This is a genomic window from Delftia tsuruhatensis (genome assembly GCF_903815225.1).
GTDB lineage: Bacteria > Pseudomonadota > Gammaproteobacteria > Burkholderiales > Burkholderiaceae_C > Comamonas > Comamonas tsuruhatensis_A.
In genome coordinates this window covers 4522481-4632404 of record NZ_LR813084.1, presented here as the reverse complement: position 1 = coordinate 4632404, position 109924 = coordinate 4522481, and the positions used below count along the sequence as shown (strand labels likewise).

Here is a 109924-nt window from a genome sequence, read left to right as displayed (position 1 = left end):
GCCCACCCAGGTGCCCCACAGGCCCTTGGGAAAGAAGCCGCCGTTGTCGACATAGTTGGCAAAGCCCACGCCCTCGGGGCGCGCGCCGAAGACCACCCAGGCGCCGATCACGATGAAGGCCGCGATGGCGACGATCTTGACCATGGAGAAGCTGTACTCCACGGCGCCGAAGGCCTTGACGCTCATCATGTTCACGCCGATCAGCGCGCCCGAGAAGATGACCACCCAGGCCCAGCGCGGCACCTCGGGGAACCAGTAGCCCATGTACAGGCCCACGGCCGTCACTTCGGTGCCCACGGCCAGCACCACGCAGGCCCAGTAGGCATAGCGCACCACGAATCCGGCCAGCGGGCTGACGTAGTGCTCGGCATAGGCGCCGAAGGAGCCGGAGGTCGGGTGGGCCACCGTCATCTCGGCCAGGCAACCCATGAGCAGCAGCGATATCACCGCGCCGATGGCATAGCTGATCAGCACGCTGGGCCCGGCGAAGCCGATGGCGAATCCGCTGCCCAGGAACAGGCCGGTGCCGACGGCACCGCCGATGGCGATCATGGTCATCTGTCCGGCGGACAGCTGCTGCTGGAGTCCGGCTTCGCGCTGGACGATGTCTTCGAAGGCAGGCATGGGGTGGGTCTCCGTCGTTGTAGGTGCTTCGGAGGCGGATGCTATTTGCCTATCCCGCAGGTGATTTAGTAGTTATCCCTAAATGCCGTTGATCTTGGATAAGTTATTCTGTGAAACATGAATTCATAGGTGGTTTATGCCAATCGAGATCGACAGAACCGACCGGCTGCTGATCCGCGCGCTGCAGGACAACGCGCGGCTGACCTCGGGCGAGCTGGCCCAGCGCGTGCATTTGTCGCAATCGCCGTCATGGCGGCGCATCAAGCGGCTGGAGGACGAGGGCGTGATCACCGGCTACCACGCGGCCCTGGACCGGCGCGCCATCGGCTTCGGCGTGCTGGCCTTCGTGATGGTGGCCATAGACCATCAGAACGAGGAGTCCTCGCGCATCTTCGAGCAGGCGGTCTGCGCCATTCCCGAGGTGGTGATGTTCCACGGCATCTCGGGTCCCGAGGACTTCCTGCTGGTCGTGGTCGCGCGCGACCTGGACGCCTACTCCGACCTGCTGCAGCGCCGCCTGCACCGCCTGCCGGGCGTGCGCCAGGTGCACACGCATTTCTCGCTGCAGGAGTTCAAGGGGCAGTTGGCCAATCTGCCGGTGGAGTAGGGCGGTCCGGGGCCTTACAGCAGTCCGCTGTCCAGTGCCGGCAGCCCGTGCCGCAGGCGCACGCGGTTGCAGGCATCGCTGCCGGCGGCGAACTCGCGGCAGGGCGAGGGGCGCCATTCGTAGATGCCGCAGTGGGCCTTCTCGCCCACCTTGCCGACCAGGGCCGCGCAGCGCGGGCGGGACCAGTCCGTGCCGCGCATGCGGCAGGTGTGGTCGGTGACTTCCTCGATCAGCCCGGCCGGCACGCGGCCGCCATGGTCCTGGGACTCGTGCACGGAAAAATCCACACGGAACGACGCGCAGCAGGCGCCGCAGCTCAGGCAGGGATGGGTCATGGCGTGGGGGTCTGGAAGGCGAAGGCCGTGTCGGCGTGTTGCCGCGATTGTGACGGCTGCGGCGCACCGAGCGGGGGCAGGGGGCAAAGGCCGGCAGCGCAAAACCCTGCCCCGCACTCCGATACCATGCGCGGGCCCGTCGCCAGGGTTCGATCAAAATCAAAATGAGAATAAAAATCAGTTGATACAACACGCCATGCATTCGATGAACCCAGGGACGGCGGCTGCGGCCTCCAGGTCCCTTGATGCGGCCGCCATCGGCCTTGATACGCTGCCGCGCCAGACGCCGGCCCATGTGGTCGGGCTGCAGCCCGCGCGCGACGCCTCCGAGCGGGAGCTGCTGCTGCGGCTGATGGAGATCGGCTTCCTGCCCGGCGAGCCCGTGCGCATCGTGGCCGCCGGCTTTCCCGGCGGCGATCCACTGGCCGTGCGCGTGGGCCAGGCCACCTTCGCATTGCGCCGCCACGAAGCGGCCCTGGTGAGGGTCTGTGCGCAGGAGGCCGCATGAGCACGCAGCCGTCTTCCAGACTCATCCAGCCGCTGCAGCCCGCCAAGGGGCCGGGGGGCAGCGATTCCGCGCTGCGCCTGGCCCTGCTGGGCAACCCCAACTGCGGCAAGACCGCTTTGTTCAACCTGCTGACCGGTGCGCGCCAGAAGGTGGCCAACTACGCGGGCGTCACCGTGGAGCGCAAGGAGGGCTGGCTGAATACGGCCAGCGGCCGGCGCGTGCGTGTTCTGGACCTGCCGGGCACCTACAGCCTGCATGCGCACAGCGAGGACGAGCGCATCACGCGCGACATCGTCGCGGGCCGGCATCCGCGCGAGGCGCCGCCCGAACTGCTGGTCTGCGTCACCGATGCCACCCACCTGCGCCTGAACCTGCGCCTGGTGCTGGAGGCTCGGCGCCTGGGCCTGCCCATGCTGCTGGTGCTCAACATGAGCGACATGGCCCGGCGCCAGGGCATCACCATCGACCGCGAGGCCCTGTCGCACGCCCTGGGCATGCCGGTGCTGTCCACCGTGGGCGTTCGCCAGGACGGCGCGCGCGAACTGCTGCAGTGGCTGGACGGGCCCGAGGCGCGCACCCTGGCCGCGCCGGCCGTGGCGCAGGCCGCGCAGGGCGATGCGCGCGAACAGGTGCTGGCGCTGCACCAGGAGGTGGCCCGCATCATGGCCGCCAGCGTGCAGGAGCCCGTGGTGGACACGCGGCGCGACGACCGCATCGATGCCGTGGTGCTGCACCCGCTGTGGGGCATGCTGCTGCTGGCGGCCACGCTGTTCCTGATGTTCCAGGCGGTGTTCAGCTGGGCGCAGCCGCTGATGGATGGCATAGAGGGCGGCGTCTCCGCCGTCTCGGCCCTGGTCAACGCGCACATGCCCGAGGGCGTGCTGCGCAGCCTGCTGGCCGATGGCGTGATCGCCGGCACGGGCGCCGTGCTGGTGTTCCTGCCGCAGATCCTGATCCTGTTCCTGTTCATCCTGGCGCTGGAGGATTCGGGCTATCTGCCGCGCGCGGCCTTCCTGCTGGACCGCGTCATGGGCAAGGTGGGGCTGTCGGGTCGCTCCTTCATCCCGCTGCTGTCCAGCTTCGCCTGCGCCGTGCCCGGCATCATGGCCACGCGCTCCATCACCAGCTGGCGCGATCGCCTCGTGACCATCATGATCGCGCCGCTGATGACCTGCTCGGCGCGCCTTCCCGTGTATGCACTGCTCATCAGCGCCTTCATCCCCGAGCGCACCGTGGGCGGTGTCTTCAACCTCCAGGGCCTGGTGCTGTTCGCGCTGTATGTGGCGGGCATCGTCAGCGCCATGGCCGTGGCCGGCGTGGCGAAGCTGGCGGGCCGCAGTGCCGGCCCCACGCCGCTGCTGATGGAGCTGCCCGCCTACCGCTGGCCCAGTCCGCGCAGCTTGGCCCTGGGCCTGTACGAGCGCGCGATGATCTTCCTGCGCCGCGTGGGCGGCATCATCCTGACCGTGAGTATCGTGCTGTGGTTCCTGGCCAGCTACCCGGCGCCGCCCGATGGCGTGACGGAAGCGGCCATCCGCTACAGCTTCGCGGGCCGCATCGGTGGCTGGCTGGAGGTGGTGCTGGCGCCCATCGGCTTCAACTGGCAGATCGCCATCGCCCTGGTGCCCGGCATGGCCGCGCGCGAGGTGGCCGTCAGCGCCATGGGCACGGTCTATGCGCTGTCCGCCGCCAGCGACGAGGCCATGGCCGAGCAGCTGGGCCCGCTGATCGCGCACACCTGGTCGCTGGCCACGGCGCTGTCGCTGCTGGCCTGGTTCGTGTTCGCGCCCCAGTGCATCTCCACGCTGGCCGCCGTGCGGCGCGAGACCAATGGCTGGCGCTATCCGCTGCTGATGACCGGCTACCTGTTCGCCCTGGCCTACCTGGCCAGCTTCATCACCTACCGGGTCGCGCTGGCGCTGGGCGCCGGCTGAAGGAGGACATGCACATGTGGCAGAACATCATCGTGGGCCTGGTCGTGGCATTGGCCGCGGTGTCCCTGGTCTGGCGCTACCTGCCGGCGCGCTGGCGCGTCAAGGCCGGGCAACTGCATCCGGCACTGGCCCCCAGGGACGGGGGCGGCTGTGGCGGCTGCAGCGCCTGCGGCGGCGACAGCTGCGCGCCGGACAAGCGTACGCCCTGACGGGGCTGCAGGCCGGCTCAGGCGGCGGCCAGCCAGATGCGGGCGCTTTCGTCCAGCGCGGACAGCCCATGCGCCAGGCGCGCATCGTTGCAGCGGTCCGTGCCCATCTCGAAATCGCGGCAGGTCGATGAGCGCTGCGCGTAGATGCCGCAGGCCACCTGCTCGCCGCAGCGGCCGTTGAGCGCCACGCAGCGCACGGGGCGGCGGTCGGTGCCATTCATGCGCCAGCGGTTGCCGTGGACCTCGTGGGCCAGTTCGTCGGGCACGGTGCCGCCCATGGAGCGCAGCTCATAGACGGAAAACTCGACGCGGAAGGTTTCGCAGCAGACGCCGCAGTTCAGGCAGGGGTGCAGGGTTTCGGACATTGGAGGTTCTCCTGGGGACAGTGGGGCACGCACGGGCATGCCGCGCCCGGGTGGCCGGGGCGGCACAGGGATGGGTCAGGCGTGAAGCGGCCCTAGGTATGGCCCTGGAGGAACTTCAGGTAGAAGGTGTGGATGCGCACGAACAGCGCGCGCACGCGGGCCGCGAAATGCCGGCGCGGCCCGAAGAACGAGGGCACGCGCGTGTGCCGCGCAATGTGCGGATGGCGCAATGCGCAGCCACCAAAGAGAAACACCGCCCGCGGGCGCTTGGCCTGCGGGCGGTGTATGCGTGGTGTGTGGCTCAGGTGCATGGATGAAATGGGATGCGCCTGGGCCATGGAGTGGGCGTGATCAGCCCGGCTGGCGTCCCAGCAGCAGATATTCCATGAGTGCCTTTTGCACGTGCATCCTGTTCTGGCTACGGCACGCGGCCTGAGGCCGCTTCACGTCCGCTGCGCGGACATGAGCCTTCACCGAAACAGACTGCTGGCGCTGGCGCGCCACCGTACGGCATTTCATGCCGTACGGCCGAGCAAAAGATACTCCATGAGTGCCTTTTGCACGTGCATCCTGTTTTCTGCCTCGTCCCAGACCACGGACTGGGGTCCGTCGATGACCTCGGCCTCGACCTCCTCGCCACGGTGGGCGGGCAGGCAGTGCATGAACAGCGCATCGGCACGCGCGGCGGCCATCATCTCGGCGTCCACGCACCAGTCGGCGAAGGCTTTCTTGCGCGCCTCGTTCTCGGCCTCGTAGCCCATGCTGGTCCACACGTCGGTGGTCACCAGGTCGGCGCCCTTGCAGGCGTCCAGGGGGTTCTTGAAGACCTTGTAGCAGCCCTGGCGTGGCGCCTTGCCGCCGAAGGCCAGCTTCTCGTCGACTTCGTAGCCGCCGGGCGTGCTGACGTGGACCGTGAAGCCCAGCAGGTCGGCCGCCTGCAGCCAGGTGTTGGCCATGTTGTTGCCATCGCCGACCCAGGCGACGGTCTTGCCCTGGATCGAGCCGCGGTGCTCGATGAAGGTGAAGATGTCGGCCAGGATCTGGCAGGGGTGGAACTCGTTGGTCAGGCCGTTGATGACGGGCACGCGCGAGTACTCGGCGAAGCGCACGATCTTGTCCTGGCCGAAGGTGCGGATCATGACCAGGTCGGTCATGCGGCTGATGACGCGCGCGCTGTCCTCGATGGGCTCGGCACGGCCCAGCTGGCTGTCGCCCGTGGTCAGGTGGACCACCGAGCCCCCGAGCTGGTACATGCCGGCCTCGAAACTCACGCGGGTGCGCGTGCTGGCCTTCTCGAAGATCATGGCCAGCGTGCGGTCGACCAGCGTGTGGTGCTTCTCGTAGTTCTTGAACTTCTTCTTGATCAGGGCCGCGCGGTCGAGCACGTAGGCGTACTCGTCGGCGGTGAAGTCGGAAAACTGCAGATAGTGCTTGATGGTGGTCATGGGCAGGCCCTTCATTCGGACAGGAATTGCACGATCAACGGCTTGAGCCTGGCGACCACTTCGTCGGCCTCGGCCTCGGTCATGATCAGCGGTGGCACCAGGCGCACCACGGTGTCGGCGGTCACGCTGAACAGCAGGCCTGCCTCGGCGCCACGGCCCAGCAGCGGGCCGCAAGGCCTGGACAGCTCGATGCCGATGATCAGGCCCTGGCCGCGCACCTCGACCACGCCCTTGACGTCGGCCAGCTCGCGCTGCAGCGCAGCCTTCAGATGGGCGCCGACCCTGGTGGTGTGTGCCAGCAGGCCGTCTTCCTCCATGATGCGGATGGTCTCGATGCCGGCGCGCATGGCCAGCGGATTGCCACCGAAGGTCGAGCCGTGGTTGCCCGGCTGCAGCACGCCGGCCGCCTTGCCATGGGCCACGACGGCACCGATGGGCACGCCCGATCCCAGGCCCTTGGCCAGGGTCATCACGTCAGGGACGATGTCGGCCCACTGGTGGGCGAACCACTTGCCCGTGCGGCCCATGCCGGCCTGCACCTCGTCGAAGATCATCAGCCAGCCGTTGGCATCGCACAGCGCGCGCACCTGCTGCATGTACTCGACGCGCATGGGGTGCAGTCCGCCTTCGCCCTGGATGGGCTCCATCATCACGGCCACCACGTCGGGGTTGCCGGCCGTGGCCTGCCTGAGGGCCTCGATGTCGTTGACGGGCACGCGCAGGAAGCCGTCCAGCAGCGGGCCGAAGCCGTCGCGCACCTTGGGGTTGCCGGTGGCCGTCATGGTGGCGATGGAGCGGCCGTGGAAGGCGTGCTCGTAGACCACGATCACGGGTTGGGCGATGCCCTTGTCCACGCCGTACTTGCGTGCGATCTTGATGGCCGCCTCATTGGCCTCCAGGCCCGTGCTGCAGAAGAAGACATTGGTCATCTTTGCGCGTTCGGTCAGCAGCCTGGCCAGCGTTTCCTGGCCGGGAACGTGGTAGTAGTTGGACGTGTGGATGAGCTTGGCCACCTGGTCCTGCAGCGCGGGCACGAGCTTGGGGTGGTTGTGGCCCAGCGTGTTGACCGCAATGCCGCCCAGCGCATCGAGGTACTGCTTGCCGTTGACGTCCCACACGCGGCAGCCTTGGCCTCGCTCCAGAGCGATCGGTATGCGGCCATAGGTGTTCATCACGTGGGGCGAGGCAGCCTCAATGAAAGCGGTCATTGCAAGAATCTCCTGTCCAGGAAAGTAAACGGCATCCGGGCGTTGCCGCCGCAGATGCCAGAAAAACAGCGAAGCCCGATTCTAGGGGGGGTGCAATGGCCCGGCGTTGCGGTTTGCGCATCACAGCCATGCAATGAGCCTACGCCACAGTTGGGTAGTGGCGGGAAGGAGCGGTCAGCTCTTATATAAGAGATAAAATGCCTGCTTGGCCTGCCGGTGGTGATCCCGCTGGCGGGCCCTGGCTTTTTTTGAAGGACTTGCGCAAGCAGGATGCGGCAAAGGGCTGCGTCGCGCGACATACCGTCTGGTCTGTTCCTTGTCGCGCAGGTCGTATTTTGGCGTGCATCCCGATGGTTTCTCCTTCCAGCAAAGAACTGTTCATCCAGGGCATCACCCACGAAGGCAAGACATTCCGGCCCAGTGACTGGGCCGAGCGGCTGGCGGGGGTCATGAGCCAGTTCCGTCCCGGTGGCGCGCAGCGCGGCAGCCACCTGAGCTACTCGCCCTGGTGCGTGCCGACCACGCTCAACGGCGTCAAGTGCGTGGTGGTCCATCGCGATCTGCGCGACTATGAGCCCATGGCCTGGGATTTCTGCCTGAATTTCGCCAAGGACAACAGTCTTCAGGTCGTCGAGGCCTGCCTGATCCCGGATGAGCCGGCCCGCTGAGGCCGGTTTCTTTTTTTCCAGGGCCCGGCTCTGGGAGTGCATGATCGACAGGGCGCACCATGGGTGCGTTTTTTTATGCCTGTGGATCGGATGGGGTGGAGCGCCCACAAAAAAACCGCCCGGAGGCGGTTTTTTCGTTCGCGGACAGCGCACCCGTTACAAACGGCAGATGGCCGGGGCCATCCGTGCGATTGCCTGATGGAATCAGGCGGCGGCCAGGGCCTTGACCTTGGCGGACAGGCGGCTCTTGTCGCGAGCGGCCTTGTTCTTGTGGAAGATGCCCTTGTCGGCGATCGTGTCCAGCACGGATTGTGCGGCTGCGAACAGTTCGGTGGCCTTGGCCTTGTCGCCGGTCAGGACGGCCTTCTCGACCTTCTTGACGGCAGTGCGGTACTTGGAGCGCAGCGAGGTGTTGGCTGCGTTCAGCTTGACGTCCTGGCGGGCGCGCTTGCGGCCGGAGGCCAGGCGGGGGTTCTTCTTTACGGGCTTCGATGCCATGGTGTATGTGTTCCTAGTGTCTGAGGATGTTGTCGGCGAAGCGCGGGATTATAGCATGCCGTGAATTCGAGCCGGGTTGCACCGTGCTCCGGTTGCCCGGCCTGTTGCAACGGAGTGCAAGAGGCGCGCGGGTCGCCGTGGGCGCCGCTGCGGCGCCCGTGCGAGCGCATACACTCCCGACGGTGTCACTGTTCAAAGCCGCCTCCACCGTTTCCCTGCTGACGCTGGCCTCCCGTATCACCGGGCTGGTGCGCGATCTGCTCATGGCCTCCATGTTCGGAGCCAATGCGCTGACCGATGCCTTCAATGTCGCCTTCAGGATCCCCAACCTCTTTCGGCGGCTGTTCGCCGAGGGGGCCTTCAGCCAGGCCTTCGTGCCCGTGCTGGCGGCCAGCAAGGCCAAGGAGGGGGAGGAGGCCACCCGCACGCTGATCTCGCATGTGGCCACCTTGCTGTTCTGGGTGCTGGTCGTGACCTGTGCCCTGGGTGTCATCGGCGCGCCGTTGCTGGTCTGGCTGCTGGCCAGCGGCCTGCGACAGTCGCCGCAGGGTTATGACGCGGCCGTGCTGATGACGCGCTGGATGTTCCCCTACATCGGCTTCATGTCGCTGGTGGCGCTGTCGGCCGGCGTGCTCAATACCTGGCGGCGGTTCGCCGTTTCGGCGGCCACGCCGGTGCTGCTGAACCTGGCCATGATCGCCGCGGCCTTCTGGGGGGCGCCCTGGCTCCAGGCGCGCGGCATCGAGCCCATCTATGCCATGGCGGGTGGCGTGATGCTGGGCGGCGTGCTGCAGCTGGCGGTGCAGCTGCCGGCGCTGGCACGCCTGGGGCTGATGCCGCGGATCGGCTTTTCGCCCTCGGCGCTGCGCCAGGCCTGGGGCGAGGCCGGCGTGCGCCGCATCCTCACGCTGATGGCACCGGCGCTGCTGGGCGTGGGCGTGGCCCAGGTCTCGCTGATGATCAATACCCAGATCGCGTCCTACCTGCAGCCCGGCAGCGTGACCTGGCTGTTCTATGCCGACCGGCTGATGGAGTTCCCGACCGCGCTGCTGGGCGTGGCGCTGGGGGTGGTGCTCACGCCGCAACTGGCGGCCGCCAAGGCGGCCGACGACGGCGAGCGCTACTCCGCCATGCTGGACTGGGGGCTGCGCCTGGTGGTTTTGCTGGCCGTGCCCTGCGCCGTGGGCCTGCTGACCTTCGCCGAGCCGCTGGTGGCCACGCTTTTTCACCGTGGTGCGCTGCAGGATGGCGACGTGGGCCAGATCGCGCTGGCCCTGATCGGCTATGGCGCGGGCCTGGTGGGCCTGGTGGCCATCAAGGTCCTGGCGCCCGGCTACTACGCAAGCCAGGACATCCGCACGCCCGTCAAGATCGCCATCGTGGTGCTGGTCATCACGCAGCTGCTCAACCTCGTGCTCGTGCCCTTCATGGCCCACACCGGTCTGGCCCTGTCCATCGGGCTGGCCGCCCTGGTCAACGCCGCCTGGCTGCTCACGGGGCTGTTGCGCCGCCGTGTCTACCGGCCGCAGCCGGGCTGGGGCCGGCTGGCCTTGCAGGTGGTTGCCGCCAGCAGCCTGCTGGCCGTGCTGCTGACCTGGGGCAGCCAGCATTTCGACTGGATCGCGCTGCGCGCCCATGGATGGCAGCGCGTGGGCCTGCTGACGGCCATGCTGGTCGCGTCGGCCCTGCTGTATTTCGGCGCGCTGTGGGCGGCGGGACTGAAACTGCGCACGCTGCTGCGGCGCTAGGGCTTCGCTCCAGCCCGCATAATTGCAGGCCCGAGCGACGCGACCCCCTGATGGGTGTGAACAGGCCCCGAGCATCATGAGCTGGAGTTACGAAGACACGCCGACGGCCCTGCAGTACTTTGCAGCGCTGGTGCAAAGCGATGACGGTCTGCCGTTGATGGAGGCGGCGATCAGCATTGCCCAGGATGCCATCCCCGACCTGGACCTCCAGGCCGCCAGCGCCGAGCTGGACCGGCTGCAGGTGCGCCTGGCCCAGCGCCTGGCTGGCGAGACCGATCCGCTGCAGCGCCTGCGGGTGCTCAACCAGTTCTTCTACGGCGAGTTGGGCTTCGGCGGCAACCTCAATGACTACTATGACCCGGCCAACAGCTACATCCACCATGTGCTGCAGACGCGGCGCGGCATTCCGATCAGTGTCGCGCTGATCTGGCTGGAACTGGCCGCAGGTATCGGGCTGCCGGCGCAGGGGGTGAGCTTTCCCGGGCATTTCCTGGTCAAGCTGCGCCTGCCCCAGGGGCAGGTGGTGATGGATCCGCTGAGCGGCGAGTCCTTTTCCGCGAACAACCTGGCCGAAAGGCTGGAGCCCTTCTGGCAGAGCGCGGGCCTGTCCGCCGAGGAAGCTGCCCCGCTGGGCCTGTACCTGCAGGGGGCCTCGGCCCGCGATATCCTGGAGCGCATGCTGCGCAACCTCCAGGAGATCCACCACGCCCGGCGCGACTGGCCGCTGCTGGTGGCCGTGCTCAACCGGCTCGCCGTGCTGCGGCCCGACATGCCCGAGATCTACCGGGACCGGGGGCTGGCCTATGCGCAATGGGGCGTGACCGAGCGTGCGCTGGAGGACCTGGAGCGCTTTCTCCAGTCCCAGCGTGGAGCGCAGGCCGTGGCCGTGCGCGAGGTGATCCGGCGGCTGCGGGGTCTGTAGATCACGGTGGCCGCGGCTCAGACCAGGCGGACCGCCTCCAGTTCCTTCTTCAGGTAGGCGTAGAACAGTGGCGCGGCCACCAGGCCGGCGGGGCCGAACACCGATTCCGCCACGAACATCACGGCCAGCAGCTCCCACACGCCCATGTGCGTGCGCTGGCCCACGACCTTGGCGTTGATCACGTACTCGGCCTTGTGGATCAGGATCAGAAAGCCCAGGCAGGCGGCCGCGGCCACCGGAGACACCGACAGGCCGACGATGGTGATCACCACGTTGCACAGCAGGTTGCCGACGATGGGTACCAGGCCGGCGATGAAGGTCAGCGTGATCAGGGCCGGCGTGTAGGGCAGGGTCAGGTTCCAGTGCGGCAGGATGCCGAGCAGGAAGATGGCCGTGAGAAAGGTGTTGAAGGCCGCGATCCAGAACTGGGCGGCCACGATCTGGCGGAAGGCCAGGCCCATGAGCCGGATGCGTTCACGCAGTGCGGCCACCAGCGGCGGGCGGCGCGTGGTGATGGGGCGCACGGCGGCCAGCGCGCCGATGATCATGCCCACATAGGCGTAGAGCAGGCCGGTGAGCCAGGCGCGGCCCGCATGGGCGAGGGCGCCGGCCTTGGCGGCCAGATAGCTGGCCAGCAGGTGCTGGATCTCCTGGGCTCCGTCGGGCAACTGGTCGGCCATGTCGGCCGGCAGCTTGTCGCGCAACTCCAGCACCGTGTGCGCCAGGTAGTCCAGCAGCTCGCGGTACTGCTGGGGGGCGTCGGTGATGTAGGTGCGCGTGTGCGACAGCGCTCCGCTGAGCAGGGCCAGCGGCGCGAGGATGACGATGGCGGCCGCCACCAGCTGGGTCCAGCGCGGCAGAGAGCCGCGCCGGGCCTTGGGCTGGGCGCGTGCCAGCAGCCCGGCCAGGCTGCGCGTGACCAGGAAGCCCACGCAGACACACAGCATGCCTGGCAGCAGGCCCTGCCACATGATCAGCAGCAGGGCGCCGGCCATCAGGATATAGCTGGCCAGTGTCACGCCGCGCGTGGGCGCGGGCTGCGGGGAGATGATGGGCGAGGGCAGGTGCTGGGTCATGCGCGGGGGCCGGTGGTCAGCGGACCTCGACGCTCTCGCCCTCGCCGCGTTCGGCGATGCGTCCGATGGTGTAGACCGTCTCGCCCAGTTGCTGGAGCGTGGCGGCCGTGGCCTGGGCGGCTTCTGCAGGCACGACGACGACCATGCCGATGCCGTTGTTGAAGGTGCGGTTCATTTCCACGGCATCGATGCCGGCCGTCTTCTGCAGCCAGGCGAACAGCTCGGTCTGGGGCCAGCTGCCGGCTTGCAGGTGGGCGGCCAGGCCCTCGGGCAGCACGCGGGGGATGTTCTCCAGCAGGCCGCCGCCGGTGATGTGGGCCAGCGCCTTGATGGGGTGCTGCTCCAATGCGGCCAGCACGTTCTTCACGTACAGGCGCGTGGGTTCCATGATGGCCTGCCTGAACGGCTTGCCATCCAGCGTGGCGGGCAGTGCGCCCTGGCTTTCGGCGCGTTCGATGCACTTGCGCACCAGGGAGAAGCCGTTGGAGTGCACGCCGGCCGAGGCCAGGCCCAGCACCACGTCGCCGGCGGCCACGTTCTGGCCGGTCAGGATCCTGGACTTCTCGACGGCGCCGACGGCAAAGCCCGCCAGGTCGTATTCGCCAGCCGGGTACATGCCGGGCATCTCGGCGGTTTCGCCGCCGATCAGGGCGCAGCCCGACAGCTCGCAGCCGCGAGCGATGCCGCCGACCACGGCGGCGGCCGTGTCCACGTCCAGCTTGCCGCAGGCGAAGTAGTCGAGGAAGAACAGGGGCTCGGCACCCTGGACCAGCACGTCGTTGACGCTCATGGCCACCAGGTCGATGCCCACGGTGTCATGCATGTTCCACTCGAAGGCCAGCTTGAGCTTGGTGCCCACGCCATCGGTGCCCGAGACCAGCACGGGCTCCTTGTAGCGCTTGGGGACCTCGAACAGTGCGCCGAAGCCTCCGATGCCGGCCATCACGCCTTCGCGCATGGTCTTCTTGGCCAGCGGCTTGATGCGCTCGACCAGTGCATCGCCGGCAACGATGTCGACGCCGGCGTCTTTGTAGGAAATCGGGGTAGGGGAGGGGGCAGAAGAGCTCATGGATGGGTTCGGTGCGGTAGGCCCGATGCCGGGCTGGAACCCCGGGATTCTACGGCGATGGCCGCCGCAGGGCATGTGCGCCAGTGGGCTTCGAGGGGCTTTCGTCGTGCTTGCGGCCCTGCTGGCGCCGAGTCGGGCGCCGCGCAGACTAAAATCCCCCTTTCGCCCCGGGCGCAGCTGGTGCGTTGCTCGCCTTGCCGCGGCACCGCGCTGCGGCGGGTCCGTTTTTGCTCACCAACCAATGCCGTTGCCGATTCCTCTGTCCGCTGTTGCCGCATGGACCCGCCTGGATCCAGGAAAGGGGGCGCTGCGCGTATGTCGCAGATGAAGCAGCTGGCCCTGGACATCAGCATGGCGTCGAGCCCGACGCTGTCGCGCTTTTTCGTCGGCCCCAATGCCGCGGTGATCGACCATCTGCGCCACTGGGTGGGCGATGGGCGCATGCAGACGGCGCGTACGCCAGTGCCCACTTATCTCTGGGGTGAGTCGGGGTCGGGCAAGACCCATCTGCTCAAGGCCGTGCGCGAGGCCTTGCGCGAGCAGGGGGCCATGGTGGGCTGGATGGATGCGACCACGCTGTTTCCACCGCCGTTCGACGAACGCTGGGCGGCGGTGCTCATGGACGATGTGGACATCTACACCCCGCTGCAGCAGGCCAGGGCGTTCAACTGGTTCGTCAACGCAACGAGTCCGGCCACGGGTTCGCCGCGCTGGGTGCTGGGCGCGGGGCCGCTGCCGCCGGCCGACCTCAAGCTGCGCGAGGATCTGCGCACACGGCTGGGCTGGGGCCATGTGTTCCAGCTGCAGTTGCTGGATGAAACCGCGCGACGCGCGGTGCTGCGCCAGGAGGCTGATGCCCGTGGCGTTTTTCTGGGCGACGATGTGATGGACTACATGCTCAAGCGCTTTTCGCGCGATCTGGGCAGCCTGATGCAGCTGCTCGACATGCTCGACGGCTTTGCGCTGCGCAACAAGCGCGCCATCACCATCCCGTTGCTCAAGACCATGCTGGAAACCGAATGAGCCCCTTCACCGCTCCCGGTTCCGGCCTTTTGTGGGAATTGCATGACTTCTGAACAGAAGCAACCCCGGCCACGGCTGGCGTTGTTCGACCTGGACCATACGCTGCTGCCGCTGGACTCGGACTACGAGTGGGGCGAATTCACGACGCGCATCGGCTGGACCGACCCGGCCGAGTTCGGCCGGCGCAATGCCGAGTTCTTCGCGCATTACCAGGCAGGCACGCTCGATGTGCACGACTATGTGCGCTTTGCCACCGAGGCCTTCTGCGCCCGGGGCGCCCAGCAGGCCGGCCAGGCCCACGAGCGCTTCATGCGCGAGGTCATCTCCCCGGCGATCCGGCCGCAGGCGCTGGATCTGCTGCGCGGGCACCAGCAGGCGGGCGACGAGGTGGTCATCGTCACGGCCACCAATGAATTCGTGACACGTCCCATTGCCGCCGCGCTGGGCGTGAAGGAATTGATCGCGGTGGAGCTGGAGCGCGACGCCCGGGGCTGGTTCACGGGCGAGATCCGTGGCACGCCGAGCATGCGCGACGGCAAGGTGCGGCGCATGCAGCAGTGGCTGGAGGCGCGCGGCCTGGACTGGAAGGACGTGGAGACCTGGTTCTACAGCGATTCCTGGAACGACGTGCCCCTGCTCGAGCGCGTGGACCATCCCGTGGCCACCAACCCCGACACGCGGCTGCGCGCCCTGGCCCGGGAGCGGGGCTGGCACATTCTGGACCTGTTTGGCGAAGCCCCATGATCAAGACATTCATCGACAAGCTGCTGGGCAAGACGCCAGCGCCGCGCGCGCGCAAGTCCCCGTTCGGAAAGCGCCAGGAGGTGCCGGTGCAGGTGCACGGCATCGACCCCAACCTCGTGGACCGGCGCGCCATCGACGTGGTGCAGACGCTGCAGGATGCCGGCTACGAGGCCTACATCGTCGGGGGCGCGGTGCGGGACCTGCTGCTGGGCCTGCGTCCCAAGGACTTCGACGTGGCCACGAATGCCACGCCCGAGCAGGTCAAGGGACTGTTCAGGCGGGCCTTCATCATCGGCAAGCGCTTTCGCATCGTGCACGTGGTCTATGGGCGTGGCCGGGAGAACGAGGTCATCGAGGTCTCCACCTTCCGCGCCTTCCTGGACAACAGCGCGGCCGAGGCCGTCAGCGGCAACGAGCGCACCAGCAAGGCCCAGCTGGCCGGCATGCAGCACGCCGTGGACGCCAGCGGCCGGGTGCTGCGCGACAATGTCTGGGGTCCGCAGGACCAGGATGCCACGCGCCGCGACTTCACCATCAACGCCATGTACTACGATCCGCACACGCAGATCGTGGTGGACTACCACAAGGGCATAGACGACGCCAAGAAGCGCGTGCTGCGCATGATCGGCGACCCGGCCACGCGCTACCGCGAGGACCCGGTGCGCATCATCCGCGCCGTGCGTTTCGCCGCCAAGCTGCAGGGCAAGGGCTTCAAGCTGGAGCCCAAGACCGCCAGGCCGCTGGTCGAATGCGAGCCGCTGCTGGCCGACGTGCCGCAAAGCCGCCTGTTCGACGAAATGCTCAAGCTGCTGCAGACCGGCCATGCGCTGGCCTCCGTGCAGCAGTTGCGCGACCTGGGCCTGGCGCGCGGCATCTACTCGCTGCTGGATGTGGTGGTCGAACGTGCGGACCACCCGTTCGTGCAGGCGGCCCTGACGGACACCGACCGCCGCGTCGAGGAGGGCAAGCCCGTGGCCCCCAGCTTCCTGCTGGCCTGCGTGCTGTGGCAGGATGTCAAGACCGGCTGGGAGCGGCGCCTGAACCAGCGCCAGCATCCGTTCCCGGCCCTGCAGGAGTCCATTGACGAGGTGTTCGACCAGCGCATCGGCGATGTCTCCGGCCGGGGCAAGCTGGCCGCCGACATGCGTGAGATCTGGGTCATGCAGCCGCGCTTTGACAAGCGCACGGGTGCCACGCCCTTCAGCCTGGTGGCCCAGCCGCGCTTTCGGGCGGGTTTCGACTTCATGCGGTTGCGTGCCGACATCGGGGAGGTCGAGGAAAGCCTGGCCAGTTGGTGGCAGGAATTCCAGAACGCCGACGACGCGCGCCGCGACGACCTGATCGCCCAGGCCCGCGACGAGCAGCGTGCGCGCCAGCGCAGCGCCGAGCCCAAGGTGCACCGCGTGCCCAAGGTGCGGCAACCCCGCGAAGGCGTGAATCTGGCCGAAGGGGGTGCTCCGGACGACGCCGCGGCGCTGCCACAGCCCGCAGGCGAAGAGGGCGCGGCACCCAGGAAGCGGCGGCGCCGCCGCCGCAAGCCGCACGGCGGCGGTGACGGCGGTGGCATGGGCGGCGATGACTGAAACAGGCCACTGGGTCGCCATCGGCCTGGGGGCCAATCTGGGTGACCGTGGCCGGGCACTGGGCCGGGCCCTGGAAGCCATCGCCGGCCTGCCCGGCACGTGCCTCGTGGCCGTGTCCTCGCTCTACAGCACGGCGCCCATCGACTCCAGCGGCCCTGACTACCTGAATGCGGTGGCCGCCGTGCGCACCACGCTGGCGCCGCTGGCACTGCTGGATGCACTGCAGGCGATCGAGCTGGCGGCCGGGCGTGAACGGCCCTACCGCAATGCGCCGCGCACGCTGGACCTGGACATCGAGCTGTGGGGCGATGAGCGCATGGACCTGCCGCGCCTGTGCGTGCCGCATCCACGCATGTACGAGCGCGCTTTCGTGCTCGTCCCCCTGGCCGAGATCGCGCCGCAGCGTGTCACGCCCGAGCAACTGCGGGCGGTACAGGGGCAGGGCATCCGCCTGGCCGAGGCAGCCGGCTGGCATCGGCGCGGCGCTTGAAGCCACCCCCCCCGATGCAAAAGGCCGCGGCGCCATGTGGCGGCCGCGGCCTTTTGACGGATCCGGGTGTGTCAATCGACCTTCGCGCCCGAGGCCTTGACGATGGATTGGTACTTGGCGCGCTCGGCAGCCATGAACCTGTCGAACTCGGCCGGAGTCGAGGAAACGGGCTCGGCCATCAGCAGCTCGAAGCGGGTCTTGGTCTCGGGCGCGGCCAGGGCCTCGGAGAAGGCCTTGCTCAGCTTGTCCAGCACGGGCCTGGGCGTGCCCGCGGGAGCGACCAGGCCCCACCAGGTGTCGATGGCAAAGCCCGGGAAGGTCCTGGAAAGCGCAGGAACTCCCGGTAGCAGCGATGTGGGCGCCAGCGAGGTCACGGCCAGCGCCTTGAGCTTGCCCGAGCGGATGTTGGGCGCGGCGGCGGCCAGGTTGTCGATGTTGAAGTCCACCTCGCCGGACAGCAGGGCGAGCTGGGCGGGGTTGGCGCCGCGATAGGGCACGTGCAGCGCGAAGATGCCGGCCTTTTGCTTGAGCATCTCGCCAGCCAGATGGCCTGCGCTGCCGTTGCCGCCGCTGCCGTAGTTGAGCTTGCCGGGGTTGGCCTTGGCATAGGCGATCAGGTCGGCCACGCTGTGGATCTTCAGCTGCTCGGCGCGTGCCGCATTCATCACCAGCACGTTGGGCACGCGCACCATCTGGGTGATGCCCGCGAAATCCTTGCCGGCGTCATAGGGCATCCTGGTGTAGAGCCAGGGGTTGACGGCATGGGTGGCCGTGGCGGAGATGCCTATGGTCAGGCCGTCCGGCGTGGCGCGCGCGATGGCGTCGGCGCCGATGTTGCCGCCCGCACCGGCCCGATTGTCGATGATGACCACGCCCAGGGCGTCGCGCACCCGCTCGGCCAGCGCGCGCGCGGTGATGTCGATCGGACCGCCGGGTGCGTAGGGCACGATCAGGCGGATGGGCTCTTGCGCCAGGGCAAGCGGGGAGGCCAGGGCAGCAACGGCCGCCATGACCGAGAGAAGGCTGTTTCTACGGTTCATAGGGGCGCTATTTTGCAAAAAAATTGCGACACCTGGTCGGGCGCAGGTATGTGAAGCAATTTTTCTGCGCAGGGCTTGATCTGTGCCGGCCTGAAGCGTGATCAGGAGGCCTTGTCGGCTTCCGACGTGAATGCGTCCGCGTAGAACTCTTCGGCGGGCAGGCCGCGCTGCTGCACATAGGCTTCGCGGGCCGATTCCACGACGATGGGGGCGCCGCAGGCATAGACCTGATGGCCCGAGAGATCGGCGAAGTCCTCCATCACCGCCTTGTGGACGAAGCCGGTGCGGCCGCTCCAGCCGTCTTCGGCCAGTGCCTCGGAGACCACGGGCACGTAGTGGAGCGAGGGCATGGCGGCAGCCTGCTCGCGCACCCAGGCGTCGAGGTAGAGGTCTTCGGGCCGCCGGCCGCCCCAGTAGAACGCCACGGGGCGCTCGATGCCCTTGTGCCGCATGTGCTCGATCAGGGCCTTGATGGGCGCGAAGCCCGTGCCCGAGGCCAGCAGGACGATGGGCTTGTCGCTGTCCTCGCGCAGGAAGAAGCTGCCGAACGGACCTTCGACGCGCAGGATTTCCTTTTCCCGCAGACCCGCGAACACATGGTCGGTGAACGTGCCGCCCGGCATGTGGCGGATATGCAGCTCCAGGCCCGGCGCCGTGTCCTGGACATGCGGGGCCGTGGCCATCGAATAGGCGCGGCGTGCACCGTCGCGCAGGATGAACTCCACATACTGGCCCGCGTGGTAGCGGAACTTGTCGGCGGCCGGCAACTGCAGGCGCACCTGCATCACGTCATGCGACTTCTTCTCCAGTGCGGCCACGCGCACGGGCATCTTCTTGATCGGGAAGGAACTGGCATCGGTGACCTGGCGCGACTCCAGAACCACGGCAGACTGGGGGGTGGCGCAGCAGGTCAGCACGTAGCCGTCGGCTTCTTCCTGGGCGGTCAGGGCCTTGTCGGAATGCGCGCCATGGATGACATGGCCGACGAGCTTCTTGCACTTGCAGGAGCCGCAGGCACCGTCCTTGCAGCCGTAGGGCAGGCCCACGCCGGAGCGGATGGCCGCGGACAGGATGGTCTCGCTGCCCTGGGTGCTGAAGGCACGGCCGCTGGGCTGTACGGTGATTTCGTGGGAAATGTTGGCAATCTCGGTCATGTTCTCGGTATCCTCGGGGGCGCCGGCGGGTGCATGCAGCGCCGCGGTGATCTTCTTTCCCGGGCGGACATGCCGCGGCCGCCATCTGCGGCGCTTGGCTGGCCGCCCTCGCAACAGGCCTGGATTTTGCCCTCAAACCAAAACCCATTGGGCGCGCTGCCGGCGCGCTTTCGACGCGAACGCGTGCTCATCGTCGGCTGTGGAGATGTGGGGCTGCGGGTGGCCGGTGCGCTGGCCGGCGCGCCCGCCGCGCCGGCGGATCGCACGCGGCGCGGCCCGCGCGTGCTGGCCCTGACGCGCGGCGCCGGCCGGGCGCCAGCCTTGCGTGCGGCCGGCATCACGCCGCTGCAGGGCGACCTCGATGCACCGGACTCGCTGCGCCGGCTGGCCGGATTGGCCACCCGTGTCGTGCACCTTGCGCCGCCCCCCGGTTCGGACGAGGGCAGCGATGGCTGGTGGCTGGACCCGCGCACCACGGCCCTGCTGCGCGCGCTGCGCCGCCGGGGCCTGCCAGCCCGCCTGGTCTATGGCTCGACTTCGGGCGTGTATGGCAACTGCGATGGCGCCTGGATCGACGAGAGCCGGCCCACGGCGGCGGCCACGGCGCGTGCGCTGCGACGCGTGAATGCCGAGCGGGCCGTGCGGTTCGCCGGACGCGGTGGCGTGCGCGCCAGCATTCTGCGCATTCCGGGCATCTATGCCCCCGACAGGGAAGGCGGCACGCCGCGCGGGCGTCTGCTGCGTGGCACGCCGTTGCTGCGGGCCGAGGAGGACGTCTATACCAACCACATCCATGCAGACGACCTGGCAAGAGCCTGCGTGCTGGCGCTGTGGCGCGGCCGGCCCCAGCGCATCTACCACGCCAGCGACGATACGCAGCTGCGCATGGGCGACTACTTCGACCTTGCCGCCGATCTCTACGGCCTGCCGCGCCCTGCACGCATCACGCGCGAGCAGGCGCAGCGCGAGCTGCCGGCCAGCCTGCTGAGCTTCATGGGGGAATCACGCCGCCTGCACAACCACCGCCTGAAGGTGGAACTGGGCCTGAGATTGCGCTACCCGACCGTGGAGCAGGGGCTGCGCGCCTGAATCAGCGGGGGTGGATGCCGCCGTTGTTGTCGTAGCAGCGGAACACGTTGCAGTGCGAGATGGGCGCGGAAGGCGGCAGCGGCTGGGTGGGGATGGGTCGCCCCACCATCCAGGGACGGTTGATGGCATTCGGCTGCAAGGCGCGTGACTGCTGCAACTGCTCGTAGGCCTGCGGTCCCAGGCAGGCCATTTCCATCTGCTGTTGCGCGGCCTGGCTGCGGGGGCCCCAGGTGGCGGGGTCGGGGTCGGATTCTGCCAGGATGGAGTCCAGGCGGCGGCGTGCCTGCTGGCAGGCCGGAGAGTCGCCTCCCCCTTGCCGGGCCGTGTTGTCGCGCTCACGTTCACGCCGGCTGCGCTCCTCGCGTTCCTGCTGCTGGAGGCGGGCACGGCGCTCGGATTCCTCGCGCGCCAGCTGCTGGTTCTTGCGCTCGATGGCGGCGGCGGCCTGTTCACGGTCTCGCTCCAGCTCCTCGGCCGTGGGGGCGGCCTGTACCTGGACGCTTCTTTCGCCATCCTTGCAACTGCTGTTGGTATAGGTGACGCGGCCGGTCTTGGCATCCGTGCAGCGGATGACCTGTGCCGAGGCCGTACCGGCAGCCAGCGTGGCCATCAGTGCCGCCAGCGTCCAGCGCAAGGCCGCCGAAGAGCGGCGGCCGGTGCGGCAAAGGTCCTTGGTGCGATGCATGGCGTACTCCTTTCCCATCACCAATGGCAAGAGGGTCTGTGGTGTCCTGCTGATTATGGTGCGGCGGACCGGGGCAGAAAATGCCGCCGGTCGGCCGATCAGCGCCAGTGGCGCGGGTCCTGGGGGGGGTAGGGGTTGCCGCCGCCCTGGCTCTCGCGCTGCATGCGTTCGATGGCGCGCTGCTGCTGCTCGCGTTCGCGGTCGCGTTGCTGGCGTTCGCGGTCACGATCGCGCTGCTGCTGTTCCTGGTCGCGTGCGCGGTCGCGTTCGCGCTGCTGGCGTTCGGCCTCGCGGCGCTGCTGATCCTGCATGCGCTCGCGCAGCTGGCGATCGCGGTCCTGTGCCTGGCGGTCACGGTCGCGTTCGCGTTCGCGCATTTCGCGCTCGCGTTCCTGGCGGTCGCGCCAGGCGTCGCGGTTGCGCTCCTGCTGCAGGCGCTCGCGCTCGTACTGGATGCGTTCACGTTCGCGTTGCAGGCGCTGGCGCTCGTACCAGCCGTTGTCGGGGTAGGAGGGCTGCGAGGGGTAGGACGGGTAGATGACGCCGCCCGAGGGGTAGCTGGGGTAGCTCGGATAGCTGGGGTAGCTCGACCCCATGTCCGGATAGCCTTCGGGCGGCAGCGCGCAGCCCGTGGCCAGGACGGCGAGCAGGCCTGCCGCCATCAGGCGCAGGCGCCGCGAGTGCGTGGTGGTGGAGGTGGTTCTGGTCATTGTGCGTGCGCTCCGGCAGGTGGATTCCGGGCATGTTCCTGTCTGATATAGACGTTTGGGTCCCTGTTTTGGTTGACCGGACTGCCATGTAGCCTTGGCGACCTCGTTTGCTGCACCGCCGCATCCATGGCGCTAGAATGATCTTCGTCCAGGCGGATCCCCCTGTGGTGGTCGGCCTGGGCAGCGTTCTCAGGGCGGGGTGCAATTCCCCACCGGCGGTATCCGCGAAGCCTTTTCGGGCATCGCGGGAGCCCGCGAGCGCCTGGTGGTCCGCAAGGACTGCCGGGGTCAGCAGATCTGGTGAGATGCCAGAGCCGACGGTCACAGTCCGGATGAAAGAGATCGCGCAGCACCTGCATGGCAGGCTGTCCGTCCATGGATCGCATGGGCTCGGGCAGCGCCATGCGGCGCCATGGCGCGCGCCCTGATTCATCAGTCTCATATCGAAAGAGCACCATGAATCAGACTCCTGTCTCCTTGAACTTCTCCGCACATGGCACGGCCTCGGGCACGCCGTGGAAGGCCGTCGCGGGCCGCAGCCGCGTGGCCGTGATCTGCGCCAGCTGGCACACCGATGTCGTGCACCAGGCGCGCGACTCGCTGGCGGCCGAACTGCAGGCCCAGGGCGTGGCCGCGCAGAACATCAGCCATTTCAATGTGCCCGGCGCCTTCGAGATTCCGCTGCTGGCCAAGAAGCTGGCAGACAGCGGCCGCTTCGATGCCGTCATCGCCTGCGCGCTGGTCGTCAACGGTGGCATCTACCGCCATGAGTTCGTCTCCTCGGCCGTGATCGACGGGCTGATGCGCGTGCAGCTCGATACCGAGGTGCCCGTGTTCTCGGCCGTGCTCACGCCGCGCGACTTCCACGAGCATGGCGACCATGTGGAGTTCTTCCGCGCCCATTTCGTGAAGAAGGGCGTGGAAGTGGCCCATGCCTGCCTGGCCGCGCTGGACCAGCTGGCCCAGGTGCAGGCGCTGGGCCAGGCCAGGGCCGCCTGAGCGGATCCGCCTCCCAGCACAGCTTTGGATGGGGGCGGACTCTCGTAAACACTGAGTTGGGGCCGAGTGTCGCGGCCCCGTCACGCGGCATTGCCAAGCCGCGATGACGGGAATAACGTGACGGCCTGTTTCAACTGAGGAGTGCGCGATGAAGATGTCCCGGAAGTTGTGTATCGCGGCCGTGGTGGCCGGCATGGGTGGCGTGGCCATGGCCCAGGAGCAGGTGATCCGCATCGGCCATATCGGCCCGGTGTCCGGACCCCAGGCCAATTTCGGCAAGGACAACGAGAACGGCGTGCGCATGGCCATCGACGAGCTCAATGCCAAGGGCATGGAGATCGCCGGCAAGAAGGTCAAGTTCCAGCTGGTGGCCGAGGACGACGTGGCCGATCCCAAGCAGGGCACGGCTGCTTCGCAGAAGCTGTGCGACGACAAGGTTGCCGGCGCGGTCGCCTTCCTGAATTCCGGCGTGGCCATTCCCTCGTCCAAGGTCTTCCAGGATTGCGGCATTCCCATGATCACGGGCGCGGCCACCAATCCCGACCTGACCAAGCCCGGCTGGAACACCACCTACCGCGTGATCGCCAACGACAACGCCCTGGGCGCGGCGCTGGCCAAGTACGCGGCCCAGACCCTCAAGCTCAAGACCGTGGCCATCATCGACGACCGCACGGCCTACGGCCAGGGCCTGGCCAACGTGTTCAAGAAGGATGCGGAAAAGCTGGGTGTCAAGGTCGTGGCCTCGGAGTTCACGAACGACAAGGCCACGGACTTCATGGCCATCCTGACCTCGATCAAGGCCAAGAAACCGGAAGGCATCTTCTACGGCGGCATGTACGGCCAGGCCGGCCCCATGCTGCGCCAGATGGCGCAACTGGGCATGAACGATGCCAAGTACTTCGGCGGCGACGGCCTGTGCGTGCCCGAGCTGGCCAAGGTGGCCGCCGGCGCCAAGCCGCTGGACAACGTGATCTGCGCCGATGGCGGCGCCTCGCTGGCCAAGATGCCCGGTGGCCTGGAATGGAAGAAGCGCTACGACGCCAAGTTCCCCGGCCAGTTCCAGGTCTACAGCCCCTACTTCTACGACGCGACCATGATGCTGGCCGACGCCATGAAGCGCGCCAACTCCTGGGACCCCAAGGTCTACATTCCCTTCCTGCAAAAGGCCGATTACGCGGGTGTGACCTCCAAGATCGCCTTCGAGAAGAATGGCGAGATGAAGAACCCCTCCTACACGCTGAGCGTGTTCAAGAACGGCCAGAAGACGGCCCTCGACTGAGCGCCCCGTCTTCCCTTCGTTTTCATGCCCGCTTCGGCGGGCTTTTTTGCGCGGGAAGAGCTGGCACGTCGATCACGCCGGCCAGCCGTGCCAGATAGGCCTGCAGCGCGTCCACGGCCTGGCGTACCTTGGCCGGCTGGGTCTGGCGCTGCGGCGTGACAGCCCAGATGCCCAGCTCCCCGAAGTCCCAGCCGGGCAGCAGCCGTTCCAGCCGGCCCTGGGCCACGGCCTCGGTTACATCCATGCTGCCCAGCAGGGCCAGTCCCAGGCCGGCCTCGCACATCTGCTGCAGGGACAACTGGTTGTTGCTGGCCACATGGGGCTGCACCTGCAGGCCGCAGGCCTCCCCGGTGTCCGCGTGGCGCGCCTCGATCCGCAGCTCCTGGGCCAGGCCCGCGCGCGCCAGGCCCAGCCAGCGTGCACTCGCCAGGGTGGCCGGATGCCGCAGGGCGGCGCCCGTGCCCTGGCTCCGTACCCAGGCGGGCGAGGCGCACAGCCAGTTTTCCATGGCCCCCAGTTTTCTGGCCGCCCAGCCCGAGTCGGCCAGCCGGCCGAAGCGCAGGGCCAGGTCGATGCGGCCCTGGATCAGGTCGATGGGTGCATCGTCCACCTCCAGGTGCAGGCGCAGCGCCGGGTGGCGGGCCAGCCAGTCGCCCAGCGCGGGCGCGATGTGGCGGGCAAAGCCCACGGTGGCCGAAAGGCGCAGTTCACCGCCGGGTTCGTCGCGCGCGGCGGCCAGCTCGGCGCGGGCCTGGGCGGCGGCCTGGGCCATGGCCGCGCACTGCTGGTAGTAGCGCTCGCCCGTGTCGGTCAGCGCGATCTGCCGGGTGGAACGGTGCAGCAAGGTCACGCCGCCTTCGCGCTCCAGTTGGCGTACCTGCTGGCTCACGGCCGAAGGGCTCATGCCCAGGGCGCGCGCCGCGGCGCTCATCGATCCGTGCTGCACCACGGCAGCGAAGACCGCCATGCGTCTGTAATCGTCCATGGGGCTTGATTATGAAGCTGTCCTTCAAGGTATTGGTGAAAAATGCCGGCTTCCGCCACGATTGTGAACGGCGTAACCTTGATGCCATGTTGAACACGGCGCCCAGGCGCCTGAAAGGAAAGCAATGAAAGTGGCATTGATCGGCGCGACGGGCTTCGTGGGTTCCGCCGTACTCAAGGAGTTGCTGCAACGCGGCCACGAGGTGGTTGCCCTGGCGCGTGATCCCGCCCGGGTGGCCGCGCAGCCGCATCTGCAGGCTGTCCAGGCCGATGTGCTGGATGCCGCCGCCGTGCAGCGCGCCGTGGCCGGCACGGATGCCGTGGTCAGCGCCTACAACGCGGGCTGGGGCAATCCCGATATCTATGCAGACTTCATGCGCGGCTCGCGCGCCATCGTGGCGGGCACCAAGGCGGCCGGCATCCAGCGCTATCTCGTGGTCGGCGGCGCGGGCAGCCTCTACATCGCGCCCGGCAGGCAACTGGTCGACACGCCGGAGTTCCCGGCGGCCATCAAGCCCGGCGCCTCGGCGGCGCGCGATGCGTTGACCGAGCTCCAGAAGGAAACTGTCCTGGACTGGACGATGCTGAGCCCGCCCATCGCCCTGCACCTGGGCGAGCACGGCGAGCGTACCGGCCAGTACCGCACCGGCAAGGACGAGCCGCTGATGCAGGCCGACGGCCAGCCCGGCACGATCTCGGCCGCCGACCTGGCCGTGGCCCTGGTCGATGCGCTGGAGAAAAACCTGCACCTGCGCGAGCGCTTCACGGTCGCTTACTGATTCCCGAATGGTGCGCAGGCGGCCGGCATGGCATGCTGGAGCCTGTCACCTACCTGCGGGAGCACCACCATGATCGACCACACGGCAGTCCTGGTATCTGATTTCGAGCGCAGCAAGGATTTCTATGCACGCGCGCTGGCCCCTCTGGGCTACGAAATCCTCATGGAATTGTCCGCCGATGTCACGGGCCACACGGACACGGCGGGCTTCGGCGAGCCGCCCAAGCCCGACTTCTGGATCAGCGGCGGCGGGCCCAACACGCCCCCTGTCCATGTGGCCTTCCGGGTGGACAACCGCAACATGGTCGATGACTTCCATGCCGCCGCACTGGCCGCGGGTGGGCGCTGCAATGGGGAGCCGGGCCTGCGTCTGCATTACCACGACGACTATTACGCGGCCTTCGTGCTGGATCCGGACGGACACAACATCGAGGCCGTCTGCCACCTTCCGCCGTCCTGAGTCTCCCTGGCAGCACCGGGGCCGGCATGGCGGCTGACATCACGCCGTCGCATGGCGCAGCACAATATTGCGCTGCACCATACAGAGTCCCCACGGTCTTTCATGCCCCCCTCCGTTTCCGCTGCCGCCGACATCGTCCCCGCATCCTCGACACCCACGCCGGCCCAGGCCTGGCTCAGCGTGGTCGCGCTGGCGCTTGGCGCCTTCGTTTTCAACACCACCGAGTTCGTGCCCGTGGGCCTGCTCAGCAGCATCGGCGCCAGTTTTGCCATGCCCACCGAGCAGGTCGGGCTGATGCTGACCATCTATGCCTGGATCGTGGCCCTGGCCTCGCTGCCCTTCATGCTGCTCACGCGCAATGTGGAGCGGCGCAAGCTGCTGATGGGCGTGTTCGCGCTGTTCGTCGCCAGCCACGTGCTGTCGGGCGTGGCCTGGAGCTTTGCCTCGCTCATGGTCAGCCGCATCGGCATTGCGCTGTCGCACGCGGTGTTCTGGTCCATCACCGCCTCGCTGGCCGTGCGCGTGGCGCCGCCCGGCAGGAAGGCCGTGGCTCTGAGCCTGCTGGCCACGGGCACCTCCATGGCCATGGTGCTGGGCATTCCGCTGGGCCGCATCGTGGGCGAATGGCTGGGCTGGCGCACGACGTTCCTGGCCGTGGGCGGGGTGGCCGCCATCGTGATGGTGGCCCTGGCCCGGCTGCTGCCGCACCTGCCCAGCGAGAACGCGGGCAACCTGGCCAGCGTGCCCATGCTGCTGCGCCGCCCGGCGTTGCTGTCCATCTACATCCTGCTGGTGGTCGTGATCACGGGGCAGTTCACGGCCTACAGCTATATCGAGCCCTTCGTGCAGGACATCGCGGGCTTCGAGGGCAAGGTGACCACGGCCGTGCTGCTGCTGTACGGCGGCATGGGCATCGTGGGCAGCGTGATGTTCAGCTGGTGGGGCCTGCGCCATCCGCGCGGCTTTCTGCTGGCCGCCATCGGCGTGCTGTCGGCCAGCCTGCTGATGCTGGTGCCGGCCTCGGGCCATGAGGCCTCGCTCTACGTGATGAGCGCGGTCTGGGGTGTCGCCATGATCTGCTTCGCACTGGCCCTGCAGTCGCAGGTGCTCAAGCTCGCCGCCGATGCCACCGATGTGGGCATGTCCATGTTCTCGGGCATCTTCAACATCGGCATCGGGGGCGGCGCGCTGCTGGGCAGCCAGGTCAGCATGCATGCGGGCATGCAGAACATTGGCTGGATCGGCGGCGGCCTGATCGCACTGGGCCTGGCCTGGTGTGCCTGGGCCTTCGTGCACTGGTCGGCGGGTTTCCAGGCTTCGACAGACTGAATGGCATCAGGCGGCTGGCGCCCGCATCACCTGCGCATAGCGGGCGGGCGCGAGGCGGGCGGCCAGCGCACAGACCACCAGCACGGCACACAGCTGCGCCATCCAGCCCGCGCGAAATCCGCCCGTGGACTGGTGCAGCCGGGCGATGACGAAGGGCGCCATGGCCGCGATGATGAAGCCGCCGCCCTGCATCAGCGCGTTCAGCGCACCGGCCTGTGCCGGGTGGGGCAGGTGGTCCAGGGCCACCACCATCATCAGCGCGAAGCAGCCGCCCAGGCCGATGCCGAGCACGGCGGTATTGAGCAAGGGCGCAGTGTCGGGCCACCAGGCCAGCCCCGCGAGGCCAATGACCTGGCACAACAGCGTGAAGCCCAGCCAGGGGCGGCGGTCGGGATGGCGGGAGGCCAGCACGGGCAGCCCCAGCGCCGCGCTGGCCTGGGCCACGGACAGCAGGGCGACCAGGCCGCCGCTTTGTGCCGGACTCCAGCCATGGCCCTGGTAGAAGGGCGCCAGCCAGGCCACCATGGCCGCATAGCCGCCATTGATGAGGCCGAAGCAGGCCATCAGCAGCCAGGTGCGCGGGCGCCTGCGCAGCCAGGCGGTGTCGTCCGAGACGCCGGCCCGGGCCGGTGCCGGCACCGGCAGTGCGCGCAGCGCATGCCAGGCCAGCGCCATCGCTAGCAAGGCGGGCAAGGCCCACAGCGCCAGCGCCAGGCGCCATTCCAGCCCCCATTGCACAGCCAGTGGTGACAGCTGGGCGCCCAGGGCGCCGCCGCCCATGAGCGCAGCCGAGTACAGGCCCATCATCTGCGCCATGCGTGTCGGGGACTGGCGTTTGATCAGGCCCGGCAACACGCCCTGCACCAGGGCCACGCCCGCGCCGCACAGCGCGGCCGTGGCCAGCAGCATCGGCGTGGTCGCGCCGGCAGCGCGCAGCGCGCAGCCCAGGGCGATCACCGCCAGCGAAAGCACCACGGCACGGCACGGGCCCAGCCGGCGCAGCGCGGCCGGAGCCAGCCAGGCACCGATACCCATCAGCGCCATCGGCAGCAGCGTCAGCCAGGACAGGGTGGACAGGCCCATTCCCGTGGCGGACTGGATCTGCGGGCCCAGCGGCCCCACGGCATTGAGAAAGGGCCGCAGGTTCAGCGTGACCAGCACCACGGTCGCCAGCCACAGCACCGTCGGGATGGCGAGGGCGCAAGCAGGCGTGGCCTCGTGCGGCGCGGCGAGGGTGGACATCGCTTCAGAGCCAGGGGGCATCGCCATAGAGCTGGGCTGCCGTGATGCCCGTATCCAGCCGGGTCAGCGGCAGAGGGGGGGGCGTCAGGGGCAGGCGCAGCCGCTGGTAGGCCCCCTCGCTGGACAAGCCGTAAGGCTGGGCATCCGCGTTGTCGAAGGCAAAGAAAACCTGCTCGGCCCCTGCCATCACCAGCGCCGCCAGGCACATGGGGCAGGGGTGGCCGCTGGCGTAGATGGTGCAGCCAGCCAGGCTGGGGTTGGCCTGGGCGCGCGTGCCTGCGCGCAGCGCCTGCATTTCGGCATGGGCGCTGGGATCATGGCTTTGCACGATCTCATTGACGCCCGTGGACAGGATCTGCCCCTCGCGCGCGAGGAGGGCTCCGAAGGGCCGGCCGCCCCGCAGGCGGTTGTCGTGCGCCAGCTGCACGGCATGGCGCAGCAGACGGATGTGTTCTTGTTCTTGCATGGGGTTGGCTGGGCAATCGGGAACTGAGGCCGCAGTCTAGGACGGGGGGCGTCAATTGGAAAATTAAATGATCAAATGCTGGGTAGTGACAAAGCCACTGGATTCCGTCCGAGCCCCATGCAGCCCTCTTCCATAGACCCCTACCTGTTGCGCAGCTTCTGCGCCGTGGCCGAAACCGGCAGCTTCACGCGTGCAGCGCAGGGCGTGCACCTCACCCAGTCCACGGTCAGCCAGCAGATCCGCAGGCTGGAGGAGCAAATGGGCTGCACGCTGCTGGATCGCAGCGGGCGCCATGTGGAATGCACGCTGGAAGGAGAGCGATTGCTGGCCTATGCGCAGCGCATTCTCGCCCTCATGGACGAGGCCGTGGAGCAGTTGGCCGGCGCCACCGAAGCCGTGCTGCGCATCGGCGTACCAGAGGACTTTGCCGGCAACGCCTTGATGCCCGCCTTGGGCGCGCTGGCTCGCAGCCAGCCTCAGTTGCGGCTGGAGCTGGCCAGCGGTCTGTCGCAGGCGATATGGCAGCAGTTCCAGGCGGGCGAGCTGGACCTGGCCATTGTCAAGCAGCGCAGCGGCAGCACGCCCGGCATGGCGCGCTGGCCCGAACCGCTGGCCTGGATAGACAGTGCGCGGCATCCCTGCCACGGGCTTGATCCCTTGCCCCTGGTGGTGTTTCCGCAGGGCGGCCTGTACCGCAGCGAGATGACGCATGCGCTGGATGCCGCAGGCCGGCGCTGGCGCCTGGCCTATGTGAGCGCCAGCCTGGCGAGCCTGGAGGCCGCTGTGGAGCAGGGCCTGGGCATCAGCCTGCTGCCGCGCAGGCTGGTCGGGCCCGGCCACCGCCTCCTGGATGGTGTTTCCGGCTTTGTCCCCGTGCCTGATGTTGAAGTGGCACTGCATGTGCGCGCCCAGCTGTCGGCGCCGGGGCGTCGTCTGGCCGGGCGCCTGTGCGAGGTGTGTGAGGCGTTGCTGTCGCCTGCCGCTGGCGAAGCATGAAAAATCCCCGCCAGGGCGGGGATGGGAGGGGCGCGGGACTGGTCAGTCCATGGTCAGGTTCTGCTTTTGCACCACGTCCTTGTAGACGGCGTACTCGGCCTTGATCTCCTCGAAGAAATGCTCGGGCGTGTCGGCCACGATCAGCGAGCCGGTCTCCTCGATGCGTTTCCTGATCGCCGGGTCCTGCAGCACCTTGCGCGTGGCGGCATTGACCTTGTCCACGATGTCGCGCGGCAGGTTCTTGGGGCCGACGATGCCGTAGTAGGCCATGCGGTTGACGGGCGCCAGGCCCACTTCCTTGAAGGTGGGCACATCGGGCAGGGCGGCCAGGCGCTGGGGCGCGGCCACCACGATGGGCACCAGGCGCTTTTCCTTGACGAAGCCCAGGGCGGAGGGCAGGTTGTCGAAGATCAGCGGCACCTGTCCGGCCACGGCGTCGTTGAGCGCCGGGCCGCTGCCGCGATAGGGCACGTGGGTGATGTCGGTGCCGGTGGACAGCTTGTACATCTCCATCATCAGGTGGGTGATGCTGCCGTTGCCGGGCGAGGCGTAGGAGTACTTGCCGGGGTTCTTCTTCACCTCGGCCAGGAACTCCTGGTAGGTCTTGGCGGGGAACTTGGGGTTGGCCGCAATGATGTTGGGCGTGGCCGCGATGTTCACGATGGGCGTGAAGTCGGTCAGCACGTTGTACGGGATCTTGGGGTTGATCGCCGGGTTGGTGGCCGTGGTGGACACGGTGGCGATGCCCAGGCTGTAGCCATCGGGCTGGGAGCGCGCCGTCTCGGCCGCGCCGATGCTGCCGCCGCCACCGCCCTTGTTCTCGACGACCACGGGCTGGCCCAGGGCGCGGCCCAGCGGTTCGGCGACGATGCGCGCGATCAGGTCGGTGGTACCGCCGGCCGCGAAGGGCACGAGCAGCTTGATGGGCTTGGTGGGGTAGCCCTGGGCATGGGCCGCGCCCGAAAGCGCCAGCGCGCCGAGGATGCCGGCGAGCGCGATGCGGGAGGTGTGAGTCATGGTGTTGTCTCCGTGAATGAATGTTGTGGACGTTTGTTGTGAGGCACCGACGGGTGGGGAGCGCTTGGGTTCGTAAGGCGATTCTTGTGATGCAGGTGTTCAGACCACGCCGCGCGAGCGCAGCGCCTGGATGGCCATGGGGGCAATGCCCAACTCGCCCAGCACTTCGTCGGTGTGCTGGCCCAGGGCGGGCGGTGCGCTGCGCAGCACGGGCGGGGTATCGCTCAGGCGCATGGGGCTGGCCACGCCGCCGACGTGCGAGATGCCGTCGCCGGCCTCGCGCGGCAGCTCGACGCGTATGCCGCGTGCACGCACCTGCGGGTCGTCGAAGGCCTGGGCGATGGTGTTGATGGGGCCGCAGGGCACGGCCTTGTCTTCCAGCAGCGCAATCCACTCGGCCGTGCCGCGCGTCTTCATGACGGGTAGCAGCCGCTCCAGCAGGGCGTGGCGGTTGCGCACGCGCGCGGTATTGGTGGCGAAGCGCTCGTCCCGCGCCCAGTCCGGCTCGCCGATGGTGGCGCAGAAGCGGGCGAACTGTCCGTCGTTGCCGATGGCCAGCAGCACGTTGCCGTCGGCCGTGGCGAAGTCCTGGTAGGGTGCCAGGCTGGGGTGGATGTTGCCCGCCCGCATGGGCGATTCGCCTGTGGCGAGAAAACCCGCCGCCTGGTTGGCCAGCACGGCCATGCCCACGTCGAGCAGGGCCATGTCGATGTGCTGGCCCCGGCCCGAGCTCTGGCGCGCATGCAGCGCCGCCAGGATGGCATTGCTGGCGTACAGGCCCGTGAAGACATCGATCACGGCCACGCCCACCTTGAGCGGACCGCCGCCGGGTGCCTCGTCGCCATGGCCGGTGATGCTCATCAGTCCGCACATGGCCTGGACCATGAGGTCGTAGCCCGCGCGCTCGGCGTAAGGCCCGGTCTGGCCGAAGCCCGTGACCGAGCAGTAGACCAGCCGTGGATTGAGCACTTTCAGGCTGTCGTAGTCCAGGCCGTACTGTGCCAGGCCCCCGACCTTGAAGTTCTCCACCAGCACGTCCGCCCCGGCCGCCATCTGGCGGATCAACTGCTGGCCATCGGCCGTGGACATGTCGATGGTCACCGAGCGCTTGTTGCGGTTGCAGGCCGTGAAATAGCTGGCCTCCTGCGTGGCCTGCCCATCATCGCGCGCCAGGAACGGCGGCCCCCAGTGGCGCGTGTCGTCGCCGGCCACGGGCCGCTCGACCTTGACCACGTCGGCGCCCAGGTCGGCCAGCGTCTGCGTGCACCAGGGGCCGGCCAGCACGCGCGAAAGATCAAGTACCTTGATGCCAGCCAATGCGGCCGGCGCGGAGGATGTGGAGGACATGAAAACAGGGAGTTTGGTCGCGCCGTGACTGCGCTGGTCGAAAGTCATGCATCGCCCACTTGGCCGAAAGCGGGCGCGGCCCAACGCGAGGGACACCGAGCAAGGGCCGCCCCGCCGCGAGGGTGTCGTCCCCCTCCCGCGTAGCGAGAGAGGGGGAAGGCGCGTAGCGCCTCAGGGGGTGCTTTTTTTCAGTTCGAAAAAGCTGCGATGCCTGTTTGGGCGCGGCCCAGGATCAGGGCGTGCACGTCATGCGTGCCTTCGTAGGTGTTGACCACTTCCAGGTTGACCAGATGGCGGGCCACGCCGAACTCGTCGCTGATGCCGTTGCCGCCCATCATGTCGCGCGCCATGCGGGCGATGTCCAGCGACTTGCCGCAGTTGTTGCGCTTGATCAGCGAGGTGATCTCGATCACGTTCTGGTGCTCGTCCTTCATGCGGCCCACGCGCAGCGCGGCCTGCAGGCCCAGGGTGATCTCGGTCTGCATGTCGGCCAGCTTCTTCTGGATGAGCTGGTTGGCGGCCAGGGGGCGGCCGAACTGCTTGCGGTCCAGCGTGTACTGGCGCGCCGTGTGCCAGCAGAACTCGGCTGCGCCCAGGGCGCCCCAGGCAATGCCGAAGCGCGCGCTGTTCAGGCAGGTGAACGGGCCCTTGAGTCCGCGCACCTCGGGGAAGGCATTCTCTTCGGGGACGAACACGTCGTCCATCACGATCTCGCCCGTGATGGAGGCGCGCAGGCCCACCTTGCCGTGGATGGCCGGGGCCGACAGGCCCTTCATGCCCTTGTCCAGGATGAAGCCGCGGATCTCGCCCACATGGCCGTCCTCGGTCACTTCCTTGGCCCAGACCACGAACACGTCGGCCACGGGGCTGTTGGTGATCCACATCTTGTTGCCCTTGAGGCGGTAGCCGCCGTCCACCTTGTAGGCGCGGCTGGACATGCTGCCGGGGTCGGAGCCGTGGTCGGGCTCGGTCAGGCCGAAGCAGCCGATGAACTCGCCGCTGGCCAGCTTGGGCAGGTACTTGTTCTTCTGGTCTTCGGTGCCGAATTCGTTGATGGGCACCATCACCAGCGAGCTTTGCACGCTGGCCATGGAGCGGTAGCCCGAGTCCACGCGCTCGATCTCGCGCGCCACCAGGCCGTAGCTGACGTAGTTCAGGCCCGCGCCTCCGTACTGCGTGGGGATGGTGGGGCCCAGCAGGCCCAGTTCGCCCATCTCGCGGAAGATGCTCACATCGGTCTTCTCGTGGCGGAACATCTCCAGCACGCGCGGTGCCAGGCGCTCCTGGCAGTAGGCATGGGCCGCGTCGCGGATCATGCGCTCGTCGTCGCTCAGCTGCTGGTCGAGCTGGAAGGGGTCATCCCATTGGAAGCTGTTGCGGGCCATGTGTCGTATCTCCAAAAAAGCGAAGGCAAGGAAGTCTGGGTCGGTGCCGCCATGAGGCGTTGTCGCGCCGCATCTTAGAAGCGGCCCGGTCGGGTGCGCAAACGATGTTTGTGCATCCATGAATGCGGAAAGCGCATGTATGGAGTCCCTGTTGCGGGTTATTCCCTATGATGCGCGATATCGGAATGCGTTGAATGCATGAGTCATGCGTAGAGCCCTGCCATCCACCCAAGCCCTGGCCTGCTTCGAATCGGCCGCCCGCCACGTCAGCTACACGCGCGCCGCGCAGGAGCTGTCGCTGACCCAGAGCGCGGTCTCGCGCCAGATCATCGCGCTGGAGGAATTCCTGGGCGTGCAGCTGTTCCGGCGCACGCGCCACGGCGTGCTGCTGACCGAGGCGGGCACGCAGTACGCCCAGCAGGTCTCGCGCTGGCTGCATGGCCTGGAGCGCGACACGCTTGACATCATGGCCCACCAGGGTGAAGGCGGCCCGCTCAACCTGGCTGCCGTGCCCACCTTCGCCACGCGCTGGCTGCTGCCGCGCCTGCCGCAGCTGGCGCGCGAGCATCCCGAGGTCACGGTGCACATCGACGTGCAGACCCGGCCCTTCCTGTTCGCCGACACGGTGTTCGATGCCGCGCTGTATGCGGGCACGCCCGAGCAGGTGGCTCGCTGGCCCGGCGTGCAGGCCCAGTGGCTGATGGATGAGGAAGTCGTGCCCGTGTGCAGCCCCCAACTGCTGGCCACGGCCCAGGCACGCGAGCCGGGCCGGGCCTGGCTGCCCGTGGGGGCGCAGATCGTGGCGCAGATGCCGCTGCTGCAGCAAAGCACGCGGCCCTACGGCTGGCAGCAGTGGTTCGATGCCATGGGCGTGACCGCGCCGCGCGCGCTCGACGGCATGCGGCTGGAGCTGTTCTCCATGCTGGCCGTGGCCGCCAGCCAGGGCCTGGGCGTGGCGCTGATGCCGCCCATGCTGATCGAGCAGGAGCTGGCGCGCGGCGACCTCATCATCGCCTGTCCCCAGCCGCTGCGCGGCAACCGCGCCTACTACCTGGTCACCCCGGCGCTGGCGCCCGATGCCCAGCCAGCTCCTGCGCTGCGTGTGTTCTCTGCGTGGCTGCAGCAGCGCGCCCGGGAACACCGCCCTGCCTGAAAATTAAGCAGCTCCTGGATTGTTCAACGATGACAGTCACTTAACCGACTTATCCTTGTGGCTGGCGGGGCTTGTCCACAGGCTTGTGGGGGTGCCTCTGGGGAAAACCCGGGTGCTCTTCAAAACCACGGCAGAACGGCCAGGCACAGCGGCATGACCACGGCCGTGGCCACGCCGTTGAGGCCCATGGCCAGGGCCGAGAAGGCGCCCATGGTCGGGTGGATCTGCAGAGCGCGCGCCGTGCCGATGGCATGGGCCGTCAGGCCCAGCGCAAAGCCCTGCACGGCCGGGTCCTCGCTGCGCACCAGGCGGATCAACAGCGGCGCCATCATGGTCCCGGCGATGCCGGTGATCGCCACGGCCACGGCCGCCAGCGAGGCCGGGCCGCCGAAGCGCTCGGCCATGGGCAGGGCGATGGGAATGGTGGCCGACTTGGGCGCCAGGGCCACCAGGGTCTGGACCGAGCCGCCCAGGCTCCAGCCGATCAGCAGCGCCGACAGCAGTGCCACCACACAGCCCACGGCCAGTGCCACGCCGATGGGCAGCCATAGCGCGCGGATGCGCTCGCGCTGCGCATACAGCGGAATCGCCAGTGCCACGGTGGCCGGGCCGATCAGCAGGCCCAGCAGCGAGACGCCGCTGCGGTAGCTGGCATAGGAGGTTCCCGTGGCCAGCAGCACGCCGACGATGACGACCACGGCCGTGAACACCGGGATCAGCAGCGGATGGTTGCCGCTGCGCCGGTACAGCGCCATGGCCGCCAGGTAGACCGCCATGGTCAGCACCAGCCAGGGCAGGTGGGCCGTCGGTGCGCTGCCGGCCAGCGACTGCCAGAGGGCGGACAGCGTATTCATGCCTTCTCTCCCTGGCTGGCGGCTGCTTCGCGGGCACGCTGGCGCTCCAGGCACCAGCGGAAAGTGAAGGCCGTGGCCAGAAAGGTGATGGCCGCGCCCGCGATGCAGGCGATCACGAAGGGCTGCCATTCGCGCGAAAGCCGGTCGAACTCCAGCATCACGCCCGCGATCACGGGGATGAACAGCAGCATCATGTTTTGCAGCAGCACGCCGGCGACCTTCTCCAGCGGTTCGGGCAGGTGGCCATGGCCCAGCAGCGCCGCCAGCAGCAGCAGAGTGCCCACGAGCGCGCCGGGAAGCGGCAGGCCGGTGAGCTGGACGACGGCTTCGCCCAGCAACTGGAAGGCGAACAAGGCGGTGATGGCGTAGAGCATGGAAACCGGAAACTCCTGGGTCAGACGGTGGAAGGCGCGAAAGAGCGGGCAAGGTGTCGGGCCGGCCGTTGCAGGGACAGGGCCGGCCCTGGCTGCCTGTGGGACGCCGCCGCGAAGCGTGCCATCATCGCCCACAACACGAAAAAAGGTGCGGCCACCGATTGCGCGCCATGGCGGGCGCGGCTATGTTGAGTGCGTGCCCCGGCAGTCGCGGGGCATGTGACTTTGATCAGTGAAGGAGTAGCGATGGCCGAAACCACATATCACGCACCGGTGTACGAGCCCACGGTCGATGAACTGGAGGTGCTCAAGAAGCTGGAGATGGGCGAACCCGTGTCGCTGGAGAGCGCGGCGCGGGAGCACCTGTCCCGGCGTCTGCGCGAGCGTGGACTCGTCGAGGTGGATGGTGATCGCAAGTGGCACATCACGGATGCGGGCCGCGCCCAGATCCGGCGCACCGAAGCCTGAGCGGTGGGTCTGAAATCCAAGGGTTTTCCCTTGAATTTCAGGCTGCCTGATTTGGAGGCAGGCTAGCTCGTGCCCTGTGAATGCAAGCACTTGGACGTCTCGTTCACTTGATGTTCACCGATAATCCACAGGGTTGTCCAGTTCGTCTGTGGAAAAGAAAAGCCACCCTTGGGTGGCTTTTTTGCGCGTGCTGAATGGGGTGATGGGGGGCTTGCACCTAGGCGGTGCCGGGGCCTCGAAGTGGGTGCGCGATGGCGGTGCCAAGGCTGTCCTACAGAGGGGAAATTGCAAGAAGATCTGGTGATCTCCTGATCCGGACGGCCCGTGGGCAGGAGGCCGGTCAGGCCGTTGATGAAGCACTGGCGAAGGTACTCCGGCTTCGGGGGAAATGGTCTTCGGGTGAAGTTGTGCACAGCTTTCGCGCATTGCGGCGAAAAACGCGCAGGAGCCCTCCCGCCCGGCTCGACGGGGCGTGGACTGTGGACAGGCTGGGAGCCTTGCAATGCGGTGCAGCCGCGGCACGAAGCGGGCTGCATGGCCATTGCATGCAATGGACGGAGGGCGGCGACCGCACGGGTCGGTGGCCGCAAAAAAGAAATAGCCGAAAAAGCAGGGGGCTGCTTTTTCGGCTTCGTAATCTCTGGTGCCCGGGGCCGGAATCGAACCGGCACGCCTTGCGGCGGGGGATTTTGAGTCCCCTGCGTCTACCAATTTCACCACCCGGGCTACTTAGCGCAGGGGCGAATTATGGCACAGTGTGAGGCTATGAAAATTTATCCGACCATCGAAGACGCCATCGGCCGCACGCCCCTGGTGGCATTGCAGCGCATCGGTGCGCAGTCTCGCCAGGAACGTGGCAACGTGGTGCTGGGCAAGCTGGAAGGCAACAACCCGGCCGGCTCGGTCAAGGACAGGCCGGCCCTGTCGATGATCCGGCGCGCGGAAGAGCGCGGCGAGATCAAGCCCGGCGACACGCTGATCGAGGCGACTTCGGGCAATACCGGCATCGCGCTGGCCATGGCGGCCACGATCAGGGGCTACCGCATGGTGCTGATCATGCCGGAGGACCTGTCCATCGAGCGCGCCCAGACCATGAAGGCCTATGGCGCCGAGCTGATCCTCACGCCCAAGAGCGGTGGCATGGAGTACGCGCGCGATCTGGCCGACCAGATGGTGGCCCAGGGCAAGGGCGTGGTGCTCGACCAGTTTGCCAACCCCGACAACCCGCGCATCCATTACGAGACCACGGGACCCGAGTTGTGGGAGCAGACCGGTGGCGAGATCACGCACTTCGTCAGCGCCATGGGCACGACGGGCACGATCACGGGCGTGGCCCAGTTCCTCAAGGAAAGGAATCCCGCCATCCGCATCGTTGGCGCCCAGCCGGCCGAGGGCTCGCGCATTCCCGGCATCCGCAAGTGGCCCGAGGAATACATGCCCAAGATCTATGACGCCTCGCTGATCGACGAGCTGGTGCTCGTGGGCCAGGATGATGCCGAGGACATGGCACGCCGGCTGGCGCGCGAGGAAGGCATCTTTGCAGGTATCTCGGCCGCTGGCGCCTGTTGGGTGGCCCAGCAGATCGCCGAGCGCGAGCGCAACGCCACCATCGTCTTCGTGGTCTGCGACCGCGGCGACCGTTACCTGTCCACGGGCGTGTTCCCCGCCTGAACCCACGAAGGGCCCGCCTTGCAGCGGGCCGTCGTCATTGCCCAGAGTGCCTGGACTCCAGGACACAGGAACCGCCCCATGCATTACGAAACCCGTTATTGCACCCATTGCGCCACGCCGCTGCAATGGGTGGTCCAGGCCGAGGACGGCGGCGAGGTCTCGCGCCTGCGCTGTGCCGAATGCGGCTGGACACACTGGAACAACCCGACGCCCGTACTGGCCGCCATCGTCGAGGTCGATGGCAAGGTGCTGCTGGCGCGCAATGCGGCCTGGCCGGCGACCATGTTCGCGCTGATCACGGGCTTCATGGAGGCGGGTGAATCGCCCACCGAGGGCGTGGCCCGGGAAGTCAAGGAAGAAACCAATCTCGACGTGCTGTCCTGCGAGATCGTCGGGGCCTATGAGTTCCTGCGCATGAACCAGGTCATCATCGCCTACCATGTGGTGGCGCAGGGCGAGGTCAAGCTGTCGCCCGAGCTGCTGGACTACCGGATGTACGCGCTGAACGAACTCAAGTGCTGGCCGGCCGGCACCGGCTATGCGCTGGCCGACTGGCTCAGGAGCCGTGGCCACGAGCCGGTATTCTTCACTGCCGAGGAAAACGCGGCGCGCCGCGCGGGCCTGGGCCTGAACAACTGAAGCACTATGCAAGTAGACAAGGAAATCGACACGCGCGGGCTCAACTGCCCGCTGCCCATCCTCAAGGCCAAGAAGGCGCTGGCCGAACTCGACAGTGGTCAGCTGCTCAAGGTGGTGGCCACCGACACGGGATCGCTGCGCGACTTCCAGGCCTTTGCAAGGCAGACGGGCAACGAGCTGGTGGAGCAGCAGACCGTGGGCGCGGAGTTCATCCATATCCTGCGCCGGCGCTGAGCGGCTGAACGCGGTTCCCTCCAAGGAAAAAGGCCTGTTTTCGCAGGCCTTTTGCATGGGGCAGGGCGGCTCTGAGGCCCGGCCTCAGATGCTCAGGCCCTGCAGGTATTCGCGGAAGCTTGCTCCCACATCCTCGTGCTTCAGCGCCAGTTCCACCGTGGCCTGGAGAAACCCTTCCTTGCTGCCGCAATCGTAGCGCTTGCCCTGGTACTGGAAGGCGTAGACGGCCTCGGAGGCCATCAGGCGCTCGATGGCATCGGTCAGCTGGATCTCGCCGCCCACGCCCTTGGGCTGGTTGCGGATCTCCTCGAAGATGGCTGGCGTCAGCACGTAGCGGCCGGCCACGCCCATGCGCGAGGGCGCCTTCTCGGGTGCGGGCTTTTCGACGATCTGCTCGATGCGCATCAGCGCACCGCCAGCGGGCTCGCCGGCCACGATGCCGTAGCGCCGGGTCTGCTCCAGCGGCACTTCCTGCACGGCCAGCAGCGAGCGGCCCTGCTTCTGGAAGGCGGAGGTCATCTGCGACATCACGCCGGGGCCGCCCGGTTCGCCGACCATCAGGTCATCGGCCAGCAGCACGGCAAAGGGCTCGTTGCCGACCAGGGGCTCGGCGCACAGCACGGCATGGCCCAGGCCCAGCGAGCGCGGCTGGCGCACGAACAGGCAGTTCATGTCGGCGGGGCTGATGCTGCGCACCAGCTCGAGCATGGCCTGCTTGCCGGCGTTCTCCAGCTCGTTTTCCAGTTCGTAGGCGGTGTCGAAATGGTCCTCGATGGCGCGCTTGCTGCGGCCGGTGACGAAGATCATGTCGCGGATGCCGGCCTCGTAGGCCTCCTCGACGGCGTACTGGATCAGCGGCTTGTCCACCACGGGCAGCATCTCCTTGGGGGAGGCCTTGGTGGCGGGCAGAAAGCGTGTGCCAAGTCCCGCGACGGGGAACACGGCTTTGCGGACACGGGTTTGAGTGCTCATGTGTTTGTCACCCCAGGCGGGCGAGTTGTTCCTTGATGCGGGCCAGCGTCGCCCCGAAGTCGGCCACGCGTTTCTTTTCCTGGTCGATCACGGCCGGGGGGGCCTTGGCCACGAAGGCTTCGTTGCCCAGCTTGGCATTGGCCTTGGTGATCTCGCCTTCCAGGCGTGCAGCTTCCTTGGACAGGCGGGCCTTCTCGGCGGCCACGTCGATCTCCACGAACAGCGCCAGACGCGCATCGCCCACCACGCAGACCGGTGCGGCCTGGGCGGCTTCGGCCCAGGCGGCCTCGTCGTCGAAGACCTTGACCTCGCTGAGCTTGGCCAGGCTCGTGAGCACGGCGGCGTTGGTGCGCAGGAAATCGGCTTCATCGGCCGAGCCGGCCACGGCCAGCAGCGGCAGGCGCTGGGCCGGCGACACGCCCATCTCGCCACGCAGCGTGCGGCAGGCGTCGATCATCTGCTTGATGCGGCCCACGTAGGCGATGGCGGTCTCGTCGATCTTCTCGGGCTGGGCCTCGGGGTAGCGGGCCACGGCCACGGATTCGCCGGGCAAGCCGGCGACCGGGGCGACCTTCTGCCACAGGGCTTCGGTCACGAACGGGATGATGGGGTGGGCCAGGCGCAGGATGGCCTCCAGCGTGCGGATCAGGGTGCGGCGCGTGGCGCGTTGCTGGGCCTCGTTGCCGGTCTGGATCTGCACCTTGGCGATTTCCAGGTACCAGTCGCAGAACTCGTTCCAGACGAAGTCGTAGAGCGCGTTGGCCACATTGTCCAGTCGGAACTCGGCAAAGCCCCTGGCGATCTCCGCTTCGACCTTTTGCAGCTGCGAGGCGATCCAGCGGTCGGGCTGGCTGAATTGCAGGTAGCCCGCGAACTCGCCACCGGGCTGGCATTGCTCCTTGGTGTGGGGCTGCAGGCCGCAGTCATGGCCTTCGCAGTTCATCAGCACGAAGCGGCTGGCGTTCCACAGCTTGTTGCAGAAGTTGCGGTAGCCCTCGCAGCGCTTGCTGTCGAAGTTGATGGAGCGGCCCAGCGAGGCCAGGGCGGCGAAGGTGAAGCGCAGCGCGTCGGCGCCGTAGGCGGGTATGCCTTCGGGGAATTCCTTTTGCGTGTTCTTGCGCACCTGGGGCGCGGTCTCGGGGCGGCGCAGTCCTTGCGTGCGCTTGTCCAGCAATTGCTCCAGTGCGATGCCGTCGATCAGGTCCACGGGGTCGAGCACGTTGCCCTCGGACTTGCTCATCTTCTTGCCCTGGGCATCGCGCACCAGCCCATGCATGTAGACATGGCGGAACGGCACGCGGCCCGTGAAGTGCGTGGTCATCATGATCATCCGGGCGACCCAGAAGAAGATGATGTCGTAGCCCGTGACCAGCACGGAGCTGGGCAGGTAGAGGTTGAAGTCGTCGTCGGCCGCCTCGGTCTGGTTCGGCCAGCCCATGGTGGAGAAGGGCACGAGGGCCGAGGAGTACCAGGTGTCCAGCACGTCCTCGTCCCGCGTCAGCGTCTTGCCGGGCGCCTGGGCCTGGGCCTCGGCTTCGCTGCGGGCCACGTAGACCTTGCCGTCCTCGTCATACCAGGCGGGAATCTGGTGGCCCCACCACAGCTGGCGCGAGATGCACCAGTCCTGGATGTTGTTCATCCACTGGTTGTAGGTGTTGACCCAGTTCTCCGGCACGAACTGCACCTGGCCGCTGGAGACGGCATCGATGGCCTTCTGCGCGATGGACTTGCCCGTGACATCGCCTTCGCCGACCTTGTTCATGGCCACGAACCACTGGTCGGTCAGCATGGGCTCGATCACCTGGCCCGTGCGCGTGCAGATAGGCACCATGAGCTTGTGCTTCTTGGTCTCGACCAGCAGGCCTGCGGCATCGAGGTCGGCCACGATGGCCTTGCGCGCCACGAAGCGGTCCAGGCCCCGGTATTTTTCGGGGGCCTCGTCGTTGATGGTGGCCGTCAGCGTCAGCACGCAGATCATCGGCAGGCCGTGGCGCTGGCCCACGGCATAGTCGTTGTTGTCATGCGCGGGCGTGACCTTTACCACGCCCGTGCCGAACTCGCGGTCCACGTACTCGTCGGCAATGATGGGAATCTGGCGGCCGACCAGGGGCAGGGTCACGGTCTTGCCGATCAGCGCCTGGTAGCGCTCGTCCTCGGGGTGGACCATGACGGCCACATCGCCCAGCATGGTCTCGGGGCGCGTGGTGGCGACCACGAGCTGGCCCGATCCGTCGGTCAGCGGATAGGCGATGTGCCACAGCGAGCCATCCTTTTCCTCGCTCTCGACTTCCAGGTCGGAGACGGCGGACATCAGCTTGGGGTCCCAGTTCACCAGGCGCTTGCCACGGTAGATCAGGCCCTGCTGATACAGGCGCACGAAGGTCTCGTTGACGATGGACGACAGCTTGTCGTCCATGGTGAAGTACTCGCGGCTCCAGTCCACGCTGTCGCCCATGCGGCGCATCTGGCCGGTGATGGTATTGCCGCTGTGGTTCTTCCACTCCCAGACCTTGCTCACGAAGTTCTTGCGGGCCTCGGGCGGCGTGGCGCCCATGTCGTGGCGGCTGACGATGCCCTGCTCCTGCAACTGGCGCTCGACCACGATCTGCGTGGCGATGCCCGCATGATCGGTGCCCGGCACCCAGACCGTGTTGTGCCCCTTCATGCGGTGGTAGCGCGTGAGGCTGTCCATGATGGTCTGGTTGAACGCATGGCCCATGTGCAGCGTGCCCGTCACATTGGGCGGTGGCAGCTGGATGGAGAACGAGGGCTGGGTGGCGTCCGCCCGGCCCGTGCCGCGCACGCCGGCCGCGCCGTAGCCTCGCCTTTCCCATTCGGGGCCCCAGTGGGCCTCGATGGCGGCGGGTTCAAACGATTTGGACAGGCTGTCGAGGCCTGGCTGGGCAATGGTGTCGCTCATGGCTTGCTTGCGGGGAATTTGGCAAATGGCAAATGAAAACGGCATCCGTTGAAGGGATGCCGTCTGCAACTGCGCAATGGATGACGGTTTGACGGGGATTCTACCGACCCCGTCCGCCAGTCTGTTCTCCGGGTCTTATTCAGGCCGCGGTGCCCGGCACGAACTCGGGGCGGTCGTTGCTCTGGGGCTTGAGCGGCTGGGCGGCCTTGCCCTCGGCGCGCTCCTTGCGCCATTGCTCCTTGCGGGCCGTCCACTCGTCGAGGCGGGCCCGGGCCGTGGTGCTCTCGCGCGCCATCTGCACTTCGTCGGCCAGCTGGGCCGACAGCTCCAGGCGGATGCCGTTGGGGTCGAAGAAATAGATGCTCTTGAAGATGTGGTGGTCGGTCACGCCCAGCACCTCGATGCCATGCGCCACCAAGCGGGCCTTGGTGTTCTCCAGCTCCTGGACCGTGTCCACGCGGAAGGCGATGTGGTTGATCCACAGCGGCGTGTTGGGCGAAGGCAGGGCCTTTTCGTCGTCGCCGATGTCGAAGAAGGCGATGAAGGAGCCGTCCTTGAGGCGGAAGAAGAAGTGGGTATAGGGGCAGTACTCGCCCGTGCTGGGCACATAGTCGCTCTGGATGATGTGGTAGAGCGGCAGGCCCAGGATGTCCTCGTAGAAGTGGCGGGTCTCCTCGGCATCGCGCGCCTTGTAGGCGTAGTGGTGCAACTGCTGCACGGCGGCGGGCGGGGGCAGCGTGGACAGGTCGGGACGGGCGGTGGTGTTCATTGCTTGTCTCCTTGGTGGATGAGTGATTCTACTATCCGTAATCAATTAACCTAAAAGAAATGTTGTGGACGTGGCAGGGATAAGCCGTGGCGGGAGTCCGGATCGCCTGGCGGCTGGCCGGGGCTTGACCTTCAAGTCACTTCAGGCATTCTGATGGCGTTCCCTGTCCCTGCATTCCCGTGGCTACCACGGGTCGCAGCGGCCGTCCGGCCCATCCCGCCGTTTTCAAGCCAAGGAGCATCATGAGCGACAGCCATCAACACGGCGACGTGCGCGCCCTGCCCGAATCCCGTCTCTGGTTCGCCTTCGGATTGACCAGCAGTTTCATGGTGGTGGAGATCATCGGCGGCATGGTCACGGGGAGCCTGGCCCTGATCTCCGATGCCATGCACATGCTGACCGACGCGATGGCGCTGCTGCTGGCGCTGGTGGCCATACGCGCAGGGCGCAAGGCAGCCGACCTGCTGCGCACCTACGGCTATGCGCGCTTCGAGATCCTGGCCGCGGCCGTCAATGCCCTGGTGCTGCTGGGCGTGGCCTTCTACATCCTGTATGAGGCCTGGCGCCGGGTGTCGGAGCCTGCGCAGATCCAGTCCCTGGGCATGATGGCGGTCGCCGTGGTGGGGCTGGTGGTCAACCTGGCCTCCATGCGCCTGCTGGCCGGCGGCAAGGACGAGAGCCTGAACGTGAAGGGTGCCTACCTGGAGGTGTGGGCCGACATGCTGGGCTCGGTCGGTGTGATCGTCGGCGCCGCGCTGATCTGGCTGACGGGCTGGCGCTGGATCGACTCGGCCGTGGCGGTGGGCATAGGCTTCATGGTGTTCCCCCGGACCTGGACCCTGTTGCGCGAGTGCATCAACATCCTGCTGGAAGGCGTGCCTTCCGGGGTGAGCCTGCAGGCAGTGCGTGACGCGATCTCGGACACGCCGGGCGTGGCCGCCATCCACGATGTCCACCTGTGGGCCGTCACGCAGAGCAAGCCGATGCTGACCGGCCACGTGGTGCTGCGGCCCGCAGCGGATGGCGAGCAGGTGCGTCGCGCCATCGAGGAGCGGCTGCAGGCGGACTTCGATCTGCACCATACGACGCTGCAGATGGAGCGTGAGGACCGCTCTGCCGCAGAGCACATCCACTGAGGAGTGCCCGGAGCCTGGCTCAGGCCGGGGGCGCCGGATGCCAGGGCACGGCCGAGTCGGCGTGGACATGGCGCTGCCTGGCGGGCCTGAACGCCGTGTCCAGCGTGCCCAGGGCCAGGCAGATCCAGTCGGAGAATTCGCCCGAGGTCCGCTGCCAGGTCAGCGTGGAGCCGCACAGGCCGCAAAAGCGCCGCGTCACGTCCGGTGATGACCGGTAGCTGCATAGCCGTGCGGCGCCGCTGGTGATGGAGAAATGCGCCATTGGCACGGCGCCGTAGCTGGCGAAGGCCGCGCCGTGGGCCTTGCGGCACATGCTGCAATGGCAGTGCGAGACGGCCTTGATGTCGGCAAGGACCTCATAGCGGACCGCGCCGCACAGGCAACTGCCGAGGTAGGGAGGCCGGGAGGGCGCATCGTCCCGGATGGCTGGCGTGGCGGCCGTCATGGCGTGGCGCTCCCATGCCCGCGGGCGCGCAGTGCGGCCTGCGTGGCCAGCACGGCGGCAAAGCCCAGCACATAGGCCAGCACATCCCACCAGTCGGGCGTGCTGCCCAGCACGATGCGCAGTGCGCGGTTGGGTAGATGCCATTGCCAGACCGACGCCAGGTACTGGCCCAGCTCGACCAGCAGGCCGACACCCAGCGCCGCCGATGCCAGCGGCAGCACCGGCGCTGCGATGAAGGTCCTGAACACGCAATAGACCCATGCCACGGCCAGCACGTCGCCAAAGAAGCTGCGAACCCAGCCCCAATGCGCGCCGACGGTGGCCAGCAGCACGAGCAGGATGAACAGGGCCACCGCCCACGCCAGGGAAAAAAAGTCGAAACGCCATCGCATGGCCGCCATCATCGGGCCAAAAGCAGGGTGTGCCGGCGGCATCGACTCACGAAAGAATCTGGCCAGCCTCCGGTTCAAGGCGAGTGCCTGCCAGCGGATGGACGATTGCTCCGTCGCCGTAGCTGCCCAACACCTGGGCGATCACCACCTGATAGCCCTTGAGCCAGCGCGCCTGCTGCCGCTTGGCCTCGATATGCGCAGGGTGGCGCATCAACTGCTGCAAGGCTTCCCAGGTCTGCCAGTAATAGACATTCGAGACCAGGCCGGTCGCGGGGTTCTCCCAGGCCTCCTCGCCCAGATAGCCGTCAATGGCGCGGGCGATCTCGGCGATCCGGCCATCGAGGGCGTGGAACTCGGCGTCGTAGTCGCCGGGCAAGAAGGTGAAGGTGGAGGTGTACATGGGCTGGGCGTTTATTTTGCGGCATCCATGGCCTGGGCCAGCGCGGTGCCACCGCGCGCGCGCAGGGCCGTGGCGGCACCCTGCAAGTCCCTGGCCTCGCGGTTCTGGCTGAGCTTGGCCTTGCCCTCCAGCCGGGTGATGCGGATCTGCAGGCCGACGATGGCCTCCAGCATGGAGTCGATGAATTCGCGCGGCGAGTCGGACATCTTCCAGGGCGTGGTCTGCGTGGACTCATGCAGGCGCGTGAGCCGCCCCACCACGCCGCGCACGAACTTCTCGTCGTCGTGGACGGTGAGATGCCCGTGGACATGCACGGCCTCGTAGTTCCAGGTCGGCACCAGGCGATGCGTCTCCTGTTTGCTCGGATACCAGCCGGGCGAGATGTAGCCTTCGGCACCCCGGAAGATGACCAGCACCTGCGCGCCGTCCCTGCACTGCTGCCAGACCGGATTGGCACGCGCCACGTGAGCGGTCAGCGTGCCGGGTTCGCCGGGTTCCGCGTCCAGGAGGAACGGGATGTGGTTCGCATCCAGATGCCCCTCGGTCTGGGTGACCAGCGTGCCCAGGGGATGGCTGCGGATGAGGTCGTGCAGGCCCTCGGAGTCGGTGAGTGCAAAGTGGGCGGGCGTGTACATGGGGCAGGCAACAGGTGTCAGTGGAAGCCAGGACTATCCTTCATGTTTGGCACAATGAAAAATCCAGTTTTGTTCATTTTTGACATACCAGTTGAAAACAGCTCCCCACAAGGATGAAGGTCCGGTGCGCAGCTCCCGGGCGGTCCATGAACTGCTGAAATCCCAGATGGCCGGCGGCAGCCTGGCCGTCGGCGCACGCCTGCCTTCCACGCGCGCCCTGGCGCTGGATCTGGGGGTCTCGCGCAGCACCGTCACGGCAGCCTACGAGCAGTTGGCGGCGGAGGGCTATCTGGAGACGGCGCCCGGCAGCAGGGCACGCGTGGCGGCGGGGGCGGTGCTGCGCGGGATGGGCCAGGGCCATGGGCGCGGCGACATACCCGAGGCGCGGCAGGATTGCCGCCCCCGACTGTCCGGGTACGGGCGCAGGGTGGACTCGCTGGCCGCATCCCAGACGCCGCCTGATGCCGGCTCCCCCGCGCCCGTGATCGACTTTCTCTACGGTGCCCTGGCTTTCGACGACTTTCCCTCGCTGGCATGGAGGCGGGCCTACAACCGCGCCATCGTGCAGCGCCAGTCCTCTCTTTCCTATGACGCGCCCGAGGGTGAGCTGGCGCTGCGCCAGGCCTTGCAGGGCTATCTGCGCAGGGCCCGGGGCCTGGACTGCTCGGCCGGACAGATCATGGTGGTGCAGGGCTCGCAGCAGGCCATCGACCTGTGCGCTCGTGTGCTCGTCGATCCGGGCGAGACCGTGCTGGTGGAGGAGCCCTGCTACCTGATGGCACGCCGCGTGTTCGAGGCCCAGGGCGCGTGCGTGCAGGAGATGCCGGTCGACGAACAGGGCGTTGTCACCGCAGGGCTGGCAGGGCGCCGGGGCAAGCTGGCCTATGTCACACCTTCGCACCAGTTCCCGCTGGGGGGTGTGCTGCCCATAGGCCGCAGGCGGGAGCTGCTGTCCTGGGCGCGTGCCAGCGGAGCATGGATCCTGGAGGACGACTACGACGGTGAATTCCGCTACGGCCTGCGGCCCATCGATGCGCTGCAGTCCATCGACGAGACGGGCTGCGTGATCCATGTGGGGACCTTCTCCAAGGCCTTGTCGCCGCAGATGCGCATGGGCTATCTGGTGCTGCCACCGGCGCTGGTTCCCGTGTTCCGCGAGGCCCGGCGGCTGGCGGACCGGCATGCGCCGCGCCTGGACCAGCGCGTGCTGGCTGCGCTGATCGAGGGTGGCAGCTACGAGCGCCATGTGCGGGCCGGCCGCCGGCGCAACGAAGCGCGCAGGGTGGCGCTGTTGCGGGCGCTGGAGCGGCATCTGCCCGCGCAGGTGGAGGTCGAGGGCTCGGCCTCCGGCCTGCATGTGGTTGCCTGGATCCTGCCCGTCGCCCGTGGCGAGGAGGACGCTCTGGTGCGCCGCGCGCGGGAGTGCGGTATCGGCGTGCGCCCCATCTCGCCGTTGTATGCGGCTGGGGATGTCCACCGCAGGCACTGCTGCGCGGGACTGGTGCTGGGCTATGCCAGCCTGGAGCCCGATGCCATCGAGCAGGGGGTGCTCAGGCTGGCCGGCGTGGTGCGGCAATGGCAGGCGGGGCCGGCGATGCAAAAAGGCCCGTGACCGCCACCGGTTCACGGGCCTGGGATGGTCGGCACCCGGGCGGGGTGCCGACGCGGCCGGGCATTACTGCTGCTTGACGGCCTCGATGGACATCACCAGGCGCACCTGCTTGGGGAAGCCATAGTCCACGCCGTAGTTCACGCCGAAGGCGGTGCGGTCGATCACGGCCTCGAAGTCGCCGCCGCAGGTCTCGCGCTTTTGCAGCATGGCGTTGGGGTAGCAGGTGAACTTGTTGGCCTTGATGGTCACGGGCTGGGTCTTGTCAAGGATGGTCAGCTGGCCCGTGACTTCCTTGAGCTTGTCGCCGTCGAAGACGAACTTGTCGGACACGAACTTCGCCTGGGGGAACTTGGCCACGTTGAAGATGTCGGCGCTCTTGAGGTGCTTGTCGAAGGCGGCGGTGCCGGAACTGAGCGAGTCCATCTCCAGCACGACTTCAACCTTGCCCGTCTTGGCGTCACGGTCGAATTCCACGGTGCCGCTCTTCTTGTCGAAGCGCACGCGGTTGGTCGAGGCGCCGTTGTGGTCGATCTCGAAGGTGGCGAAGGTGTGGGTCGGGTCGATGGCGTAGGTCGCGGGCGCGGCCTGGGCTGCGGTGGCGAACAGGCCGGCGATGGCCAGGGCAAACACGGAAGTGCGCATGGAATGACTCCTTGGTTGGATGGGGTGGAAACGGTGGGGTGAACGGGGGTCAGAGCTTGCCCACGCCGGTCAGCGCGAGCTTGAACTGGACCTGGACTTCGTCGGCGACCATGGAGGTGTCACCCCATTCGCCTTCGCCGATCTTGAATTGCAGGCGCTTGAGCGGCAGGGTGCCCGTGGCCGTGGTGGTGGTGCCGGACTGGGTCAGTTGCACGGGAATGTTCACGTTCTGGACCTGCCCCTTGATGCTGAGCTTGCCGTCCACCTGGTACTTGCCGCCGCCCAGGGCCTTGACGGCCGTTGAATCGAAGACGGCCTGCGGGAACTTGGCGACGTTGAACCAGTCGGCCTTGGGCAGTTCGGCATCGGTTTCCTTGGCGCCCATGGTGGCGCTGCCGGTGTCCACGGTGAAGCGGATCTTGCTGGTGTCGGGCTTGGCCGTGTCGAACTGGACCTGGGCATCGAACTTCCTGAATTGGCCTTGCAGGGGCACGCCCATCTGCTTGGCCGTGAAGTTCACGGCGCTTTGGGCGGGCAGGAGCTTTTGCTCGGCCAGTGCTGCCTGGCCGGACAGGGCGGCAGCGGCGAGGGCGATGGTGGTCAGGGTGGAGGAAAAGCGCATGGCGAGACTCCTTGTGGTCGCGGATGTTCGGTTCGGTCGGGATGGCTGGGGCCGGATGGACACCGGCCCTGGCTGGGGAAAACGTCAGGCGCGGCCTGGCAGCATGCGGGAGATCAGGCCGTCGCGGTCGATGAACTGGTGCTTGAGGGCGGCGCCCACATGCATGGCGATCAGCAGGACCAGGGCCCAGGCCGCCCAGCCGTGCAGGGGCTTGATGGCTTCGGCCAGCGCGGGGCTGGCCGGCACGAAGTCAGGCAGGGGCAGCACGCCCAGGAAGACGATGGGAAAGCCTGCGGCCGAGCTGTAGGCCCAGCCCAGCAGCGGCACGGCGAAGAACAGCAGGTACATGGCGTGATGGGTCCCGTTGTGGGCCCAGTGCTGCCAGCGCGGCATGGCGCGGGAGATGGCGGCGGGCAGCTCGGGCGGGCGGTGCGTCAGGCGCCACAGCAGGCGCAGCAGGCTCAGGGTCAGCAGGCTGACGCCCAGCCATTTGTGCCAGTTGTACAGCTTCAGGCGCGAGGGGGAAAAGGGCAGGCCGGTCATGTACCAGCCCAGGGCCAGGGCTGCGATCAGGCCGATGGCCAGCAGCCAGTGGGCGGCCATGGCCGCGCCGGTGTAGCGCCTGGTGGAGGCTGGTCGTCGGGCTGGCGTGTTGGCGCTTGCGTGGTGCTCTGTCATGGATGGCTGAGGGGCTTTGGAACCGATCAGGGCCCCTGCATCGGGGCCCTGGGGCGAAGGTGCCGTGCGCTCTGCCTGGGCTTCGTGCACTGCGGACAACGTGCAGTGTAGGAAGCGGCAAATCCAAAAGAGTTCAGCGGTATTGACGGCTCGATTCAAAAAAGATGAAGGCTGCCGTCCCGGGGCGTGTGAGGGCTCAGGGCCGGGAGGGGTCGGCGGGCAGCACGACCAGGGCCTGCGCTGCCTGCTTCCAGGCGTGGGCGGCCGCGCCGTCGTCGCCACGGTGCTCGGCCATCAGGGCCAGGCGCTGCCAAGCGCGGGTGCGCAGTGCGCCTTCCTGCAGGTGCGGTGCCGCGCGTGTGAGCAGTTGCTGGGCCTTGCCCCAGAGCTGGCGCTGCACGCAGGCCACGCCGGCCAGGTACTGCAGCCGGGCCTCACGGGGATGGGCGTTGGAGGCCGCCTCGATGCGGGCCAGCCAGGTGCCGTCCAGGCCATCGAGGCAGGACTCCAGCACCTGCACCAGGCGCGGCAGGTGGGCTTCGCTGCGCGGCCCCGCGTGGGACAGCAGGCGCTCCCACACGGGCAGCAGCCAGGCGCGTGCCTGGGCGGCCTCGCCTTCCAGGGCCATCAGGCGCGAGGCGGCCGGTAGCGCGATCTCGGGCATGGCGCGTTCCTCGCTGTCCAGCGACAGCCAGAAGTGCTGCAGCTGCGTGGTGTCGCGCGCCTCCTGGATGCTCTCCAGCACCAGGCCGCGCACCACGCTGGCTGCCGCTGCGGGAGAGAAGGCGCGGTGCTTGGCCAGCAGGCGTGCCGTGTCCAGCGCCGTCGATGTCTGGCCCGCCAGGCGCGAGGCCTTCAGCCGGATGCGCAGCGCAATCGTGCGCCGCGCGGCGCCCTGGGGCAGCTCGGCCAGCCGCCGCAGCGCATCGGGCGCATCGCGGTCGTCCAGGGCCCATCGCGCGGCCCGCATCTGGGCGCCTTCGCGCATTTCCTGCTCCTGGGCATTGCCCTGGGCCGGCGAATTGCCCAGGACTTCACGCCAGTGGCTGTCCCGCTGCGGGCTGTCCTGCAGGGCATGCGAGGCATCGGCCGCTACCATGTGCGCAGCCGCGCGCAGCCGCGCGCCATGCGGCACGCCGGCATGCGCCTCGGCCAGGGATTCCTCCATGGCCAAGGCCGCCAGTGCCGACTTGCGTGCGCGCAGGAAGCGCCCGGCCTGCAGGTGGGACAGGGCTTCGAGCAGACTTTGGTGCATGGCACGCTCTTTTTGCTGGCTGCGCCAGCGCCGCGCCTGGTGGGGCATCTGCAGCAGCGCGGACAGGGCGCGCAGGGCCGCATACAGCAGCACGAAGGCCAGCACGATCACGGCAATGGCCAGGTTCAGGGACAGGTCCAGCCGGTAAGGCGCCCAGAACAGCGTCACCGTGCCCTGGTTGGATCCCGCGAACAGGGCGGCCGCGACGGCCATGCCGAACAAACCCATCAACCACAGTGCAGCGCGCATTCGTCGTCTCTCCGGCCGCTCAGCGGCCTGCGGCGGCCGTTGCCAGGGCCGCCAGGGTTTCCTGCAGCGCCGGCTGTTCCGTGGTGCGCAGGTTGGCCTGGATCTGCTGGAGCTGGGCCAGCACGATCTGGGTGCGCCGCGCGGCGGGGTCGAAGTATTTGTTCACGGCCATGCCCGAGGCTGCCAGGTCGGCGCGTGCCGCATCCCATTGCCGCGACAGCAGGGCCAGCCGAGCATTGAGCAGCTTGAGCTTGAGGTTCTCGCGCAGGAAGTAGGCCTGGTCGGGAGCCAGCAGGATGGCGTCGGGATGATCGATGCGGCTGACGCGCACCAGGTCCTGGGCCTCCTCGCGCACGGCCGTCCAGCCGCGCTCGCCCCAGGACTTCCACCAGCGCCATTCGGTGGGGCTGCCTTCGATGGTGGCGGGCTCGGGTTGGCGCGCCGCCTGCCCGGCCATGGCGCGATGGCGGCTGGCGCGCGGCTGGGCCACGGCATTGAGCAGGGGCATCTCATCGACCAGGCGCGCCAGGTCTTCGATGCGGGTGAGCAGGCCGGCCGTGTCGGTCACGCTCATGCGCGACAGCTTCTCCAGGTCGCGGTCCAGGGCTCGCAGCACGGGGGCCAGCCGGGGTTGGGCTGCGCGTTCGATGCGCTGGCGTGCATTCTTGAGCGTGGCCACCAGCGGCTGCAGGCTGCCGGAGAGTTCGGCCTGCTGTTGTGCCAGCCGGATCGAGGACTCGATGTCCACCACCAGGTTCTCATCGCGCGAGCGCGACATGCTTTGCAGCAGTTCGTCGAGCTGGGTGCGTTGAAGGGACAGTTCGGCGATGCGCGCCTCCATGACCGAGGTGCGTGCGGCACTGTCGCGGGCCAGGTCCTGTGCGTCGCGCGCCAGCGTGCGGGCCTCGACGGACTGGGAGCCCGATTGGGCCGATTGGCGTGCCAGCTGCTCCTGGATGTTGCCCAGCCGCTGCCACAGCAGGCCGCAGGCGATGAGCGCCGCCAGCGCCACGGCGCCCATGCCATAGACCAGGACCGAGGAGCCGGACTGCGAGCCGGCCGCCGGGCTGCTTTGCGCGGAACCGGCTGCAAAGGCCGCAGCGGAGGCGGTGATCGGTGTGTCCTGCGGAGTGGGGCGGTCTTGCACGGCGTCGGAGCTCATGGCGACGATTCTATAGACGCAACCACGTCCTCCAGGGCCGGCCGACATTGCTTGACATATCCAAAGCCCATGTGCTTTGCCTGGGCGGCGATCCGCTCGTGCGTGGCAAGCGCTCGCGCCTGCTGCCATGACTGCCCCGGCATGAGTTGTTGCAGGTTGGCAACGGATTCGGAACTGCTGAGCAGCCAGACCGAGCCATCCGTGGCGGCCTGGCGTGCCAGCTGCCGCTGGGCTGCATCCCAGGCAGGCAATTCGCGCTGGTAGACGGCCAGCAGTTCGACCTGGGCACCGGCCTCGCGCAGCCGCGCCGCCAGCCAGTCGCGGCCGGCTCCCGCCGTTGGTGCAACCCGCGCGGGGGACGTCGCGGGGCTGTCGCCGCGCACGATGAGCACGCGGTCCCCGGGGCGGATCTGCGCGTGTACGCGCTGCCACAGGGTTTCGGATTCGAACTGCGGGGCGTCGGGCGGCGGGCCATCGATCTGTCCGGCGGGAATGCCCAGCGCCAGCAGGGCCTGGGCGGTGCCCGGGCCGGGTGTCCAGGCGCGGGTGGCGGCGGGCAGCGGGGCGGGCGTGGCGCCCAGGAAATGCTGGACGGCGTTGCCGCTGACGAACATCACGGCGCGGTAGCCACAGTCCTCGTACAGGGTGGCGCGGGCAGCCAGCAGGGCCTGCCGGGCACCTTCGCCGCGGCAGGGGCCTATGGCCATCAGTGCCAGCGCCTGGGCCCGCATGCCGTGGGCCTGCAGCGCGTCCACCCAGGCGGCCGCGTCGTGGGCCGGGCGGGTGACGAGCACGCGGGGGGGCATGTCGGCCTGCCGGCTAGGGTGCGGTGGCCGGCCGGGCACCCGCAGCCTGCAGCAGGCTGGCGACGTGCTGCCCGAGGGCATCGGCCGAGGCGAAGTCGGTGACCGTGGCACTGCCATGCACGCGCACCAGTGGCAAGCGGCCTTCGGGATCGCCCCAGGCCGCATCGAGCCGCAGCAGCGCACCATCGAAGGTGCCGTGGGCGGCCAGCGGCATGGAGCAACTGCCGCCCATGCAGCGGCTGACGGCACGCTCGGCCGTCACGGTCAGCCAGGTGCACTGATGGGCCAGCGGCGCCAGGGCGGCAGCCAGGTCCTCGCGATCAGAACGTATCTCTATGCCCAGCGCGCCCTGGCCCGCGGCGGGCAGCATGTCGGCGGGATCGAATTTCGCGCGGATGCGCCCGGCCAGGCCCAGGCGCATCAGGCCGGCGGCGGCCAGCACGATGGCGTCGTAGTGGCCTTCATCGAGCTTGCGCAGGCGGGTGTTCACGTTGCCGCGCAGCGGCTCGATGCGCAGGTCGGGGCGCAGCGCCTGCAGCAGGGCCTGCCGGCGCAGGCTCGATGTGCCCACCACGGCGCCCTGCGGCAGTTCGGCCAGCGTGGCGTAGCGGGGCGAGACGAAGGCATCGCGCGGGTCCTCGCGCTCCATCACGCAGGCCAGGGCGAAGCCTGGGGGCAGCTCCATGGGAACGTCCTTGAGCGAATGCACGGCGATGTGGGCGCGGCCCTCCTCGAGTGCGACCTCCAGCTCCTTGACGAACAATCCCTTGCCTCCGACCTTGGACAGGGTGCGGTCCAGGATCTGGTCGCCCTTGGTGGTCATGCCGAGCAATCCGACCTCGTGGCCACGGGCCCGCAGCAGCGCCTGTACATGCTCGGCCTGCCACAGTGCCAGCTGGCTCTCGCGCGTGGCGATGACGACAGGGTGGGGAAGGGGGGAGGTGGTGTTCATCAGATGTCCCGGGGTAACGGGGAATGCTAGCATGCTGCGCCGCAATAATGCTGCGGCACCGGACCGACGCCCAAGCAAACCGACACTCTGACCGTTTCCAGGAGATTCGTTGATGGCCACCGCCCCCCGCAAGAGCACCGCACGAGAAGACCGGCGCGATGACAAGCCTGTCCGCAAGGTGGACAAGGACCTGCCGCTGATCGAGGACATCCGCCTGCTCGGGCGCATTCTGGGCGATGTGATCCGCGAGCAGGAGGGCGTGGCTGCCTTCGAGCTGATCGAGCAGGTACGCCAGCTGTCGGTGAGCTTTCGCCGCGATGCGGACGAGACGGCGGACCGCGCGCTCAAGCGTCTGCTCAAGGGCCTGACCACGGACCAGACGGTCAGCGTGATCCGCGCCTTCACCTATTTCAGCCACCTGGCCAACCTGGCCGAGGACCGCCACCACATCCGCCGCCGCGCCGTGCACGAGCGTGCCGGCAATACGCAGGAGGGCAGCATCGAGGTGGCCCTGGCGCGGCTGCGCTGGGCCGGCATCTCGGCCGGCACCGTGGCCCAGACCCTGGCCAGGAGCTATGTGGCTCCCGTGCTCACGGCCCACCCCACCGAGGTCCAGCGCCAGAGCATCCTCGTGGCCGAGCGCGACATCTCCCAGTTGCTGGCGGCCCGCGAGGACATCCTGGTGCGCGCCCAGCTGTACAACAGCGCCAAGGATGCGCTGACCCCGCGCGAGCTGGAGCGCAACGAGGCCCAGCTGCGCGCCCGCGTCAGCCAGCTGTGGCAGACGCGCCTGCTGCGCTACTCCAAGCTCACGGTGGCCGACGAGATCGAGAACGCGCTGTCCTACTACGAGGCCACCTTCCTGCGCGAGATTCCCAAGCTCTATGCCCAGCTGGAGCAGGAGCTGGGCAATACCCTGCCCATCCACAGCTTCCTGCGCATGGGCCACTGGATCGGTGGCGACCGCGACGGCAATCCCAATGTCACGGCCCAGAGCCTGGAGCTGGCGCTGTCGCGCCAGGCTGACGTGGCGCTGCGCCACTATCTGCGCGAGACGCACTACCTGGGCGGCGAGCTCTCGCTGTCCCAGCGGCTGGCCGACGTGACACCCGAGATGCAGGCACTGGCCGAGCGCTCTCCCGACACCAACGAGCACCGCTCGGACGAGCCCTACCGCCGCGCGCTCACGGGCATCTATGCACGCCTGGCCGCCACCCTCAAGGACCTGACGGGGGGCGAGGCCGCACGCCACGCCGTGGCACCGCAGAATGCCTACGCCTCGCCGCAGGAGTTCCTGGGTGACCTGCGGGTCATCGACGATTCGCTGAGCCGCAACCACGGCGAAGCCCTGGCCACCCAGCGCCTGCGCCCGCTGATGCGCGCCGTGCAGGTCTTCGGTTTTCACCTGGCCACGGTGGACCTGCGCCAGAGCTCGGACAAGCATGAGGAGGTCGTGGCCGAACTGCTGGCCACCGCGCGCCTGGAGCCCGACTACAGCGGCCTGCAGGAGGATGCCAAGTGCGCGTTGCTGGTGCGCCTGCTGGAGGAGACGCGGCCGCTGCGCGTGGTGGGGGCCGAGTACTCGGAGCATGCGCGGGGCGAACTGGCCATCTTCGAGGCCGCGCGCCGTCTGCGCGCAGGCCTGGGGGCCGAGGCGATCCGCCACTGCATCATCAGCCACACCGAATCGGTCAGCGATCTGCTGGAGGTGCTGCTGCTGCAAAAGGAAACCGGCCTGCTGCGGGGCACGCTGGACGACGGGGCGGTCTGCGACGTGATCGTGGTGCCGCTGTTCGAGACCATCGGCGACCTGCGCAGCGCGGCGCCCATCATGCGCCGCTATTTCCAGCTGCCCGGCGTGGCCGCCATGGTGCAGCGCAGCGGCGGCGAGCAGGACATCATGCTGGGCTACAGCGACAGCAACAAGGATGGCGGCATCTTCACCAGCAACTGGGAACTGTACCGCGCCGAGATCGCACTGGTGGGGTTGTTCGACGAACTGGCCGACAGCCATGGCATCAGCCTGCGCATGTTCCATGGCCGTGGCGGCACCGTGGGCCGGGGCGGCGGCCCCAGCTACCAGGCCATCCTGGCCCAGCCGCCGGGCACGGTGCGCGGCCAGATCCGCCTGACCGAGCAGGGCGAGGTCATCGCCTCCAAGTACGCCAACCCCGAGATCGGGCGGCGCAATCTCGAGACCCTGGTGGCGGCCACGCTGGAGGCCACGCTGCTGCAGCCCACCAAGCCGGCCACGCGCGCCTTCCTGGATGCGGCCGCCTTCCTGTCCGAGTCCAGCATGGCCGCCTACCGTGCACTGGTCTACGAGACGCCCGGCTTCACCAGCTATTTCTTCAGCAGCACCCCGATCCGCGAGATCGCCGAGCTGAACATCGGCTCGCGCCCGGCTTCGCGCAAGCCTTCGCAGAAGATCGAGGACCTGCGCGCCATTCCCTGGGGCTTCAGCTGGGGCCAGTGCCGGCTCACGCTGCCGGGCTGGTACGGCTTCGGCGCGGCCGTCAAGGCCTTCATCGAGCAGCCGGGCAAGGATGGCAAGGCCCAACTGGCCCTGCTGCAGAAGATGTACCGCCAGTGGCCATTCTTCCGCACCCTGCTGTCCAACATGGACATGGTGCTGGCCAAGAGCGACCTGAACCTGGCCTCGCGCTATGCCGACCTCGTCCCGGATGCGCGCCTGCGCCGGCGCATCTTCAGCGCCATCGAGGCCGAGTGGCACAGCACCGTCGATGCGCTGGCGCGCATCACCGGCGACAGGCAGCGGCTGGCGCACAACGAGGCGCTGGCGCGCTCCATCCGCCATCGCTTCCCCTACATCGACCCGCTGCACCACCTGCAGGTGGAGCTGGTGCGTCGCTGGCGCGGCGGCCAGACCGACGAGCGCATCAAGACCGGCATCCACCTGTCCATCAACGGCATTGCGGCCGGCGTCCGCAACACGGGCTGATCGGGGCGCGTTGTAGGATAGCGCCCAACAGGGGTGTATGGCTCCTGCCGGAAAAGGTGGGTGCCTATGGGCAAGAAGACGCCACGGCCGGGCTTTCCGGAAGTGCAGTTGTTTCTGACGCAGCGGCTGGCGACGCTGGCCGGAGTGAACTCCATGCGGGCCATTCGCGAAGGCCTGCTGTGGCTCGTGCCCTGCCTGCTGGTGTCGGCGGCCTTTCTCATGCTGTCGGCCCTGGCCCGGCTGGCCGGCCTGCCGCCCTGGCTGGTGCAGGCGCTGGCCGGCCTGCACAACGCCATAGGCGCCATACTGCCGCTGCTGGTGGCGGGCTCCATCGGCTACATGTTCTCCATCCGCTACCGCCTGCCACGGTTGCCTATCACCTTCCTGTGCCTGGCCCATGTGCAGATCGCGGCCCTGCTGCTGGGCGAGCATCCGCGCGCGGCGGCCACCCTCGTGCTGTTCATCGCCATTGCCTCTCCGCTGGTGACGGTGCCTTTGATGGCCCGGCTCGGCCGCCTGCGCTGGACCCGCATCGCCCGCGGAGGCTTCATTGCCGAGAACGTGCAGGAGGTGATGAACCTGGTGATTCCCGGCGTCATCGTGGCGCTGCTGCTGGTGGGCCTGCTGGTGGGCCTGCAGCAGATCCTCGCGGACCTGGTCGCGTTCGAGCTGCCCGGGGCCATCGCCTCGCCGCAGACGCCCTATCGCAGCGGGCTGACGCTGGCGTTGCTCAACTCCACACTGTGGTTCTTCGGCATCCAGGGCTACTACGCCATGCAGCCCTTCTTTCAGGTACTGGACCAGGCCGTGCTGGCCAATGCCGCCGATATCGCGCAGGGCCTGGCGCCGCGCTGGGCGCTCAGTGGCGGGCTGATGGGCTCCTTCGTCTTCATCGGCGGCGCGGGAGCGACGCTGTCGCTGGCGCTGGCCACGCTGATGTTCTGCAAGGGCCGGGGGATGCGCATGGTGGCGCTGGCCGCGCTGCCGATCTCGCTGCTCAACGTCAACGAGATCCTGCTGTTCGGCCTGCCCATCATCCTGAACCTGCGGCTGCTGCTGCCTTTCCTGCTGGTGCCGGCCATGAACCTGGTGCTGGCCCTGGCCGTGGTCCAGGCCGGTTGGGTCGCCCCGGCGTCCATGGTGCTGCCGCTGACGGCGCCCGTGGTCTTCAACGCCTATGTCAGCACCGGCGGCGACGTGGGGGCCGTGGTGCTGCAACTGGCGCTGGTGCTGCTGGGGACCCTGGTCTACGCACCCTACGTGCGGGCCATCGACCGGCTGCGCGATGGGGACGGCCCCATCCAGCTGCATGCGCTGGACACCACCTTTTCACGTCTGCCCGAGGAGGCACGCATGCTGGCCCAGGATCCGCTGGTCCATGCGCACCAGGCCCAGGCGCTGCGCGAGACCTTGTTCGCCCGCATCCGGCAGATCAGCGAATTCCAGTTCCACCTGGAATTCCAGCCCCAGATCTCGCTGGATGGACGGTGCCGGGGCTGCGAGGCCCTGCTGCGCGCACGCGATGCCGAAGGCCGGCTGCAGCAGCCCGGCAGCTTCCTGCGCTGGCTGGGCGAGGCCGGCCTGATGCGCGAGGTGGATCTGTGGGTGGCGGGGGCGGCCGTGCGCCAATGCAAGGCGTGGAGGGACGAGGGCTTCGTGCTGCCCATCAGCATCAACGTGTCGGGCGCCACCCTGAGCTCGGCCGACCATTGCGAACGCCTGCTGCAGGTGCTCGCTTCGGCACGCGGACTGGTGGGCGTGGAGATCACCGAGGAGGCGCTGGTCGACGACGTGGCCACCATACGCTCCGTCATAGAGCGGCTGCATGGCATAGGCGCCAAGGTGGCGATAGACGACTTCGGCACAGGCTTCTCGTCCATGAGCTACCTGCACCGGTTCGATGTGGACGTGATCAAGATCGACCGCAGCTTCGTCGTGGCCCTGGACAGCGCCAAGGGCGAGCTGGTGATGGACGGCCTGCTGCGCTTTTGCGAGGCCCTGCAGCTGGGCGTGGTCGTGGAAGGCGTGGAGACCGAGCGCCAGTATCGGATGCTGCGCTACCAGGGCGAGCTGCTGGTGCAGGGCTGGTACTTCAGCCGGGCCCTGCCCGGCGGACAGCTGCCGCAGTTCGTGCGTGATCTGGCCAGGCACTGACGAACCCGCGCCGGCATGGCACGCGGGTGGTCGCAAGGCTCAGTGCAGCATCAGCGAGCCGGCGCTCTTGCTCTTGCCGGCGCGTGCGGGCGGATTGCACAGGCCGCACTGGTAGTGGCGCTCATTTTCATAGGGCTCGGTCACGAACTGGCCCTTGCAGACCGTGCACTGGGTGCGTGTCAGCATCTGCGCATCCACGAACTTCACCAGGCGCCATGCGCGGGTGAAGGACAGCAGCGCTTCCAGCTCGCCGGCCTGGATCTGTTCGGTGTAGAGGCGGTAGGCCTTGGTCAACTGCTCCACGGGGTCGAGTTCCGCGCCCTTGGACAGGTACTCGTAGATATTCAGGAACAGCGAGCTGTGGATGTTTTCCTGCCAGGTCAGGAACCAGTCGGTCGAGAACGGCAGCTGACCCTTGGAGGGCGACTTGCCCGCGATTTCCTTGTACAGCCGTATCAGGCGTTCATAGGACAGCGTGGTCTCGGATTCGAGCACCTGCATGCGGGCACCCATCTCGATGAGCATGGCGGCGCGCTCGATCTGCTTGGACTCGTTCAGGACACTTTTGGTGGCTGCGGACATGGCGGACTCCAGAGTTCTTTCGGGCGGATCAGAGGACTTCGGAGACGCGGCTGGCCATCAGGATGTTGGCGTGCAGCGTATTGGTCGCACCATTGCCGATCTTGTTGCTGCTGTGGTTGGTCAGCAGGCTCCAGACCATCTCGTCGTCCACGCGGAAGCTGGCGAGCAAGGTGTTGCGCGAGGCCAGCTTGAGCACCTGGGCCGCCGACAGCGCGGCCAGCAGGTCGCAGGATTCTTCGTTCAGTCCCAGGCGGAACACCGCTTCCGCCTTGTCCTGGCGGATCAGGGTCTGGGCCAGCATCAGGTAAGTGAGGTTGGCTTCACGGATTTCGGCAAGCAGCTGTTCATTGTTCATAGGACCATCCTTTGCATCTCGGCAGCCGCAACACCGGGTGGGTGAAACAAGGTGTTCAACCTGTTGCGATCTGTTGAGATGGATTGTGGAGGAGGGGTCCCTGCCGTTGAAGTCGGGGCAGCTCTGCGCGAGGTGTCTGGTTGTGTAAGGTGGTTTGTAAGATTTGCCTTACACATGTAGCAAGGTTTGGATGACTCAAGTCCTGCCCTGCCTGCCGGGCCCCTGTACGGGAGGGCTGCCGTGGCACCTGTGTCGCATGTCGGCCTTTTGACACAGTGCTGTCATTGTGCAGCCTCCCGGGCGAGGCCATGGGTCGAATTAGCCGCGCTCCACCGGCCTCTTCGGATCACTGCACCACTCGCTCCAGCTGCCCGCGAACAGCCGGGCCGCGGGCAGCCCCGCGATGCGCATGGCCAGCAGGTTGGGCAGCGCGCTGACGCCGCTGCCGCATTGGTGGACGACGCTGGCCGGATCACGGCCCGCGAGCAGTTGCTCGAACTCGGCGCGCAGCAGGGCCGCGGGCTTGAAGCGGCCGTCGGCGGCGATGTTCTCGGTGAAGGGCCGGTTGAGCGCGCCGGGGATATGGCCTGCCACGGGGTCCAGCGGTTCGACCTCGCCGCGAAAGCGTGCGGGGGCACGCGCATCGACGACGGTCTGGTCTGCGCTGCCCAGCGCATCGAGCACCTGCTGTACCGTCACCAGTTGCTGCAAGGGGGCGCGCAGCTCGAAATTGGACTGGAAGCGCGCGACTTCCTCGCCCGAGGCCACGGGCTGGCCCGCCGCCTGCCAGGCCTGCAGGCCGCCGTCGAGCACGGCCACGTCGCCATGGCCGGCCCACTGCAGCATCCACCACAGGCGCCCGCAGTAGTTGGCGCCATTGCGGTCATAGACCACGGCCTGCATGTCGTTGGAAAAGCCGATCTCGGAGAGCCACATGGCAAAGCGCTCGCGGCTGGGCAGCGGATGGCGACCGCCCGAGGCGGCCTGCCCGCTGGCCGCCACGCTGCCGTGCGCGCCAGGGGCGCCGTGCCTGGCGCTGAGATCCTGGTCCAGGTCGGCGAAGACGGCGCCAGGGATATGTGCCTGCAGATACTGCGCCTTGCCCGCCGCGGGCTGGGCCAGGTCGAAGCTGCAGTCGAAGACCATCAGCGGGCGGCCGCCGGTCTGCAGGGTGGCCAGCTCCTGGATGGAGATCAGGGTCTGGAACGAGGTGTTGCTTGTCATGGATGCGGACTCCCGAAATCGGCACGGGCCGAGGCCGCCCGCGCCGCGAAAAACCGATCCATTATGCGTCCGCATGCCGGCTCAGGCGCGCGAGCGCAGCGCGGTGGCGAGGGCCCCGCTGGCCACGATCAGCACGATGCCCGCCCAGCCGATCAAGGGCACGCTTTCGCCGAACAATGCCAGGCTCAGCAGGGCCGCGAAGACGATGCCCGAGTACTGCAGGTTGGCCACCACCAGAGTGTTGCGGCTGTTGCTGGCCGAGGCGTAGGCGGCCGTCATGCAGACCTGGGCCACGGCGGCCAGCACACCCACGGGCAGCAGCCACAGCGCGCGCCAGCCCGGCCATGCCGACACACCTGTGAAGCACATGGCCAGAGCTCCTGCCACGGCCGAGCCCAGCGCGAAGTAGAACACCACGCGTGCCTCGGGTTCGCCCATGCGCGACAGCGTGGCCACCTGCATGTAGGCCATGGCGGCGAACACCCCGCCGATCAGGCCGCCCGCGCTGGCCACGAACTCCTGCGGTGCCGCGCTGGGGCGCAGCACCAGGACCACGCCGACGAAGCCCAGGGCCACCGTGGCGACCAGGCTCCAGGGGAATGGCGGCAGCGCACGCAGCGCATGGGACTCGGGTTGGCGGCGCAATTGATGGCGCAGCAGCAGCCCCTGGCCGATCAGGAAGACCGCCATCCAGATGCTGCTCATGGAGTTGAACGTGGCTGCCGTGGCCAGCGGCAGATGGCCGATGGAGTAGAACCAGGCGCCCATCGAGGTCACGCCCACGAAGCTGCGCCAGGCATGCTCGCGCGGAAAGCGCGTGGCCAGCGAGATGCCCTGGTGGCGTGCCAGCCACCACAGCGCCACCATGCTGACCAGTCCCCGGTAGAAGACGATCTCCGCCGCGTTGAAATCCTGGGAGGCGAACTTCACACACACACTCATGACCGCGAAAACGAACGCGGCCGCCACCATCCACAGGGCTTGCATAGAAATATCGGGTCGGGCCGCAAGACGCTTGCGACCTTGAACTAGGGTTGGGAGCGTGCCTTTCCGGCACCGGCGCGGCGGGAAACCGCAATCTGGGATATGTGCTCGGAACTGTATTGCATTAGACAAGACATTGGCGTCGCCTCAGGAAGCCTTGCGCGCCCTGGCCCTGCCCATTGGGAACCGCAGGTGGCGTATTTGCCGAAGAGGATGTGCTCCAAGCAAACGGCCCGCGCGATGGCGGGCCGTTGCTGTATCGATGCAGGGCTTCAGCGTCCGGGCACCGCGTCGCCCATGACGCCGCGATACCACTCGTGGAAGTGCTGCATGCCGTCTTCCATGGGGCTCTGGTAGGGGCCCACCTCGTTGTCGCCGCGCTCATAGAGGGCCCTGCGGCCCGCGTCCATGCGTTCGCCGATCTCGTCATCTTCGATGCAGGTCTCCATGTAGGCGGCCTTCTGCGCCTGCACGAACTCGGGCTCGAAGGCCGCGATCTCCTCGGGGTAGTAGAACTCGACCACGTTCAGCGTCCTGTCCACGGCCAGCGGGTGCAGCGTGGAGACCGTCAGCACATGCGGATACCACTCCACCATGATGTGGGGGTAGTAGGTCAGCCAGATCGCGCCGCGGTCGGGCAGTTCGCCATTGCGGTAGGCCAGCAGCACCTCGTGCCACTTCCTGTAGACGTCCGAGCCCGGTCTGCCGAAGCCGGGCGCCACGCCCACGGTCTGCACCGAGTACTCCCTGGAGAACTCCCACTGCAGGTCGTCACAGGTCACGAAGTTGCCCAGACCCGGGTGGAAGGGGCCGACATGGTAGTCCTCGAGGTAGACCTCGATGAAGGTCTTCCAGTTGTAGTTGCACTCGTGCATCTCGACATGGTCGAGCACGAAGCCCTCGAAGCTCAGCTGCTCGCGCAGCTTCATGCCCGCGAGGTCGGCCTCGATGTCGCGGCCGTTGTCCTCGAACAGCAGTCCGTTCCACTCGCGCAGCCGGTAGTTGTTGAGGTTCAGGCAGGGGTCGTGGCTGAAGTGGGGCGCGCCCAGCAACTCGCCGCTGGTGCTGTAGGTCCAGCGGTGCAGCGGGCAGACGATGTTGCCCCCCGCGTGGCCCTTGCCTTCGGTCATCAGGTTGCCGCGGCCCTTGAGCATCACGGCCTGGCGGTGGCGGCAGACGTTGGAGATCAGCTCCACCTGCCCCCTGGCATTGCGCACCAGCGCCCTGCCTTCCTTTTCCTGGGGCAGGGCATAGTAGTCGCCTATCTCGGGGACGGCCAGCTGGTGGCCCACGTAGCGCGGGCCGCGTTGAAAGATGGTCTCCAACTCGCGCTGGAACAGCGCTGCGTCGAAGTAACTGGAAACTGGTAGTTGGCTTGCGGCCTGCTGCAGTTGAAGACTTAAATCAGACATGGATGACCTGACCTAAAGACTCCCCACAGGGAGGGTGCGCGTGCGCACGGGATGGAAAAAAACGAAACCGGCCGTTCCTGGACATGGAGGCGGGCTTCACGACTTGAAAAACAGAGGGCGCCAGAGGCGCCGGCTGCGTCGCAGGGCCCGACCGCATGCCCAGGCTGGGGGCCGGTTTGACGGGGAATGGGATTATAGCCTGTGGGGTTATTTCCGGATTCCCGGTACGTGTATTGCCTTCCCGGATGCCGTGAGCGTGGGGCTGTCCGGTTATTGGCGGCGCGGTCGCGGACGGGCGCCTAGAATTGTCGGTTCCCTACAACGCACCGCAATCGCCCATGCCCAAGGCTGCATCCAAGGCTCCTGCCGAGCCCACCAGTTATGAATCCGCGCTGCAGGAACTGGAGCAACTCATCGCTCAGATCGAGTCGGGCCAGCTGCCCCTGGAGCAGATGCTGACCGGTTACCAGCGTGCGGCGCAACTGCTGGCCTACTGCCGTGGCCAGCTCGATGCGGTGCAGGAGCAGGTCAAGGTGCTTGACGAGGGGACACTGGCCCCGTGGACCCAGGAATAGAGATTGCCATGAGTGCCGTGATGACTTGCGAAACGACCCAGGCGGCCGGCCAGGATTCGCTGGACTTTCCCTGCTGGATGAGCGACCGCCTGGCGCGCACCGAAGGCGCGCTGTCGCGGTGGGTGGGCGTGGACGCACCGGCCGGACTGGGCGAGGCCATGCGCTATGCCGTGCTCGATGGCGGCAAGCGCCTTCGCCCCTTGCTGGTCTGGGCCGCCGCCGAGGCCGTGCAGGGCCTGGAGTCCGCCACCGTGCGCGCAGGCTGCGCGGTGGAACTGATCCATGCCTACTCCCTGGTGCACGACGACATGCCCTGCATGGACAACGACGTGCTGCGCCGGGGCAAGCCCACCGTGCATGTGCAGTTCGGCGAGGCTTCGGCCCTGCTGGCCGGGGATGCGTTGCAGGCGTTGGCCTTCGAGCTGCTGGTGCCCGGCCCGGACGAGGCTGCAGGCATGTCGGATGCGTTGCAGGCGCGGCTGTGCCGTCTGCTGGGCCGTGCGGCGGGCGCCCAGGGCATGGCCGGTGGCCAGGCTATCGATCTGGCCAGCGTGGGCCTGCAACTGAGCGAAGCGCAGCTGCGCGAGATGCACCGCCTAAAGACCGGCGCGTTGCTGCATGCCAGCGTGCTCATGGGCGCAGCCTGCAACGAACACGTGGATTCCCGGGCCTGGCAGGCCCTGTCCGACTATGGGCAGGCCCTGGGCGTTGCCTTCCAGGTGGTGGACGACATCCTCGACGTGGTCGCCGACTCGGCCACGCTGGGCAAGACGGCCGGCAAGGACGCGGCCAATGACAAGCCGACCTATGTCTCGCTGTTGGGCCTGGAGCGGGCACGCGCCCATGCGGACGAACTGTGCGCCCTGGCGCATGCGGCGCTGGCGCGCAGCGGCCTGTCCGATACGCGTGCATTGGCGGCCCTTGCCGACATGGTCGTGAGCCGCACCCACTGACAATACGGACCGCGGCTTTGCCGCTCCAAGATACCTAGCATGACCACGAACACCTACTCCCTGCTGCAGACCATCGACGATCCCTCGGATCTGAGGCGTCTGTCGCGTGCCGAACTCAAGACCCTGGCCCAGCAACTGCGTGCCTATGTGCTGGACAGCGTCTCCAAGACCGGCGGGCATCTGAGCTCCAACCTCGGCACGGTGGAGCTGACGGTGGCGCTGCATGCGGTGTTCGACACGCCCTACGACCGTGTGGTCTGGGACGTGGGCCACCAGACCTATCCGCACAAGATCCTCACGGGCCGGCGCGAGCGCATGTCCACGCTGCGCCAGTTCGGCGGCCTGTCGGGCTTTCCGCAGCGCACCGAAAGCGAATACGACACCTTTGGCACGGCGCATTCCTCGACCAGCATCTCCGCGGCCCTGGGCATGGCGCTGGCCGCCAAGCAAAAGGGCGAGGACCGCCGCGCCATCGCCGTGATCGGCGACGGCGCCATGACGGCGGGCATGGCCTTCGAGGCGCTGAACAACGCGGGCGTGACCGATGCCAACCTGCTGGTCATCCTCAACGACAACGACATGAGCATCAGCCCGCCGGTGGGCGCGCTCAACCGCTACCTGGCCCAGCTCATGAGCGGGCAGTTCTACGCCAAGGCGCGCGACATGGGCAAGAGCGTGCTCAAGCAGGTGCCACCGCTGCTGGAGCTGGCCAAGCGGCTGGAGCAGCAGGCCAAGGGCATGGTGGTGCCCGCCACGCTGTTCGAGAACTTCGGCTTCAACTACATCGGCCCCATCGACGGGCATGACCTGGACTCGCTGATCCCCACGCTGGAGAACATCAGGAGCCTCAAGGGCCCGCAGTTCCTGCACGTGGTCACCAAGAAGGGCCAGGGCTACAAGCTGGCCGAGGCCGATCCCGTGGCCTACCACGGCCCCGGCAAGTTCGACCCCAGCGTGGGCCTGGTCAAGCCGGCCACGCCCCCGAAGCAGACCTTCACCCAGGTCTTCGGCCATTGGCTGTGCGACATGGCGGACAAGGACCAGCGCCTGGTGGGCATCACCCCCGCCATGCGCGAAGGCTCGGGCATGGTGGAGTTCCACAAGCGCTTTCCGGGCCGCTACTACGACGTGGGCATTGCCGAGCAGCATGCCGTCACCTTTGCCGCGGGCATGGCCTGCGAGGGCCTCAAGCCCGTGGTCGCCATCTATTCGACCTTCCTGCAGCGCGCCTACGACCAGCTGATCCATGACGTGGCGCTGCAAAAGCTGCCCGTGGTCTTCGCGCTGGACCGCGCGGGCCTGGTCGGTGCCGATGGCGCCACCCATGCGGGCGCCTATGACATCGCATTCGTGCGCTGCATACCGAACATGAGCATGGCCTGCCCGGCCGACGAGCGCGAGTGCCGCCAGTTGCTCACCACGGCCTACGAGCAGGACCACCCCGTGGCCGTGCGCTATCCGCGTGGCGCGGGTGTCGGTGTCGCGCCGCTGGCGGGCCTGGAAGGCCTGCCGTTCGGCAAGGGCGAGGTGCGCCGCGAGTCCGCCAAGAAGAAGGTCGCCATCCTGGCCTTCGGCACCCTGCTGTACCCGGCACTGGCCGCGGGCGAGGCGCTGGACGCCACCGTGGTCAACATGCGCTGGGCCAAGCCGCTGGACGAGGAACTGCTGCACCAGATCGCCTCCACGCACGAGTTCATCGTCACCGTGGAAGAGGGCTGCATCATGGGCGGTGCCGGCAGCGCGGTCGCGGAGTCGCTGCATGCCGCGGGCATCGCGCGCCAGGTGCTGCAGCTGGGTCTGCCGGACGAGTTCATCGAGCACGGCGATCCGGCCAAGCTGCTGTCCCTGCAGGGCCTGGACGCGGCCGGCATCGAGGCCTCGGTGCGCGCCCACCTGGCCCCCGAGCGCGCAGCGGCCTGACGTCGGCAGGCGCCAGGACGCAGGCTGTGCCACGACGGGGGGAAAACCCCGTCCGTACCGTCTCGGCGGCGTTTTTAGAATGGAAACCACCTGATACAGTGTGAATGCACGTGCGAACGTGCGTTTTTTTTGACTGACCACATACAGCGGAGAGACATTCATGGACCGTCGTTCGATCATCAAACATGCCGGGATCGCAGGCGTGCTGGCAGTGGGGGCCGCTCCCGCGGTCCACGCACAGGAGGCGGTCCGCTGGCGCCTGGCCGCGAGCTTTCCCAAGTCGCTGGACACCATCTTCGGCTCGGCCGAGATGTTTTCCAGGACGCTGAAGGCCATGTCGGGCGGCAAGTTCGAGGTCTCCGTGCATGCGGCCGGCGAGCTGATGCCTGCGTTCGGCGTGGTCGACGGTATCCAGAACGGCACCATCGAGATGGCCCTGACGGCGCCCTACTATTTCACCGGCAAGGACTACGTCTTCGCCTTCGGCTGCGCCGTGCCCTTCGGCCTGACGGCACGCCAGATGGATGCCTGGATGGAACACGGCGGCGGTCGCAAGCTCATGGACGAGTTCTACGCGCAGTACAACATCAAGAGCCAGAGCGCCGGCAACACAGGCACGCAGATGGGGGGCTGGTTCCGCAAGGAGATCAAGTCGGTGGCGGACCTCAAGGGCCTGAAGATGCGCCTGGGTGGTGGCCTGTTCGGCGACGCGATGCTCAAGCTGGGCGTGGTCGCCCAGAACATGCCCGTGGGCGAGGTCTACCAGGCGCTCGAGAAGGGAACGCTGGACGCCGTGGAGTTCGTCGGACCCTACGACGACCAGAAGCTGGGCTTCAACAAGGTCGCTCCGTACTACTACTACCCTGGCTGGTGGGAAGGCGGTGCCGAACTGGAATTCTTCATCAACACCAAGGCCTACGCGGCACTGTCGCCCGAGTACAAGGCCATGGTCGATGCCGCGTGCAACGTCGCTGCGCGCGACATGACGGCCAAGTACGACGCCAACAATCCCGTGGCCCTCAAGAAGCTCGTGGCCGACAAGACCCAGCTCAAGGCCTTCCCCAAGGATTTCATGGACGCGGGCTACAAGGCCGTCATGGAGATCATGGCCGAGCATGATGCCAAGTCGCCCATGTTCAAGAAGATCAACCAGAGCCTGCGCACCTTCCAGCGCGACCAGCTGCTGTGGGAACGCTTCTCCGAGTTCCGCTACAACAGCTACATGACCACGGCCAAGCTGTAGGCCGAAGCGCGGTTGTTCGTGTGCCAGGACTGTTGATGCAACAGACCATTGCCTGCCCGGCCCGCCGCCCCCGTCGCCTTGCGCGAGGGGGGCGGCGGGCCTTTGTATCTCAGGCGGGCAAGCCGCCACCCCGAGAGAGAAATTCCTGAATTTTTGTGGGCTGGCCTGCCAAGAGTGGGTCGGCCTTTTTTTTGACGCCCTGATGCAGGGCATACCAGGAGGAGACAGTGATGGACAGAAGAAAAGCACTCAAGCACGCCGGTCTGGCCGGGGTGCTGACCGCGGCCGCAGCCCCGGCCGTGCATGCACAGGCGGCGGTGCGCTGGCGACTGGCCTCGAGCTTTCCTCGCTCGCTGGATACCATCTACGGCTCGGCCGAAGTGTTTTCCAAGGCGATCAAGGAAATGTCGGGTGGCAAGTTCGAGGTCTCGGTCCATGCGGCCGGCGAGCTGATGCCGGCCTTCGGCGTGGTCGATGGCGTGCAGAACGGCACGGTGGAGATTGCACACACCGCTCCCTACTACTTCTTCGGCAAGAACGAGGCTTTCGCCATCGGCGGCGCCATTCCGTTCGGCATGAACTCACGCCAGCTCACGGCCTGGATCGTGGATGGCAACGGTGGCAAGCTGATGCGCGAGTTCTACGCCGAGTACGGCATCGTCAACTTCCTGGGCGGCAACACGGGCGCGCAGATGGGCGGCTGGTTCCGCAAGGAAGTCAAGACGCCTGAGGACATCAAGGGCCTGAAGTTCCGCATCGGTGGCTTTGCCGGTCGGATCATCGAGCGCATGGGCGGCGTTCCCCAGAACATCCCCGGTGGCGAGATCTACCAGGCGCTGGAAAAGGGCACCATCGACGCCGCAGAGTGGATCGGCCCCTACGACGACCTCAAGCTGGGCTTCAACAAGGTGGCTCCGTTCTACTACTACCCCGGCTGGTGGGAAGGCAGCCTGAACCTGGAGTTCTACGTGAACCAGAAGGCACTGGCCGCGCTGACCCCCGAGCAGCGCGCCATGGTGCAGGCGGCCGCGCACGAAGCCCATGTGGTCACCCAGGCACGCTATGACGCACGCAATCCGGGTGCGCTCAAGCAGCTGGTGGCCAGCAAGGCCAAGGTTTTGCCTTTCCCGCAGGCAGTGCTGGATGCCTCCTACAAGACCACCATGCAGGTCTATGGGGAACTGGCCGAAAAGAACCCCTCCTGGAAGAAGATCTACACCGACTACCGCAACTTCCAGCGCGACGAGGTGCTGTGGTTCCGCTTCGCCGAAGCGCGCTACGACGCCTTCATGTCAGCGCAAAAGCTGTGAAGGCACGGCGCCTTGCGGCGCCATGCAAGCAAAGCCGGGCCATTGCCCGGCTTTTTTCATGAGCGCAGGGGACCGGCGCACGCTGGGGTCCGAACGAAAAAAGGCCCCGCGGTTGCGGGGCCTTTGCTGTCCTTGAGGGAGCCTGCGATCAGCTGCCGGACTTGCTCTCGCCCGGCGTGGCCGGTTGCTCGCGCTGCAACTGGTCCTGCAGCGCCTTGAGCGCATCGTCCTCGCTGCCCGAGACCGAAGGCTCGCCAGGCGTTGCTCCGGGCGCAGGCGACTGGTTCGCGCCGTCGCCGTTGAACATGGGGTCGTTGAAGTCGATGGCCTCCGGCATGGATGCCTCCATCTCCTGGCGCACCTTGTCCAGGTCGTATTCCACCTTCTTGTCGAGACTGCTGGAGACGATGCCCGGGAAGATGATGATCAGCGCCACCATGAACAGCTGGATCAGCAGGAAGGGGATGGCACCCGCATAGATCTGCATGGTGGTCACGGGCTCGACCATCTTCCTGGTGACCTTGTCCATGTAGGCCTTGGCCGGGGCCACGCTGCGCAGGAAGAACAGCGCGAAGCCGAAGGGCGGATGCATGAACGAGGTCTGCATGTTCACGGCCAGCAGCACGCCGAACCAGACCAGGTCGATGCCCAGCTTCTCGGCCACGGGGGCCAGCAGCGGCACGACGATGAAGGACAGCTCGAAGAAGTCCAGGAAGAAGGCCAGCACGAAGATCATGATGTTGACCACGATCAGGAAGCCGATCTCTCCGCCGGGCAGGGAGACCAGCAGCTCTTCCACCCACTTGGGACCGTCCACGCCCTGGAAGGTCAGGCCGAACATGGTCGCGCCGATCAGGATGAACATCACGAAGCACGACAGCTTGGTGGTGGACATCAGTGCCTGCTTGAGCAGGTCAAGATTCAGGCGCCCGCGCGCGAAGGCCATGATGGCCGCGCCCAGCGCGCCCATGGCGCCGCCCTCGGTCGGTGTCGCCACGCCCAGGAAGATGGTGCCCAGCACCAGGAAGATCAGCAGCAGCGGAGGGATCAGCACGAAGGTCACGCGCTCGGCCATGCGGCTGAGCAGGTGCAGGCCCGTGAGCTTGTTGAACATGGCGGCGATGAAGGCCAGGGCCACGCCGAAGCACATGGACACGACGATGGTCTCGTCCAGCGCCACCTTCTCGACCACCTCGCCCGACCACCATGTGTGCAGCTGGGGCATGTACTGCCCGACCACCATGGATGCGGCCACGCACAGCACCGTCAGCACCAGCGTGGAGGGCAGGCCGGACTTGCCGTCGGGCTCCCGCAGGGTGCGTGCCTCGGGCGGCAGCGCGGGCACCATGGCGGGCTTGAAGATGGCCAGCACGACGATGAACAGCGCGTAGCAGCCCGTCAGCATCAGGCCGGGAACGAAGGCGCCCTTGTACATGTCGCCCACGCTGCGGCCGAGCTGGTCGGCCAGCACGATCAGCACCAGCGAGGGCGGAATGATCTGTGCCAGCGTGCCGGAGGCCGCGATCACGCCCGAGGCCACGCGGCGGTCATAGCCGTAGCGCATCATGATGGGCAGCGAGATCAGGCCCATGGAGATCACCGAGGCGGCCACCACCCCCGTGGTCGCGGCCAGCAGGGCGCCCACGAAGATCACGGCGAAGGCCACGCCGCCGCGCACGGGGCCGAACAGCTGGCCCACGGTCTCCAGCAGGTCCTCGGCCATGCCGCTGCGCTCAAGTATCAGTCCCATGAGCGTGAAGAACGGTATGGCCAGCATGGTCTCGTTCTGCATGATGCCGAAGATCCGCAGCGGCAAGGCCTGCAGCAGTGCCTCGGGAAGCACGCCCAGCTCGATGCCGATGAAGGCGAAGAACAGGCCGCAGGCGCCCAGGCTGAATGCCACCGGAAAGCCCAGCAGCAGGAACAGGATCAGCCCCGCGAACATGATCGGGGCCAAGTTGTGGATGATGAATTCCATGGTGTGGTCTTTCCGGCTCAGGTGCTTTGTTCGTTCTTGTTCTTGGCGCCCGTGAGGGTTCGCAGTGCATCTGCCAGGTCTTCCTCTGCGGTCTTCTCACCCTTCTTGGCCGTGGGGTCGTCGATCAGGCCCTGCAAAAAAGCGATGCGCTTGATCAGTTCGGACAGGCCTTGGGCGAGAAGCAGTGCAAAACCGGCTGGAATCATCAGATACACGGGCCAGCGGATCAGGCCACCGGCATTGCCGGACATTTCTCCCGTCTGGATGGCCTGGAGCACGAAGGGGGTCCCGAACCACAGGATGGCGATGGCCATGGGGGTCAGGAAGAAGACGAAGCCGAAGATGTCGATCCAGATCTGGGCGCGCTTGGACAGGCGGCTGGCGATCACGTCCACCTTCACATGCTCGCCCTGCAGCAGGGTGTAGCCTGCCGCCAGCAGGAACGAGGCGGCGAACAGATACCACTGGATCTCGAGAAAGGCGTTGGAGCTGGTGTGCAACACCTTTCTGACGATGGCGTTGATGCCGCTGATGACCGTCGAGGCCAGGATCAGCCAGATGATCCAGCGGCCGACCAGGCTGTTGAGCCAGTCGATCCCTCTTGATAGCTTGAGCAAAGCCTGCATGGTGTCTCCAAAAGATAGGCTGTAGGGGTCCGTCGCTGTACACGGGCCTGTAGGCCGGTGCGCAGCGCTCTTGTCGGCGCACGGACCAAAGCTGCCGATTCTACGGAGGCCGGCAGGCGCCGGACTGCCCGCTCCCCCCAAAAGAAATCCGTGTCAACCCCAGGGGACGGCTGGTTCAGGGGGCTGCTCGCGGCCGACGCGCCCCCAGCTTCCTGTACAGCGTGGCGCGGCTGATGCCCAGCGTGCGCGCGGCCCGCGCCACGTTGCCCTGGGCGTCCTGCAGGGCCTGCTCGATCAGCACGCTCTCGCTGGCACGCAGCGCGCTGGGCTGGGCCGCGGCGGTCGCCACGGGGCCTTGGGCGGGCAGCAGCCGGCGCAACTGGGGCCCGGGCTGTACCAGGGCCTGCAGCCGCAGGCCCGACCACAGCGGCAGGCGCAGCGGCTCGTTGGGGCGCAGCCGTGCATGGTCCACCAGCGCCGGCCAGGGCAGGGCCAGCAGTTCGCCGCAGTGCAGCGGCTGCCCCGGCAGGGACAGGGGCTGGGGCACGAGCTGGCGCGCCAGGCTGTTGCTGCCCGCGACATGGCCGTCGGCATCCAGGGCCAGCAGGCCCTCGCCTTCCTGGCCCAGCGGGCCGCCGGGCCAGTTCAGGTGCAGCAGCAGCGCATGGGGCTGGGCGCGCAGCAGCCGGTCCTCGATGGCGCGTGCGCAGCGCAGGCCCAGGTGCAGCAGTTCGGGGCGTTCCGGCACGTCGATGCCCGTGATGTCCAGCATGCCCAGGCAGCGCCCATCCGGGCCGAAAAGGGGGACGCCGGCGCAACTGTAGTGCCGATTGGCGTCGAAGAAGTGCTCTGCACCGTGCAGCCAGACCGGGCCGTGCTCGGCGAGCGCGGCGCCGATGGCCGTGGTGCCCACGCCCCGCTCGGACAGGTCCACGCCCACGCGGGCGATGGCCTGGGCGCGGATGTCTCCCTGGTCTATGGGTCCCTGGACTTCTAGCACGGTCCCGCGCGCGTCGGTCAGCAGGCTGAAGTAGCGCATGGCGCCCACGGCGCCCGCGAGCTGGGCCATCACGGGGCGCGCTGCCCGCAGCAGGGCCTCGTGCCCGTCCTGCGCCTGGCGCAGCGCGTGCGGGCCCAGGGCTTCGTAGACCACGCGTTCGTCGGGGCGGCGACCCGCCGCGAGGCAGCGCTGCCAGGATCGCCACAGCCAGGGTGCCACACCCGCCGGGGCCGCGCTGGCCCCCTCGGCCAGCGCCAGGTGGCGCACATGGGCGATCCGCAGCTGGCGCGGATCTGCGGCATCGGGCGGTGCGGCGTGGTCTCCGGGGCTCAGGGCGAACATGGGGGCTCCTGTGGCTGGCTGGCAAGGGCTTTGCGAACGGGCTGGCGGGCGGGACGGGGGCAAGGCGCAAGAGGGCTGCCGGATGTGTCATTTTGAGAATATCCGTGCGGCAGGGCCGGAGCCTGCGGGTCAACCCTAGAGCCATCGCCCGTGCACCGGAGCACGATGGTTGCCGAGGTTTCGTTCCCACCGATCCCCCTCACCAACACCGCCGATCACAGGCAGGAGGCCGCACGATGAATGTCCAGCTCACGGTCAACGGGCGCGCGCAGCGCATTGACGTTCCTCCCAACACCCTGCTCGTGCACGCGCTGCGCGAACACCTGCGCCTCACGGGCACGCACGTGGGCTGCGACACCAGCCAGTGCGGCGCCTGCACGGTGATCGTCGATGGCCGCGCCGTCAAGTCCTGCGCCATGCTGGCCGTGCAGGCCGAGGGCTGCGAGGTGCGCACCATCGAGGGCCTGGCGCAGGCCGACGGCACCCTGCACCCCATGCAGGCGGCCTTCAAGGAGTGCCACGGCCTGCAATGCGGCTTTTGCACGCCGGGCATGGTCATGAGCGCCGTGGACCTGTGCCAGCGCCACCCCGGAGCGGGCGAACGCGAGATCCGCGAGGCGCTGGAAGGCAACCTCTGCCGCTGCACGGGCTACCAGAACATCGTGGCGGCCGTGAAAAAGGGCAGCCAGGCCATGGCCGGCTCGGCTTCCTGAACCGCGCGGCACACGACAAGGAGACACACCATGGGTGCATCCGACTTTTCCAAGCTCCCCCATATCGGGGAGGCCGTCAAGCGCAAGGAAGACTATCGCTTCCTCACGGGCGCGGGCCAGTACACCGACGACATCGCGCTGGCCGCCCAGGCCCATGCGGTCTTCGTGCGTTCGCCGCACGCCCATGCGCGCCTGCGTTCGGTCTCCACAGACGCGGCGCGGGCCGCACCCGGCGTGATCGGCGTGCTCACGGGCGCCGACGTGGCGGCCGACAAGATCAATGGCCTGCCCTGCGGCTGGCTGATCACCAGCACCAATGGCGAGCCCATGAAGGAGCCGCCCCATCCCATCCTCGCGCTGGACACCGTGCGCTACGTGGGCGACCAGGTCGCCATGGTCGTGGCCGAGACGCTGGAGCAGGCGCGCGACGCGGCCGAGCTGGTGGAGGTGGACTACGAGCCACTGCCCGCCGTGGTCTCGGTGGCTGATGCGGCGGCGGGGGCCGTGCCCGGCGCCGTGGTCCACGACATCGCGCCCGACAACCACTGCTACAAGTGGGCCATAGGCGACAAGGCGGCCGTGGACGCCGCGTTCGCAGGCGCCGCCCATGTGACCCGGCTGGATCTGGTCAACAACCGCCTCGTCCCCAATGCCATGGAGCCGCGCGCGGCCATGGCCAGCTACAGCCGGGCCACCGACGAATACACGCTCTACGTGGCCAACCAGAATCCGCACGTCGAGCGGCTGCTGATGACGGCCTTCGTCATGGGCCTGCCCGAGCACAAGGTGCGCGTGATCGCCCCCGACGTGGGCGGTGGCTTCGGCTCCAAGATCTTTCTGTATGCCGAGGACGTCTGCCTGACCTGGGCGGCACGCAGGCTCAACCGCAGCATCAAGTGGACGGCCGACCGCAGCGAATCCTTCCTCACCGATGCCCATGGCCGCGACCATGTCAGCCATGCCGAGATGGCCATGGACGCGAACGGCCGGTTCCTGGCCATGCGCGTGCACACCGACGCCAATCTGGGCGCCTACCTGAGCACCTTCGCCAGCGCCGTGCCCACCATCCTCTACGCCACCTTGCTGGCCGGGCAGTACACCACGCCCCAGGTCCATGTGGAGGTCGACGCCTGGTTCACCCACACCGCCCCGGTCGATGCCTACCGGGGCGCGGGCCGGCCCGAGGCCACCTACCTGCTGGAGCGCCTGGTCAGCCGCTGCGCCTGGGAGATGAACCTCTCGCAGGCCGAGATACGGCGGCGCAACTTCGTCACCCGCTTCCCCTACCAGACGCCCGTGGCCCTGCAGTACGACGTGGGCGACTATGGCGCCTGCATGGACCAGGCCGAGCAACTGGCCGACGTGGCGGGCTTCGCGGCACGGCGCGCCGACAGCGAGGCCCGGGGCCTCAGGCGCGGCCTGGGCTACAGCAGCTACATCGAGGCCTGCGGCCTGGCGCCCAGCAACATCGCGGGCGCCCTGGGCGCCCGGGCCGGCCTCTTCGAGTGCGGCGAGGTGCGCGTGCATCCCACGGGCAGCGTCACCGTGTTCACGGGGTCGCACAGCCACGGCCAGGGGCACGAGACCACCTTTGCCCAGGTGGTGGCGGCGCGGCTGGGGATACCCGTGGAGAACGTGGACATCGTCCACGGCGACACGGGCCGCGTGCCGTTCGGCATGGGCACCTATGGCTCGCGCTCCATCAGCGTGGGCGGCGCGGCCATCATGAAGGCGCTGGACAAGATCGAGGCCAAGGCCAAGAAGATCGCGGCCCACCTGATGGAGGCCAGCGATGCCGACATCGACTTCGCGGACGGCGAGTTCACGGTGCGCGGCACGGACAAGAAGATCCCCTTCGCCCAGATCGCGCTCACGGCCTATGTGCCGCACAACTACCCGCTGGACAAGCTGGAGCCCGGCCTGAACGAGACCGCCTTCTACGACCCCACCAACTTCACCTTCCCCGCAGGCACCTACATCTGCGAGGTCGAGGTGGACCCGGCCACGGGCGTGGTGCGCGTGGACCGCTTCAGCGCCGTGGACGACTTCGGCACCATCATCAACCCCATGATCGTCGAGGGACAGGTCCATGGCGGCGTGGCCCAGGGCATAGGCCAGGCGCTGCTGGAGAACTGCGTCTACGACCGCGAAACGGGCCAGTTGCTCACGGGCAGTTTCATGGACTACGCCATGCCGCGCGCCGACGACTTTCCCGAATTCAGGCTCGGCACCGTCTGCACGCCCTGCACGCACAACCCGCTGGGCACCAAGGGCTGCGGCGAGGCCGGAGCCATCGGCTCGCCGCCGGCCGTGATCAACGCCGTGCTCGATGCCCTGCATCCGCTGGGCGTCAAGGACCTGGACATGCCGGCCAGCCCGCACCGGGTCTGGTCCGCCATCGCCGATGCCCAGCCGTAAGGAGACATGCATATGTACGCCTTCACCTATGAAGCCCCCGGCACCACCGCCGATGCCGCGTCCCTGGCCGGGCAGGGCGGCCAGTACCTGGCTGGAGGCCAGAGCCTGCTGCCCTCCATGCGGCTGCGCCTGGCCCGGCCCGGGCAGATCGTGGACCTCAACCGCGTCGAGGGCCTGGCCGGCATCACCGTCACGCCCGAGGCCGTGGAGATCCGTGCCATGACGCGCCATGCCGACGTGGCCGCCAACCCGCAGGTCCAGGCCGCCATCCCGGCCCTGGCCGAGCTGGCCGGCGGCATCGGCGACCGCCAGGTGCGCGCGCGCGGCACCATCGGCGGATCGCTGGCCAACAACGATCCCGCCGCCTGCTACCCCAGCGCCGTGCTGGGCCTGGGCGCCACCATCGTCACCGACCGGCGCGAGATCGCGGCCGACGACTTCTTCCAGGGCATGTACACCACGGCGCTGGACAGCGGCGAGCTGATCACGGCCGTGCGCTTTCCGGTGCCGGCCCAGGCGGCCTACCTCAAGTTCAAGCAGCCGGCCTCGCGCTTCGCCCTGGTGGGCGTCTTCGTCGCCCGGACCGCGCAGGGCGTGCGCGTGGCCGTCACGGGCGCGGGCCTGTGCGTGTTCCGCCATGCGGGGCTGGAGGCGGCGCTCGACCGGAGCTTCACGCCCGACGCGGCCGCCCAGGTGCTGATCGACCCTGCCGATCTCAACAGCGACCTGCATGCCAGCGCGCGCTACCGGGCGCAGCTGATCAGCGTGCAGACCCAGAGAGCCGTGGCGCAGATGTTGGGCTGACACAGCGGATGCCGCCCGACCAAGCCATCGCATCCATCGACGCCCTGCTCGCGGCACTGCAGGCCGAAGGCTATTTCGCCGACCGGCGCCTGGCCACGGCCGTCTTCCTGGCACTGCGGCTGCAGCGGCCGCTGCTGCTGGAAGGCGAGCCCGGCGTCGGCAAGACCGCGCTGGCCCGGGCGCTGGCGCGCGTGCTCGGCCGGGCACTGATCCGGCTGCAATGCTATGACGGCATGGAGCAGCGCGAGGCGCTGTACGAATGGAACCATGCGGCCCAGATGCTGCACCTGCGCGCCGCCGAGCTGGGCGAGGGCGGGGACCGCGTGCAGCGTGCCGAACAGGAGCTCTACCAGGCGCGCTACCTCGTGCGCCGCCCGCTGCTGCAGGCCCTGCAGACGCCCGCGCCGGGCGCCGTGCTGCTCATCGACGAGGTGGACCGGGCCGACGAGCCCTTCGAAGCCTTTCTGCTCGAATACCTGGGCGAATACCAGATCACCATCCCCGAGCTGGGCACCGTATCGGCCTGCGAGCCGCCCCATGTGCCGCCCGTGACCCTGCTGACCAGCAACCGCACGCGCGACCTGCACGACGCCGTCAAGCGCCGCTGCCTGTACCACTGGCTGGACTACCCGGAGCGCGAGCGCGAGCTGGCCATCGTGCGCGCGCTGGTGCCCGGGGCCGGCGAGGCCCTGACCGCGCAGGTCACGCGCTTCGTGGGCCGCCTGCGCAGCCAGCCCTTTGCCGACGCCTTCCAGCGGGCACCCGGCATCGCCGAAAGCGTGGAGTGGGCCAAGGCCCTGGTCGCGCTGGACACCCTGGTCGTCGACCCGGAGGTCGTGCACGAGACGGCAGGCATCCTCTTCAAGCAGCGCGAGGACGTTGCCGCGCTCACGCCCGAGCGCCTGCAGCAGCTGCTGGCGCCGGAGCCGGAGCCTTCGCCATGACGACCGGCGGGCCGGACCACGCCAGCTGGCTGGGTGATGCACGCAGCGGCAAGCTGGCCGGCAACCTGGTCGGCTTTGCACGCGCGCTGCGCCGCGCGGGCGTGGCCGTGGATGCCGGGCGCATGGCGCTGGCCCAGCAGTCGCTGGCCCTGGTGGGCGTGGCGCGCGAGGACATGGCGGCCGCCCTGGAGGCCGTTCTCGTGGGCAGCTTCCAGGACCGTGCCGTGTTCCGCGAACTGTTCGACGCGTATTTCCGCAATCCCGACGTGGCCCGGCAACTGCTGGCCCAACTGCTGCCGCAGGCGCCCCGGCCCAGCGCGCCGCGCCACCGCCCGCGTGTCCAGGAGGCACTGTCGCCGCGCCAGGGCACGGGCGCGGCCCGCTCCGAGGCCAAGGAGGAACTGACGCTGGATGCCGCCATGACGGCCAGCGAGCGCCAGCGCCTGCGCCATGCCGACTTCAACCAGCTCAGCGCCAGCGAATACGGACTCGTGCAGCGCCTTGCGCGCGATGTCGCCCTGCCGCTGCCGCGCTACCGCAGCCGGCGCACCCGTGCGGGCGAGCGTGGTGCCCAGCCGCACTGGCAGGCCAGCATGCAGGCCGCGGCCGGCCAGGGCGGCGAGGTGCTGCGCCTGCTGCGCCGCGAGCGCCGCGGTCGGCCGCTGCCCTGGCTGACCCTGGTCGATGTCTCGGGCTCCATGGAGCGCTATGCGCGCCTGCTGCTGGCCTTCCTGCATGCGGCCACCAGCGCCCGGCGCCATCCGGGCCTGCGCCGCCAGGTCTTCAGCTTCGGCACCGAACTGCGTGACCTGGGTCCGGCCTTCGCCCAGGCCGACACGGATGCCATGCTGGAACGGGCCAATGCCGCCATCGAGGATTTCGGCGGCGGCACGCGCCTGGGTGCCTCGCTGGAGCAGTTGCGCCGAGGCCATGCGCGCCACCTCGTGGGCCGGCGCACGCTGGTGCTCCTCATCAGCGATGGCCTGGACACGGGCGATCCCGCGCAGCTGGAGCGGGAACTGGCCTGGCTGCGCCGGCATAGCGCGCGGCTGCTGTGGCTCAACCCCCTGCTGCGCTTTGACGGGTATGCCCCACTGGCCCGGGGGGCCGCCGTGCTGCATCGTCATGCCCATGCCATGCTGGCAGTCCACAACCTCGAATCGCTGGAGCAACTGGCCGGCCATCTGGCCCGCCTGCTGGCCACGCCTGCGGGACGTTGATGCCATACATGCCTAGAAAGGAATCACCATGGAAATGCAAGCCAGCCGCCCTCTGGCCGTCAGCCAGCAGCAGGCCTGGGAGGCGCTCAACGACCCCGACACCCTCAAGGCCTGCCTGGCGGGCTGCGACCGCTTCGAAAGCCAGGGCGAGGGGCAGTACGCCGTGGGCATGGCGGTCAAGGTCGGGCCGGTGTCCGCCAAGTTCAGCGGCAAGCTCGCGCTCAGCGACATCGTCGCTCCCCAGAGCTACCGCATCGCCTTCGAGGGGCAGGGCGGCGTGGCCGGATTCGGCAAGGGCGAGGCCGAGGTGCGGCTGAGTCCCGAACCTGGCGATACCTGCCTGCTCAGCTACAGCGTGCAGGCCCAGGTCGGCGGAAAGATCGCCCAGCTCGGCCAGCGCCTGATCGATGGCGCAGCGAAGAACATGGCGGACGATTTCTTCGCCCGCTTCGATGCCCTCATGCAGCAGCGCCATCCGCGCGCACCATCGCCGGCCCTGCCCGACGAGCAGGGCCACATCGAGCCCACGGTGGACGCCCAGGCCTGGGAGCACGATGCAGCGGCGGCTGTGGCCACGCCACTGGACGCAGCCCCGGCCACCGAGGCCGAGGAGCGCTCGCGCCGCGCCATCCCCTTGTGGTGCTGGGCGCTGGCGGTGGTGGTCGTGCTGGGTGCCGGCTGGCTGCTCTCTCGCTACTGAGCCCTTGCGGTGGCTGCGGCTTTCGCGGGGCACCCTGAACGGTGTGCGCCCACGCGGGACAATAGCCGCCGAAATCGCCAGGCCCCCGGCCGCAGATGCAGGCCGGGTACCGGCGCGGAGACCTTGCAATGGAAAACCTCGATGTTCATGTTCTGCGCCACCTCGCGCAATGGCGCGGGCAGGGCGAACGCGCCTTGCTGGCCACGGTGGTGCGCACCTGGGGCTCGTCCCCCCGACCCGTGGGATCGATCATGGCGCTGGGCGCCTCGGGGGCGGTCGTCGGCTCCGTCTCCGGCGGCTGCATCGAGGATGACCTGATCGCCCGCTACAGCCATGGGGGCGACGCCGACGCGCTGCGCGACGGCCCGCCCCGGCTGCTGCGCTACGGCGTGAGTGCCGATGAAGCCCATCGCTTCGGCCTGCCTTGCGGGGGCACGCTGGAGCTGCTGCTCGAATTCAACCCCGAAGCCGTGGCCCTGGGCCAGCTCGTGCAGTGGCTGGACCAGGGCCGCATGGTGCGGCGCAGCGTGGACAAGGCCACGGGCCGGGTGGTCCAGCAGGTCTGCGAGGCGCCCGAGCCGCTGGTGCACGACGCGGCGCAGGTCGCCAACAGCTTCGGCCCCGAATACCGCATGCTGCTGATCGGCGCGGGCCAGCTGTCCGAGTACCTGGCGACCATGGCCCTGTTCAATGGCTTCGCGGTCACGGTCTGCGATCCGCGCGAGGAGTACAGCCGCCACTGGAGCGTGGCCGGCGTGCAGCTGTCGCGTGAGATGCCGGACGACCTGGTGCGCGCCATGCGCGCCGATGCGCGCACCTGCATCATCGGCCTGACGCACGATCCCAAGCTCGATGACCTGGCCCTCATGGAGGCGCTGGAGTCGCCCGCTTTCTACGTGGGTGCCATCGGCTCGCGCCGCAACACGGCACTGCGCCTGCAGCGCCTGAGCGAGCACTTCGGCATGGGCGAGCACCAGCTGGCACGGCTGCGCGGCCCCATCGGCCTGTACATCGGCAGCAAGACCCCGCCCGAGATCGCCGTCAGCATCATGGCCGAGGTCCTGGCCGCCAAGAACGGCGTGGCCTTGCCGCGCGGCATGACGGTGGAGGAAGGCAAGCTCGCGGCGGCCGCGCCGCCGCAGGCGCTGGACGCGGACGAGGGGCCTGCCCTCACCCCGCTGGTCTGCGCGGCGCGCTGACCAGGCGGCAGCGGGCGGGCAGGCCGCGGCCCGGCGTCAGTGGTCGTGGCCATGGTCGTGGCCGGCGGGCGCCTGGCGCGCACTGGTGGCGTCCAGCGCCAGGAAGTGGTGGACCACGGGGCGGTCGGGGCCGATGTGAAAGCGCAGCGCCTGGGCCTGCAGGTCGGCGTCGGCCCGGGACACGCGCTGGTGCTGGCGCAGATGCTCGGCCCACGATTCGACCAGGAACCATTCGATCACCCGGCCCGGCTCACCCGTGTGCTCGGCCACGCCCCAGGCGTAGGCCCCGTCGCGACGGCGCTCGCTGGCCACCTGCTGCATGGCCTCGATGAAGGCCGGCAGGTCCTGCCTGCGTACCCGGTACTCGACCTGGACCATCACCGGGCCCCGGTCATGGGCCACGGGCTCGGCCAGCAGCGGCTCGGGCCAGTGGTTGGAGGCCTGCAGGTCGGCTTCGCCCGTGGGCAGCTTGATGCGGTGGAACACCAGCGAGATGGCCACCAGCCCGGCGGCGCCCACCAGGAGGGCGACGGGGATGCCCACGCCCTGGGCGAACAGGCCCCAGGCCAGGCTGCCGCCCGCCATGGCGCCGTTGAAGACCATGAGGTAGATGGCCAGGCCCCGGCCGCGCACCCAGTTGGGCAGCACGGCCTGGGCCACGCCGTTGAGCGTGGTCAGCGCGACGATCCAGCCCACGCCCAGCACCAGCATCAGCAGCACGGCCGCCCATTGCGGCGGGGCCATGGACAGCGCGGCCATCACGGCGGCGCTGAGCACGGACGACAGCAGCACCAGCCCGTCGGCGTCGAGCCTGCGGCGCAGGCGCGGCAGCAGCAGGGCGCCCAGGATGGCGCCGGCGCCCACGGCGCCCAGCATCACGCCATAGAAACCGGCCGAGCCGCCCAGCATGCGGCGCGCCACCAGGGGCAGCAGCGCCCAGACCGAGCTGGCGAACAGGAAGAACACGGCCGCGCGCAGCAGCACCACATGCAGCTCGCGGCTGGAGCGCGCATAGCGTATGCCGGCCCGGAAGGCGCCGAAGAACTGCTCGTTCAGGGCCGAGGCCTCGGCCTTGGGGCGCTTCCACCAGAGCAGGGCGATGATCACGAACGCATAGCTGAGCACATCGGCGCCATAGGCGGCGGCTGCGCCGAAGCTGGCCAGCAGCAGGCCGCCGGCGGCCGGCCCCAGGGCGCGTGCGATGTTGATGCCCAGCGAGTTCAGCGCCACGGCGTTCTTGAGGTCGCCGCGCGGCACCAGCTCGGGCACGATGGATTGCCAGGTCGGCCCCATCAGGGCCGCGCCGATGCCGCCCACGAAGGTCAGCGCCACCAGGTATTCCACGGTCAGCGTATGGGTCTTGGCCAGCAGCAGCAGGCTGGCGCTGACGCCGGCCAGCAGGATCTGGATGCCGATCAGGAAACGACGCCGGTCCAGGATGTCCGACAGCACGCCGGCGGGAATCGCCAGCAGGAAGATGGGCAGCGTGGCCGCCGTCTGGATCAGGGCCACGGCGGCGGGACTGGCCGACAGTTCGGTCACCATCCAGGAGCTGGCCACATCGCGCATGAAGCTGCCGATGTTTCCCAGCACGGTGGCCGCCCACAGCACGGCGAACACGGGCTGGCGCAGTGGGGCGAAGCTGCCGGAGGCGGGGCGGGTTGGGACATGGCGCTGTTCCTCAGGCCATCCAGCAGGAGCAGCCCAGTGCCCCGAAGAAGCTCCTGGGGTCCGAGGTCGGCACGTTCGATGCCCAGGCGTCGGCATGGCTGTGGCCATGCATGCCGCAGCGGGTGCCGCAGCCGCAGGCTGCTGCCAGGCTGCGGTAGCGCGCGGGGTTGAGCGAGTTCCTGCCCGCGCCCTCGGGCTCGCCCCAGGCGCCGTAGCCGCCAAAGCGGCGCACGGGCGACCAGTCGGGCATGGCCGGCGGCAGCGGGTTGTCGTCATGCTGCTGGAAAGCGCCCGCGCCGTAGACCACACGGCCACCGACCACGGTGAGGTCCGAGGTCAGGAAGGAGATCTCGTCCTCGGGCACGGCGAAATAGTCCTTGCTGGGCACGATCATGTCGGCGAAATGGCCCGCCTGGATGCGGCCGCGCAGGCCTTCCTCGTTGGAGAACCAGGCCACGTTCTCGGTCCACATGCGCAGCGCGGTCTCGCGGTCCAGCAGGTTGCGCTGGGGGTACATCTGCATGCCGCCCACGGTCTTGCCCGTGACCATCCACGACAGCGACACCCAGGGGTTGTAGGAGGCCACGCGCGTGGCATCGGTGCCGGCCGAGGTCTTGACGCCGCGTTCCAGGATCTTCTTGACGGGCGGCGTGGCCTCGGTGGCTCGCGCGCCGTAGCGTTCGGCGAAGTATTCGCCCTGGTAGGCCATGCGGTGCTGCACGGCCACGCCACCGCCCAGCGCCGCGATGCGGTCGATGGAGCGGTCGGAGATGGTCTCGGCGTGGTCGAAGAACCAGTTCAGGCCGTCGATGGGCGTGTCGCGGTGCACCTTCTCGAACACGTCCAGCGCGCGCGAGATGGTCTCGTCATAGGTGGCATGCAGGCGCCAGGGCCAACGGTTCTGCACCAGCACGCGCACCACTTCCTCCAGGTCGCCTTCCATGCTGGGCGGCATGTCGGGGCGGGGCTGGCGGAAGTCCTCGAAGTCGGCGGCCGAATACACCAGCATCTCGCCTGCGCCGTTGTGGCGGAAGTAGTCGTCGCCCTGCTTGTACTTGACGCTCCGCGTCCACTTCAGGAAGTCGGCCTTCTCTTCCTTGGGCTTTTGCGTGAACAGGTTGTAGGCCAGGCGCACGGTGATCTGGTGGGCGTCGCTGAGCTTCTGGATGACTTCGTAGTCGTCGGGATAGTTCTGGAAACCGCCACCCGCATCGATCACGCCGGTCACGCCCAGGCGGTTGAGCTCGCGCATGAAGTGGCGCGTGGAGTTGATCTGGTACTCCAGCGGCAGCTTGGGCCCCTTGGCCAGCGTGGCATAGAGGATGGTGGCATTGGGCTTGGCCAGCAGCAAGCCCGTGGGGTTGCCGTTGGCATCGCGCGTGATCTCGCCACCGGCCGGCTCCGGCGTGTCGCGGGTATAGCCCACGGCGCGCAGTGCGGCGGCGTTGAGCAGGGCGCGGTCGTACAGGTGCAGCAGGAAGACCGGCGTGTCGGGTGCGATGGCGTTGATCTCGTCGATGGTGGGCAGGCGCTTTTCGACGAACTGGTGCTCGGTGAAGCCGCCGACCACACGCACCCATTGCGGGGCCGGCGTGATGGCCACCTGGCGCTTGAGCATGTCCAGCGCATCGGCCAGCGAGCGCACGCCGTCCCAGCGCAGCTCCAGGTTGAAGTTCAGGCCGCCACGGATCACGTGCGTGTGGTTGTCGAAAAGCCCGGGCAGCACGCTGCGGCGCTGCAGGTCGATCCTGCGCGTGCCGCTGCCGGCCAGGGCCAGCACTTCGGCGTCCGAGCCCACGGCGATGAAGCGGCCGTCCTTCACCGCCACGGCGGTGGCGGTGGGCTGGGCCTTGTTCAGGGTCGTGAAGCGGCCGTTGTGGAAGACGACTTCGGGTGTGGCATCGGACATGGAGGCTCCTTGGCGGACGGTGGTGGTGCAGCCCAGCAGCCCACCCATGGCAAGGGTGGCGGCGGAGCCCAGGACTTTTCTGCGCGTGGTCATGGTGCAGTGTTTCTTGGAGGTTGGGGAGAGGTCAGCCGCGGTGCCGATCGGCATCGGTGTCCTTGCGGCCGGGCAGCTGGCCCAGCACATGCTCGGTGGCCTGCGCCTTGTCGCAGGCGCTGAGAAAGCCCGTGCCCTGCAGCAGATGCCGGCCCACGGGCACGATCTGCTCGCCGGCCAGGATGCCCAGCAGGCCGACCAGGGCCACCAGCGGCGGGGCCGGCGAGCGCACCTGCAGCAAGCTGTAGACCACGCCGACCAGCAGGCCGGCCCCAAGGGAAAGTGCGTAGAGCTTCATGGTGCCACTCCGTGGATGGGGCCGGCGGCGCGGCCGTCAGGCCTTGGCGGGGTTGGGGCCCACGGTCTCGCCGTGCTGCACGCGCTCGGCCGCCTTGTGCACCATGGTGTAGGCATAGTCCACGCCCATGCCGTAGGCGCCCGAGTGCTCGCGCACGATGTCCATCACCGCGTCATAGGTGCCACGGCGGGCCCAGTCGCGCTGCCATTCCAGCAGCACCTGCTGCCAGGTCACGGGCACCACGCCGGCCTGCACCATGCGGTCCATGGCGTAGTTGTGCGCGTCCAGCGAGGTGCCGCCCGAGGCGTCGGCCACCATGTAGATCTCGTAGTCGGTGTCGTGCAGGGCCGACAGCGCGAAGGTGGTGTTGCAGACCTCGGTCCACAGGCCGGAGACCACGATCTTCTTGCGGCCCTGGGCGGCGTTGGCGGCCAGCGCGTCCCGCACGTTCTGGTCGTCCCAGGAGTTCATCGAGGTGCGCTCCAGCAGCTGGTGCTCGGGGAACACGGCCAGCAGTTCGGGATAGGTGTGGCCGGAGAAGCTGGCCGTCTCCACCGTGGTCAGCGTGGTGGGGATGCCGAAGGCCTTGGCCGCCTTGGCCAGGCCGACCACGTTGTTCTTCAGGACCTGGCGATCGATGGACTGCACGCCGAAGGCCATCTGCGGCTGCTGGTCGATGAAGATGAGCTGGCTGTTGGCGGGGGTCAGGACTTCGAGGTACTTGCGGTTGGACATGGTGATCTCCTGGTTGGGACGTGGTGAGGAAACGGGTGGCGTCAACGATGGCGCCGTGCAATGACGGGAAGAAGGCGGAAGGACGGCGGGACAAGGACAGGGTGGAGACCGGCGGCGTGAACCGCCGGTCGGGGTGCATCAGCGGGCGGTGTCCACGAGCACCAGCTCGGCATCGGTCAGGGCCGTGACGCGGATGTTCTCCACGTCGCTGATGGCGGCGCCGTCGCGCTCTTCAAGCGCCACGCCGTCGATCTGCACCGAGCCGCTGGCGGGCACCAGGTAACCCAGTCGGTCGCGGCCGATGCGGTACTCGGTGCTCTCGCCGGCCTTGAGCGTGGCGCCCAGCACCCGGGCCGCCGTGCGGATGGGCAGGGCATCCTCGTCACCGGGCAGGCCGCTGGCCAGGGCCACGAAGCTGCCCGAGCGCTCGCCCTTGGGGAAGGGCTTGGCGCCCCAGGACGGGGGCTGGTTGCCGCGCTCGTCGGGCATGATCCAGATCTGGAAGATGCGGGTCGTGCCCTTTTCCATGTTGTATTCCGAGTGGCGGATGCCCGTGCCGGCGCTCATCACCTGCACGTCGCCGGCCTCGGTGCGGCCCTTGTTGCCCAGGCTGTCCTGGTGGGTGATGGCGCCCTCGCGGACATAGGTGATGATTTCCATGTTGGCGTGGGCATGGGGCGGGAAGCCCGTGCCGGCCGCGATGGTGTCGTCGTTCCAGACCCGCAGCGCGCCCCAGCCCATGCGGGCCGGATCGTGGTATCCGGCGAACGAGAAGTGGTGCTTGGCATCGAGCCAGCCGTGGTTGGCACCACCAAGGTCCTGGAAGGGTCGGCGTTCGATCATGGTGTTCTCCTGCTGCGTCGTGTGTTGCGATGGATGAACTTTATGTGTTGCCGATCAATAAGAGAATAGAAAATATGCAAACTCATCTATTCCATAAATTGCATGCCAAAACTTCCTGACCTCGAAGCCTGGGCCATCTTCGCCAAGGTGGCCGAGACCGGCTCCTTCGCCAGGGCGGCGGCCGAGCTGGGCGTGTCCCAGCCCACCATCTCCAAGGCCATCACGCGCGTGGAGACGCGGCTCAAGACCACCTTGTTCCACCGCACCTCGCGGCGCATGTCGCTGACCGCCAGCGGCCAGGCCTCGCTGGAGCGCGCGGCGCGCATCCTGGCCGAGGGCGAGGCGGTGGAGGCCGAGATCAGCGAGCAGTCCAAGAGCCTGCGTGGCCCCATCCGCGTTGCCGCGCCCATGTCCTTCGGCATCTCGCATCTGGCGCCGGCCGTGCCGGCCTTCATGGCCGAGCATCCCGAGGTCACGCTGGACCTGCACTTCAGCGACGAGCTGATCGACGTGGTGGCCCAGGGCTTCGATATCGCGCTGCGCATCTCCTCGCTGCCCGACTCCAGCCTGATCGCGCGGCGCCTGTGCACGGTGCGCCTGCTGCTGGTGGGTTCTCCCGAATATTTCGAGCGCCACGGCCGTCCGGAGCACCCGCGCGATCTGGCCACGCACCGCGCGCTGCGCTATGTGCACACGCGGCTGGGCGAGGCCTGGCGCTTCGAGCATGCGCGCCGTGGCGAGTTCGCTCAGCTCGTGCCCACGGCCATGCGCGTGAACAATGCCGAGGGACTGGCTCCGGCCCTGCGCGCGGGTCTGGGGCTGGCGCTGCAGCCCGAATTCCTGGCCTGGGAGGACTTGCAGTCGGGCGCGCTGCAGACCTGCATGGACGACTGGCAGGTGCCCTCGATCGCCCTGCACATCGTCACGCCCCCGGGCCGCGCCCGGCCGGCGCGCGTGCATGCGCTGATCGATTTCCTGGCCGCCCACTTCGCGCAGGCGCCCTGGGCGCAGGAGCGGGGCAGTCCTTGAGCATCCGATGCGCAGGGAGATTCAGGAAGCTGGAAACAGGCAGCAGCGCCCCCCAACCGGCGCGCCCCAAACACCAGTGGCGCCAAGCAAGAGCCGCCTCGCGGCGAGGGCGCCGTCCCCCTGGGGGGAAGCGGCAAAGCCGCTCAGGGGGGATCAGGTCCTGGCGTGAAAGGCCTTGTTGGCGATCTTCCAGCCGTCGGCCGTCTTCAGCAGCACGAAGTAGTCGATGAAGGTGACGTTGCCGTGCACCAGCGTGATCTTCGCGCTGGCGGCCGTGCCGCCGATGTCGATGGCGTCGATGCTGCGGCGGCGCGTGGCCTCGTCGGCGGCGGGCTGGCCCTTGAAGCGGGCGCAGTAGGTGTCGATGTCCCAGGAGGTCAGCGGGCCTTCGCGCACGCTCTCGATGCGGGCCGTGGGCATGAAGGCGGCGCGCATGTGGGCGCTGTCGTCTTCGGCGTGGCCGCGCATGTACAGCTCCAGGGGCACGCGCACGGCGGCTTCCTCGGGGTGGTCGGTCAGGCGTTGGGCGGTGGTCGTCATGCGGTGTTCTCCTTGGAGGGGTGGGTCGCGGCCCGCGTCGGCGGGCCGGTGGCCGCGCATGGTAGCCACAAGCGGGCGCGCCGGTCCAACCCGGTCTGGCGCGCGGCGTAGGCATGCCGATGCCGCAAGGCCTTGTTTTCAATGGTTTTTTGAAAAAGAAGGCGGCCGATTGGCCGCGCCGGGGTCAACAGTGTTTTGAGCAGGGCGCGGCTTTCTCCGACATCGACGGGGGCTCGACAAGAGCCGGTAAAGCGGGGGTAAAGCCTGCGTAAAACGGCGATCCACGCCGTTTTTGCGAGCATGGGACTGGCTACCATAGCCGCATCCGGCGTCTCGCCCCCTGCCGGGGCGCAAGCCTTGGCCCTTCCCACGATCTTTTGCCGCGAACATGAAACGCTTGCCAAGCCGCCCCTTTGTTGACGTTGCCGACGGCTTGCGCCAGCGAGGCCGCATCCGGCCCGCCCTGTTGTGGGGCGTGGTGGCCCTGGCCCTGGTGGCCGGTGGTGGCCTGTGGTGGTGGAGCAAGCGCGCGGTCGGCCAGGGCGAGCAGGCCACGGTGGGTGGCGGCCAGGGCGCACCGGTCCAGGGCGAGGCCCGTCCTGGCGGTGGTCGGCGCGGGCCTGGCGGCCCCGGTGGTCCCCCCGGCGCCATGGGTGCCCAGGCGCAGCCCGTCTCGGTGGGCGTGGTCGAGCGGCGCGACATGCGGGTGCTGGTCAGCGCCATCGGCACCATGAGCCCGCGCGCCACGGCCGTGGTGCGCGCCAAGGTGTCGGGCGAGCTGCTGCGCCTGCATTTCAAGGAAGGCGACGAGGTCAAGGCCGGCCAGTTGCTGGCCGAGATCGATCCGCGCAGCTTCAAGGCCAGCTACGACCAGATCCAGGGCACGCTGCAGCGCGACCAGGCCCTGCTCAGGAACGCCCAGCTGGACCTGCAGCGCTACAAGGAGCTGCAGGCCCAGGACTCCATCGCCGGCCAGCAGGTGGACACGCAGGCGGCGCTGGTGCGCCAGTACCAGGGCACGGTGGCGGCCGATCAGGCACAGGCCGATGCCGCGAAGCTGCAACTGAGCTATACGCGCATCACGGCCCCCATCGCGGGCCGGCTGGGCCTGCGCCAGGCCGACCGGGGCAATGTTGTCAACCCCTCGGATGCCAACGGCATCGTCACCATCACCCAGGTCAAGCCCATCGACGCGGTGTTCTCCGTGCCCGAGGCCCATGTGGGCACGCTGGCCCAGCGCCTGTCCGAGGGGCGCGACATGCCCGTGGAGCTGTGGGACCGCGAGCTCAAGCGCCCGCTGGCACGCGGCAAGCTCAATGCGCTGGACAACAGCATCGACATCGCCACCGGCACGGTCAAGGCCAAGGCCTCCTTCGACAATGCCGAGGGCCGGCTGTTCGCCAACCAGTTCGTCAACGTCAAGCTGGAAGTGGACCGGCTGGAGCAGGCGCTGACCGTGCCCGCCACGGCTGTGCAGAACAACTACGTCTACCTCGTGCAGGAAGGCGGCACGGTCACGCAGCGGCGCATCACCGTGGGCGTAGCCGATGGCGACCGCGTCAGCGTCCGGGGGGAGCTGCAACCGGGTGACCAGGTGGTGGTGGACGGCATAGACCGGCTGCGCGAAGGCGCCAAGGTCACGGTGATCGAGGCCGACAAGGTGCAGAAGGTAGACCAGGCCGTGCAGGATGCGGCCAGCCAGCCGCGCGGCATGCGCAACCTGCCGCCCGAGGTGCGCGCCAAGCTGGCGACCATGAACCCCGACGAGCGCAAGGCCTACCTGCAAAAACTGCGCGCCGAGCGCGCAGGCCAGCGCAACGGCGGTGCGCCGGGTGGCGAGGGCGGGGCGCCCGCAGGCCAGCCGCCTGCCGGCCAGTCGCCCGCGCCGTCGCCGGGGTCACCCCAGCCTTCGCCCGGCCCCACGGCATCCCCGGCCCCGGCCGCCCCGGCCGGGCGCTGAGTGCGCGCCCCGGCAGCTGACGACCGCAAGGCATTGCAGGCGGCTCCATGAATCTTTCCCGCATCTTCATCCTGCGCCCCGTCGCCACCTCGCTGCTGATGGTGGCGGTGCTGATCGCCGGCCTGCTGGCCTACCGGCTGCTGCCGATCTCGGCCCTGCCCGAGGTGGACTACCCGACCATCCAGGTCACCACCCTGTACCCGGGCGCCAGCCCCGACGTGATGACCTCCAACGTCACCGCGCCGCTGGAGCGCCAGCTCGGCCAGATGCCGGGCCTGGCACAGATGTCGTCCACCAGCTCGGGCGGCGCCTCGGTGATCACGCTGCGCTTTGCGCTGGACATGGCCATGGACGTGGCCGAGCAGCAGGTGCAGGCCGCCATCAACGCGGGTGCCAACCTGCTGCCCGGCGACCTGCCCATGCCCCCGCTGTACAGCAAGGTCAATCCGGCGGATGCCCCCATCCTCACGCTGGCCATCACCTCGCCTACGCTGCCGGTGATCCGCGTCAACGACCTGGTGGAAAACCGGCTGGCGCCCAAGCTCTCGCAGGTCAACGGTGTGGGCCTGGTGGCCATCGCGGGCGGGCGCCGGCCCGCCGTGCGCATCCAGGCCAATCCCACGGCGCTGGCCAGCCTGGGCATGACGCTGGACGATGTGCGCACCGCCATCGCGGCGGCCAACGTCAAGCAGGCCAAGGGCGGCTTCGATGGCCCGGCGCGCGCCTCCACCATCGACGCCAACGACCAGCTGCAGTCGGCCGCCGAGTACCGCAACCTCATCATCGCCTTCAAGAACGGCCTGCCCGTGCGCCTGTCCGACATCGCCCAGACCGTGGACGATGCCGAGAACACGCGCCTGGCCGCCTGGGCCGGCACGCCCGAGGGCGGCTCGCGCGCGGGCGTGATCCTCAACATCCGGCGCCAGCCCGGCGCCAATGTGATCGAGACGGTGGACCGCATCAAGGCCCTGCTGCCCCAGCTCAAGGAGACGCTGCCGGCCTCGCTGGACGTGCAGGTGCTGACCGACCGCACGGTGACCATCCGTGCCTCGGTCGAGGACATGCAGCTGGAGCTGATGCTGGCCATCGCCCTGGTGGTGGCCGTGATCTTCGTGTTCCTGCGCAGTGCCTCGGCCACGCTGATTCCCAGCTTCGCCGTGCCGCTGTCGCTGATCGGCACCTTCGGCGTGATGTACCTGGCGGGCTTTTCGATCAACAACCTCACGCTGATGGCGCTGACGATTTCCACAGGCTTCGTGGTGGACGATGCCATCGTGATGATCGAGAACATCGCGCGCCACGTGGAAAAGGGCGAGCCGCCCATGCAGGCGGCGCTCAAGGGCGCCAGGCAGATCGGCTTCACCATCATCTCGCTGACGATCTCGCTGATCGCCGTGCTGATCCCGCTGCTGTTCATGGGCGACGTGGTGGGGCGGCTGTTCCATGAGTTCGCCATCACCATGGCCGTGGCCATCCTGATCTCGGCCGTGGTCTCGCTGACGCTCACGCCCATGCTGTGCGCGCGCCTGCTGCGCCACCAGCCCGAAGGGGCGGGCGAGGAGCGGCACGGCCGCCTGTACCACGCCACGGGCCGTTTCTTCGACCGCACCATCGCCGGCTATGGCCGCGTCCTCACCTGGGTGCTGGACCGCCGGGGCCTGACCTGGATCGTCTTCCTGGCCACGCTGGCCGTGACCGTGCTGCTGTACTTCGCCGTACCCAAGGGCTTCTTCCCCGACCAGGACACGGGCACCATCCAGGCCACGACCGAGGCCGACCAGTCCATCTCGTTCGCCGCCATGGCCGAGCGCCAGCAGGCCCTGGCCGAGCTGCTGCTCAAGGACCCGGCCGTGCAGAGCATCTCGTCCTTCATCGGCGTGGACGGCAGCAACACCACGCTGAACACGGGCCGGCTGCTGATCGACCTCAAGCCCCATGGCCAGCGCGACGGCGCGCCCGCCGTGCTGCGCCGCCTGTCCGACGATGCCAACCAGATTCCCGGCATCCGCCTGTTTGCCCAGCCCGTGCAGGACCTGACCATCGAGGACCGCGTGGCGCGCACCCAGTACCAGTTGCTGATGTCCTCGCCCGACATGACCCAGCTGGCCAAAAGCACCGAGGCCCTGGTCGAGCGCATGCACGAGCTGCCCGAGCTGATCGACGTGGGTAGCGATCTGCAGAACCAGGGCCTGCAGGCTTTCGTGCAGATCGACCGTGCGCAGGCCAGCCGGCTGGGCGTGACGGTCGCCGCCATCGACACGGCGCTGTACAACGCCTTCGGCCAGCGCCTGATCTCGACCATCTTCACCCAGTCCAACCAGTACCGCGTGGTGCTGGAGGTGGCGCCGCAGTACAAGGTCGGTCCCGAGGCGCTGCAGTCCATCTACGTGGCCTCCAGCGCGGGCGCGCCCGTGCCGCTGTCCTCGGTGGCCACGGTCAGCGAGCGGCCCATGGCCCTGGCCGTGAACCACGTGGGCCAGTTGCCGGCCGCCACCATCTCGTTCAACACCGCGCCCGGCGTCTCGCTGGGCCATGCGGTCAAGGCCGTGCAGGACCTGATGACCCAGCTGCGCAGCGAAGGGCAGATGCCGCTGTCGGTGGACGCCGCCTTCCAGGGCGCGGCCCTGGCCTTCCAGGCCTCGCTGTCGAACACGCTGCTGCTGGTGCTGGCGGCCGTGGTCACCATGTACATCGTGCTGGGCGTGCTCTACGAGAGCACCATCCATCCGGTGACCATCCTGTCCACGCTGCCCTCGGCGGGCGTGGGCGCGCTGCTGGCCCTGCTGCTGGCAGGGCTGGACCTGGACATCATCGCCATCATCGGCATCGTGCTGCTGATCGGCATCGTCAAGAAGAACGCGATCATGATGATCGACTTCGCGCTGGAGGCGCAGCGCGAGCAGGGGCACACGCCGCGCGAGGCCATCTACCAGGCTTGCCTGCTGCGGTTCCGGCCTATCCTGATGACGACTCTGGCTGCCTTGCTGGGGCCTTGCCGTTGATGCTGGGGGCGGGGGGTGGGCAGTGAGTTGCGGCATCCGTTGGGGTGACGCTGGTGGGGGGCTTGCTGGTGAGAGCCAGTTGCTGACGCTGTTCACCACGCCTGTGATTTATTTGACGTTTGAGGGGTGGGCGCAGAGGTGGCGGGATCGTCGTTCTTCGGGGCAGGTCCATGCTTGATATGGCTCTGCGTCCTTGGCTGGCGCCGCTGGCCGGGTCTCGGCCCGGCGGCCGACCTACTTTCTTGTCTTGCTACAAGAAAGTAGGCAAAGAAAAGCACCCGAATGCCCGCGACCCTTCGCTTCGCTACGGGCAACCTGCGTCGTGGCGCTTGCGGGGTTCGCCGCAGAACTCACTGCGCGCTGCGCGCTCCGTTCAGACAACTGCGTCGAGTCAGATCACGAAGCAGTCCTGTCCTTCGGCAGGACTGCAACCCCGCAAGCGCCACGACGCAGGCGCGGTCATACGGGGAGTGGGGGCGGGCCTTCGCTTTGCTCGGCCTGATGTTTTTGGGGCGGTGCCATGAGCCAGCTTTCCAACCTTTCCGCTCCGTTCATCTACCGGCCCATTGCCACCCTGCTGATGACCATCGGCCTGGCGCTGGCGGGGGCGGTGTCGTATTTCCTGCTGCCGGTGGCGCCGCTGCCGCAGGTGGACTATCCGACGATCTCGGTGTCTGCCAGCCTGCCGGGGGCGAGTCCGGACACCATGGCGGCGACGGTGGCGACGCCGCTGGAGCGGGCGCTGGGGGCGATTGCGGGGGTCAACGAAATCACCTCCAGCTCCAGCCTGGGCAGCACGCGCATCACGCTGCAGTTCGATCTGTCGCGCACGGTGGACAGCGCGGCGCGCGATGTGCAGGCGGCCATCAATGCGGCGCGCACGCTGCTGCCGTCGGGCATGCCGGGCAATCCGACCTACCGCAAGGTCAATCCGGCCGATGCGCCGATCATGATCCTGGCGCTCACGTCGAGCGCGCTGACGCGCGGGCAGATGTATGACGCGGCGTCCACCGTGCTGGCGCAAAAGCTTTCGCAGGTGGAGGGCGTGGGCCAGGCCTCGATCAGTGGAGGGGCGCTGCCGGCCGTGCGCGTGGAGCTGGACCCGGTGAAGCTGGCGGCCAATGGCGTGTCGCTGGACCAGGTGCGCACCGCGATTTCGGCCACGAATGCCAACCGGCCGCTGGGCGCGGTGGAGCGCGAGGACCATTACTGGCAGGTCACGGCCAACGACCAGGCGCGCGTGGCGGCCGACTATGCGCCGCTGGTGCTGCGCTGGAGCAATGGCAATGCGATCCGGCTGCAGGACGTGGCCGATGTCACGGACTCGGTGCAGGACGTGCGCAACTACGGCGTGGCCAATGGCAAGCCGGCCATCCTGCTGCAGATCTTCAAGCAGCCCGATGCCAACATCCTGGAGGCCGTGGCGCGCGTGCGCGCGCTGCTGCCGCAACTGAAGGCCTCCATCCCCGAGGCCATCGACCTGACCATCGTGTCCGACCGCACGCCCACGCTGCGCGCCTCGGTGGTGGAGGTGGAGCGTGCCCTGGTGATCGCCATCGCACTGGTGATCCTGGTGGTCTTTCTCTTCCTGCGCAACGGCCGCGCCACGCTGATCCCGGCCGTGGCCGTGCCGGTGTCGCTGGCCGGCACCTTCGGCGTGATGTACCTGGCCGGCTACACGCTGGACAACCTGTCGCTGATGGCCCTGACCGTGGCCACGGGCTTCGTGGTGGACGATGCCATCGTGGTGCTGGAGAACGTGATGCGCCACATGGAGCGCGGCAAGACGGCGCTGCGCGCGGCGCTGGACGGGGCGCGCGAGATCGGCTTCACCGTGGTGTCCATGAGCCTGTCGCTGATCGCGGTCTTCGTGCCCATCCTGTTCATGGGCGGCATCGTGGGCCGCTTCTTCCGGGAGTTCGCGGTGGTCATGGCCTCGGCCATCCTGATCTCCATGGTGGTGTCGCTGACCACCACGCCCATGATGTGCGCCGCCCTGTTGCGGCAGCCGCGCAAGCAGGCCGCGAAGGGGGCGCGTGGCCGCATGGGCCGTGCCTGGGGCCGCTTCTCCGCCTGGATGGGGCGCCTGGAGCGGGGTGCCATGGCCGGCTACCGTGCCAGCCTGGCCTGGTGCCTGCGCCATCCGCCGCTGGTGCTGCTGGTGCTGGCCGGCGTGGTGGCGCTGAACGTGCACCTGTACATGGCCATCGACAAGGGCTTCATGCCCAGCCAGGACACGGGCCGTGTGATGGGCTTCATCCGCGCCGACCAGTCCACCTCCTATCAGGCCATGGAGCAGCGGCTCAAGCGTTTCCTGGCCATCGTGCAGGAAGATCCGGCCGTGGAGTACGTGACGGGCTTCACGGGCGGTGGCCAGCGCAACGCGGCCAACATGTTCATGTCGCTCAAGCCGCTGGCCGAGCGCAAGGTGTCTTCGGACGAGGTGATCAACCGGCTGCGCGACAAGCTCAAGAACGAGCCCGGCGCGCGGCTGTTCATGGTCACGCAAAGCGACATCCGCATCGGCGGGCGGCAAAGCTCCGGCTCCTACGACTACACGCTGCAGGCCGACGACATCCAGGACCTGCGCACCTGGGAGCCGCGCATACGCCAGGTGCTGTCGCAACTGCCCCAGATCACCGACGTCAACAGCGATGTCTCTGACTACGGGCTGCAGACCTCGCTGGTCATCGACCGCGATGCGGCCACGCGCCTGGGGCTGACGGTGGCGCAGATCGACGGCACGCTGAACAACGCCTTCGGCCAGCGCCAGGTGGGCGTGATCTACAACCCGCTGAACCAGTACCGCGTGGTCATGGAGGCCGCGCCGCGCTACCTGCAAAGCCCGGAGACGCTGCGTGGCTTCTTCTTCGTCAACAGCCGGGGCGAGCAGGTGCCGCTGTCGGCCTTTGCACGCATCACCACCACCAACACGCCGCTGGCCGTCAACCACGACCGGGGCACGCCGGCCAGCACCATCAGCTTCAGCCTGGCCGAGGGCGTGGCCCTGTCGGATGCCAGCGAAGCCATCCGCAACGCCGTGGCCGAACTGGGCGTGCCCGTGTCGGTGCGCGGCAGCTTCAGCGGCACCGCCGGCGCCTTCCAGCAGGCGCTGTCGGGCCAGCCGCTGCTGATCCTGGCGGCCATCATCACCATCTACCTGGTGCTGGGCGTGCTCTATGAAAGCCTGGTGCACCCGCTGACCATCCTGTCCACGCTGCCCTCGGCGGGCGTGGGCGCGCTGCTGGCGCTGATGCTGTTCAAGACGGAGTTCTCGCTGATCGCGCTGATCGGGGTGATCCTGCTCATCGGCATCGTCAAGAAGAACGCCATCATGATGATCGACTTCGCGCTGGAGCGGCAGCGCGCCGGCCACGCCACGGCCGCCCAGGCCATCTACCGTGCCTGCGAGCTGCGGCTGCGCCCCATCCTGATGACCAGCCTGGCGGCCATCTGCGGCGCGTTGCCGCTGGCCCTGGGCCGGGGCGACGGCGCCGAGCTGCGCCAGCCGCTGGGCATTGCCATCGTGGGCGGCCTGATGCTCAGCCAGCTGCTCACGCTCTACACCACGCCCGTGGTCTATGTACTGCTGGACCGGCTGCGCCAGCGCGCCATGCGCCTGCGCAGGCGGCGTCCGCCAGCGCTGGTGGAGGCCCACCCATGAACCGGATCCGACAACCGATGCACAAGCAGATGCAGCGATCGACACTTCACTCCACCGGCCTGTGGCTGGCCGCCGCGCTGCTGGCCGGCTGCTCCACGCAGACCGCCTACCAGCGTCCGCTGCTGGATGTGCCGGCCCAGTTCAAGGAAGCCACGCCCGAGGCGGCCGCCTCCGGCATCTGGCGCCCCGTCGACCCCTCCCGCGCGGCTGTGCCTGATCGCTGGTGGGAGCTGTTCGGCGACGAAGAACTCAACCGCCTGCAGCAGCAGGCCGCTGCCGGCAACCAGAGCATCGCCCAGGCGGCGGCGCGGCTGCGCGCGGCCCAGGCGGCCGTGGCCAGCAGCCAGGCCGGGCTGTTTCCCACGCTGGGCAGCACGGCCGGGGCCACGCGTTCGCGCAGTGGCGGCGCGACGGGAACCGGTGGCAGCTCGGGCAACACCGCGACCAATTACTCGCTGGGCCTGAACGCCAGCTGGGAGCTGGACCTGTGGGGCCGCGTGGCGGGCACGGTCAGCGCCAGCCAGGCCAGTGCCCAGGCCAGCGCCGACGACCTGGCCGCCGCACGCCTGTCGGCCCAGGCCTCGGTCACGCAGACCTATTTCTCGCTGCGCGCGGCCGAGGCCAATGTGCGGCTGCTGCAGGAGACGCTGCAAAGCTACGAGCAAAGCCTGAAGCTCACGGGCAACCGCTACCGTGCGGGCGTGGCCTCGTCGGCCGATGTGGCCCAGGCCGAGGCGCAGTACAAGAGCACCCAGGCCCAGCTCATCGAATCGCAGACCAGCCGTGCCCAGCTCGAACATGCGTTGGCCGCGCTGCTGGGCCTGGCGCCGGGGGCCTTCAGCCTGGGGGCCGGCGCCGACCTGCCGGCCCCGCCCGAGGTGCCGGCCATGCTGTCGTCCCGGTTGCTGGAACAGCGCCCCGACATCGCTGCGGCCGAGCGCCGCGTGGCCGCCGCCAATGCCCAGGTGGGCGTGGCACGCGCGGCCTTCTTTCCGGCGCTCACGCTGTCGGCCACGGCCGGCTACCGCGGTGCCTCGCTGTCCAACCTGGTGAGCGCGCCCAACCTGTTCTGGTCGCTGGGGCCGTCGCTGGCGCTGGCCCTGTTCGACGGCGGCGCGCGCACGGCGGCCGTGGAGTCGGCGCGCGCCTCGCTGGACCTGGCGGCCGCCACCTACCGCCAGACCGTGTTGACGGCGCTGCAGGAGGTGGAGGACAACCTGGTCGCCGCTGCCGCGCTGGCGCGCGAGCAGCAGGTGCAGGTCGAGGCCGTGGCCGCCGCGCAGAAGGCGCTGGACGTGGTCAACAACCAGTACCGCGCGGGCACGGTGGCCTACCTCAACGTGCTCAGCGCCCAGACCACGGTGCTGTCGGCCCGGCGCAGCCTGATCGACGTGCGCAACCGGCGCCTGGCGGCCGTCAACACCTTGCTCAAGAACGTGGCCGGGCGCTGGGAGCCGCTGGGGCCTGCCTCCGTGCAGGGGCTGCAGGCCGGGGCCCGCTGACCCTCAGTCCTGCAGGCCGAAGGCTTCGCGCAGCGCCTCGCCGAAGGCGGCACTGCCGACGAGCGACAGGCTCACCGTGGTGCGGCCGTCACCGGCCGCCGCGAAGTGCAGGCGGGCCGCCGCCGCGTCGAAGCGCCAGGGCAGGGGCTGGCCGCCATCGTCCTGGGCCTGCAGTTCATAGTCCCAGTCGCCGCCTTCTTCGATGGGACCGCGCCGGCCCTTGAAGCGGCGGTGCGCCCAGCCCAGCAATTGCTCGACCTCGGCCGCCAGGGCCGGCACGCGCGTGGCGGGCACGCTGGCCATGGCATCCCGGCAGCCCGTGCCTTCGTCGTCTTCGCTGTAGTCGAAATCCAGGTAGTCCAGGGTCATGGTGGCGGTCCGCTCGCGTGAAGGAAAGGCCGGCATTGTGCCGCGTGCACAATCGCCCGCATCACAGAACCGGAAAGACATGGAAATGGACGCAGCACAGCAATCGATGGCGCCGATGGTGACGGCGCAGGCCCTGCGCTTCGGCCCGCCGGGCCGCCTTCTGTGGGATGGGGCCTCGCATGCCTGGCCCGCGGGCCTGTGCCTGGTGTGCGGTGGCGAAGGCAGTGGCAAGACCAGTCTCTTGAAGGCGCTGGCGGGCGAGCTGACCCTGCAGGGCGGCCGCCTGGGTTTCCCGCAGGCCCCACGGCGCCCCGCGCTGTTCTGGCGCGATCCACGCGCCGAACTGCCTGCCGAAGAGCGCGAGCGCACGGCGCGGGACTGGTCGCAGGAGCAGCGCCAGCGCCACCCAGCCTGGGACGATGCCGCATGGCAGGCCCATGTGCAGGGCCTGGGGCTTGAGCCCCATCTGCACAAGCCGCTGCTGGCCCTGTCCACGGGCAGCCTGCGCAAGCTGTGGATGGCGGCGGGCTGGGCCAGCGGGGCGACGCTGCTGCTGATCGACGAGCCGCTGGCCGCCCTGGACCGGGGCTCCATCGACCATGTGCAGCGCACGCTGGCCGGCATGAACCGGGCCGGCCAGGGCCGTCATGACAGGCCCTTGCGCTGCGTGATCGTCGCCCACTGGGATCGGATGGAGGGTGTGGACTGGGACGATGTGCTGGAGCTGCCCGAGCAGGGACCGCTGCGCTGAACACCGGTCCTACATGGCCTTGAACCGCTGCGTGTAGAGCCGGCTCACGGCCAGTCTTTCCGGGCGTTCGCGCAGCAGCAGCCACAGCCTGCCGGCCTCGTCGCGCTGGGCACTGGCGATGGCCTGGGCACGCACCACGGTGCCCCGGTGCACCTGCCAGAAGGAATCGGGGTCCAGCCGGGGCAGCAGATCCTTGAGTGGCGTGCGCACCAGGTATTCGTGGCCTGCCGTGAGCACGCGCACGTATTTGTCGGCGGCCTCCAGGTAGACGATGTCCCGCACCGGCACCATGTGGATCTGGCTACCCACTCCCGCCTGGATCAGGTGCAGGCGTTCCTGCGCCTGCCCTGGGCCGCCCTGGCCCTGCATGAGCTGGCGCAGCTGGTGCAGGGCCTGCTCCAGCGCGGCATCGCCGCCCTGCTCCTGGCGCCGGGCCAGCAGCTCGCGCAGGCGCTGGACGCTGCGCGCCAGCCGCTCGGGCTGCACGGGCTTGAGCAGGTAGTCCACGGCCTGGGCCTCGAAGGCGTCCATGGCGTACTGGTCGTAGGCGGTCACGAAGACGAGGACGGGAAACGGCTGCGGCCCGGCCCAGGCATCGGCCAGTTCGGCCGCGGCCTCCAGCCCGCTCTGGCCCGGCATGCGGATGTCGAAGAACAGCACATCGGGCCGCAGGGCCAGGGCCTCGCGCGCGGCGCTCAGGCCATCGGCCACGGTGGCGGCAATCTGCAGCTCGGGCCAGGCGCGGGCCAGGGCCTGGCGCAGGTCCTCGGCCAGCAGGGGTTCGTCTTCGGCGATCAGGGCGCGGGGAGGTGCGGTCATGTCAGCCCGTGTGGGTCAGGGTGATTCTTGCCAGGGTGCCACCCTCGGGCAGGGGGGTCAGGTCGAAGCGGGCGCCATCGCCATATCGGCTGGCCAGGCGCTCGCGCAGCTGCGCCGTGCCGAAGCGGCTCCCGGGCACGGCGGACTCCTTTGTGTCGAGGCCCATGCCGTCGTCAGCCACGGTCAGCTCCAGCCCGGTGTCGTCGATACGGCGCGCGCGCACCGTGACGTGCCCGCCTTCCAGCTTGGGTTCCAGGCCATGGCGTATGCAGTTTTCCACCAGGGGCTGCAGCAGCAGCGGTGGCACCGGCACCTGGGCCAGGTCTGCGGGCAGCTCCAGCGTGTAGTGCAGGCGCGACCCCATGCGGATGGACATCAGCGCCAGGTAGTCGCGCAGGCGTGCGAACTCCTCTTCCAGTGCGTGCTCGGTGCTGCGCGAGCCGCCGAGGGTGGCGCGCAGGTAGGCGATCAGGTGGTCCAGCATGGCCTGGGCGCGCTGCGGGTCGCTGCCCACCAGCACGCGCAGGTTGGCAAGGGTGTTGAACAGCATGTGCGGCTCCAGCTGGGCCTGCAGCAGGGTGAGGCGGGCTTCCGCGGCCTGGCGCAGCGCCTGCTCGGCCTGCATCTTCAGATAGCGCGACTGGCCCATCAGGAAAAATGCCAGGGACATCACGCTGCTGGCGATGGTGGTCACGGCCAGCGGCATCCACAGCTTGTGCACCAGGGAGGCGGTGGCGTCGGGGTCTGCCCATTGCTGGTAGACATTGCCTGCCAGCGAACCCAGCACAAAGCCCGCCATGATGCCGGCCACCACCAGGACCGCGCCGCGCCAGCCGCCGGGCCAGGGCACGGCCTGGCCGCGCGTCAGGCGCCAGCGTCCCAGGTCGATGGTCAGCCAGCTGATGAGGCCGATGGACAGCGAGTAGACAAGATTCACATCCCAGCGTCCATGGCCGGCCAGCGTGAGCACGGCGGTGATCAACAGGCAGGCGGCGATCGTCAAGGCACCGTGTTGCGCCAGTGTGGAGCCGGGCGCGGCCTGTGGAGCAGTGGCGGGGGATGCTTGCGGCATGGCGTTCATGGTAATCGCGCCGCGCATTCAGCGGTCCCGGCGCGATTGCAGCGCCCGCCGCTCGCGCTCCACCAGCCGTCTGCGCCAGGCGTTGCCGGGCAGGGCCAGCCAGACCACGGCGCCGTGGATGGCCAGGCCCAGGCCCCAGCTTAGGGCGGGAAAGATGGCCCAGTGCCGGCCCTGGTAGAGCGACAGCGCCGCCAGGCCCAGGTTGACCAGCGCATAGATGCTGGCATGGATGTACCAGCCCAGCTTGGCGCCTGCGCGGCGGCGTGCCAGACGTTCCAGGGTGTCGTGGTCGTTGCAGTCCAGGGGGGCGAGTGTGCGCATGGGAGGTTCTCCGTTGGAGGGACAGGTCATCCGATCAGGCCCAGCTGCTGCCACAGCAGATTGCCCAGGTAGCGGCCGGGCAGCAGGGTGAACAGGCCGGCCACGATGCAGGCGCCTGTGTAGACGCTGCGCATGATCCGGCGATGGCCCGCGATGTTGCCGTGGTACAGGTGCCAGAACGAGCGGCCCAGGCCTGCGAAGGTCAGCGGGATCAGCAGGTGGATGGGCGTGTAGCCGGCCCAGTTCGGCAGGCGGTAGTCGCGGATGAAACAGGCCGAGATCGCTGCGCAGAGCATCAGCGTGACGAAGGCGTAGCCGGCCGCGCGGTGCAGGCGGGGATGTACGGCGGACCGGTGGCGCGCCAGCAGGGCGATGGCACCCGTGGCCGTGGCGGTGATGGCGGCACTCATGTGGATGGCGATCAGCGGTGTCATTTGCATGGCGGGGTCCTGGTGGGCGGCCCGGTCCTGCGGGCCTGTATGAGACAGGACTTTCACCGCCCGCTGCCGCCCGGGCCAGCGCCCTGCGACGGAGGGGCGTCCGCAGGGGGCCAGTTGCAGGCTGGCGCCGTGAAATGCAGGCCCGTCGCTTCGTTGGGGCCTGGCAGGGCGGTCCGGCCAACGCGCGGCGGTTTCCCCAAAAAACAGCGAAGCCACCGAAAACGGTGGCTTCAGTGAAAGCTTGCTGTGGAAACAGGGCGCAGCTTCCAAACCTGGCGTGCCCCAAGGCGAGGGACGCCGAACAAGGGCCCACCGGCACCCGGGGGCCGTCCCCTTCCTCGAAGCGGGAAGGGGAAGCGGCGCGCCGCTCAGGGGGTCAATCCTTTTTCAGGCACTCGCTCATGAACGCCTTGCGCTCATCGCCCTTCTTGCCGGCGGCGTCGGCATTGCAGGTCTTCATGCGTTCCTGCTGGCGCTTCTTGCCGTCGGACAGGCAGGACTTCATGAATTCCTTGCGCTCATCGCCCTTCTTGCCGGCGGCTTCGGTGTTGCAGGTGCCCATGAGCTTCTGCTGGGCCGTGGGGGCCTTGTCACCGGCAGCCATGCCCATGCTGCAAGCCAGGGAGACAACTGCCAGAACAACGATTTTTTTCATGATGGAATGGTTTTGAAGGCGCGCTGACAGCCAGCGCACCCACATTGCAGCACAGCCCGAGGCCGTCGTACAAGCTCAGGCGCAAGCCGTCGTAAAAGTTTGCGATTGGACGCAGCCAGCGCTTGCGACTGACATCCACGGGCCATGGCCTGCGCTGATAATGGCGGACTTTGCATTGCGACAGGACGCTTGCCGTGGACATTCTTTTGCTGGTCAAGGCCGCCATCATGGGCATCGTCGAGGGCCTGACCGAGTTCCTTCCCATCTCCTCCACCGGGCATCTGATCCTCGCGGGCTCGCTGCTGGGTTTCGACGACGCCAAGGCCAAGGTCTTCGACATCGCCATCCAGACCGGCGCCATCTTCGCCGTGGTCCTGGTCTATTGGCAGAAGATCCGCGCCACCGTGGTGGAGCTGCCCTCCAGCCGCCAGGCACAGAAGTTCGCGCTCAACGTCATCATCGGCTTCCTGCCCGCCGTGGTGCTGGCGCTGATCTTCGGCAAGTTCATCAAGGCCCATCTGTTCACGCCCACCGTGGTGGCGACCACCTTCATCCTGGGCGGCTTCGTCATCCTGTGGGCCGAGCGCCGTCCGGCATCGGCCACGCGCGTGATGACGGTGGACGAGATGACGCCTGTGGATGCCCTGAAGGTCGGCGTGGTGCAGTGCCTGGCCATGATTCCCGGCACCAGCCGCAGTGGTGCCACCATCATCGGCGGCATGCTGATGGGACTGTCCCGCAAGGCGGCGACCGACTTCTCGTTCTTCCTGGCCATTCCCACGCTGATCGGCGCCGGTGTCTACAGCCTCTACAAGGAACGCGCCCTGCTGTCGGCGGCCGACATTCCCATGTTCGCCGTCGGCCTGGTGTTCTCCTTCATCAGTGCCTGGCTGTGCGTGCGCTGGCTGCTGCGCTACATCTCCACCAACAGCTTCGTGCCCTTCGCCTGGTACCGCATCGCCTTCGGCATCATCGTGCTGCTCACGGCCTTCACGGGGGTGGTGAGCTGGAGCGAGGCCTGAGCCGGCCCCTTCGGCCCGCTTGACCGCAGACAGCCCCCTGGCCAGACCCGGCCAGGGGGCTGTCTGCCTTCAGGGCCTGCCGCGCCTGCCGCGGCTGTCCAGCGCCAGGCCCGCCGCCAGCAGCAGGGCCAGGGTTGTCAGCGCCAGGGCCGTGGTACCCGTGGCGGGGACGGCCGTCACGTTGGGCGCCGCCGCCACGTTCAGGAGGTGGGTCCGGGTGTTGTTGGACAGGTCCGGATCGGCGGTGGTGCTGCCGGCCGTGATGGTGGCCGTCAGCGCGGTCGACGTGGTGGGGGTGAAGGACAGGGTGCACGAGATCTCGCCGCCGTTTGCCAGCGGCGCAGCCGTGGGCACGGTGGGCGTGCAGGCTGGATGGACGCCAGCGGGCAGGCCGGTGATCGTGCACGTGGCCGCGACGGCGGGGTCAGTCCCGCCATTCTTGCAGGCGAAGGAGCCCGTGACCTGCGTGCCCACCGTGATGCTGCTGGGCAGCGTGACGCTGGTGACCTGCATGTCGGCCTTTTTTTCCTGGGCCTGGGTCGTGCGTGTCAAGACGTTGTTGGACGGAACCGGATCCGCGGTGCTGCTGCCTGCCGTGACGGTGATGGTCAGCGAACTGGCGTTGACGGGCGTGAAGATGGCGGTGCACGAGATCGTGTTGCCCAGGCTCACGGGGCCCAGGGGGCTGGCCGTGGGTGTGCCCGGGGTGCAGGATGAAGAAAAGCCCGGTGGCAGACCCGAAATGGTGCAGGTGGCCATGGCTGCGGCCTGGGGGCCTGCATTGCGGCACGAGTAGGGGATGGTCGCGGGCACGCCAACGGTCAGATTGGCAGGTACCGTGGCGTCCACGGCCTGCATGTCGGCCGATGGCGCCGCAGGCTGGATCGGGTAGGCCCTGGTGTTGTTCGATGGGTCAGGGTCCGGTGTGGCGGAGCCCGCGGTCAACGTGGCGGTCAGTGCGGCCGTGGTCGTGGGCGTGAAGGTGATGGTGCACTGCACCGAATCTCCTGCAGCCAGGGTGGGTATCGGCAAGGCCTGCGTGCAGGACGGTGCCGAGACGCTTCCCGCCGGCAGGCCCGTGACGGAGCAGCTGGCATTGTCCGCACTGCTGGGGCCGTTGTTGCGACAGGTGTAGCTGCCCGTGATGGGCGTGCCCACCACCGGCGTGCCAGGGGGAAACTGCAGATCCACTGCCAGCATGTCGGCCACCGGTGTGACGGTCAGCACGGCGGGGTCCACCGGCAGGTTCAGGCCCGTCGCCGCGACGTTGGTGGCATCGTTGGTGAAGCTGCCAGCGGCGGCGGCCTTCACATCGACGGAAACTTCGCAGAACGTGGCCCCGGCCACCAGGTTGCCCGAGCTCACCTGGATGCTGTTGCTGCCCGCTGGCGCGGTGACCACGGTGCCGGCGCCGCAGGTGGTTCCGGCATTGCCCGCCACGGTCAGTCCGGCCGGCAGGCTGTCCGTGAAGGACCAGCCATTCTTGGCGAGTCTGTCCGTTGTGTTGGTGATTGTCAGCGTCAGCCGGGAGGTCTGCAACTGCGTGATGCCGGCAGGGGCGAAGGCCTTGTCCAGCTGCGGCGTGACATCCAGGATGCGGGCGTTGTCGATGGCGGCGTCATTGCCGTTCTGGCTGGTCTGGTCGTTGTGCAGGATGAAGCCGACCGATGTGCCGCTGAACAGCAGTGCGCCGGGAGAGGTCACGGTGCGCGCGATGGCGGCCTGGGAGGGCGCATCGCCGACTGGGATCGATGCGAAGCTCTGGCCGCCCACGCATGCGTCAATGGCCGACGCGGACAAGGGGAGGGACACGCCGCCATCATTGACCAGAGAAAACCGCAGCAGCGGATGCTGATAGCCAGCACCGCAGAAGGTTGCGACCACATCCACGCTGGCCGTGAAAAAGCGGCTGTTGACGTTCTGCGGGATATTGGTTTTCGTGCGGAAGGCGGTCGAGTTCGCCGGATAGCTGCCTCCGACGGTGAGCATGGCCAAGGCATGGTTTTTCCGCGAGGTGGCCGCATTCTGGAGCCGCCCCAGCACCTCGGACATTTGCTGGAGACCATTCCAGTGGATCTTGAGCTGGCACGCTGTGGCCATGGTCGAGGCATTGGGGTTCAAGTCGAAGGCCGCAATGATTCCATTGCAATGGTTCGAGTTGATCAGATACATCGAATCTGCCGTGTACTGCTGGCCCGCCGGATTGGTGCCCACGTAGGACTCCAGGTCGACGCCAGCCATCGCATTCGTCGGACTGGGAAGGTTCTCGAAGTTTTCGCTCCATACGACGGAGGGTGCCTGGGGAACGCCCGGTGCGGCCATCACCTGCCCGGCCAGGATGTAAAGCGCCAGTCCTGCGCCGCAAAGCGCCCTCCTCGTGCGTGCGCGTGAAGGCCGGTGGGCCGATGGATTCGGTTGCATGCTGGGTTCCCTCTCTGGTGGATTGGGCAACGGCGGGGCCATGCGCTGGCTCCATGGCCAGTGAAGCATTCGAATCACGAAGCAGCGCCGGAACCCTGTCAGGTTGCCAAACGATGCAATTTAAATAAACTTTCAATACATGACAGTCAATAAATGTAATCTATCTGTCTTTCGTGCCTTTGCCGCAACGGTGGTGGCGTTCGCAGGAGGGCATGCACATACAGGGCGAGTGCCTTGGCAGATGCGCGGGTTCGCCGTCAGGCCCGTCAGGCCTGGCTTTCGGTCAGATTGAGCAGCGAGGCCTCGATGGCGGCGGCCGTGGCGTGGGGCCGCTCCATGGGGAACAGGTGGCTGCCGTCCAGCATCATCACGCGGCCGCGGGTGATGCGGCGCGTGAGGTCCATGCCGACCTGGCGCATTTCCACCGAGGCGCGCCCGCCGATGAAGGCGGCCGGGCAGCGCAGCGGATGGTGGTGCAGCAGGGAGGCGAGGTTGTGCGGCAGGGTGTTGTAGATGGCTGTCTCCACCTCGCGCGTGAAGTGCAGCATGCGCCGGCCCTCCACGTCGGCCAGCCCGCCCTGCACATAGTCCTGGAGCACCTGCGGGTGCCAGTGGGCGAAGGCCTTCTTGGCACGGAAGTAGGCCAGGGCCTCCTCGTTGCTGTCCCAGGCGTTGCGCCGACGTGCGCTGACCTTGCCCGGGGAGACCGAGCCCACGAGCTGGGTGCGCTTGGCCACGCCCACCGCATTGGCGCGCCAGCCGCTGAGCAGGGGCGAGTCGATCAGCAGCACGCCGCGCGCCAGTTCCGGATGGCGGGCCGCCGCCATGACGCTGAGAAAACCGCCCAGCGAATGGCCGACGAGGAAGACAGGTCCGCCGACGCGCTCGACTTCAGCGCGCGCGAATTCCGTCAGTTGCTCGACGAGGTGCGGCCAGTTGTTGGTGACCGGATAGCGCGGATCATGGCCGAAGCGCTCCACGCCCCGCGCAGCGATGCCGCGCTCGGCCAGCAGCGTGAACAGCAGCTGGTAGGTGGGCAGGCCGAAGCTGTTGGCATGGGAGAACACCACGGGCAGTGGCGCCGCCTGCGTGCCACCGGCCGCAGCCGGCCGGACAGGTGTCACGACCGGGGCTCCTGCGACAGGCCGGCTTGCTGATGGCCCAGGGGTTGCTGCCCGTCGCCGCGCGCGGGCGAGGCCGGGCCCGGTTGCTGGGGCGTCATCGGCGAGGTGGCCAGCCCGTCGGCCGTGGACGTCCCTGCGCCGCTGTGGTAGGGCTGGCGCAGCGCCGCGGGCGGCAGCCGCCCCATGGAGCGGGCCGCCGAGCGCAGGGCGCCGGCCGGTGCGGTGACCTTGGTCAGCGGCTGGGCCTGGCGGCTGTGCACGCGGATGGGCACGTGGGAGGCGCTGCCATCCCAGGCCGGGTCCTCGATGCTGTCGAAGACATGGCGCAGGCGCTCGCCCCAGCTGTCGTGCAGCATGCGGAAATAGGGGTTGCTCTCGTCGATGCTGACGATCTTGTCCGAGGCGAAGCGGTCCTTCTCATAGACGATCAGGTCCAGCGGCAGGCCCACCGAGAGATTGGACTTGAGCGTGCTGTCCATGGACACCAGGGCGCACTTGGCGGCCTCGTCCAGCGGCGTGGCCGGGGTGATCACGCGGTCCAGCACGGGCTTGCCGTACTTGGACTCGCCGATCTGGAAGTAGGGCGTCTCGCTCGTGGCCTCGATGAAGTTGCCGGCCGAGTAGACCTGGAACAGGCGCATGTTCTCGCCCTGGATCTGGCCGCCCAGCACCAGCGAGATGTTGAAGTCCACGCCCGAGCGCGACAGGGCCACGCCATCGCGTTCGTACACATGGCGCACGGCCGCGCCCAGCACGCGGGCGGCATCGAACATGCTGCGCACGTTCCAGATGGTCAGCATGTCGCCCGTGGCCTCGTCGCGCAGCTGCTGGCTCTCCAGCAGCTCGCGCACGGACTGGGTGATGGACAGGTTGCCGGCCGACAGCAGCACCATGAAGCGGTCGCCGGGGTTTTCGTAGACCATCATCTTGCGAAAGGAGCTGATCTGGTCGAGGCCGGCATTGGTGCGCGAGTCGGCCAGGAAGACCAGGCCGGCGTTGAG

General features: G+C 68.2%; 103 protein-coding genes, 1 tRNA gene, 2 pseudogenes and 1 riboswitch (2 of these 107 cut by a window edge). Of the genes and pseudogenes, 46 read left to right on the top strand and 60 right to left on the bottom strand.

The genetic code is table 11. The annotated features are described in order from the left end of the window. Positions 1 to 624: the 5' portion of an amino acid permease gene (locus L1Z78_RS21070; protein ID WP_234638294.1), read on the bottom strand. It extends 768 nt beyond the left edge of the window; only the first 624 of its 1392 coding nucleotides appear in the window; the start codon lies at positions 622 to 624; its stop codon lies beyond the left edge, outside the window. Between the two features lie 136 nt (positions 625 to 760). Between L1Z78_RS21070 and L1Z78_RS21065 the strand changes: the two genes are divergently transcribed. Beyond that, entirely contained in the window at positions 761 to 1231 is a 471-nt protein-coding gene (locus tag L1Z78_RS21065) for an Lrp/AsnC family transcriptional regulator (RefSeq protein ID WP_234638293.1), read from the top strand. A gap of 14 nt (positions 1232 to 1245) precedes the next feature. Here the strand turns inward: L1Z78_RS21065 and L1Z78_RS21060 are convergent, their stop codons facing one another. Further along, positions 1246 to 1566: a YkgJ family cysteine cluster protein gene (locus tag L1Z78_RS21060; protein WP_234638292.1), complete on the bottom strand. Its 321-nt coding sequence runs from the start codon at positions 1564 to 1566 to the stop codon at positions 1246 to 1248. A 196-nt stretch (positions 1567 to 1762) separates the two neighbouring features. Between L1Z78_RS21060 and L1Z78_RS21055 the strand changes: the two genes are divergently transcribed. From L1Z78_RS21055 to L1Z78_RS21045, 3 genes are read left to right on the top strand one after another with little or no spacing between them, the layout of a single operon-like run. Continuing rightward, complete coding sequence (locus tag L1Z78_RS21055; protein ID WP_234638291.1) at positions 1763 to 2074, top strand: FeoA family protein; 312 nt, start codon at positions 1763 to 1765, stop codon at positions 2072 to 2074. Continuing rightward, positions 2071 to 4008 carry a ferrous iron transporter B gene (gene feoB, locus L1Z78_RS21050; protein WP_234638290.1) on the top strand — a complete coding sequence of 646 codons (1938 nt, stop codon included), beginning with the start codon at positions 2071 to 2073 and terminating at the stop codon, positions 4006 to 4008. Before L1Z78_RS21055 ends, feoB begins: the two co-directional genes overlap by 4 nt. A gap of 14 nt (positions 4009 to 4022) precedes the next feature. After that, the gene (locus L1Z78_RS21045) at positions 4023 to 4217 is read left to right on the top strand and encodes a hypothetical protein (protein WP_234638289.1); all 195 of its coding nucleotides are present in this window, start codon (positions 4023 to 4025) and stop codon (positions 4215 to 4217) included. A 17-nt stretch (positions 4218 to 4234) separates the two neighbouring features. Here the strand turns inward: L1Z78_RS21045 and L1Z78_RS21040 are convergent, their stop codons facing one another. The 4 genes from L1Z78_RS21040 to L1Z78_RS21025 form a co-directional block, all read right to left on the bottom strand. Further along, positions 4235 to 4582, bottom strand: a complete 348-nt coding sequence (locus L1Z78_RS21040; RefSeq protein WP_234638288.1) for a YkgJ family cysteine cluster protein — start codon at positions 4580 to 4582, stop codon at positions 4235 to 4237. Between the two features lie 92 nt (positions 4583 to 4674). After that, the gene (locus tag L1Z78_RS21035) at positions 4675 to 4893 is read right to left on the bottom strand and encodes a hypothetical protein (protein ID WP_234638287.1); all 219 of its coding nucleotides are present in this window, start codon (positions 4891 to 4893) and stop codon (positions 4675 to 4677) included. A gap of 204 nt (positions 4894 to 5097) precedes the next feature. Beyond that, a complete protein-coding gene (gene argF / locus L1Z78_RS21030; RefSeq protein ID WP_234642232.1) occupies positions 5098 to 6018 on the bottom strand; it encodes an ornithine carbamoyltransferase in 921 nt (306 codons plus the stop codon). Positions 6019 to 6038: 20 nt separating this feature from the next. Then, positions 6039 to 7235 carry an aspartate aminotransferase family protein gene (locus tag L1Z78_RS21025; RefSeq protein WP_234638286.1) on the bottom strand — a complete coding sequence of 399 codons (1197 nt, stop codon included), beginning with the start codon at positions 7233 to 7235 and terminating at the stop codon, positions 6039 to 6041. A 350-nt stretch (positions 7236 to 7585) separates the two neighbouring features. Between L1Z78_RS21025 and L1Z78_RS21020 the strand changes: the two genes are divergently transcribed. Further along, the gene (locus L1Z78_RS21020) at positions 7586 to 7903 is read left to right on the top strand and encodes a DUF3579 domain-containing protein (RefSeq protein WP_234638285.1); all 318 of its coding nucleotides are present in this window, start codon (positions 7586 to 7588) and stop codon (positions 7901 to 7903) included. Positions 7904 to 8107: 204 nt separating this feature from the next. On the opposite strand, the gene rpsT is transcribed toward L1Z78_RS21020, so the two are convergent. Further along, on the bottom strand, positions 8108 to 8401 hold the full coding sequence (gene rpsT, locus L1Z78_RS21015; RefSeq protein ID WP_234638284.1) for a 30S ribosomal protein S20: 294 nt from the start codon (positions 8399 to 8401) through the stop codon (positions 8108 to 8110). Positions 8402 to 8583: 182 nt separating this feature from the next. Between rpsT and murJ the strand changes: the two genes are divergently transcribed. Continuing rightward, on the top strand, positions 8584 to 10149 hold the full coding sequence (murJ, locus tag L1Z78_RS21010) for a murein biosynthesis integral membrane protein MurJ (RefSeq protein ID WP_234638283.1): 1566 nt from the start codon (positions 8584 to 8586) through the stop codon (positions 10147 to 10149). A gap of 76 nt (positions 10150 to 10225) precedes the next feature. Continuing rightward, the gene (locus L1Z78_RS21005) at positions 10226 to 11071 is read left to right on the top strand and encodes a SirB1 family protein (protein ID WP_234638282.1); all 846 of its coding nucleotides are present in this window, start codon (positions 10226 to 10228) and stop codon (positions 11069 to 11071) included. A 17-nt stretch (positions 11072 to 11088) separates the two neighbouring features. Here L1Z78_RS21005 and L1Z78_RS21000 read toward each other — a convergent pair whose 3' ends face one another. Both L1Z78_RS21000 and purM read right to left on the bottom strand, forming a co-directional pair. Further along, a complete protein-coding gene (locus tag L1Z78_RS21000; RefSeq protein WP_234638281.1) occupies positions 11089 to 12147 on the bottom strand; it encodes an AI-2E family transporter in 1059 nt (352 codons plus the stop codon). Positions 12148 to 12163: 16 nt separating this feature from the next. After that, entirely contained in the window at positions 12164 to 13216 is a 1053-nt protein-coding gene (gene purM, locus L1Z78_RS20995; protein WP_234638280.1) for a phosphoribosylformylglycinamidine cyclo-ligase, read from the bottom strand. Positions 13217 to 13540: 324 nt separating this feature from the next. Between purM and hda the strand changes: the two genes are divergently transcribed. Genes hda through folK form a run of 4 tightly spaced genes read left to right on the top strand, consistent with a single transcriptional unit; the run spans position 13541 to position 17056 of the window. Beyond that, on the top strand, positions 13541 to 14239 hold the full coding sequence (gene hda, locus L1Z78_RS20990; protein WP_326491986.1) for a DnaA regulatory inactivator Hda: 699 nt from the start codon (positions 13541 to 13543) through the stop codon (positions 14237 to 14239). Between the two features lie 42 nt (positions 14240 to 14281). Next, a complete protein-coding gene (locus L1Z78_RS20985) occupies positions 14282 to 14983 on the top strand; it encodes an HAD family hydrolase (protein ID WP_234638278.1) in 702 nt (233 codons plus the stop codon). Next, positions 14980 to 16566: a polynucleotide adenylyltransferase PcnB gene (gene pcnB / locus L1Z78_RS20980; protein WP_234638277.1), complete on the top strand. Its 1587-nt coding sequence runs from the start codon at positions 14980 to 14982 to the stop codon at positions 16564 to 16566. Before L1Z78_RS20985 ends, pcnB begins: the two co-directional genes overlap by 4 nt. Beyond that, on the top strand, positions 16559 to 17056 hold the full coding sequence (gene folK, locus L1Z78_RS20975) for a 2-amino-4-hydroxy-6-hydroxymethyldihydropteridine diphosphokinase (protein WP_234638276.1): 498 nt from the start codon (positions 16559 to 16561) through the stop codon (positions 17054 to 17056). Before pcnB ends, folK begins: the two co-directional genes overlap by 8 nt. A gap of 71 nt (positions 17057 to 17127) precedes the next feature. On the opposite strand, the gene L1Z78_RS20970 is transcribed toward folK, so the two are convergent. Continuing rightward, on the bottom strand, positions 17128 to 18096 hold the full coding sequence (locus L1Z78_RS20970; RefSeq protein WP_234638275.1) for a Bug family tripartite tricarboxylate transporter substrate binding protein: 969 nt from the start codon (positions 18094 to 18096) through the stop codon (positions 17128 to 17130). A gap of 101 nt (positions 18097 to 18197) precedes the next feature. Further along, positions 18198 to 19250, bottom strand: coding sequence for a CDP-6-deoxy-delta-3,4-glucoseen reductase (locus tag L1Z78_RS20965; protein WP_234638274.1), 1053 nt, complete (start codon positions 19248 to 19250; stop codon positions 18198 to 18200). A 69-nt stretch (positions 19251 to 19319) separates the two neighbouring features. On the opposite strand from L1Z78_RS20965, the gene L1Z78_RS20960 reads away from it, so the two are divergent. Then, complete coding sequence (locus L1Z78_RS20960) at positions 19320 to 20339, top strand: NAD-dependent epimerase/dehydratase family protein (RefSeq protein WP_234638273.1); 1020 nt, start codon at positions 19320 to 19322, stop codon at positions 20337 to 20339. 1 nt (position 20340) lies between these two features. Here L1Z78_RS20960 and L1Z78_RS20955 read toward each other — a convergent pair whose 3' ends face one another. Together L1Z78_RS20955 and L1Z78_RS20950 are read right to left on the bottom strand one after the other, a co-directional pair. Then, complete coding sequence (locus L1Z78_RS20955) at positions 20341 to 21024, bottom strand: DUF4124 domain-containing protein (RefSeq protein WP_234638272.1); 684 nt, start codon at positions 21022 to 21024, stop codon at positions 20341 to 20343. 98 nt (positions 21025 to 21122) lie between these two features. Next, a complete protein-coding gene (locus L1Z78_RS20950) occupies positions 21123 to 21734 on the bottom strand; it encodes a hypothetical protein (RefSeq protein WP_234638271.1) in 612 nt (203 codons plus the stop codon). 181 nt (positions 21735 to 21915) lie between these two features. Continuing rightward, positions 21916 to 22082, top strand: a riboswitch (FMN riboswitch). 108 nt (positions 22083 to 22190) lie between these two features. On the opposite strand from L1Z78_RS20950, the gene L1Z78_RS20945 reads away from it, so the two are divergent. Together L1Z78_RS20945 and L1Z78_RS20940 are read left to right on the top strand one after the other, a co-directional pair. After that, positions 22191 to 22733, top strand: a complete 543-nt coding sequence (locus L1Z78_RS20945; protein ID WP_234638270.1) for a 6,7-dimethyl-8-ribityllumazine synthase — start codon at positions 22191 to 22193, stop codon at positions 22731 to 22733. Positions 22734 to 22881: 148 nt separating this feature from the next. Continuing rightward, entirely contained in the window at positions 22882 to 24012 is a 1131-nt protein-coding gene (locus L1Z78_RS20940; RefSeq protein WP_234638269.1) for a branched-chain amino acid ABC transporter substrate-binding protein, read from the top strand. A 22-nt stretch (positions 24013 to 24034) separates the two neighbouring features. Here the strand turns inward: L1Z78_RS20940 and L1Z78_RS20935 are convergent, their stop codons facing one another. Then, complete coding sequence (locus tag L1Z78_RS20935) at positions 24035 to 24997, bottom strand: LysR family transcriptional regulator (protein WP_234638268.1); 963 nt, start codon at positions 24995 to 24997, stop codon at positions 24035 to 24037. 124 nt (positions 24998 to 25121) lie between these two features. Between L1Z78_RS20935 and L1Z78_RS20930 the strand changes: the two genes are divergently transcribed. The 3 genes from L1Z78_RS20930 to L1Z78_RS20920 all read left to right on the top strand — a co-directional run bounded on the left by L1Z78_RS20930 (position 25122) and on the right by L1Z78_RS20920 (position 27563). Then, positions 25122 to 25775, top strand: a complete 654-nt coding sequence (locus L1Z78_RS20930; RefSeq protein WP_234638267.1) for an NAD(P)-dependent oxidoreductase — start codon at positions 25122 to 25124, stop codon at positions 25773 to 25775. A gap of 69 nt (positions 25776 to 25844) precedes the next feature. Then, on the top strand, positions 25845 to 26234 hold the full coding sequence (locus L1Z78_RS20925) for a VOC family protein (protein ID WP_234638266.1): 390 nt from the start codon (positions 25845 to 25847) through the stop codon (positions 26232 to 26234). 102 nt (positions 26235 to 26336) lie between these two features. After that, positions 26337 to 27563, top strand: coding sequence for a sugar transporter (locus tag L1Z78_RS20920; RefSeq protein WP_234638265.1), 1227 nt, complete (start codon positions 26337 to 26339; stop codon positions 27561 to 27563). Positions 27564 to 27569: 6 nt separating this feature from the next. Here the strand turns inward: L1Z78_RS20920 and L1Z78_RS20915 are convergent, their stop codons facing one another. Together L1Z78_RS20915 and L1Z78_RS20910 are read right to left on the bottom strand one after the other, a co-directional pair. Beyond that, positions 27570 to 28805, bottom strand: a complete 1236-nt coding sequence (locus L1Z78_RS20915; RefSeq protein WP_234638264.1) for a cyanate transporter — start codon at positions 28803 to 28805, stop codon at positions 27570 to 27572. A 4-nt stretch (positions 28806 to 28809) separates the two neighbouring features. Next, complete coding sequence (locus tag L1Z78_RS20910; protein ID WP_234638263.1) at positions 28810 to 29271, bottom strand: nucleoside deaminase; 462 nt, start codon at positions 29269 to 29271, stop codon at positions 28810 to 28812. A 117-nt stretch (positions 29272 to 29388) separates the two neighbouring features. Here L1Z78_RS20910 and L1Z78_RS20905 point away from each other — a divergent pair, with 117 nt between their 5' ends. After that, a complete protein-coding gene (locus L1Z78_RS20905; RefSeq protein ID WP_234638262.1) occupies positions 29389 to 30267 on the top strand; it encodes a LysR substrate-binding domain-containing protein in 879 nt (292 codons plus the stop codon). 42 nt (positions 30268 to 30309) lie between these two features. Here L1Z78_RS20905 and L1Z78_RS20900 read toward each other — a convergent pair whose 3' ends face one another. The 3 genes from L1Z78_RS20900 to L1Z78_RS20890 all read right to left on the bottom strand — a co-directional run bounded on the left by L1Z78_RS20900 (position 30310) and on the right by L1Z78_RS20890 (position 34016). Then, positions 30310 to 31284, bottom strand: coding sequence for a tripartite tricarboxylate transporter substrate binding protein BugE (locus L1Z78_RS20900; RefSeq protein ID WP_234638261.1), 975 nt, complete (start codon positions 31282 to 31284; stop codon positions 30310 to 30312). A gap of 99 nt (positions 31285 to 31383) precedes the next feature. After that, positions 31384 to 32631, bottom strand: a complete 1248-nt coding sequence (locus L1Z78_RS20895) for a CaiB/BaiF CoA transferase family protein (RefSeq protein WP_234638260.1) — start codon at positions 32629 to 32631, stop codon at positions 31384 to 31386. A 188-nt stretch (positions 32632 to 32819) separates the two neighbouring features. Next, positions 32820 to 34016, bottom strand: a complete 1197-nt coding sequence (locus tag L1Z78_RS20890; RefSeq protein WP_234638259.1) for an acyl-CoA dehydrogenase — start codon at positions 34014 to 34016, stop codon at positions 32820 to 32822. 205 nt (positions 34017 to 34221) lie between these two features. On the opposite strand from L1Z78_RS20890, the gene L1Z78_RS20885 reads away from it, so the two are divergent. After that, positions 34222 to 35169: a LysR substrate-binding domain-containing protein gene (locus tag L1Z78_RS20885; RefSeq protein ID WP_234638258.1), complete on the top strand. Its 948-nt coding sequence runs from the start codon at positions 34222 to 34224 to the stop codon at positions 35167 to 35169. 119 nt (positions 35170 to 35288) lie between these two features. Here the strand turns inward: L1Z78_RS20885 and L1Z78_RS20880 are convergent, their stop codons facing one another. Both L1Z78_RS20880 and L1Z78_RS20875 read right to left on the bottom strand, forming a co-directional pair. After that, a complete protein-coding gene (locus L1Z78_RS20880) occupies positions 35289 to 36023 on the bottom strand; it encodes an LrgB family protein (protein WP_234638257.1) in 735 nt (244 codons plus the stop codon). Next, positions 36020 to 36397 (bottom strand): CidA/LrgA family protein, encoded by a 378-nt coding sequence (locus tag L1Z78_RS20875; protein ID WP_234638256.1) that lies wholly within the window; start codon positions 36395 to 36397, stop codon positions 36020 to 36022. Before L1Z78_RS20875 ends, L1Z78_RS20880 begins: the two co-directional genes overlap by 4 nt. 246 nt (positions 36398 to 36643) lie before the next feature. Between L1Z78_RS20875 and L1Z78_RS20870 the strand changes: the two genes are divergently transcribed. After that, on the top strand, positions 36644 to 36865 hold the full coding sequence (locus tag L1Z78_RS20870) for a hypothetical protein (RefSeq protein ID WP_234638255.1): 222 nt from the start codon (positions 36644 to 36646) through the stop codon (positions 36863 to 36865). Positions 36866 to 37506: 641 nt separating this feature from the next. On the opposite strand, the gene L1Z78_RS20865 is transcribed toward L1Z78_RS20870, so the two are convergent. Continuing rightward, a tRNA-Leu gene (locus tag L1Z78_RS20865) sits at positions 37507 to 37591 on the bottom strand. Between the two features lie 39 nt (positions 37592 to 37630). Between L1Z78_RS20865 and cysM the strand changes: the two genes are divergently transcribed. From cysM to L1Z78_RS20850, 3 genes are all read left to right on the top strand, one after another. Then, positions 37631 to 38536, top strand: a complete 906-nt coding sequence (gene cysM, locus L1Z78_RS20860; RefSeq protein ID WP_234638254.1) for a cysteine synthase CysM — start codon at positions 37631 to 37633, stop codon at positions 38534 to 38536. 78 nt (positions 38537 to 38614) lie between these two features. Beyond that, entirely contained in the window at positions 38615 to 39175 is a 561-nt protein-coding gene (locus L1Z78_RS20855) for an NUDIX domain-containing protein (protein ID WP_234638253.1), read from the top strand. 6 nt (positions 39176 to 39181) lie between these two features. Further along, the gene (locus tag L1Z78_RS20850; RefSeq protein ID WP_234638252.1) at positions 39182 to 39409 is read left to right on the top strand and encodes a sulfurtransferase TusA family protein; all 228 of its coding nucleotides are present in this window, start codon (positions 39182 to 39184) and stop codon (positions 39407 to 39409) included. Positions 39410 to 39493: 84 nt separating this feature from the next. On the opposite strand, the gene galU is transcribed toward L1Z78_RS20850, so the two are convergent. The 3 genes from galU to L1Z78_RS20835 all read right to left on the bottom strand — a co-directional run bounded on the left by galU (position 39494) and on the right by L1Z78_RS20835 (position 44070). Beyond that, positions 39494 to 40381, bottom strand: a complete 888-nt coding sequence (gene galU, locus L1Z78_RS20845; protein WP_234638251.1) for a UTP--glucose-1-phosphate uridylyltransferase GalU — start codon at positions 40379 to 40381, stop codon at positions 39494 to 39496. Between the two features lie 7 nt (positions 40382 to 40388). After that, positions 40389 to 43301, bottom strand: coding sequence for a valine--tRNA ligase (locus tag L1Z78_RS20840; protein WP_234638250.1), 2913 nt, complete (start codon positions 43299 to 43301; stop codon positions 40389 to 40391). Between the two features lie 139 nt (positions 43302 to 43440). Then, entirely contained in the window at positions 43441 to 44070 is a 630-nt protein-coding gene (locus L1Z78_RS20835; RefSeq protein WP_234638249.1) for a VOC family protein, read from the bottom strand. Between the two features lie 242 nt (positions 44071 to 44312). On the opposite strand from L1Z78_RS20835, the gene L1Z78_RS20830 reads away from it, so the two are divergent. Further along, entirely contained in the window at positions 44313 to 45206 is an 894-nt protein-coding gene (locus L1Z78_RS20830) for a cation diffusion facilitator family transporter (protein WP_234638248.1), read from the top strand. Between the two features lie 19 nt (positions 45207 to 45225). On the opposite strand, the gene L1Z78_RS20825 is transcribed toward L1Z78_RS20830, so the two are convergent. Genes L1Z78_RS20825 through L1Z78_RS20810 form a run of 4 tightly spaced genes read right to left on the bottom strand, consistent with a single transcriptional unit; the run spans position 45226 to position 47078 of the window. Continuing rightward, positions 45226 to 45651, bottom strand: a complete 426-nt coding sequence (locus tag L1Z78_RS20825; protein ID WP_234638247.1) for a GFA family protein — start codon at positions 45649 to 45651, stop codon at positions 45226 to 45228. After that, positions 45648 to 46055, bottom strand: coding sequence for a DUF2809 domain-containing protein (locus tag L1Z78_RS20820; RefSeq protein WP_234638246.1), 408 nt, complete (start codon positions 46053 to 46055; stop codon positions 45648 to 45650). The genes L1Z78_RS20825 and L1Z78_RS20820 overlap by 4 nt, the downstream gene beginning before the upstream one ends. 34 nt (positions 46056 to 46089) lie before the next feature. After that, positions 46090 to 46443, bottom strand: a complete 354-nt coding sequence (locus L1Z78_RS20815) for an antibiotic biosynthesis monooxygenase family protein (RefSeq protein WP_234638245.1) — start codon at positions 46441 to 46443, stop codon at positions 46090 to 46092. A gap of 11 nt (positions 46444 to 46454) precedes the next feature. Continuing rightward, the gene (locus L1Z78_RS20810; protein WP_234638244.1) at positions 46455 to 47078 is read right to left on the bottom strand and encodes an FMN-binding negative transcriptional regulator; all 624 of its coding nucleotides are present in this window, start codon (positions 47076 to 47078) and stop codon (positions 46455 to 46457) included. Positions 47079 to 47202: 124 nt separating this feature from the next. On the opposite strand from L1Z78_RS20810, the gene L1Z78_RS20805 reads away from it, so the two are divergent. After that, the gene (locus tag L1Z78_RS20805; protein WP_267966989.1) at positions 47203 to 48690 is read left to right on the top strand and encodes a PLP-dependent aminotransferase family protein; all 1488 of its coding nucleotides are present in this window, start codon (positions 47203 to 47205) and stop codon (positions 48688 to 48690) included. 63 nt (positions 48691 to 48753) lie between these two features. Here the strand turns inward: L1Z78_RS20805 and L1Z78_RS20800 are convergent, their stop codons facing one another. The 7 genes from L1Z78_RS20800 to hemC form a co-directional block, all read right to left on the bottom strand. Continuing rightward, positions 48754 to 49332, bottom strand: coding sequence for a YceI family protein (locus L1Z78_RS20800; RefSeq protein ID WP_234638243.1), 579 nt, complete (start codon positions 49330 to 49332; stop codon positions 48754 to 48756). Between the two features lie 49 nt (positions 49333 to 49381). Then, on the bottom strand, positions 49382 to 49954 hold the full coding sequence (locus tag L1Z78_RS20795) for a YceI family protein (RefSeq protein ID WP_234638242.1): 573 nt from the start codon (positions 49952 to 49954) through the stop codon (positions 49382 to 49384). A gap of 84 nt (positions 49955 to 50038) precedes the next feature. After that, on the bottom strand, positions 50039 to 50632 hold the full coding sequence (locus tag L1Z78_RS20790) for a cytochrome b (RefSeq protein ID WP_234638241.1): 594 nt from the start codon (positions 50630 to 50632) through the stop codon (positions 50039 to 50041). 196 nt (positions 50633 to 50828) lie between these two features. Further along, positions 50829 to 52136 carry a heme biosynthesis HemY N-terminal domain-containing protein gene (locus tag L1Z78_RS20785; RefSeq protein ID WP_234638240.1) on the bottom strand — a complete coding sequence of 436 codons (1308 nt, stop codon included), beginning with the start codon at positions 52134 to 52136 and terminating at the stop codon, positions 50829 to 50831. Between the two features lie 19 nt (positions 52137 to 52155). Beyond that, the gene (locus tag L1Z78_RS20780; RefSeq protein WP_234638239.1) at positions 52156 to 53298 is read right to left on the bottom strand and encodes a uroporphyrinogen-III C-methyltransferase; all 1143 of its coding nucleotides are present in this window, start codon (positions 53296 to 53298) and stop codon (positions 52156 to 52158) included. Then, positions 53295 to 54104, bottom strand: a complete 810-nt coding sequence (locus L1Z78_RS20775; RefSeq protein ID WP_234638238.1) for a uroporphyrinogen-III synthase — start codon at positions 54102 to 54104, stop codon at positions 53295 to 53297. Before L1Z78_RS20775 ends, L1Z78_RS20780 begins: the two co-directional genes overlap by 4 nt. Positions 54105 to 54117: 13 nt before the next feature. Next, positions 54118 to 55056, bottom strand: a complete 939-nt coding sequence (gene hemC / locus L1Z78_RS20770) for a hydroxymethylbilane synthase (protein WP_234638237.1) — start codon at positions 55054 to 55056, stop codon at positions 54118 to 54120. A 112-nt stretch (positions 55057 to 55168) separates the two neighbouring features. On the opposite strand from hemC, the gene ppc reads away from it, so the two are divergent. After that, on the top strand, positions 55169 to 58018 hold the full coding sequence (ppc, locus tag L1Z78_RS20765) for a phosphoenolpyruvate carboxylase (RefSeq protein ID WP_234638236.1): 2850 nt from the start codon (positions 55169 to 55171) through the stop codon (positions 58016 to 58018). Between the two features lie 66 nt (positions 58019 to 58084). Continuing rightward, entirely contained in the window at positions 58085 to 60172 is a 2088-nt protein-coding gene (locus L1Z78_RS20760) for an EAL domain-containing protein (RefSeq protein ID WP_234638235.1), read from the top strand. A 39-nt stretch (positions 60173 to 60211) separates the two neighbouring features. Here L1Z78_RS20760 and flhC read toward each other — a convergent pair whose 3' ends face one another. From flhC to L1Z78_RS20735, 5 genes are all read right to left on the bottom strand, one after another. Further along, positions 60212 to 60754, bottom strand: coding sequence for a flagellar transcriptional regulator FlhC (gene flhC, locus L1Z78_RS20755; protein ID WP_234638234.1), 543 nt, complete (start codon positions 60752 to 60754; stop codon positions 60212 to 60214). A gap of 28 nt (positions 60755 to 60782) precedes the next feature. Beyond that, a complete protein-coding gene (gene flhD, locus L1Z78_RS20750; RefSeq protein ID WP_012204159.1) occupies positions 60783 to 61109 on the bottom strand; it encodes a flagellar transcriptional regulator FlhD in 327 nt (108 codons plus the stop codon). 318 nt (positions 61110 to 61427) lie between these two features. Beyond that, positions 61428 to 62333: a sulfurtransferase gene (locus tag L1Z78_RS20745; protein ID WP_234638233.1), complete on the bottom strand. Its 906-nt coding sequence runs from the start codon at positions 62331 to 62333 to the stop codon at positions 61428 to 61430. An 81-nt stretch (positions 62334 to 62414) separates the two neighbouring features. Further along, positions 62415 to 63320: a DMT family transporter gene (locus L1Z78_RS20740; RefSeq protein WP_234638232.1), complete on the bottom strand. Its 906-nt coding sequence runs from the start codon at positions 63318 to 63320 to the stop codon at positions 62415 to 62417. A gap of 269 nt (positions 63321 to 63589) precedes the next feature. After that, complete coding sequence (locus L1Z78_RS20735; protein ID WP_234638231.1) at positions 63590 to 64729, bottom strand: aromatic ring-hydroxylating oxygenase subunit alpha; 1140 nt, start codon at positions 64727 to 64729, stop codon at positions 63590 to 63592. A 338-nt stretch (positions 64730 to 65067) separates the two neighbouring features. Here L1Z78_RS20735 and xseB point away from each other — a divergent pair, with 338 nt between their 5' ends. The 5 genes from xseB to L1Z78_RS20710 all read left to right on the top strand — a co-directional run bounded on the left by xseB (position 65068) and on the right by L1Z78_RS20710 (position 70730). Further along, entirely contained in the window at positions 65068 to 65304 is a 237-nt protein-coding gene (xseB, locus tag L1Z78_RS20730) for an exodeoxyribonuclease VII small subunit (protein ID WP_234638230.1), read from the top strand. A gap of 8 nt (positions 65305 to 65312) precedes the next feature. Then, positions 65313 to 66257: a polyprenyl synthetase family protein gene (locus tag L1Z78_RS20725; RefSeq protein WP_234638229.1), complete on the top strand. Its 945-nt coding sequence runs from the start codon at positions 65313 to 65315 to the stop codon at positions 66255 to 66257. Positions 66258 to 66296: 39 nt separating this feature from the next. Continuing rightward, the gene (dxs, locus tag L1Z78_RS20720; RefSeq protein WP_234638228.1) at positions 66297 to 68177 is read left to right on the top strand and encodes a 1-deoxy-D-xylulose-5-phosphate synthase; all 1881 of its coding nucleotides are present in this window, start codon (positions 66297 to 66299) and stop codon (positions 68175 to 68177) included. 160 nt (positions 68178 to 68337) lie between these two features. After that, positions 68338 to 69420, top strand: coding sequence for a TRAP transporter substrate-binding protein (locus L1Z78_RS20715; RefSeq protein ID WP_234638227.1), 1083 nt, complete (start codon positions 68338 to 68340; stop codon positions 69418 to 69420). Between the two features lie 230 nt (positions 69421 to 69650). Continuing rightward, positions 69651 to 70730 (top strand): TRAP transporter substrate-binding protein, encoded by a 1080-nt coding sequence (locus L1Z78_RS20710; RefSeq protein ID WP_234638226.1) that lies wholly within the window; start codon positions 69651 to 69653, stop codon positions 70728 to 70730. A gap of 148 nt (positions 70731 to 70878) precedes the next feature. Here L1Z78_RS20710 and L1Z78_RS20705 read toward each other — a convergent pair whose 3' ends face one another. The 3 genes from L1Z78_RS20705 to L1Z78_RS20695 all read right to left on the bottom strand — a co-directional run bounded on the left by L1Z78_RS20705 (position 70879) and on the right by L1Z78_RS20695 (position 74676). After that, positions 70879 to 72708, bottom strand: a complete 1830-nt coding sequence (locus tag L1Z78_RS20705; RefSeq protein WP_234638225.1) for a TRAP transporter large permease — start codon at positions 72706 to 72708, stop codon at positions 70879 to 70881. A gap of 17 nt (positions 72709 to 72725) precedes the next feature. Beyond that, on the bottom strand, positions 72726 to 73334 hold the full coding sequence (locus L1Z78_RS20700) for a TRAP transporter small permease subunit (protein WP_234638224.1): 609 nt from the start codon (positions 73332 to 73334) through the stop codon (positions 72726 to 72728). 175 nt (positions 73335 to 73509) lie between these two features. Then, positions 73510 to 74676, bottom strand: a complete 1167-nt coding sequence (locus L1Z78_RS20695) for a helix-turn-helix domain-containing protein (RefSeq protein ID WP_234638223.1) — start codon at positions 74674 to 74676, stop codon at positions 73510 to 73512. A 236-nt stretch (positions 74677 to 74912) separates the two neighbouring features. On the opposite strand from L1Z78_RS20695, the gene L1Z78_RS20690 reads away from it, so the two are divergent. The 7 genes from L1Z78_RS20690 to L1Z78_RS20660 all read left to right on the top strand — a co-directional run bounded on the left by L1Z78_RS20690 (position 74913) and on the right by L1Z78_RS20660 (position 82674). After that, positions 74913 to 75389 carry a (2Fe-2S)-binding protein gene (locus L1Z78_RS20690; RefSeq protein WP_234638222.1) on the top strand — a complete coding sequence of 159 codons (477 nt, stop codon included), beginning with the start codon at positions 74913 to 74915 and terminating at the stop codon, positions 75387 to 75389. 30 nt (positions 75390 to 75419) lie between these two features. Beyond that, positions 75420 to 77807 (top strand): xanthine dehydrogenase family protein molybdopterin-binding subunit, encoded by a 2388-nt coding sequence (locus L1Z78_RS20685; protein WP_234638221.1) that lies wholly within the window; start codon positions 75420 to 75422, stop codon positions 77805 to 77807. A 12-nt stretch (positions 77808 to 77819) separates the two neighbouring features. Next, positions 77820 to 78611: an FAD binding domain-containing protein gene (locus L1Z78_RS20680; RefSeq protein ID WP_234638220.1), complete on the top strand. Its 792-nt coding sequence runs from the start codon at positions 77820 to 77822 to the stop codon at positions 78609 to 78611. 8 nt (positions 78612 to 78619) lie between these two features. After that, positions 78620 to 79555 (top strand): AAA family ATPase, encoded by a 936-nt coding sequence (locus L1Z78_RS20675; RefSeq protein WP_234638219.1) that lies wholly within the window; start codon positions 78620 to 78622, stop codon positions 79553 to 79555. Further along, positions 79552 to 80775 (top strand): vWA domain-containing protein, encoded by a 1224-nt coding sequence (locus L1Z78_RS20670; RefSeq protein ID WP_234638218.1) that lies wholly within the window; start codon positions 79552 to 79554, stop codon positions 80773 to 80775. Before L1Z78_RS20675 ends, L1Z78_RS20670 begins: the two co-directional genes overlap by 4 nt. A gap of 28 nt (positions 80776 to 80803) precedes the next feature. Continuing rightward, complete coding sequence (locus L1Z78_RS20665; protein WP_234638217.1) at positions 80804 to 81475, top strand: CoxG family protein; 672 nt, start codon at positions 80804 to 80806, stop codon at positions 81473 to 81475. A 128-nt stretch (positions 81476 to 81603) separates the two neighbouring features. Next, positions 81604 to 82674 carry an XdhC family protein gene (locus tag L1Z78_RS20660; RefSeq protein ID WP_234638216.1) on the top strand — a complete coding sequence of 357 codons (1071 nt, stop codon included), beginning with the start codon at positions 81604 to 81606 and terminating at the stop codon, positions 82672 to 82674. A gap of 36 nt (positions 82675 to 82710) precedes the next feature. On the opposite strand, the pseudogene L1Z78_RS20655 reads toward L1Z78_RS20660, so the two are convergent. From L1Z78_RS20655 to L1Z78_RS20635, 5 genes and pseudogenes are all read right to left on the bottom strand, one after another. Next, a pseudogene (locus tag L1Z78_RS20655) lies at positions 82711 to 84327 on the bottom strand (MFS transporter); the annotation flags it as partial. 28 nt (positions 84328 to 84355) lie between these two features. Further along, positions 84356 to 86254, bottom strand: coding sequence for an amidohydrolase (locus L1Z78_RS20650; protein ID WP_234642230.1), 1899 nt, complete (start codon positions 86252 to 86254; stop codon positions 84356 to 84358). 124 nt (positions 86255 to 86378) lie between these two features. Continuing rightward, positions 86379 to 86645: a XapX domain-containing protein gene (locus L1Z78_RS20645; protein WP_234638214.1), complete on the bottom strand. Its 267-nt coding sequence runs from the start codon at positions 86643 to 86645 to the stop codon at positions 86379 to 86381. A gap of 36 nt (positions 86646 to 86681) precedes the next feature. After that, entirely contained in the window at positions 86682 to 87380 is a 699-nt protein-coding gene (locus L1Z78_RS20640; protein WP_234638213.1) for a hydrolase, read from the bottom strand. 138 nt (positions 87381 to 87518) lie between these two features. Further along, positions 87519 to 88223, bottom strand: coding sequence for a pirin family protein (locus L1Z78_RS20635; RefSeq protein WP_234638212.1), 705 nt, complete (start codon positions 88221 to 88223; stop codon positions 87519 to 87521). A 102-nt stretch (positions 88224 to 88325) separates the two neighbouring features. Between L1Z78_RS20635 and L1Z78_RS20630 the strand changes: the two genes are divergently transcribed. After that, positions 88326 to 89252: a LysR family transcriptional regulator gene (locus L1Z78_RS20630; protein WP_234638211.1), complete on the top strand. Its 927-nt coding sequence runs from the start codon at positions 88326 to 88328 to the stop codon at positions 89250 to 89252. Positions 89253 to 89405: 153 nt separating this feature from the next. On the opposite strand, the gene L1Z78_RS20625 is transcribed toward L1Z78_RS20630, so the two are convergent. Both L1Z78_RS20625 and L1Z78_RS20620 read right to left on the bottom strand, forming a co-directional pair. Beyond that, on the bottom strand, positions 89406 to 89792 hold the full coding sequence (locus L1Z78_RS20625) for a nuclear transport factor 2 family protein (protein WP_234638210.1): 387 nt from the start codon (positions 89790 to 89792) through the stop codon (positions 89406 to 89408). Continuing rightward, positions 89789 to 90094: a hypothetical protein gene (locus L1Z78_RS20620; RefSeq protein ID WP_234638209.1), complete on the bottom strand. Its 306-nt coding sequence runs from the start codon at positions 90092 to 90094 to the stop codon at positions 89789 to 89791. Before L1Z78_RS20620 ends, L1Z78_RS20625 begins: the two co-directional genes overlap by 4 nt. A gap of 86 nt (positions 90095 to 90180) precedes the next feature. Between L1Z78_RS20620 and L1Z78_RS20615 the strand changes: the two genes are divergently transcribed. The 4 genes and pseudogenes from L1Z78_RS20615 to L1Z78_RS20600 all read left to right on the top strand — a co-directional run bounded on the left by L1Z78_RS20615 (position 90181) and on the right by L1Z78_RS20600 (position 99920). After that, positions 90181 to 91752, top strand: a complete 1572-nt coding sequence (locus L1Z78_RS20615) for an efflux RND transporter periplasmic adaptor subunit (protein ID WP_234638208.1) — start codon at positions 90181 to 90183, stop codon at positions 91750 to 91752. A 47-nt stretch (positions 91753 to 91799) separates the two neighbouring features. Beyond that, positions 91800 to 94932 (top strand): annotated as a pseudogene (locus L1Z78_RS20610) (MdtB/MuxB family multidrug efflux RND transporter permease subunit). Positions 94933 to 95274: 342 nt separating this feature from the next. Next, positions 95275 to 98418 carry a multidrug efflux RND transporter permease subunit gene (locus L1Z78_RS20605; protein WP_234638207.1) on the top strand — a complete coding sequence of 1048 codons (3144 nt, stop codon included), beginning with the start codon at positions 95275 to 95277 and terminating at the stop codon, positions 98416 to 98418. A gap of 29 nt (positions 98419 to 98447) precedes the next feature. Further along, positions 98448 to 99920, top strand: coding sequence for an efflux transporter outer membrane subunit (locus L1Z78_RS20600; protein WP_234642229.1), 1473 nt, complete (start codon positions 98448 to 98450; stop codon positions 99918 to 99920). A 3-nt stretch (positions 99921 to 99923) separates the two neighbouring features. Here L1Z78_RS20600 and L1Z78_RS20595 read toward each other — a convergent pair whose 3' ends face one another. After that, positions 99924 to 100289, bottom strand: a complete 366-nt coding sequence (locus L1Z78_RS20595; protein WP_234638206.1) for a hypothetical protein — start codon at positions 100287 to 100289, stop codon at positions 99924 to 99926. A gap of 79 nt (positions 100290 to 100368) precedes the next feature. Between L1Z78_RS20595 and L1Z78_RS20590 the strand changes: the two genes are divergently transcribed. Beyond that, on the top strand, positions 100369 to 101040 hold the full coding sequence (locus tag L1Z78_RS20590) for an ABC transporter ATP-binding protein (protein WP_239384399.1): 672 nt from the start codon (positions 100369 to 100371) through the stop codon (positions 101038 to 101040). A 9-nt stretch (positions 101041 to 101049) separates the two neighbouring features. On the opposite strand, the gene L1Z78_RS20585 is transcribed toward L1Z78_RS20590, so the two are convergent. From L1Z78_RS20585 to L1Z78_RS20565, 5 genes are all read right to left on the bottom strand, one after another. Continuing rightward, entirely contained in the window at positions 101050 to 101859 is an 810-nt protein-coding gene (locus L1Z78_RS20585) for a LytR/AlgR family response regulator transcription factor (RefSeq protein WP_234638204.1), read from the bottom strand. A 1-nt stretch (position 101860) separates the two neighbouring features. After that, on the bottom strand, positions 101861 to 102931 hold the full coding sequence (locus tag L1Z78_RS20580; RefSeq protein WP_234638203.1) for a sensor histidine kinase: 1071 nt from the start codon (positions 102929 to 102931) through the stop codon (positions 101861 to 101863). A gap of 27 nt (positions 102932 to 102958) precedes the next feature. Continuing rightward, complete coding sequence (locus tag L1Z78_RS20575) at positions 102959 to 103261, bottom strand: 2TM domain-containing protein (protein WP_234638202.1); 303 nt, start codon at positions 103259 to 103261, stop codon at positions 102959 to 102961. 26 nt (positions 103262 to 103287) lie between these two features. Then, complete coding sequence (locus L1Z78_RS20570) at positions 103288 to 103701, bottom strand: DUF2306 domain-containing protein (RefSeq protein ID WP_234638201.1); 414 nt, start codon at positions 103699 to 103701, stop codon at positions 103288 to 103290. A 376-nt stretch (positions 103702 to 104077) separates the two neighbouring features. Beyond that, a complete protein-coding gene (locus L1Z78_RS20565; protein ID WP_234638200.1) occupies positions 104078 to 104356 on the bottom strand; it encodes a PsiF family protein in 279 nt (92 codons plus the stop codon). A gap of 194 nt (positions 104357 to 104550) precedes the next feature. On the opposite strand from L1Z78_RS20565, the gene L1Z78_RS20560 reads away from it, so the two are divergent. Beyond that, positions 104551 to 105378 (top strand): undecaprenyl-diphosphate phosphatase, encoded by an 828-nt coding sequence (locus tag L1Z78_RS20560; protein WP_234638199.1) that lies wholly within the window; start codon positions 104551 to 104553, stop codon positions 105376 to 105378. A gap of 69 nt (positions 105379 to 105447) precedes the next feature. Here L1Z78_RS20560 and L1Z78_RS20555 read toward each other — a convergent pair whose 3' ends face one another. The 3 genes from L1Z78_RS20555 to L1Z78_RS20545 form a co-directional block, all read right to left on the bottom strand. After that, positions 105448 to 107619, bottom strand: a complete 2172-nt coding sequence (locus L1Z78_RS20555) for a hypothetical protein (protein ID WP_234638198.1) — start codon at positions 107617 to 107619, stop codon at positions 105448 to 105450. Positions 107620 to 108065: 446 nt separating this feature from the next. Continuing rightward, the gene (locus tag L1Z78_RS20550) at positions 108066 to 108923 is read right to left on the bottom strand and encodes an alpha/beta fold hydrolase (protein ID WP_234638197.1); all 858 of its coding nucleotides are present in this window, start codon (positions 108921 to 108923) and stop codon (positions 108066 to 108068) included. Then, positions 108920 to 109924 carry the 3' portion of a proteasome-type protease gene (locus tag L1Z78_RS20545; protein WP_234638196.1) on the bottom strand. 24 nt of this gene lie beyond the right edge of the window, so only the last 1005 of its 1029 coding nucleotides appear in the window; its start codon lies beyond the right edge, outside the window; its stop codon occupies positions 108920 to 108922. Before L1Z78_RS20545 ends, L1Z78_RS20550 begins: the two co-directional genes overlap by 4 nt.

What these genes read in the sequence shown, in the direction of transcription:
- L1Z78_RS20565 (WP_234638200.1), bottom strand. Translation starts at nt 104,356, where the DNA reads ATGAAAAAAATCGTTGTTCTGGCAGTTGTCTCCCTGGCTTGCAGCATG.
- L1Z78_RS21055 (WP_234638291.1), top strand. Translation starts at nt 1,763, where the DNA reads ATGCATTCGATGAACCCAGGGACGGCGGCTGCGGCCTCCAGGTCCCTT.
- L1Z78_RS20920 (WP_234638265.1), top strand. Translation starts at nt 26,337, where the DNA reads ATGCCCCCCTCCGTTTCCGCTGCCGCCGACATCGTCCCCGCATCCTCG.
- L1Z78_RS21025 (WP_234638286.1), bottom strand. Translation starts at nt 7,235, where the DNA reads ATGACCGCTTTCATTGAGGCTGCCTCGCCCCACGTGATGAACACCTAT.
- feoB (WP_234638290.1), top strand. Translation starts at nt 2,071, where the DNA reads ATGAGCACGCAGCCGTCTTCCAGACTCATCCAGCCGCTGCAGCCCGCC.
- L1Z78_RS20630 (WP_234638211.1), top strand. Translation starts at nt 88,326, where the DNA reads ATGCCAAAACTTCCTGACCTCGAAGCCTGGGCCATCTTCGCCAAGGTG.
- L1Z78_RS20780 (WP_234638239.1), bottom strand. Translation starts at nt 53,298, where the DNA reads ATGAGCTCCGACGCCGTGCAAGACCGCCCCACTCCGCAGGACACACCG.
- pcnB (WP_234638277.1), top strand. Translation starts at nt 14,980, where the DNA reads ATGATCAAGACATTCATCGACAAGCTGCTGGGCAAGACGCCAGCGCCG.
- purM (WP_234638280.1), bottom strand. Translation starts at nt 13,216, where the DNA reads ATGAGCTCTTCTGCCCCCTCCCCTACCCCGATTTCCTACAAAGACGCC.
- L1Z78_RS20945 (WP_234638270.1), top strand. Translation starts at nt 22,191, where the DNA reads ATGAATCAGACTCCTGTCTCCTTGAACTTCTCCGCACATGGCACGGCC.
- L1Z78_RS20575 (WP_234638202.1), bottom strand. Translation starts at nt 103,261, where the DNA reads ATGCGCACACTCGCCCCCCTGGACTGCAACGACCACGACACCCTGGAA.
- L1Z78_RS20710 (WP_234638226.1), top strand. Translation starts at nt 69,651, where the DNA reads ATGGACAGAAGAAAAGCACTCAAGCACGCCGGTCTGGCCGGGGTGCTG.
- L1Z78_RS20740 (WP_234638232.1), bottom strand. Translation starts at nt 63,320, where the DNA reads ATGCAAGCCCTGTGGATGGTGGCGGCCGCGTTCGTTTTCGCGGTCATG.
- L1Z78_RS20640 (WP_234638213.1), bottom strand. Translation starts at nt 87,380, where the DNA reads ATGTCCAACCGCAAGTACCTCGAAGTCCTGACCCCCGCCAACAGCCAG.
- folK (WP_234638276.1), top strand. Translation starts at nt 16,559, where the DNA reads ATGACTGAAACAGGCCACTGGGTCGCCATCGGCCTGGGGGCCAATCTG.
- L1Z78_RS20900 (WP_234638261.1), bottom strand. Translation starts at nt 31,284, where the DNA reads ATGACTCACACCTCCCGCATCGCGCTCGCCGGCATCCTCGGCGCGCTG.
- L1Z78_RS20825 (WP_234638247.1), bottom strand. Translation starts at nt 45,651, where the DNA reads ATGACGGCCGCCACGCCAGCCATCCGGGACGATGCGCCCTCCCGGCCT.
- cysM (WP_234638254.1), top strand. Translation starts at nt 37,631, where the DNA reads ATGAAAATTTATCCGACCATCGAAGACGCCATCGGCCGCACGCCCCTG.
- flhC (WP_234638234.1), bottom strand. Translation starts at nt 60,754, where the DNA reads ATGTCCGCAGCCACCAAAAGTGTCCTGAACGAGTCCAAGCAGATCGAG.
- L1Z78_RS20950 (WP_234638271.1), bottom strand. Translation starts at nt 21,734, where the DNA reads ATGACCAGAACCACCTCCACCACCACGCACTCGCGGCGCCTGCGCCTG.
- L1Z78_RS20660 (WP_234638216.1), top strand. Translation starts at nt 81,604, where the DNA reads ATGGAAAACCTCGATGTTCATGTTCTGCGCCACCTCGCGCAATGGCGC.
- L1Z78_RS20885 (WP_234638258.1), top strand. Translation starts at nt 34,222, where the DNA reads ATGCGTAGAGCCCTGCCATCCACCCAAGCCCTGGCCTGCTTCGAATCG.
- L1Z78_RS20880 (WP_234638257.1), bottom strand. Translation starts at nt 36,023, where the DNA reads ATGAATACGCTGTCCGCCCTCTGGCAGTCGCTGGCCGGCAGCGCACCG.
- L1Z78_RS21020 (WP_234638285.1), top strand. Translation starts at nt 7,586, where the DNA reads ATGGTTTCTCCTTCCAGCAAAGAACTGTTCATCCAGGGCATCACCCAC.
- L1Z78_RS20850 (WP_234638252.1), top strand. Translation starts at nt 39,182, where the DNA reads ATGCAAGTAGACAAGGAAATCGACACGCGCGGGCTCAACTGCCCGCTG.
- L1Z78_RS20735 (WP_234638231.1), bottom strand. Translation starts at nt 64,729, where the DNA reads ATGTCTGATTTAAGTCTTCAACTGCAGCAGGCCGCAAGCCAACTACCA.
- L1Z78_RS20590 (WP_239384399.1), top strand. Translation starts at nt 100,369, where the DNA reads ATGGAAATGGACGCAGCACAGCAATCGATGGCGCCGATGGTGACGGCG.
- L1Z78_RS20970 (WP_234638275.1), bottom strand. Translation starts at nt 18,096, where the DNA reads ATGAACCGTAGAAACAGCCTTCTCTCGGTCATGGCGGCCGTTGCTGCC.
- L1Z78_RS20985 (WP_234638278.1), top strand. Translation starts at nt 14,282, where the DNA reads ATGACTTCTGAACAGAAGCAACCCCGGCCACGGCTGGCGTTGTTCGAC.
- L1Z78_RS20930 (WP_234638267.1), top strand. Translation starts at nt 25,122, where the DNA reads ATGAAAGTGGCATTGATCGGCGCGACGGGCTTCGTGGGTTCCGCCGTA.
- L1Z78_RS20685 (WP_234638221.1), top strand. Translation starts at nt 75,420, where the DNA reads ATGGGTGCATCCGACTTTTCCAAGCTCCCCCATATCGGGGAGGCCGTC.
- L1Z78_RS20600 (WP_234642229.1), top strand. Translation starts at nt 98,448, where the DNA reads ATGCAGCGATCGACACTTCACTCCACCGGCCTGTGGCTGGCCGCCGCG.
- L1Z78_RS20605 (WP_234638207.1), top strand. Translation starts at nt 95,275, where the DNA reads ATGAGCCAGCTTTCCAACCTTTCCGCTCCGTTCATCTACCGGCCCATT.
- hemC (WP_234638237.1), bottom strand. Translation starts at nt 55,056, where the DNA reads ATGAACACCACCTCCCCCCTTCCCCACCCTGTCGTCATCGCCACGCGC.
- L1Z78_RS20650 (WP_234642230.1), bottom strand. Translation starts at nt 86,254, where the DNA reads ATGTCCGATGCCACACCCGAAGTCGTCTTCCACAACGGCCGCTTCACG.
- L1Z78_RS20890 (WP_234638259.1), bottom strand. Translation starts at nt 34,016, where the DNA reads ATGGCCCGCAACAGCTTCCAATGGGATGACCCCTTCCAGCTCGACCAG.
- L1Z78_RS20905 (WP_234638262.1), top strand. Translation starts at nt 29,389, where the DNA reads ATGCAGCCCTCTTCCATAGACCCCTACCTGTTGCGCAGCTTCTGCGCC.
- L1Z78_RS20795 (WP_234638242.1), bottom strand. Translation starts at nt 49,954, where the DNA reads ATGCGCTTTTCCTCCACCCTGACCACCATCGCCCTCGCCGCTGCCGCC.
- L1Z78_RS20785 (WP_234638240.1), bottom strand. Translation starts at nt 52,136, where the DNA reads ATGCGCGCTGCACTGTGGTTGATGGGTTTGTTCGGCATGGCCGTCGCG.
- L1Z78_RS20790 (WP_234638241.1), bottom strand. Translation starts at nt 50,632, where the DNA reads ATGACAGAGCACCACGCAAGCGCCAACACGCCAGCCCGACGACCAGCC.
- L1Z78_RS21065 (WP_234638293.1), top strand. Translation starts at nt 761, where the DNA reads ATGCCAATCGAGATCGACAGAACCGACCGGCTGCTGATCCGCGCGCTG.
- L1Z78_RS20625 (WP_234638210.1), bottom strand. Translation starts at nt 89,792, where the DNA reads ATGACGACCACCGCCCAACGCCTGACCGACCACCCCGAGGAAGCCGCC.
- galU (WP_234638251.1), bottom strand. Translation starts at nt 40,381, where the DNA reads ATGAGCACTCAAACCCGTGTCCGCAAAGCCGTGTTCCCCGTCGCGGGA.
- L1Z78_RS20700 (WP_234638224.1), bottom strand. Translation starts at nt 73,334, where the DNA reads ATGCAGGCTTTGCTCAAGCTATCAAGAGGGATCGACTGGCTCAACAGC.
- L1Z78_RS20935 (WP_234638268.1), bottom strand. Translation starts at nt 24,997, where the DNA reads ATGGACGATTACAGACGCATGGCGGTCTTCGCTGCCGTGGTGCAGCAC.
- L1Z78_RS20760 (WP_234638235.1), top strand. Translation starts at nt 58,085, where the DNA reads ATGGGCAAGAAGACGCCACGGCCGGGCTTTCCGGAAGTGCAGTTGTTT.
- L1Z78_RS20965 (WP_234638274.1), bottom strand. Translation starts at nt 19,250, where the DNA reads ATGACCGAGATTGCCAACATTTCCCACGAAATCACCGTACAGCCCAGC.
- L1Z78_RS20915 (WP_234638264.1), bottom strand. Translation starts at nt 28,805, where the DNA reads ATGTCCACCCTCGCCGCGCCGCACGAGGCCACGCCTGCTTGCGCCCTC.
- L1Z78_RS20570 (WP_234638201.1), bottom strand. Translation starts at nt 103,701, where the DNA reads ATGCAAATGACACCGCTGATCGCCATCCACATGAGTGCCGCCATCACC.
- L1Z78_RS20775 (WP_234638238.1), bottom strand. Translation starts at nt 54,104, where the DNA reads ATGCCCCCCCGCGTGCTCGTCACCCGCCCGGCCCACGACGCGGCCGCC.
- L1Z78_RS20815 (WP_234638245.1), bottom strand. Translation starts at nt 46,443, where the DNA reads ATGTACACCTCCACCTTCACCTTCTTGCCCGGCGACTACGACGCCGAG.
- L1Z78_RS20745 (WP_234638233.1), bottom strand. Translation starts at nt 62,333, where the DNA reads ATGACAAGCAACACCTCGTTCCAGACCCTGATCTCCATCCAGGAGCTG.
- L1Z78_RS21000 (WP_234638281.1), bottom strand. Translation starts at nt 12,147, where the DNA reads ATGACCCAGCACCTGCCCTCGCCCATCATCTCCCCGCAGCCCGCGCCC.
- L1Z78_RS20800 (WP_234638243.1), bottom strand. Translation starts at nt 49,332, where the DNA reads ATGCGCACTTCCGTGTTTGCCCTGGCCATCGCCGGCCTGTTCGCCACC.
- L1Z78_RS20725 (WP_234638229.1), top strand. Translation starts at nt 65,313, where the DNA reads ATGAGTGCCGTGATGACTTGCGAAACGACCCAGGCGGCCGGCCAGGAT.
- L1Z78_RS21035 (WP_234638287.1), bottom strand. Translation starts at nt 4,893, where the DNA reads ATGCACCTGAGCCACACACCACGCATACACCGCCCGCAGGCCAAGCGC.
- L1Z78_RS20840 (WP_234638250.1), bottom strand. Translation starts at nt 43,301, where the DNA reads ATGAGCGACACCATTGCCCAGCCAGGCCTCGACAGCCTGTCCAAATCG.
- L1Z78_RS20670 (WP_234638218.1), top strand. Translation starts at nt 79,552, where the DNA reads ATGACGACCGGCGGGCCGGACCACGCCAGCTGGCTGGGTGATGCACGC.
- L1Z78_RS20620 (WP_234638209.1), bottom strand. Translation starts at nt 90,094, where the DNA reads ATGCTCGCAAAAACGGCGTGGATCGCCGTTTTACGCAGGCTTTACCCC.
- L1Z78_RS20820 (WP_234638246.1), bottom strand. Translation starts at nt 46,055, where the DNA reads ATGATGGCGGCCATGCGATGGCGTTTCGACTTTTTTTCCCTGGCGTGG.
- L1Z78_RS20910 (WP_234638263.1), bottom strand. Translation starts at nt 29,271, where the DNA reads ATGCAAGAACAAGAACACATCCGTCTGCTGCGCCATGCCGTGCAGCTG.
- L1Z78_RS20595 (WP_234638206.1), bottom strand. Translation starts at nt 100,289, where the DNA reads ATGACCCTGGACTACCTGGATTTCGACTACAGCGAAGACGACGAAGGC.
- xseB (WP_234638230.1), top strand. Translation starts at nt 65,068, where the DNA reads ATGCCCAAGGCTGCATCCAAGGCTCCTGCCGAGCCCACCAGTTATGAA.
- L1Z78_RS20855 (WP_234638253.1), top strand. Translation starts at nt 38,615, where the DNA reads ATGCATTACGAAACCCGTTATTGCACCCATTGCGCCACGCCGCTGCAA.
- L1Z78_RS20695 (WP_234638223.1), bottom strand. Translation starts at nt 74,676, where the DNA reads ATGTTCGCCCTGAGCCCCGGAGACCACGCCGCACCGCCCGATGCCGCA.
- L1Z78_RS21040 (WP_234638288.1), bottom strand. Translation starts at nt 4,582, where the DNA reads ATGTCCGAAACCCTGCACCCCTGCCTGAACTGCGGCGTCTGCTGCGAA.
- hda (WP_326491986.1), top strand. Translation starts at nt 13,541, where the DNA reads ATGAAGCAGCTGGCCCTGGACATCAGCATGGCGTCGAGCCCGACGCTG.
- L1Z78_RS20925 (WP_234638266.1), top strand. Translation starts at nt 25,845, where the DNA reads ATGATCGACCACACGGCAGTCCTGGTATCTGATTTCGAGCGCAGCAAG.
- L1Z78_RS20585 (WP_234638204.1), bottom strand. Translation starts at nt 101,859, where the DNA reads ATGACCGCACCTCCCCGCGCCCTGATCGCCGAAGACGAACCCCTGCTG.
- L1Z78_RS20615 (WP_234638208.1), top strand. Translation starts at nt 90,181, where the DNA reads ATGAAACGCTTGCCAAGCCGCCCCTTTGTTGACGTTGCCGACGGCTTG.
- L1Z78_RS20580 (WP_234638203.1), bottom strand. Translation starts at nt 102,931, where the DNA reads ATGCCGCAAGCATCCCCCGCCACTGCTCCACAGGCCGCGCCCGGCTCC.
- L1Z78_RS20680 (WP_234638220.1), top strand. Translation starts at nt 77,820, where the DNA reads ATGTACGCCTTCACCTATGAAGCCCCCGGCACCACCGCCGATGCCGCG.
- L1Z78_RS20960 (WP_234638273.1), top strand. Translation starts at nt 19,320, where the DNA reads ATGCCGCGGCCGCCATCTGCGGCGCTTGGCTGGCCGCCCTCGCAACAG.
- flhD (WP_012204159.1), bottom strand. Translation starts at nt 61,109, where the DNA reads ATGAACAATGAACAGCTGCTTGCCGAAATCCGTGAAGCCAACCTCACT.
- L1Z78_RS20835 (WP_234638249.1), bottom strand. Translation starts at nt 44,070, where the DNA reads ATGAACACCACCGCCCGTCCCGACCTGTCCACGCTGCCCCCGCCCGCC.
- L1Z78_RS20675 (WP_234638219.1), top strand. Translation starts at nt 78,620, where the DNA reads ATGCCGCCCGACCAAGCCATCGCATCCATCGACGCCCTGCTCGCGGCA.
- L1Z78_RS20645 (WP_234638214.1), bottom strand. Translation starts at nt 86,645, where the DNA reads ATGAAGCTCTACGCACTTTCCCTTGGGGCCGGCCTGCTGGTCGGCGTG.
- L1Z78_RS20635 (WP_234638212.1), bottom strand. Translation starts at nt 88,223, where the DNA reads ATGATCGAACGCCGACCCTTCCAGGACCTTGGTGGTGCCAACCACGGC.
- L1Z78_RS20705 (WP_234638225.1), bottom strand. Translation starts at nt 72,708, where the DNA reads ATGGAATTCATCATCCACAACTTGGCCCCGATCATGTTCGCGGGGCTG.
- L1Z78_RS20955 (WP_234638272.1), bottom strand. Translation starts at nt 21,024, where the DNA reads ATGCATCGCACCAAGGACCTTTGCCGCACCGGCCGCCGCTCTTCGGCG.
- L1Z78_RS21060 (WP_234638292.1), bottom strand. Translation starts at nt 1,566, where the DNA reads ATGACCCATCCCTGCCTGAGCTGCGGCGCCTGCTGCGCGTCGTTCCGT.
- L1Z78_RS20665 (WP_234638217.1), top strand. Translation starts at nt 80,804, where the DNA reads ATGGAAATGCAAGCCAGCCGCCCTCTGGCCGTCAGCCAGCAGCAGGCC.
- L1Z78_RS20555 (WP_234638198.1), bottom strand. Translation starts at nt 107,619, where the DNA reads ATGGCTGGCGTCGACCTGGAGTCCTACGTGGGCACCAATCCGGCGGGC.
- L1Z78_RS20895 (WP_234638260.1), bottom strand. Translation starts at nt 32,631, where the DNA reads ATGTCCTCCACATCCTCCGCGCCGGCCGCATTGGCTGGCATCAAGGTA.
- dxs (WP_234638228.1), top strand. Translation starts at nt 66,297, where the DNA reads ATGACCACGAACACCTACTCCCTGCTGCAGACCATCGACGATCCCTCG.
- L1Z78_RS21045 (WP_234638289.1), top strand. Translation starts at nt 4,023, where the DNA reads ATGTGGCAGAACATCATCGTGGGCCTGGTCGTGGCATTGGCCGCGGTG.
- L1Z78_RS21005 (WP_234638282.1), top strand. Translation starts at nt 10,226, where the DNA reads ATGAGCTGGAGTTACGAAGACACGCCGACGGCCCTGCAGTACTTTGCA.
- ppc (WP_234638236.1), top strand. Translation starts at nt 55,169, where the DNA reads ATGGCCACCGCCCCCCGCAAGAGCACCGCACGAGAAGACCGGCGCGAT.
- L1Z78_RS20870 (WP_234638255.1), top strand. Translation starts at nt 36,644, where the DNA reads ATGGCCGAAACCACATATCACGCACCGGTGTACGAGCCCACGGTCGAT.
- L1Z78_RS20690 (WP_234638222.1), top strand. Translation starts at nt 74,913, where the DNA reads ATGAATGTCCAGCTCACGGTCAACGGGCGCGCGCAGCGCATTGACGTT.
- rpsT (WP_234638284.1), bottom strand. Translation starts at nt 8,401, where the DNA reads ATGGCATCGAAGCCCGTAAAGAAGAACCCCCGCCTGGCCTCCGGCCGC.
- L1Z78_RS20875 (WP_234638256.1), bottom strand. Translation starts at nt 36,397, where the DNA reads ATGCTCTACGCCATCACCGCCTTGTTCGCCTTCCAGTTGCTGGGCGAA.
- L1Z78_RS20810 (WP_234638244.1), bottom strand. Translation starts at nt 47,078, where the DNA reads ATGTACACGCCCGCCCACTTTGCACTCACCGACTCCGAGGGCCTGCAC.
- L1Z78_RS20940 (WP_234638269.1), top strand. Translation starts at nt 22,882, where the DNA reads ATGAAGATGTCCCGGAAGTTGTGTATCGCGGCCGTGGTGGCCGGCATG.
- L1Z78_RS20715 (WP_234638227.1), top strand. Translation starts at nt 68,338, where the DNA reads ATGGACCGTCGTTCGATCATCAAACATGCCGGGATCGCAGGCGTGCTG.
- L1Z78_RS20830 (WP_234638248.1), top strand. Translation starts at nt 44,313, where the DNA reads ATGAGCGACAGCCATCAACACGGCGACGTGCGCGCCCTGCCCGAATCC.